This is a genomic window from Alteromonas sp. NFXS44, from assembly GCF_040148705.1.
Lineage (GTDB): Bacteria > Pseudomonadota > Gammaproteobacteria > Enterobacterales > Alteromonadaceae > Alteromonas.
On record NZ_JAGDEA010000001.1, the window covers coordinates 634,387 to 719,417 of the forward strand.

General features: G+C 45.8%; 83 protein-coding genes (1 of these 83 running past the window's edge). 73 read left to right on the plus strand and 10 right to left on the minus strand.

Annotated elements, in window-relative coordinates; translation table 11 throughout:
- From rplV to J3369_RS02760, 6 genes are all read left to right on the plus strand, one after another.
- Positions 1-287 carry the 3' portion of a 50S ribosomal protein L22 gene (rplV, locus tag J3369_RS02735; protein ID WP_119499833.1) on the plus strand. It extends 46 nt beyond the left edge of the window, so only the last 287 of its 333 coding nucleotides appear in the window; the start codon falls outside the window, past its left edge; it ends in the stop codon at positions 285-287.
- 9 nt (positions 288-296) lie between these two features.
- Positions 297-1,001 (plus strand): 30S ribosomal protein S3, encoded by a 705-nt coding sequence (rpsC, locus tag J3369_RS02740; protein WP_119499834.1) that lies wholly within the window; start codon positions 297-299, stop codon positions 999-1,001.
- Positions 1,002-1,004: 3 nt separating this feature from the next.
- The gene (rplP, locus tag J3369_RS02745; protein ID WP_349583532.1) at positions 1,005-1,418 is read left to right on the plus strand and encodes a 50S ribosomal protein L16; all 414 of its coding nucleotides are present in this window, start codon (positions 1,005-1,007) and stop codon (positions 1,416-1,418) included.
- Complete coding sequence (gene rpmC, locus J3369_RS02750; protein WP_119499835.1) at positions 1,418-1,609, plus strand: 50S ribosomal protein L29; 192 nt, start codon at positions 1,418-1,420, stop codon at positions 1,607-1,609. The genes rplP and rpmC overlap by 1 nt, the downstream gene beginning before the upstream one ends.
- The gene (gene rpsQ / locus J3369_RS02755; RefSeq protein ID WP_349583536.1) at positions 1,609-1,866 is read left to right on the plus strand and encodes a 30S ribosomal protein S17; all 258 of its coding nucleotides are present in this window, start codon (positions 1,609-1,611) and stop codon (positions 1,864-1,866) included. The genes rpmC and rpsQ overlap by 1 nt, the downstream gene beginning before the upstream one ends.
- Positions 1,867-2,082: 216 nt before the next feature.
- Positions 2,083-3,960 (plus strand): DUF885 domain-containing protein, encoded by a 1,878-nt coding sequence (locus tag J3369_RS02760; RefSeq protein ID WP_349583538.1) that lies wholly within the window; start codon positions 2,083-2,085, stop codon positions 3,958-3,960.
- 49 nt (positions 3,961-4,009) lie between these two features.
- On the opposite strand, the gene J3369_RS02765 is transcribed toward J3369_RS02760, so the two are convergent.
- Positions 4,010-4,642, minus strand: coding sequence for an MOSC domain-containing protein (locus J3369_RS02765; RefSeq protein ID WP_349583541.1), 633 nt, complete (start codon positions 4,640-4,642; stop codon positions 4,010-4,012).
- A gap of 122 nt (positions 4,643-4,764) precedes the next feature.
- Here J3369_RS02765 and J3369_RS02770 point away from each other — a divergent pair, with 122 nt between their 5' ends.
- The 5 genes from J3369_RS02770 (at position 4,765) to dnaB (ending at position 8,951) form a co-directional block, all read left to right on the plus strand.
- Positions 4,765-5,331, plus strand: coding sequence for an RNA polymerase sigma factor (locus J3369_RS02770; RefSeq protein ID WP_349583544.1), 567 nt, complete (start codon positions 4,765-4,767; stop codon positions 5,329-5,331).
- Positions 5,324-5,848, plus strand: a complete 525-nt coding sequence (locus J3369_RS02775) for a hypothetical protein (RefSeq protein ID WP_349583546.1) — start codon at positions 5,324-5,326, stop codon at positions 5,846-5,848. Before J3369_RS02770 ends, J3369_RS02775 begins: the two co-directional genes overlap by 8 nt.
- 14 nt (positions 5,849-5,862) lie before the next feature.
- The gene (locus tag J3369_RS02780) at positions 5,863-6,840 is read left to right on the plus strand and encodes a DUF4097 family beta strand repeat-containing protein (protein WP_349583549.1); all 978 of its coding nucleotides are present in this window, start codon (positions 5,863-5,865) and stop codon (positions 6,838-6,840) included.
- 154 nt (positions 6,841-6,994) lie between these two features.
- Entirely contained in the window at positions 6,995-7,489 is a 495-nt protein-coding gene (locus J3369_RS02785; protein ID WP_349583552.1) for a hypothetical protein, read from the plus strand.
- 73 nt (positions 7,490-7,562) lie between these two features.
- Entirely contained in the window at positions 7,563-8,951 is a 1,389-nt protein-coding gene (dnaB, locus tag J3369_RS02790) for a replicative DNA helicase (protein WP_119503267.1), read from the plus strand.
- 109 nt (positions 8,952-9,060) lie between these two features.
- Here dnaB and J3369_RS02795 read toward each other — a convergent pair whose 3' ends face one another.
- From J3369_RS02795 to J3369_RS02810, 4 genes are all read right to left on the minus strand, one after another.
- Entirely contained in the window at positions 9,061-10,191 is a 1,131-nt protein-coding gene (locus tag J3369_RS02795) for an OmpA family protein (RefSeq protein WP_349583555.1), read from the minus strand.
- A gap of 108 nt (positions 10,192-10,299) precedes the next feature.
- Positions 10,300-10,734 carry a secondary thiamine-phosphate synthase enzyme YjbQ gene (locus J3369_RS02800; protein ID WP_349583558.1) on the minus strand — a complete coding sequence of 145 codons (435 nt, stop codon included), beginning with the start codon at positions 10,732-10,734 and terminating at the stop codon, positions 10,300-10,302.
- On the minus strand, positions 10,724-11,188 hold the full coding sequence (locus tag J3369_RS02805) for a chemotaxis protein CheX (protein ID WP_303575248.1): 465 nt from the start codon (positions 11,186-11,188) through the stop codon (positions 10,724-10,726). Before J3369_RS02805 ends, J3369_RS02800 begins: the two co-directional genes overlap by 11 nt.
- A complete protein-coding gene (locus J3369_RS02810; RefSeq protein ID WP_119499844.1) occupies positions 11,178-11,651 on the minus strand; it encodes a transcriptional repressor in 474 nt (157 codons plus the stop codon). Before J3369_RS02810 ends, J3369_RS02805 begins: the two co-directional genes overlap by 11 nt.
- A gap of 212 nt (positions 11,652-11,863) precedes the next feature.
- Here J3369_RS02810 and nudC point away from each other — a divergent pair, with 212 nt between their 5' ends.
- A complete protein-coding gene (gene nudC / locus J3369_RS02815) occupies positions 11,864-12,697 on the plus strand; it encodes an NAD(+) diphosphatase (protein ID WP_303575249.1) in 834 nt (277 codons plus the stop codon).
- A gap of 265 nt (positions 12,698-12,962) precedes the next feature.
- A complete protein-coding gene (gene hemE / locus J3369_RS02820) occupies positions 12,963-14,054 on the plus strand; it encodes a uroporphyrinogen decarboxylase (RefSeq protein WP_349583563.1) in 1,092 nt (363 codons plus the stop codon).
- A gap of 30 nt (positions 14,055-14,084) precedes the next feature.
- Here the strand turns inward: hemE and queG are convergent, their stop codons facing one another.
- Positions 14,085-15,227 (minus strand): tRNA epoxyqueuosine(34) reductase QueG, encoded by a 1,143-nt coding sequence (queG, locus tag J3369_RS02825; RefSeq protein ID WP_349583566.1) that lies wholly within the window; start codon positions 15,225-15,227, stop codon positions 14,085-14,087.
- 7 nt (positions 15,228-15,234) lie between these two features.
- Between queG and J3369_RS02830 the strand changes: the two genes are divergently transcribed.
- The 15 genes from J3369_RS02830 (at position 15,235) to ubiG (ending at position 32,814) form a co-directional block, all read left to right on the plus strand.
- The gene (locus J3369_RS02830) at positions 15,235-16,734 is read left to right on the plus strand and encodes an NAD(P)H-hydrate dehydratase (protein ID WP_303575252.1); all 1,500 of its coding nucleotides are present in this window, start codon (positions 15,235-15,237) and stop codon (positions 16,732-16,734) included.
- A 20-nt stretch (positions 16,735-16,754) separates the two neighbouring features.
- The gene (gene tsaE, locus J3369_RS02835; protein WP_349583568.1) at positions 16,755-17,237 is read left to right on the plus strand and encodes a tRNA (adenosine(37)-N6)-threonylcarbamoyltransferase complex ATPase subunit type 1 TsaE; all 483 of its coding nucleotides are present in this window, start codon (positions 16,755-16,757) and stop codon (positions 17,235-17,237) included.
- Between the two features lie 40 nt (positions 17,238-17,277).
- The gene (locus tag J3369_RS02840; protein WP_303575254.1) at positions 17,278-18,612 is read left to right on the plus strand and encodes an N-acetylmuramoyl-L-alanine amidase; all 1,335 of its coding nucleotides are present in this window, start codon (positions 17,278-17,280) and stop codon (positions 18,610-18,612) included.
- A 19-nt stretch (positions 18,613-18,631) separates the two neighbouring features.
- Positions 18,632-20,440 carry a DNA mismatch repair endonuclease MutL gene (gene mutL, locus J3369_RS02845; protein ID WP_349583572.1) on the plus strand — a complete coding sequence of 603 codons (1,809 nt, stop codon included), beginning with the start codon at positions 18,632-18,634 and terminating at the stop codon, positions 20,438-20,440.
- Entirely contained in the window at positions 20,437-21,369 is a 933-nt protein-coding gene (miaA, locus tag J3369_RS02850; RefSeq protein WP_502877398.1) for a tRNA (adenosine(37)-N6)-dimethylallyltransferase MiaA, read from the plus strand. Before mutL ends, miaA begins: the two co-directional genes overlap by 4 nt.
- An 80-nt stretch (positions 21,370-21,449) precedes the next feature.
- The gene (gene hfq / locus J3369_RS02855) at positions 21,450-21,704 is read left to right on the plus strand and encodes an RNA chaperone Hfq (RefSeq protein ID WP_119499852.1); all 255 of its coding nucleotides are present in this window, start codon (positions 21,450-21,452) and stop codon (positions 21,702-21,704) included.
- Between the two features lie 17 nt (positions 21,705-21,721).
- Positions 21,722-23,011 (plus strand): ribosome rescue GTPase HflX, encoded by a 1,290-nt coding sequence (hflX, locus tag J3369_RS02860; RefSeq protein WP_349583578.1) that lies wholly within the window; start codon positions 21,722-21,724, stop codon positions 23,009-23,011.
- Positions 23,012-23,124: 113 nt separating this feature from the next.
- The gene (hflK, locus tag J3369_RS02865; RefSeq protein ID WP_349583581.1) at positions 23,125-24,273 is read left to right on the plus strand and encodes an FtsH protease activity modulator HflK; all 1,149 of its coding nucleotides are present in this window, start codon (positions 23,125-23,127) and stop codon (positions 24,271-24,273) included.
- A 3-nt stretch (positions 24,274-24,276) separates the two neighbouring features.
- Positions 24,277-25,161: a protease modulator HflC gene (gene hflC / locus J3369_RS02870; protein ID WP_349583584.1), complete on the plus strand. Its 885-nt coding sequence runs from the start codon at positions 24,277-24,279 to the stop codon at positions 25,159-25,161.
- 214 nt (positions 25,162-25,375) lie between these two features.
- The gene (locus J3369_RS02875; RefSeq protein ID WP_119499856.1) at positions 25,376-26,974 is read left to right on the plus strand and encodes an AbgT family transporter; all 1,599 of its coding nucleotides are present in this window, start codon (positions 25,376-25,378) and stop codon (positions 26,972-26,974) included.
- Between the two features lie 186 nt (positions 26,975-27,160).
- A complete protein-coding gene (hemH, locus tag J3369_RS02880; protein WP_349583587.1) occupies positions 27,161-28,240 on the plus strand; it encodes a ferrochelatase in 1,080 nt (359 codons plus the stop codon).
- Positions 28,241-28,300: 60 nt separating this feature from the next.
- Positions 28,301-28,717 (plus strand): DUF4112 domain-containing protein, encoded by a 417-nt coding sequence (locus J3369_RS02885; protein ID WP_349583590.1) that lies wholly within the window; start codon positions 28,301-28,303, stop codon positions 28,715-28,717.
- A gap of 102 nt (positions 28,718-28,819) precedes the next feature.
- Entirely contained in the window at positions 28,820-30,460 is a 1,641-nt protein-coding gene (locus J3369_RS02890; protein ID WP_349583593.1) for an acetolactate synthase large subunit, read from the plus strand.
- 11 nt (positions 30,461-30,471) lie between these two features.
- Complete coding sequence (locus J3369_RS02895; protein ID WP_349583595.1) at positions 30,472-31,899, plus strand: aldehyde dehydrogenase family protein; 1,428 nt, start codon at positions 30,472-30,474, stop codon at positions 31,897-31,899.
- Between the two features lie 150 nt (positions 31,900-32,049).
- Entirely contained in the window at positions 32,050-32,814 is a 765-nt protein-coding gene (gene ubiG / locus J3369_RS02900; protein ID WP_349583598.1) for a bifunctional 2-polyprenyl-6-hydroxyphenol methylase/3-demethylubiquinol 3-O-methyltransferase UbiG, read from the plus strand.
- Positions 32,815-32,846: 32 nt separating this feature from the next.
- Here ubiG and J3369_RS02905 read toward each other — a convergent pair whose 3' ends face one another.
- The gene (locus tag J3369_RS02905; protein ID WP_349583601.1) at positions 32,847-34,541 is read right to left on the minus strand and encodes an alkaline phosphatase D family protein; all 1,695 of its coding nucleotides are present in this window, start codon (positions 34,539-34,541) and stop codon (positions 32,847-32,849) included.
- 147 nt (positions 34,542-34,688) lie between these two features.
- Here J3369_RS02905 and rnr point away from each other — a divergent pair, with 147 nt between their 5' ends.
- From rnr to J3369_RS03095, 38 genes are all read left to right on the plus strand, one after another.
- Entirely contained in the window at positions 34,689-37,088 is a 2,400-nt protein-coding gene (rnr, locus tag J3369_RS02910; protein ID WP_349583604.1) for a ribonuclease R, read from the plus strand.
- Positions 37,089-37,829: a 23S rRNA (guanosine(2251)-2'-O)-methyltransferase RlmB gene (rlmB, locus tag J3369_RS02915; protein WP_119499863.1), complete on the plus strand. Its 741-nt coding sequence runs from the start codon at positions 37,089-37,091 to the stop codon at positions 37,827-37,829.
- 177 nt (positions 37,830-38,006) lie between these two features.
- Positions 38,007-40,112: a TonB-dependent receptor gene (locus J3369_RS02920; protein ID WP_349583608.1), complete on the plus strand. Its 2,106-nt coding sequence runs from the start codon at positions 38,007-38,009 to the stop codon at positions 40,110-40,112.
- Between the two features lie 231 nt (positions 40,113-40,343).
- Positions 40,344-41,720, plus strand: coding sequence for a DUF4397 domain-containing protein (locus J3369_RS02925; RefSeq protein WP_119499865.1), 1,377 nt, complete (start codon positions 40,344-40,346; stop codon positions 41,718-41,720).
- Between the two features lie 129 nt (positions 41,721-41,849).
- Positions 41,850-43,907 (plus strand): GAF domain-containing hybrid sensor histidine kinase/response regulator, encoded by a 2,058-nt coding sequence (locus J3369_RS02930; RefSeq protein ID WP_349583610.1) that lies wholly within the window; start codon positions 41,850-41,852, stop codon positions 43,905-43,907.
- A gap of 220 nt (positions 43,908-44,127) precedes the next feature.
- Complete coding sequence (rplN, locus tag J3369_RS02935; RefSeq protein WP_070125772.1) at positions 44,128-44,496, plus strand: 50S ribosomal protein L14; 369 nt, start codon at positions 44,128-44,130, stop codon at positions 44,494-44,496.
- A 12-nt stretch (positions 44,497-44,508) separates the two neighbouring features.
- On the plus strand, positions 44,509-44,823 hold the full coding sequence (gene rplX / locus J3369_RS02940; protein WP_303575270.1) for a 50S ribosomal protein L24: 315 nt from the start codon (positions 44,509-44,511) through the stop codon (positions 44,821-44,823).
- Between the two features lie 16 nt (positions 44,824-44,839).
- Positions 44,840-45,379 (plus strand): 50S ribosomal protein L5, encoded by a 540-nt coding sequence (gene rplE / locus J3369_RS02945; RefSeq protein ID WP_119499868.1) that lies wholly within the window; start codon positions 44,840-44,842, stop codon positions 45,377-45,379.
- A gap of 13 nt (positions 45,380-45,392) precedes the next feature.
- Positions 45,393-45,698 (plus strand): 30S ribosomal protein S14, encoded by a 306-nt coding sequence (gene rpsN, locus J3369_RS02950; protein WP_070125769.1) that lies wholly within the window; start codon positions 45,393-45,395, stop codon positions 45,696-45,698.
- A 13-nt stretch (positions 45,699-45,711) separates the two neighbouring features.
- Positions 45,712-46,104: a 30S ribosomal protein S8 gene (rpsH, locus tag J3369_RS02955; RefSeq protein WP_119499869.1), complete on the plus strand. Its 393-nt coding sequence runs from the start codon at positions 45,712-45,714 to the stop codon at positions 46,102-46,104.
- A 14-nt stretch (positions 46,105-46,118) separates the two neighbouring features.
- On the plus strand, positions 46,119-46,652 hold the full coding sequence (gene rplF / locus J3369_RS02960; RefSeq protein ID WP_303575271.1) for a 50S ribosomal protein L6: 534 nt from the start codon (positions 46,119-46,121) through the stop codon (positions 46,650-46,652).
- 12 nt (positions 46,653-46,664) lie between these two features.
- Positions 46,665-47,018 (plus strand): 50S ribosomal protein L18, encoded by a 354-nt coding sequence (gene rplR, locus J3369_RS02965; RefSeq protein ID WP_119503270.1) that lies wholly within the window; start codon positions 46,665-46,667, stop codon positions 47,016-47,018.
- Between the two features lie 12 nt (positions 47,019-47,030).
- A complete protein-coding gene (gene rpsE / locus J3369_RS02970; protein ID WP_349583622.1) occupies positions 47,031-47,531 on the plus strand; it encodes a 30S ribosomal protein S5 in 501 nt (166 codons plus the stop codon).
- A gap of 6 nt (positions 47,532-47,537) precedes the next feature.
- Positions 47,538-47,717, plus strand: coding sequence for a 50S ribosomal protein L30 (gene rpmD, locus J3369_RS02975; RefSeq protein WP_014950907.1), 180 nt, complete (start codon positions 47,538-47,540; stop codon positions 47,715-47,717).
- Positions 47,718-47,720: 3 nt separating this feature from the next.
- A complete protein-coding gene (gene rplO, locus J3369_RS02980; RefSeq protein WP_119499872.1) occupies positions 47,721-48,155 on the plus strand; it encodes a 50S ribosomal protein L15 in 435 nt (144 codons plus the stop codon).
- A gap of 5 nt (positions 48,156-48,160) precedes the next feature.
- Entirely contained in the window at positions 48,161-49,480 is a 1,320-nt protein-coding gene (gene secY, locus J3369_RS02985; protein WP_119499873.1) for a preprotein translocase subunit SecY, read from the plus strand.
- 25 nt (positions 49,481-49,505) lie between these two features.
- Positions 49,506-49,622 carry a 50S ribosomal protein L36 gene (rpmJ, locus tag J3369_RS02990; protein ID WP_073325329.1) on the plus strand — a complete coding sequence of 39 codons (117 nt, stop codon included), beginning with the start codon at positions 49,506-49,508 and terminating at the stop codon, positions 49,620-49,622.
- Positions 49,623-49,783: 161 nt separating this feature from the next.
- A complete protein-coding gene (rpsM, locus tag J3369_RS02995; protein WP_119499874.1) occupies positions 49,784-50,140 on the plus strand; it encodes a 30S ribosomal protein S13 in 357 nt (118 codons plus the stop codon).
- Between the two features lie 16 nt (positions 50,141-50,156).
- Positions 50,157-50,549 carry a 30S ribosomal protein S11 gene (rpsK, locus tag J3369_RS03000; RefSeq protein WP_070125761.1) on the plus strand — a complete coding sequence of 131 codons (393 nt, stop codon included), beginning with the start codon at positions 50,157-50,159 and terminating at the stop codon, positions 50,547-50,549.
- A gap of 24 nt (positions 50,550-50,573) precedes the next feature.
- The gene (gene rpsD / locus J3369_RS03005; protein WP_349583631.1) at positions 50,574-51,194 is read left to right on the plus strand and encodes a 30S ribosomal protein S4; all 621 of its coding nucleotides are present in this window, start codon (positions 50,574-50,576) and stop codon (positions 51,192-51,194) included.
- 19 nt (positions 51,195-51,213) lie between these two features.
- Positions 51,214-52,203, plus strand: coding sequence for a DNA-directed RNA polymerase subunit alpha (locus J3369_RS03010; RefSeq protein WP_349583719.1), 990 nt, complete (start codon positions 51,214-51,216; stop codon positions 52,201-52,203).
- Positions 52,204-52,244: 41 nt separating this feature from the next.
- On the plus strand, positions 52,245-52,643 hold the full coding sequence (rplQ, locus tag J3369_RS03015) for a 50S ribosomal protein L17 (RefSeq protein ID WP_119499877.1): 399 nt from the start codon (positions 52,245-52,247) through the stop codon (positions 52,641-52,643).
- Positions 52,644-52,939: 296 nt separating this feature from the next.
- Positions 52,940-54,319, plus strand: coding sequence for a coiled-coil domain-containing protein (locus J3369_RS03020; RefSeq protein ID WP_349583635.1), 1,380 nt, complete (start codon positions 52,940-52,942; stop codon positions 54,317-54,319).
- A gap of 1 nt (position 54,320) precedes the next feature.
- The gene (locus J3369_RS03025; RefSeq protein ID WP_349583638.1) at positions 54,321-55,355 is read left to right on the plus strand and encodes a hypothetical protein; all 1,035 of its coding nucleotides are present in this window, start codon (positions 54,321-54,323) and stop codon (positions 55,353-55,355) included.
- The gene (locus tag J3369_RS03030) at positions 55,348-56,298 is read left to right on the plus strand and encodes a hypothetical protein (protein WP_349583641.1); all 951 of its coding nucleotides are present in this window, start codon (positions 55,348-55,350) and stop codon (positions 56,296-56,298) included. The genes J3369_RS03025 and J3369_RS03030 overlap by 8 nt, the downstream gene beginning before the upstream one ends.
- Entirely contained in the window at positions 56,295-58,328 is a 2,034-nt protein-coding gene (locus tag J3369_RS03035) for an exostosin domain-containing protein (RefSeq protein WP_349583643.1), read from the plus strand. Before J3369_RS03030 ends, J3369_RS03035 begins: the two co-directional genes overlap by 4 nt.
- Positions 58,325-59,296, plus strand: coding sequence for a hypothetical protein (locus tag J3369_RS03040; protein WP_349583646.1), 972 nt, complete (start codon positions 58,325-58,327; stop codon positions 59,294-59,296). Before J3369_RS03035 ends, J3369_RS03040 begins: the two co-directional genes overlap by 4 nt.
- Positions 59,286-60,245: a glycosyltransferase family protein gene (locus J3369_RS03045; RefSeq protein ID WP_349583649.1), complete on the plus strand. Its 960-nt coding sequence runs from the start codon at positions 59,286-59,288 to the stop codon at positions 60,243-60,245. The genes J3369_RS03040 and J3369_RS03045 overlap by 11 nt, the downstream gene beginning before the upstream one ends.
- Positions 60,246-60,250: 5 nt before the next feature.
- The gene (locus J3369_RS03050) at positions 60,251-61,630 is read left to right on the plus strand and encodes a discoidin domain-containing protein (RefSeq protein ID WP_349583651.1); all 1,380 of its coding nucleotides are present in this window, start codon (positions 60,251-60,253) and stop codon (positions 61,628-61,630) included.
- A gap of 22 nt (positions 61,631-61,652) precedes the next feature.
- A complete protein-coding gene (gene gmd / locus J3369_RS03055; RefSeq protein ID WP_349583654.1) occupies positions 61,653-62,768 on the plus strand; it encodes a GDP-mannose 4,6-dehydratase in 1,116 nt (371 codons plus the stop codon).
- A gap of 1 nt (position 62,769) precedes the next feature.
- Entirely contained in the window at positions 62,770-63,528 is a 759-nt protein-coding gene (locus J3369_RS03060) for a hypothetical protein (protein ID WP_349583656.1), read from the plus strand.
- Positions 63,529-63,550: 22 nt separating this feature from the next.
- Positions 63,551-64,423, plus strand: coding sequence for a class I SAM-dependent methyltransferase (locus J3369_RS03065; protein ID WP_349583658.1), 873 nt, complete (start codon positions 63,551-63,553; stop codon positions 64,421-64,423).
- A gap of 39 nt (positions 64,424-64,462) precedes the next feature.
- Positions 64,463-65,422, plus strand: a complete 960-nt coding sequence (gene fcl / locus J3369_RS03070; protein WP_349583660.1) for a GDP-L-fucose synthase — start codon at positions 64,463-64,465, stop codon at positions 65,420-65,422.
- Position 65,423: 1 nt separating this feature from the next.
- The gene (locus tag J3369_RS03075; RefSeq protein WP_349583662.1) at positions 65,424-65,876 is read left to right on the plus strand and encodes a GDP-mannose mannosyl hydrolase; all 453 of its coding nucleotides are present in this window, start codon (positions 65,424-65,426) and stop codon (positions 65,874-65,876) included.
- Between the two features lies 1 nt (position 65,877).
- Positions 65,878-66,927 (plus strand): hypothetical protein, encoded by a 1,050-nt coding sequence (locus tag J3369_RS03080; protein ID WP_349583664.1) that lies wholly within the window; start codon positions 65,878-65,880, stop codon positions 66,925-66,927.
- A 225-nt stretch (positions 66,928-67,152) separates the two neighbouring features.
- Positions 67,153-67,812, plus strand: a complete 660-nt coding sequence (locus J3369_RS03085) for a glycosyltransferase family protein (protein WP_349583666.1) — start codon at positions 67,153-67,155, stop codon at positions 67,810-67,812.
- A gap of 98 nt (positions 67,813-67,910) precedes the next feature.
- On the plus strand, positions 67,911-70,610 hold the full coding sequence (locus J3369_RS03090; RefSeq protein ID WP_349583668.1) for a glycosyltransferase: 2,700 nt from the start codon (positions 67,911-67,913) through the stop codon (positions 70,608-70,610).
- 42 nt (positions 70,611-70,652) lie between these two features.
- Positions 70,653-72,254 carry a hypothetical protein gene (locus J3369_RS03095; RefSeq protein WP_349583671.1) on the plus strand — a complete coding sequence of 534 codons (1,602 nt, stop codon included), beginning with the start codon at positions 70,653-70,655 and terminating at the stop codon, positions 72,252-72,254.
- Positions 72,255-72,286: 32 nt separating this feature from the next.
- On the opposite strand, the gene J3369_RS03100 is transcribed toward J3369_RS03095, so the two are convergent.
- Complete coding sequence (locus tag J3369_RS03100; protein ID WP_349583674.1) at positions 72,287-73,075, minus strand: polysaccharide lyase; 789 nt, start codon at positions 73,073-73,075, stop codon at positions 72,287-72,289.
- Between the two features lie 44 nt (positions 73,076-73,119).
- Positions 73,120-75,936, minus strand: a complete 2,817-nt coding sequence (locus J3369_RS03105; protein ID WP_349583676.1) for a glycosyltransferase — start codon at positions 75,934-75,936, stop codon at positions 73,120-73,122.
- 200 nt (positions 75,937-76,136) lie between these two features.
- Between J3369_RS03105 and J3369_RS03110 the strand changes: the two genes are divergently transcribed.
- The 7 genes from J3369_RS03110 to J3369_RS03140 all read left to right on the plus strand — a co-directional run bounded on the left by J3369_RS03110 (position 76,137) and on the right by J3369_RS03140 (position 83,765).
- Complete coding sequence (locus J3369_RS03110) at positions 76,137-77,195, plus strand: hypothetical protein (RefSeq protein WP_349583679.1); 1,059 nt, start codon at positions 76,137-76,139, stop codon at positions 77,193-77,195.
- A 112-nt stretch (positions 77,196-77,307) separates the two neighbouring features.
- Complete coding sequence (gene rfbA, locus J3369_RS03115; protein WP_349583682.1) at positions 77,308-78,189, plus strand: glucose-1-phosphate thymidylyltransferase RfbA; 882 nt, start codon at positions 77,308-77,310, stop codon at positions 78,187-78,189.
- A 40-nt stretch (positions 78,190-78,229) separates the two neighbouring features.
- The gene (gene rfbC / locus J3369_RS03120; RefSeq protein WP_349583685.1) at positions 78,230-78,775 is read left to right on the plus strand and encodes a dTDP-4-dehydrorhamnose 3,5-epimerase; all 546 of its coding nucleotides are present in this window, start codon (positions 78,230-78,232) and stop codon (positions 78,773-78,775) included.
- A gap of 9 nt (positions 78,776-78,784) precedes the next feature.
- Entirely contained in the window at positions 78,785-79,663 is an 879-nt protein-coding gene (rfbD, locus tag J3369_RS03125) for a dTDP-4-dehydrorhamnose reductase (RefSeq protein ID WP_349583688.1), read from the plus strand.
- Positions 79,660-80,742, plus strand: a complete 1,083-nt coding sequence (gene rfbB / locus J3369_RS03130) for a dTDP-glucose 4,6-dehydratase (RefSeq protein WP_349583691.1) — start codon at positions 79,660-79,662, stop codon at positions 80,740-80,742. Before rfbD ends, rfbB begins: the two co-directional genes overlap by 4 nt.
- A 79-nt stretch (positions 80,743-80,821) precedes the next feature.
- Positions 80,822-82,543, plus strand: coding sequence for a glycosyltransferase family 2 protein (locus tag J3369_RS03135; RefSeq protein ID WP_349583694.1), 1,722 nt, complete (start codon positions 80,822-80,824; stop codon positions 82,541-82,543).
- Between the two features lie 34 nt (positions 82,544-82,577).
- On the plus strand, positions 82,578-83,765 hold the full coding sequence (locus tag J3369_RS03140) for a nucleotide sugar dehydrogenase (protein WP_349583696.1): 1,188 nt from the start codon (positions 82,578-82,580) through the stop codon (positions 83,763-83,765).
- A 43-nt stretch (positions 83,766-83,808) separates the two neighbouring features.
- Here the strand turns inward: J3369_RS03140 and J3369_RS03145 are convergent, their stop codons facing one another.
- Positions 83,809-84,540 (minus strand): hypothetical protein, encoded by a 732-nt coding sequence (locus J3369_RS03145; protein ID WP_349583722.1) that lies wholly within the window; start codon positions 84,538-84,540, stop codon positions 83,809-83,811.
- Between the last annotated feature and the right edge of the window lie 491 nt (positions 84,541-85,031).

Sequence of the window (85,031 nt, forward strand, 5' to 3'; positions counted from 1 at the left end):
AAGCACGCTTGGTTGCGGATCAAATTCGCGGCCTGCACGTTGAAAAAGCTCTTGAAGTTTTAGCGTACAGCCCGAAGAAAAGCGCAGCATTAGTTAAGAAAGTACTGGAGTCTGCTATAGCTAACGCAGAGCATAACGAAGGTGCTGACATCGACGAGCTGAAAGTTGCGAAAATCTTCGTCGACGAAGGTCCAACGATGAAACGTATCAAGCCACGTGCCAAAGGCCGTGCCGATCGTATCTTTAAGCGCAGCAGCCACATCACTGTAGTTGTAGCGGATAACTAGGAGTAGAAAATGGGACAGAAGGTACATCCTACAGGTATACGCCTGGGTATCAGCAAACCATGGACTTCGACCTGGTACGCTAATACTGCAGACTATGCAGACAACCTGTATAACGATCATCAGGTACGTCAGTACCTGACTAAGCAGCTGAAAAACGCTTCACTTTCTAAAATCGTGATCGAGCGTCCTGCTAAGAGCATCCGTGTGACTATTCACACTGCTCGTCCGGGCGTTGTTATCGGTAAGAAAGGTGAAGACGTAGAAAAACTGCGTAATCACGTATCTAAGCTGGCCGGTGTGCCTGCTCAGATCAACATTGCAGAAGTACGCAAGCCAGAGCTGGATGCACAGTTAGTAGCTGACAGCATCTCTAGCCAGCTGGAGCGTCGTGTAATGTTCCGTCGCGCTATGAAGCGTGCGGTACAAAATGCAATGCGCCTTGGTGCCAAAGGTATCAAAGTAGAAGTTAGCGGCCGTCTGGGCGGTGCAGAGATTGCACGTTCTGAATGGTACCGCGAAGGCCGTGTTCCTCTGCACACTTTCCGTGCGGACATCGATTACGCGACTTCTGAAGCTTTAACTACCTACGGTATCATCGGTACTAAAGTTTGGATCTTCAAAGGTGAGGTTCTGGGCGGTCTGCCTACAAACCAGGAGCCGGCTGCGCCAGCTCAACCTAAGAAGAAAGGCCGCAACGCGAAGCGAGAGGGCTAAATCATGTTACAACCAAAACGCATGAAATTTCGTAAAATGCATAAAGGTCGTAACCGTGGTCTTGCTATTGCTGGTGGCAATGTAAGCTTCGGTACATATGGCCTGAAGGCAGTTGGTCGTGGTCGTATGACTGCGCGCCAAATCGAAGCAGCGCGTCGTGCTATGACTCGTCACGTTAAGCGTCAAGGTAAAATCTGGATTCGGGTTTTCCCTGACAAACCAATTACTCAGAAGCCTCTTGAAGTGCGTCAGGGTAAAGGTAAAGGTAACGTTGAGTACTGGGTATGCCAAATTCAACCTGGCCGTGTTCTGTACGAGATGGAAGGTGTTCCTGAGTCTCTGGCACGCGAAGCGTTTGAACTGGCAGCGGCTAAACTGCCATTTAAAACAACCTTTGTAACTCGGACGGTGATGTAATGAAAGCGACTGAACTGAAAGAAAAAAGCGTAGAAGAGCTGAACGCAGAGTTGTTAAACCTGCTACGCGAACAGTTCAACTTGCGCATGCAGCATTCAACTGGTCAGCTTGAAAAAACAGACCAGCTGAAGAAAGTGCGTCGTAACATCGCGCGTGTTAAAACCATTCTGACTCAAAAGGCTGATGCGTAATGACTGAGCAAAAAATTCGTACAGTACAAGGTCGTGTGGTTAGCAACAAAGGTGATAAGTCTATCACTGTTGTTGTTGAGCGTTTCGTTAAACACCCTATCTACGGGAAGTTCATCAAGCGTTCTAGTAAGCTTCACGCCCACGACGAAAGCAACGTTGCTAACGAAGGCGATACAGTCACTATCCGTGAGTGTCGTCCTGTTTCCAAGACTAAGACTTGGACACTGGTTGACGTTGTAGAAAAAGCTAGCATGTAATTGCTCGCTCTTTTCTTAAAAAAGCCCGGTTAATCCGGGCTTTTTTGTGCCTGCAATTTGCCATTCATAATTACTTACATACTCATCCGGCGTGAATCTTTGTTTAACGATATCCTTTGTGTTTTAAAATAGTGTTACTGTGCGTGTGCGAAAACACATATCTGCACTGACTTCACAGCGCAACAAGAAATAATAATGAATAACACGGAGACGGAAATGAAACCCAATATGAAAACCCTCGCAGGCTTTGCACTGAGCCTTGTAGCTGCATCTGTCATAGGATGTTCACCTGCCAGCGAAAAGACGCAGGAAACCACAGCCCATGTTGCAGCGGAACAAACCGCACAATCAGAAACAGAACGTCTGAATGCCTGGTTTGAAGAGCAGTATGAGAAACAGCTGCAAATGTCACCCATCACTTTAACCATGCGTGGTCGCAAAGAACGCTACGGTGAAATTGATGATGCATCAGAAAAGGCTGCTGAAGAGCGTTTTGCCATGCTGGAAGCAGCTGTTGAAGAAATGAAATCCACCTTCGATTACGACAAGCTGGATGATGCGTCAAAGATCTCATGGAATATCCTGGTTTACTCCTATGAACAGGATAAGCTGATGAAGCCTTTTGAGCGCCGTGAATATATCTTTAATCAGATGTTCGGCATGCACACCTCTCTTCCTACGGTATTGATTAACTATCATAAAGTGGAAAGCGAACAGGACTTAAAGGATTACGTAAGTCGTCTGGGTGAAACCGGACGGGCGATGGATCAGTTAATCGACCGCGCGCGCATCAATGCCGATGAAGGTGTGAAATCACCGTACTTTGCCTATCAGGGCGTCATTGAACAAAGTAAAGGCATTATCTCCGGAAAGCCCTTTGACGATTCTGAGAACGACAGCGCCCTGTATGCAGATTTTAAAGCCAAAGCACAATCTCTTGTCGACGCCGGTGAGCTGACACAGGAGCAGGCTGACGGTTACCTTAAAGACGCCGAAACCATGCTTACTACTAAGCTCGGGCCTGCATATCAAACGTTGATTGACTGGTTTGAAGCTGATCTGCCTTCGCTGGATAAGAGTGCTAAAGGTGTCTGGGCACTGCCGGACGGCGAAGCCTATTACAATGCCATGCTTGCACGCTCCACTACCACAGACATGACTGCGGATGAAATTCACGAACTGGGATTAGAAGAAGTCGCCCGTATTCGTAAGGAGATGGAAAAGGTAAAAGCAGAGCTTGGATTTGAAGGTTCTCTGCGTGAGATGTTTGATTACTTCCGTGAAGATAAAACCGATGAACGTCTCTATTACCCGAATACCGATGAGGGCCGTGAGGGTTATCTGAGTGATACCCGTACATACATCAACAACATGAAAGAAATGCTGCCTGATTACTTTGGCCGTCTTCCTAAGGCTGATCTTGTGGTGAAACGGGTTGAGCCTTTCCGCGAGCAACCGGGTGCTGCACAGCATTACTATCCCAGCTCTCCTGATGGTAAGACGCCGGGCGTTTACTACGTACACCTGATTGATATGACCATGATGCCAAAAAGCGAAATGGAAGCCATTGCATATCATGAGGGTGTACCAGGCCATCACATGCAAATTGCCATTGCCCAGGAACTGGAAGATATTCCCACATTCCGCACACAAATGTTCTTCACCAGCTATGTGGAAGGCTGGGCACTTTATGCAGAGCGTCTTGCCAGCGAAATGGGCGCTTACAAAGAGCCGGTAAATAACTTTGGTCGCCTGCATTCTGAAATGTGGCGTGCAATCCGTCTTGTTCTGGATACCGGAATTCACGCGAAAAAGTGGACAGAGCAACAGGCTGTAGACTATTTCATTGATAACTCGCCAATCTCTGAAGGTCAGGCGAAATCAGAAGTTCAGCGCTATTTTGTCATGCCGGGTCAGGCGACTGCTTACAAAATCGGTATGCTGAAAATTCTGGAGCTGCGAGAAAAAGCAAAAACTGCGCTGGGTGATAAGTTCGACATCCGCGGATTCCACGACCTGGTATTGGGTGGCGGTGCCGTGCCATTAAGCACGCTGGAGCTGATGGTAGACGACTGGATTAAATCTCAGTCTTAATGTTGCCAGAGGTTGTTCAGGGGCGTTCCCCTGAACAACCTGCTTCATACTATTGTCCGCGTTTAATTACGCGTTCGCATTTTCCCTTCCACTCATCGTCCAGTACATCCAGTTGCATATACTCTGCTGCTTTTTCAGGATTGCCCTTGTCATAAACGGCCGTCATTAAATCAGCAACGCTGACCGTTTTATCTGCTCTGGAAATCAGCTTTACTTCATCGCCGGCTTTCAATGTGCCTGTTTCAATCACGCGGAAATACCAGCCGGTAATGCCTTCATTTCCGACGAAGCGATCAAGGTTCTTTATATCGAAGCGTTGGGAAATTTTATTACAGGGCGCGCGGGGTGCACCAACCTGTACAACTATCTCACCCATCTGCCAGACGTCTCCGATGAATACGTTAGTGTCGTCCATGCCTTCGACTATCAGGTTTTCGCCAATGGTGCCCGGGACAAAGTTACCCTCAGGAAACGCTTCTGATAAACGTTCATAACCACGGTGACTGAATTGATGGAGCACTTTCTCCGGACCACCGTGCAGCTTTTTATTACCCTGTTCGTCTTCCTCAGTACCCGACATCAGTACAGTGAGAAAAGGAACGGGTTGTTTCTGAATGGCGCTGGGCGCTCCCCGCGGACCAAAGGGGACCGGTTTAGCTGCGTATAAAGCTTCGATATGCATGATAGTTTCCACAACAGAGAAGGGTTAGCGTGTTACTTTAAAAAAAACTGCAGCGTATTTAAACCTTTTACATGTCGTCTGCGACTAACCTGAAAACACACCGGATAAAACGGAATATGGACATGGCAGAGTCTGAAACGGAAGTACACTCCCGTTCAGAACAACAACAATCAAACAGACTCGTTGCTTCGGCTGTAGCCGGCGATCGTGATGCCTATCGTCACATCTACGAAACACACGTGAACCGGGTTTACGCTCTTTGCTACCGGCTAACGGGAGACAAGTCGCTGGCTGAAGATGCGACACAGGAAGTCTTTATCCAGGTATGGCGGAAGCTCGGTAATTATCAGGGACAGAGCCTGTTCAGTACCTGGCTGCACAGTGTAACCGCGAATGTGACAATCAGTTATATGCGTAAGCAAAAAAGCTGGATGCGGCGGCTATTCGATACCACTGAGCAAATTGACAACGAGGCCGGTGCAGCATCATGCAGCAGCGAGGTGGATCTGGAACGGTATATCCGGCAATTGCCGGAGCGGGCGCGGGTAGTGTTTGTATTGCATGCCATAGAAGGTTACAGGCACGACGATATCGCCGTAATGCTGAATATTGCACAGGGCACGAGTAAAGCGCAGTTTCACCGTGCTCGGCAGCTATTAGAAGCGTGGATGGGAGAGAGTGATGTCTGATAAAGGGTCTGAACTTAATAAAGCGCTTGAGCGCCTGCCACAGGAAATGAAACCTGAGCGTGATCTGTGGACCGGCATTGCGCTTTCTATCGAAGCCGGAGAAATGGAAAAGCAGGAAAGCGCTGGTAAGAAGGTACCAGTGACCCGTTTGCGGTATATGGCGATGGCCGCCAGCCTTTTACTGGTGACCTCCCTGTTTATCTTTATCAAGCCTTCTGAGTATTTCGGCAATGACAGCGGCGCCGGAGATGCCCGGGGACAGGCTCTGGTAAATGTACTGAGCCGGCAACACGAACAGCAAAAACAACAACTGCTGGTGCGTTTTAAGGATCAGATAGCAGTCACTGACGACTGGCAGACACAAATTCAGGAACTTGAAGATGCGGCAGCAGCAGTAAAGCTTGCTCTGAAGCAGGATCCTGACAATACAGCGTTACTGGGTATGCTGCAGCATATTTATCAACAACAACTGTTACTGATTGAGCGGGTGCACGCGCCCAAATGGCAACAAATTTGATTTAAGGACCGACAATGCGGTTAATTCAACATTTACACCCCACAATTAAACAAACATTTATGTTAGCGGTAATACCGGCAATCAGTTTCAATGCAATGGCCGGACAAAAGGTGGATAAAACACTTACCACTTCCGCATCGCCGATTGTTGAAATAGAGCACGTGGCAGGCAAGGCAACGATCACCGGCTGGGATAAAAACGAGGTGAAAGTGACCGGTGAATTAGGCGACCGGACAGAAGCGTTTATCTTTGAGAAAAAAGGCGATGACGTCATTCTGAAGGTAGAAACAAACCACCGTAAAATTGACTGGCGGGATAAAAATCCGGGCGACGGTGATGATTTAACTATTTTTGTACCGGCTAAATCCGGTTTGTCTTACACCGCCGTTGTGGCGGATGTGGAAGCCAGCGGGCTGACTAATTCTGTTCAGTTTGATGTGGTCAACGGGGATATCGATGTGTCGGACCTGGCCGGTAAGGTGAAACTGGAATCAGTAAACGGAGATATTAAGCTGGATAATGTTTCCGGGTTGCTTCAGGTCGAAACCGTCAATGGCAACATTACCGGCAACCATGAAGGGGATAAAAGCACGCGGATCATCACGGTTAACGGTGATATTAAACTGAAAACGTCCAGCCCTGATGTGCAACTGGAATCCGTGAATGGCGATGCCAAACTGGAACTGTCTGAAATTGACGTGCTTTCTCTCACTACAGTAAACGGCGATATCACTGCCAGTTTAACGCTGGCGGAGAAAGGGGATGTGGATGCCTCGTCAGTTGGCGGAACACTGCATCTTAAAATGCAGAAAGGTGTGTCTGCGAGGGTAGAAATGCAGGCACATGCCGGTGGTGATATCGTGAACAGGCTCACTGCAGACAAACCATCTTCAGCGAAATATGGTCCGAATGAATGGCTGGAATTTACGGCAAACGGGGGCAGAGCCACAATAGAAATGTCTACGGTTCATGGAGAACTCATTGTTGAGTAAAGGCTGTGATGTTATTTTTATGTAAATAAACTGAACGAATCCTCTGGCTAAAAGACTAACTATCCGGAAACGACGATAAGCCGCAGGTAATGTGGCTTGTCGTTGAACTTTATACCCCCATATTCGTATACGTATGAAAATTATGGAGAAGTAGATGACAGCGCGTCTATTAAGCGCAAGAGGATGGTCACCGGTAGCCTGGTTTACAGCCTTATTTTTAACTGCAGGCTCAGTGCTGATGAGTTGTGCCGTGAAGGAACCTGCCAGTGTGGAAGGTACCTGGGTAATCACCTCGTCAGTAACACCTGGCATTAGTGCTATGTTACCTGAGCAGGCGGAAATGTGGCTGGGTCAGTCGTTTCAGTACACCCCCGATAACGTGATCCTGGGGCAAACGCAGTGTGGTCCTGCTGAATGGAAAGAAACCTCTCTGTCCAGCGATGATTTTGTTCGCGAATATCATGTATCGTTTGAAAGACTCGGCATTGTCGCCAATCGTGTAGCCCGTTTCGATGTCAGTTGCCACGGGGAACATGTACCCGGCCAGTCAGTACTGGTTGCCGGTAAAGACAAAGCCTTTACTCTGTGGGACGGTGTTTTCTTTAAAATGGAAAAAGCCGGACCTGACCCGCAACAATTCGCCGGATAAAAGGCCCTCAGGCATTGCTTTTCGCTCTGATTCACGGAAAATATCAGATCCCTGATTTTTGGATGTGCGTATTGTGAAAGCTGTTTCCACCTCAAAAGACAAAAATGTCGAAAAGCTGAAAGTACCGCCGCACAGCATCGAAGCTGAACAAGCGGTGCTGGGCAGTATGCTTATCGATCGTGAGAGCTGGGATAAAGTCGCAGAGCTGGTTACAGACGCAGATTTTTATAATCATTCCCACCAGGTCATATTCAAAGTTATTCTGAAATTGCTGGGCGAAAGTCAGCCTGTGGATTTGATCACTGTTTCAGAAGCTCTGGAACACCGCAATGAGTTAGAAGACGCCGGTGGTTTCGCTTACCTTGCTGAGCTTGCCAAAAATACCCCCAGTTCTGCCAACGTGACGTCCTATGCGAAAATTGTCAGTGAACGGGCAATTACCCGGGAGCTCATTGGTGTAGCCCACGAAATTGCAGAAGTGGGATACAACCCGGAAGGACGGGACAGTGCTGATATTCTCGATATGGCCGAGAGTAAAGTATTTGAAATCGCTGAGAAGCGTACCGGTGAAAATGAAGGCCCCCGTGATGTTGACTCCGTACTGGATAAGACCATCAAGCGGCTTGAGTCGCTGATTGAAACCAGTAAAGAAGTGACCGGGGTAACCACAGGTTTCAGTGATCTGGATAAGAAGACCAGCGGATTGCAGCCCTCCGACTTAATCATTGTCGCGGCCCGTCCTTCGATGGGTAAAACCACATTTGCCATGAACTTATGTGAAAACGCTATGATGGCTGAAACAAAACCTGTACTGGTTTTCAGTCTTGAGATGCCGTCGGAACAAATTATGATGCGTATGCTCGCATCACTCAGCCGTGTTGACCAAACCCGTATCCGTACAGCACAGCTGGACGATCAGGAGTGGGCCAGGGTATCCAATACAATGGCTATGCTGAAAGACAAAGATAACCTGTTTATTGATGACTCCTCCGGTCTGACACCCATGGATGTACGTTCCCGTGCCCGTAAGCTGGCCAGAGAGCGCGGGGGGATCAGTCTTATCATGGTGGATTACCTTCAGCTTATGCGTGTACCTTCGTTAAGTGATAACCGTACGTTGGAGATTGCTGAAATCTCCCGCTCACTGAAAGCGCTGGCAAAAGAACTGGAAGTGCCGGTTGTGGCATTGTCACAGCTGAACCGTAGTTTGGAGCAACGTGCTGATAAGCGGCCGGTGAACTCTGACTTGCGTGAATCCGGTTCAATCGAGCAGGATGCCGACTTAATCATGTTTATTTACCGTGATGAGGTGTATCACGAGAACAGTGAGTATAAAGGTATTGCTGAGATCATCATCGGTAAGCAAAGAAACGGCCCAATCGGAACAAGCCGGTTAACCTTCCAGGGACAGTTCTCCCGTTTTGATAACTATGCCGGTCCGGCATTTGATGACGAGTATTAATCAGCCCGGCGAAAGGTGAGTGCGTACCGGAAATGCTTAATTGCTTTGCCAGATAAACAGACACAAAAAAGGCGCCCTAAGGCGCCTTTTGCATATCTGATTTGTTGAATTAACGCTTTTCAGGTACTTCAACAATCGCTGTTACGCGAATAGAGATACGACGGTTTACACGGTTAGCTTCTGCAGAGCTACCTTCCATCAGCAGTTCTGATTCACCGAAACCTTCAGTGCTCAGACGTGATGCATCGATACCATATTCGTTAACCAGTACATTTTTGAATGCTTCAGCACGACGCTCAGACAGCTCCATGTTGTAGCTTTCGGTACCTGGTGCAGATGCGTGGCCTTCGATTACCGCTTCAGTTTTACCGTAGCGCTTGAAGAAAGCAACGAAGTCTTCGATGTCAGCAGAGTGAGGTTCTGCAACTTCAGCACTTTCGTTTGCGAACAGTACACGCAGGTTGTGCGTTACTTCTTCTTTATCAAATACAGTACAACCGTCAGAATCAACTTTGTCGTTCATTGGTGTGTCAGGGCACAGATCTTTACCATCTGCTACGCCGTCTTTATCGCTGTCCGCGATAACAGCACAACCTTTAGAATCAACTTGCGTACCGGCAGGCGTGTTAGGGCACTGATCCATGCTGTTCAGTACGCCGTCATTGTCGCTGTCGCCGTCTACAACAGGCGCTGGCTTGCTGTAACTTGAAGTTTTAGACTGGCCAAACGGGAATGCCAGACCTACTTTTACACTGTAATCGTAGTAAGAATCATCAAAATCACGGTAAGCAGCGATTTCAGTTGTCAACTTAACGTCGTCATTGATGTCCCAGTGTTTACCAATACCAACATTGGCAAGGTTGTAGTTTTCGTCTAACAGCTGGCGCTTAACACCACCGAATACGTACCACAGGTCGTCTGGCAGGAAGTATAAAGCGTCAACACCGAACATGTGACCAGAGATGCTATCTTTTGAACCCAGCACTTGTTGGTAGTCTAAATCCAAAACAGTATATTCACCACGCACCGCCCAGCTCTCGTCGAAACGCCAGCCGTATTCAAAACCGAAACCAAAACCGTCGTCCATCAGATCCGGTGCTGGCTTAGTTTCTTCCGTGTTGTAATACATACCATGCAGCCCTAACCAGCTGTCGAATGGCTTGCCATCTTCCTGAGCTGCTACGTTCGCAGATGCTGCAACAGCAAAAGCAAGAGCAGTAAATTTAAAAGTTTTGTTCATTTTCACATCCTGTATAACGTTGAGTGATTAGTAAAATCGGGTGGATGATAGCTCTTAGCACACGCCGTGCCAATAGACAAAAGAGCATAAAATAGATAATAACTAATATTATCGCCAAATTCCTTGCAGAGTGGCTATGATGCGCCGGTTGCCACCAGAATTGCGATGTTCGCCTAAAATTATGCCTTGCCAGGTGCCAAGTTGTAACTCCCCGTTTTTAACGGGAATTGTTACCTCACATCCTAATAAACTGGACTTAATATGTGCGGGCATATCATCACTTCCTTCATAGGTGTGTGTAAAATATGCCGTGCTTTCCTGTACAGTATGATTAAACCACGCTTCCAGATCACTTCTTACCGACGGATCTGCATTTTCATTGATAGTCAGACTAGCACTGGTGTGCTGTAACCAGAGGTGCAATTGCCCAATCTTTACATTGTGAAGTTCAGGCAGGGCGCGCTCTACGTGGGAGGTGATCAAATGAAAACCCCGCCTGAAAGCGGGGATAGAGAATTCCTGCTGATGCCAGTTACTTGTCAAAGCAGATTTCCATATGCGCCAGGCCCGCATCACACATAAATGGCATTATCAGTTTCGAACCGTCTACCTGATGGCTGATAGTGTGTTGCTTTCCGGATACGACGATAGGCGTAGCCATACCAAAATCGAAACCTTTTTCAGCTAATTCACGCTTTGCGTTACCGCAAATCATGTTGGTTACTTCACCCACCATGTCGCCAACTTCCGCATCCAGTTTCTCCGGACGCTCACCCACCATACGCTCCATAATGGTCAGCGCGAGACCTTCATCAAACGTAATCGACATTGACCCTTTTACCTGCGGGCCCACCATGCCAATTAACCCTGAGACATCACCCTGAGCAACATCGCTTTGTTTTCTCTTGGGTTTTCCTGGCTTTAACGTGGTTTGTGCCATGGTTTCCATGACATTCAGTAAACCATTGATGAAAGGATTAACAAACTCAACATTCATGATTTTTTTCCTCAAGCTCCGCACTTTCTGCATCCTGACAATCTGCACAAAGGCCGTGAGCTTCAATTGTTTGCTTTGATACTTTGAATCCGTGCTGTTTTGCCTGACTGTCCAGCGTTTCCTGCAGCCCTTCTGACTGTATCTCGGCAACATCACCGCAACTGTCGCAAATTAGGAACTGTACCGGATGGTGACAACCAAAATGATGACATGCAACAAAAGCATTGGTCGATTCCAGCCGGTGAATGAAACCGAATTCCAGCAGAAAATCCAGTGCACGGTACACCGTGGCCGGTTTTGCGCTCGATTCCGTTTCCTTGAGGGCATCAAGTAATTCATACGCCCCCATAGGCCCGTGTTTACCCAACAAGATTTCATATACTTTTTCCCGCAGAGGGGTGAATCTTGCTCCCCGTTGTTCACAATAGGCACGGGCTTTATTAATGAGGGTAGTACTATTCATGATGTTTTACCGGCAAACGTCTGATTTTTTTTGTCTGGTGATCATGCGATTAAACAGCAGACTGCGTTCAATGCATCTGATTTCTATTCTCAGTATAACATTGGCCCGTACCTTAACAATGATATCGCGGTGAGTGAAATGCATTTACTGTAAATTGTTGTGTAAAAAAACTAAACTGGGCGGCATTCTCAGCTCCCACCGGGGTATGTTCAATGATCAAAGCGGTATCTGACCGGCAGTTGCAATCTGCTCAGGCACACTGGCTGATATTCAGCCGCGATAAAATACTCGTTCCTAAATCCACTACATCACTTTATCTGGGCGGCTGGTCTGCACTGGAATTTATTGCTCATCATCAGGCCAGCATTGTGGAGCTGCCGCCGCTTTCAGAACATCATGCTGTGGGCGCGCCTGTCTACATTATTGATACGGGGGCAGAGCACATTGAACAGGATGACTGGGAACTGACATCTCTGCGCACCTTACTGGCGGCTGGTACTGATGAGCAATTTAATGTTCTGGCCAGAGCCTGGCAGTATGTGCATTTTCTGCGCACACATCGCTATTGCGGTCAGTGCGGGGCTAAGATGGAACAGGTTGACTGGGAAATGGCGATGCAGTGCCATCAGTGCAAGCACCGTGTCTATCCCCGCATCTCGCCTTGCATTATTGTTGCTATTTACCGGCAGAATCAGATTTTGCTGGCTAAAGGGGTGAGGCATAAAGATACCAATATGTATTCCACCATCGCCGGTTTTGTCGAAAGTGGTGAGAGCCTCGAGCAGGCGGTACACAGGGAAGTCGAAGAGGAAGTGGGCGTAAAGGTAAAAAATCTCACTTACTTCGACAGTCAGCCCTGGCCATTCCCCCACTCATTAATGATGGGTTATCTGGCAGAATATGAAAGTGGTGAGATTGTGCCCGAAGAGGGAGAAATCGTGGATGCGCAGTGGTTCGATATTGACGCACTGCCGGACATTCCGCCCAAATTATCTATTGCAGGTCGTCTTATTGAGGCGGTGCTGAATAAACACAAAGGCAGTTAACAGATAATAAAAAGCCCCGCGATGCGGGGCCTCAGGATTGTGCGTCGGTCCCTTTTAATGATGTTAAACAAAATTAAAGGGCTTCTTTATGTTGTGTCTATTATTATCGACATGTACTTAAGTAGCAAGACTAAAGTCTTATACTTTTGGTTATTTTTATGCCATTTGGTGTCAAAAACTGTGATTACTTGATCTGTGACCGCCGTTTCAACCTTATTTATTGCTATACTCCCGCCAGAATCAGTATTGAAAACAGAGGAAATGCATGACGGCTAACAGCCCTTCCACAGCGCGTCCGGCGCTGAAAAATGACAGATATCTACGCGCATTGCTGAAGCAACCTGTTGATGTAACGCCGGTTTGGATGATGCGACAGGCCGGTCGTTATTTGCCTGAATATAAAGCAACCCGTGCTGAAGCCGGTGACTTTATGTCGTTATGCAAAAACGCAGAACTGGCTTGTGAAGTGACTTTACAACCCCTGCGTCGCTTTCCTCTGGATGCTGCGATTTTATTTTCAGATATCCTGACGATTCCTGATGCAATGGGATTAGGTCTGTATTTCGAAACCGGAGAAGGTCCGCGTTTTAAAAATCCGGTTACATCAAAAGCGGATGTGGACAAAATTGGTATTCCTGATCCCGAAGGGGAGCTTCAGTATGTGATGAATGCTGTGCGCACCATCCGCAGAGAATTAAAAGGTGAAGTACCGCTTATCGGTTTCTCAGGCAGTCCCTGGACGCTGGCTACCTATATGGTAGAAGGCGGATCAAGCAAGGCATTCACGAAAATTAAGAAAATGGCATTCGCAGAGCCTGCGACACTGCATGCGCTGCTGGGCAAGCTTGCCGACTCTGTCACCAGTTATCTGAATGCACAGATTGCTGCGGGCGCGCAGTCAGTGATGATTTTCGATACCTGGGGTGGTGTACTTTCTCCGCGGGATTACAAAGAATTTTCTCTTCAGTATATGGCGCGTATTGTCGAAGGGCTGACCCGTGAAAGTGAAGGGCGCCGGGTGCCGGTGACTCTGTTTACCAAAAACGGTGGCATGTGGCTGGAAGCAATTGCTGCGACAGGTTGTGATGCAGTCGGTCTGGACTGGACAATTGATATTGCAGATGCCAAAGCCCGCGTGGGGGATAAAGTCGCGTTGCAGGGCAATATGGATCCGTCCATGCTGTACGCGCCACCTGCGCGTATTGAAGAGGAAGTGGCGGGCATTCTGGCCGGCTTCGGTGAAGGCTCAGGGCATGTGTTTAATTTAGGCCATGGTATCCATCTGGACGTGCCGCCTGAGCATGCCGGCGTTTTTGTTGATGCGGTTCACCGTCTGAGTCGTCAGTACCACAAATAAAAACGACGCTGTTTTACTTATCGGAAAGGGCTACGCATCACGCGGCAGCCCTTTTTTTATTACCCGGGTGAGACGCTGCTGTTGCCGGTTGCTGACTGTTTCCCTGCCTTGCTTCCCTGCCTGTTGTGTCAGCGCCCAGTCAATGTGTTCCTGAACCATCTCTGACACACTTCCCGAACGACCTTCAAGAGCCGATACAATGGCTTCACTGGCCGATGCATTGCCCATGGCGACGGCAATATTACGTAACCATTTTTCATGCCCTATCCGCCGTATAGGTGAGCCTTCAGTATTCTTCAGGAACGTGGATTCATCCCAGGCAAACAGGGTGGTCAGAGGCTGACCGTGCAATTGCTTGCGGGCGTGGAAGTCTGTTTCTTCTGTAATTGCTGCATAGCGGTTCCAGGGACACACCAACTGACAGTCATCACAGCCGTATATGCGGTTCCCCATCAGCGGGCGATATGTTTCCGGAATCGGCCCGTTATTCTCAATGGTGAGGTAAGAAATGCACTTTCTGGCATCAACGGTATAAGGTGCGACGATGGCTTGTGTGGGGCAAATCGTCAGGCAGGCAGTACAACTGCCGCACCCTTCTTCTACAGGCTCGTCTACAGGCAGCGGCAAGTTGATGAACAACTCGCCGAGAAAAAACCAGGAGCCGGCTTCTTTACTGATAGTGAGGGAGTGTTTACCTGTCCAGCCGGTACCGGCTTTTTCAGCAATAGCGTGTTCCAGCACCGGTGCGGAGTCGACAAAAGGACGCCACTGCGCATTCTCAAACTGCGCAGATATTTTTTCACCCAGTTGTTTCAGACGTTGCCGCAGTACTTTGTGGTAGTCACGGCCAAGCGCGTACCGGCTGACATAACCAATCTGATCATCAGAAAGATGGCGGGCAAAAGACGCATCCGGAGGAAGATAGTCCATGCGAACACTGATTACTCTCACGGTGCCGGGCAGTAACTCTGCGGGCCTGGCTCTTTTGATGCCGTGCGCGGCCATATATTCCATATCACCGTGACAGCCCTTTTCCAGCCATGCCATCAACTTCTCTTCATGCTGACTGAGATCAACATCACTGATACCCACGTGCTGAAAACCTAGCGCGCGGCCCCAAGCCTTGATATCGTTTGTTAATCTATTGAGATCGATTGATTGCAACGCGGACATGGAAACTATGCTGGATACTAAACTCGCGACAAGCTTATCACATAAACTCTTTCGCGCCGAACAGGTAAGAGAACACGAACAGGCCGCAGCGGAGCAATCCGGCTGCGATCTGGCTACCCTGATGGAGCGTGCAGGTGCTTCGGTATTCCGTCAGTGTCAGAGCCTGCTGCCAAACACCCACGTTTATCTTGTGATGGTAGGGCAGGGCAACAATGCCGGCGACGGTTATATCGCTGCACTGAAAGCAAAAGAAGCAGGCAAGCAGGTGCATGTGTGCGCCGTCGAACCTCACCGCATTCTTGAAGGCGATGCTGGCCGGGCACAGAAGCGCTGGCTTGATGCCGGCGGCAAAATTGAAGTCTTCGATAAAGGCTTGCTGGATAAAGCGGGACTGCTTGTCGACGCAATGCTGGGTACCGGAATCACCAGTTATATCCGCAATGAATTTGCTGACATTATTGATGCCATCAACGCTCATACTATTCCGGTGGTCAGTATCGATGTGCCCTCCGGTCTGGATGCCAATACCGGTCAGTCATTAGGTCGCTGTATTGAAGCTGATGTCACCGTTACATTTGTGGGTATTAAACCCGGCTTGTCTACCGGTGCCGGTAAGCAGTCCTGCGGTAAGTTAGTTTACGATGACCTCGGAATCGGTAAAGCCTTCTCTGAACTCGCCCGTTCGTCAGCCAGCTTACTGGATATCGAACAGTTCCGCGGTATGGGACCACGTGCGGTACACAGTCACAAAGGTACATACGGCCGGTTATTGTGCGTTGGCGGCAATAAAGGCACTGCCGGGGCAATCCGTCTGTCCAGTGAAGCTGCGCTGCGCAGCGGTGCCGGTATGGTGCGGGTTTATACCCATGAAGCGTCAACCATTCAGGTCAGCGCCGGCCGTCCGGAGCTGATGGTGACAGATGAAAACCTGGAAGATGCATTGAGCTGGGCGACCTGCGTGGTGATCGGACCCGGTCTGGGGCAGGATGACTGGGCAGAAACCGTATTTCAAACGGTGATGAAGCATTGTCAGACTCATCCGAAGCCCATGGTGCTGGATGCCGATGCGTTGAATTTGCTCAGCCGTCAGGCCACTGCGTATACCATTAATGACTGTATTTTAACGCCACATGCCGGAGAAGCGGCGCGCCTGCTGGGTGTGTCTGTGGATGATGTGGAAGCCGAACGTTTTAACTATGCCAGACAATGCGCCCAGCGTTATCATGCCACCTGTGTGTTGAAAGGCGCGGGAACCATTATTGACAACGAACGGTCTACCTGGGTAAGTAAACACGGTAATCCGGGTATGGCAACGGCGGGTAGCGGTGATGTGCTCAGTGGTATTCTGGGAGCGTTGCTTGCGCAGGGGCTGTCACGGGATATCGCTGCAAAATATGGCGTCACTGTGCACGCTAAAGCCGGTGATGATCTGGCTGACTTGTACGGCCAACGTGGTATGATTGCCAGCGATTTATTTGACGCCGTCAGGGTGCTCATCAACCAGTAGTATTTGTTGAAGCAGAGTTTATGTCGTACGCAGAACATGTTTTCCGGTCAGATTCACCGGAAGCCACACAAAAAATTTCAGAGCAATTAGCCAGCGCTGTTAAGAGCAGGCTGCCAGCAGGCCTGGTGATTTATCTGGAAGGCGACCTGGGCGCTGGCAAAACGACATTTTCCCGCTTTTTCATTCAAACACTCGGACACGCGGGGCACGTAAAAAGCCCCACGTATACCCTGGTGGAACCTTACGAACTGGACGAAGTCTCTGTTTATCATTTTGATCTGTACCGTCTGGCGGATCCTGAAGAACTGGAATTCATGGGGATCCGTGATTACTTCGGCGAAAAGAACGTTTGTCTGATTGAATGGCCGCAAAAAGGGGCCGGGTTCTTGGCATCTGCAGATTTAGTGATTAGTATTAACTCACATGATGATGTGCGGGCACTGCACATTGCCGCGAAATCAGCGGCCGGTGATGCTGTTGTCTGTGCACTGAGTGCCCCATAAAAAAATAAAAGCTGACGAAAGGAAATTTTCAGGGCGAAATATGTTGCGCGTAATCGTTTACACAATCTGTTTGTGGTCACTGGCATGCGCTGCCTGGGCACAAAACCAGATTAGCGGAGTCAGGGCTGCACCTTCCGGTGACAGGACCCGCGTTGTGCTCGATCTTAAAACGGCGCCTGAATTTACTTATTTTTCTTTAGACAACCCTGCCAGGCTGGTTATTGACCTTGCGGATACTGATAGCGGCAGTGATTTGTCACAGGCTGATATCACCGGCGACCTGGTAGAGCGGGTGCGCCACTCAACTCCGAAGAACAGTCAGTCAGCCCGTATCGTTATCGAAATGGCGAGAAAGGCAAAGCCATCCATTTTCCCTGTTGAGCCTGATGGTCCCTACGGACACCGCCTGGTGGTTGATTTAATTGATCCGAACCCCGGCCCTGCTGCGCCGCTGGCGTCTACTTCCGTCGTGCTGGATACGAAAAACAACAGTCGTGACCGCGATATTATTGTTGCCATTGATGCGGGTCACGGCGGTAATGACCCCGGTTCTATCGGTCGTGCCGGTACCTACGAAAAGCACATTACCCTGAGTATTGCCAAATACCTTGAAAAACTGGTTAATGCGGAATCCGGCATGCGTGCAGTAATGACACGGGAAGGCGATTATTACGTCGGGCTGAACCGCCGGCCTGAAATCGCCCGCAAAAGTAAAGCTGACTTACTGATTTCAATACACGCTGATGCCTTCACCACAGCCGGTCCGAGAGGCGGATCTGTGTGGGTATTGTCAATGCGCCGTGCTGATACTGAACTGGGTCGCTGGCTGGAAAGAACCGAACAGCATTCTGAATTACTGGGCGGCGCAGCAGAAGTGATTTCTGATAACGCCAGCGAGCGTTATCTGGCAGAAACTATTCTCGGTCTGTCCATGGATCATTCTATGTCAGCCAGCTACGATCTCAGTCAGAAAGTGATAAAAGAGTTGCGTGGCGTAACACGTATGCACAAGTCTTCTCCGCAGGCGGCCAGTCTCGCCGTTCTGACAGCACCGGATATTCCGTCAATCCTGGTAGAAACCGGTTTTATCAGTAATCCGCAGGAAGAAAAGAACCTGAACTGGAGTGAATACCGCGAGCGGCTGGCCACCTCAATGTTTGAGGCAATCAAGACGTATTTTCGTCAGGTCCCGCCGGACGGTACTTTATGGGCTTCACAAAAATCCCGTAATTTAATTCACAAGGTTCGCAGTGGTGAGTCATTGTCCTTGCTGGCACAACGTTACAATGTCAAAATCAGTACCATTAAAGCGGCAAATAACCTTAGCGGCGACACCGTACAGATTGGTCAGGAACTGACCATCCCGAGAACCTGAAACAAAGTCTGGAATTCCCTTGCCTATACAGCTACTCCCACCGCAGTTAGCGAACCAAATCGCTGCCGGCGAAGTGGTAGAAAGACCTGCGTCTGTTGTTAAAGAACTGATTGAGAACAGTCTCGACGCCGGTGCCACACGTATCGAACTGGATATTGAAAAAGGCGGGCATAAGCGCATCAGATTGCGTGATAACGGTGGCGGCATCTGTAAAGACGAATTACCCCTGGCGCTCAGCCGTCATGCAACCAGTAAAATTGCAACGCTGGATGATCTCGAACAAATCATGTCGTTAGGGTTCCGCGGTGAAGCACTGGCCAGTATCAGCTCAGTCAGCAGGCTTACTCTGACTTCCAGACCGGAAGATCAGGAACAGGCATGGCAGGCTCACTGTGAAGGTCGTGACATGGAGGTCACCGTGAATCCGGTTGCCCATCCGAATGGCACGACTATCGACGTGGCTGATTTGTTTTACAATACGCCGGCAAGACGCAAGTTCTTGCGCACTGAAAAAACCGAATATCAGCATATCGAAGATGTGGTCCGCAGGATTGCACTCAGCCATCCCGACGTGTCCTTTTTGCTGAAACACAACGGCAAGATGACAAAGCGTTATCAGGCTTCGTCAGCTGATCCTCTGACCCGCCGTATCAGTGCGGTAATGGGGCAAAAGTTTCTGAGCAACGCGGTTTACGTGAAAACCGGCTATGACGGCATGACACTTGAAGCCTGGCTGGGCAATGAGACCATGCTAAGAAGCAGTACCGACAGCCAGTTCAGTTTTGTAAACGGCCGGGGTATGCGGGACAAACTCATCCTGCACGCAATCCGTCAGGCTTATGAAAGTGTGTGGGGTGTTCTGGAACAACCGTCTTTCGTGGTTTACCTGACCGTTGATCCCCGTGATGTGGATGTGAATGTGCATCCGGCTAAACATGAAGTCCGTTTTCAACAAGGCCGCCTTGTACATGATTTTATCTGTAAGGCTGTGGCTGACGCGCTCAGTGACGGTGACACCGGTGAGACTGCGCAGTTTGATGAGCCGGAACACGATTACATCCGCCCCCTTGCACCGGCGCAGCCGCAGGGTACACATCAGGGGCATTCCCCGGAAAATAACGGATACAGCACAACAGCAACGCAATCCGTGCCGCGGTCTTCACAGTCTTTTGCTGGTTCCTCTGCCGGAACTGCACAGGGACGTTATCACGGAAGTGGAGTGGCAGGTGGAACAGGCCGTCACCGCAGTGCACCGGTACCTGCTGCAACGGTGGCAGATTACGGGCAGCGCTACAGCACTTTGCTCAGCTCACAGATTGATACGCAGGAGACCTCTGCGTTATCATTCTTGCAGTTAAATGAATATGTAAGAATTTACTGTCATAAAAACAACTGTTTGCTTTTATCTGTAAACGCTATAATCGCCCAATGGGTGGCGGCTCAAATTGAGCTGGCCGGCACATCGCAACCATTGCTGATGCCGGTATCAGTGGCCAATACGAATGTAAGTGAACAAACCGTTGAGGTTTTGCAGGATCACCACTTTGAAATCAGTCTGGTGGCAGGTAAATACCGGTTACAACAGGCACCTTCAGGATGCAGACATTTTCCCTGGGTGAACTGGTTTCCGGTCATGCTGACTTCCGGCGGGCAGAACCTGAATGATGTGCTAAAGTCTTTAATATCAGTGACAACCGTACCGGCTGATATTCTTACGGCGGTGTGGCACGGATTTGAATCGATGCCTGTCAGTGAACAGATTACCGTGCTGGAGCAACAGGGTCGCAGCCAGCCTGCAGACAGATTAATAGAGACGTGGCCGGAATGAGTGAAAGTCAGAATATGAAGCCCGTCGTAAGTATTATGGGGCCTACCGCTTCCGGTAAAACAGGTCTGGCGCTGGAGCTGTCACAACGCGTACCTTGTGAAATTATCAGTGTTGACTCAGCACTGGTGTACAAAGGCATGGACATCGGTACGGCAAAGCCGACCGAGGAAGAACAGGCGCTGGCGCCACACTGGCTGATTGATATTATCGATCCGTCAGAAACGTATTCCGTGGCGGAATTCCGCCGCGATGTCATTTCGCTGGTTAACGATATCCATCAGCGTGGCAAACTGCCGGTGCTGGTGGGTGGTACGATGATGTACTTTAATGCCTTGATAAATGGTATTTCGCCCTTACCTAAGTCTGACGATGAGGTGAGAGCGGGCATTGTCCGGGATGCCGGGGCGCATGGATGGCAAGCCTTACACGATGAATTATCTCGTGTAGACCCTGTAAGTGGCGCCCGCATTCACCCGAATGATCCGCAGCGTGTAACACGGGCGCTTGAGGTTTACCGGTCAACCGGCCGCAGCCTCACTGACTGGCAGGCCGAAAAAGGCGAACCATGTCCTTTTCAGGTGACGCAATTTGCGATAGCACCGGAAGACAGAGCAGTGTTACACGGTCGTATTGAACAGCGGTTCGATATGATGCTTGAAGATGGCTTCATTGATGAAGTGAAGACATTGTTTACCCGGGGTGATCTTCATGAAGATTTACCCTCTATACGTTCAGTAGGATACCGTCAGGCGTGGCAGTATTTACAAGGGCAACTCGACTATGCAGAAATGCGTGAGAAAGGTATTATTGCAACGCGTCAACTTGCAAAACGGCAGCTGACCTGGTTAAGAGGCTGGCCGGAACTGCACTGGCTTGACACGTTTGCTAACCATAATTTGACGAATATTTTGTCAAAAATCACACTTTAAGTGTTGGAGTGTGTTATACATTAAGCGCGGTGGCAAACATATATGTTTGCCATGGAAATAATAAAAACTAAGGATATCAAATGGCTAAAGGGCAATCACTACAAGACCCATTCTTGAATGCGTTAAGAAAAGAGCGTATTCCCGTATCCATTTATCTGGTAAATGGGATCAAACTTCAGGGGCAAGTGGAATCGTTCGACCAGTTCGTGATTCTGTTAAAAAACACAGTTAGCCAGATGGTTTACAAGCATGCCATTTCAACGGTTGTACCATCACGTGCTATCACTATGCCTAGCTCAACCCAAGGGGATGCTGAAAATAGTAAAAGTGAATAATTTAAAAGGTACATTGCTTGTTTGACCGTTATGAAGCCGGTGAACAGGCTATTCTTGTTCATGTAAATTTTGCTGACGAGAACAGCAAAGAAGATCTCGCCGAGCTTGAATTGCTCGTATCTTCTGCGGGAGTGAATGCGGTAGACGTACTTACGACGTCGCGCAGTGCTCCACATGCTAAGTATTTCGTTGGTTCTGGTAAAGCCGAAGAGATTGCTGCTTCTGTGAAAGCGCATGATGCTAATGTAGTGATTTTCAATCATGCGTTATCGCCGTCTCAAGAGCGGAATCTCGAAGCCATCTGCAAATGCCGGGTCTTAGATCGTACCGGCCTTATCCTCGATATCTTCGCACAACGTGCCCGGACACATGAAGGTAAGTTGCAGGTGGAACTGGCACAGCTTCGACATATTTCTACCCGGTTAATTCGTGGATGGACACACCTTGAGCGTCAGAAAGGCGGGATAGGTCTGCGTGGTCCGGGTGAAACACAGCTCGAAACTGACCGCCGGTTGTTACGTGGCCGGATTAAGGCCATTCTCCGCAGGCTGGAGAAAGTACAGAAACAACGTGAGCAAGGGCGCAGATCGCGCAAACGTGCCGAAATTCCCACGGTTTCTCTGGTTGGTTATACCAACGCAGGGAAATCGACGTTATTTAATACCATCACAAATTCCAACGTGTATGCAGCTGACCAGCTGTTTGCCACGCTGGATCCTACTCTGCGCAAAATTGACTTGCAGGATGTGGGGCCGGCTATTCTGGCAGATACCGTCGGGTTTATCCGTCATCTCCCTCACGATCTGGTTGCAGCATTTAAAGCCACGTTACAGGAAACACAGGAAGCGGATTTACTGCTTCATGTTGTTGATGTGGCAGAAGCAAACTACCGTGAAACGATGGATGAAGTGAATGCGGTGCTTGAAGAAATTGAAGCAGATGATATTCAACAATTAATAATCTGTAATAAGATTGATAAACTTGATGAAATATCACCGCGTATAGATAGAGACGACGAGGGTGTACCTGTTCGTGTATGGGTGTCTGCTCATTCCGGAGAGGGGCTCGATTTATTGAGTAAAGCACTTACCGATTGCTTAGGACAGAGCATGGTAAGTTACACACTGCGGATCCCCCCGGCGCAAAGTAAATTGCGCGGGGTGTTGTATGATTTAAATTGTATCGCAAATGAGGCCTATGACGACGACGGTGACTGGGTAGTGGATGTAAGAATGCCCACCAGCGACTGGAACCGTTTAGAAAAACGCCTTGATGACGGCTTGTCCGGATATGTGGTACATCATTAAACGACAGATTCGTAACGACAGATTTTAAAATCAGATCCCAAAATAATTGAACGGCTGTTCATCGCGGGCAGCATATTCAGGTATCGAGGGTTAACCACTTATGGAGTATCAGCATGGCTTGGAATGAGCCGGGTGGCAAAAATAACGACCCGTGGAAAAACCGCGGCGGTCGCGATCAGGGGCCCCCGGATTTGGACGACGTGTTCAAAAACCTGTTTGGTAAATTCGGAAAAATGGGCGGTGGCAAAGGTGGTTCAGGTAAAAGCCTGGGCACAGTCGGCGCTGCTATTCTAATCGCGCTGCTGGCCGTAATCTGGGTGGTAAGCGGGTTCTATACCATCCGTGAATCAGAACGTGGTGTAGTGCTTCGTTTCGGTGAATATTCTCAGCAGGTAGAACCTGGACTTCGCTGGAAGCCAACCTTTATCGATACCGTTATTCCGGTTGATGTCACATCTATCCGCGACCAGGCGTCCAGCGGCTCCATGCTGACGGAAGACGAAAACGTGGTGCGTGTTCAGATGGAAATGCAATACCGCGTGGTAGACCCGTATCGGTGGACGTTTGCGGTAACCAGCCCTGAAATGAGCCTGAGCCAGGCACTCGACAGTGCAATCCGTTACGTTGTAGGTCACTCACAAATGGATGACGTATTAACCGATGGCCGTGAAGTTACCCGTCAACGTGTCTGGGAAGAGCTGCAAGCTATCCTTGAACCTTACGATCTTGGTGTCACTATCACCGATATGAACTTCCGTGATGCCCGTCCGCCTGAAGAAGTGAAAGATGCATTCGATGATGCTATCGCCGCTCAGGAAGATGAACAGCGTTTCATCCGTGAAGCCGAAGCTTATGCACGTGAAATTGAACCCCGTGCCCGTGGTCAGGTTAACCGTATGAATGAAGAAGCGCAGGCTTATAAAGAGCGTGTCATTCTGGAAGCGCAGGGTGAAGTGGCCCGTTTCTCTGAGCTGCTGCCTCAGTTTGAAGCTGCGCCTCAGGTTACCCGTGAGCGTATCTATCTGGAAACGATGGAAGAGGTACTGGGTAAAACCAGCAAAGTGCTTATCAACACCAAAGGTGGAAATAACATGATGTATCTGCCGCTGGATAAAATGATGGAACAAAAATCATCATCTGCGCCGGCCCGTTCATCTTCGTCTTATCAGTCGCTGCCATCTTCATCCGGCAGTAACTCATCGGGCTCAGCAACGCAGAGTTCCGGTTTCCGAGACAGTCGTTTTGGTAACGGAGGAGAATAACGCATGAAGAACTTACTCATTGCAGTAGTAGTACTGTTTGTTATTTTGCTGTCCGGATCGTTATTTGTTGTAAGCGAAGGCGAAAGAGCGATTGTTATTCAGTTCGGTAAAGTACAACGCGACGACGCCACCGGTGAAACACGTGTATTCGAGCCCGGCCTGCACTTCAAATTGCCGTTTATCGATTCTGTCCGTCGTCTGGATGCCCGCATTCAAACGCTGGATGATGTGCCTGACCGCTTCGTTACTTCAGAGAAGAAAGACCTTATTGTCGATTCTTATGTGAAGTGGAAAATTGCTGATTTCGCAAAATATTACCTCTCTACACAAGGTGGTAATAAGTTGCAGGCAGAGGCGCTTCTGAAACAGAAGGTGAATAACGGTCTGCGTTCTGAATTCGGTGCCCGCACCATTGCACAAATTGTATCCGGTGAGCGTTCTGCACTCATGAATCAGGCAATGGAACAAGCCAGCGAATCATCTAAAGAACTGGGTATTCAAATTGTTGACGTTCGGGTTAAGCAAATTAACTTGCCTAACGAAGTGAGTAACGCGATCTTCCAGCGTATGCGTGCAGAGCGTGCTGCAGTAGCCCGTGAACACCGTTCGGAAGGTCAGGAACAAGCTGAAGTGATCCGTGCTGATATTGATGCAAAAGTTACCGTTATGCAGGCAGACGCCGAGCGTAATGCCCGTCAGGTACGTGGTGAAGGTGACGCACTGGCAGCACAAATCTATGCATCGTCTTACTCGAAGAACCCTGATTTCTATAGCTTCCTGCGCAGCATGGATGCCTATCGTAAGAGCTTCAATGGTAAAGATGATGTGATGGTGCTTGCACCGGACAGCGATTTCTTTAAATACCTGAATAATTCCAAGGGTAAATAAATCGTAACTTACTGAAAAACCTGCTTTAAGCGGGTTTTTTTATGCCCGCAAAAGCCACTGTCTGACGTTTTTTTCGTCGTCCTAAAGTATGGAAAATAGTCGCTTTACAGCCCTTTTGCTGCGAAGACGCTGTTTATTCGCTATACTGTGCGCGACATTATTATAATCAGGCTGCATAAAATGCAGATCTGAATAAAAACGACAGAGGTTTATCTTGAGTTCCAATCAGTCTCAGGTGCCGTCCCGCGGGGATGCTGCACAGAGCGGATGGTTCGCACGATTTTTGGCTACCGTAGAGTGGCTTGGGAATTTGTTGCCGCATCCGATCACATTATTCGCATTACTTTCTGTATTCATAGTCATTTTAAGTGGCATCCTGGGCTACTTCGATGTGGCTGTGGCCGATCCCCGTCCTGAAGGCGCAAAAGGCCGGGAAGCTGACGGCATGATCGAAGTCATTTCGCTGATGAGTGCTGAAGGTCTTCAGCGCATCGTTACCGGTCTGGTGACCAACTTCACAAGCTTTGCTCCGCTCGGTACTGTGCTGGTGGCATTGTTGGGCGTATCAGTGGCAGAGCACTCCGGCATGCTTTCCGCGCTGATGCGTTCCCTGGTGATGGGTGCACCCAAGCGCGTGGTCACATTCGCCGTGGTGTTTGCCGGCATTCTTTCAAATACCGCATCTGAGCTGGGTTATGTCGTCCTTATTCCGTTGGCAGCCATGATCTTCCATTCTCTGGGGCGTCATCCGCTGGCCGGGCTGGCTGCTGCATTTGCCGGCGTGTCGGCGGGTTACAGCGCAAACCTGTTACTTGGCACCGTTGACCCGTTACTTTCCGGCATCACTGAAGCCGCCGCGCATATGATTGATCCTGAATATGTGGTTGGCCCGGAAGTAAACTGGTATTTCATGTTCATCAGTACCTTTGTGATTGCTATCATGGGCACCTTTGTGACTGAAAAAATTGTCGAGCCAAGGCTGGGTAAGTACAACGAATCGGATGCCTCTGTGGAACTGGAAGGCCAGTCCATGGAAGCGCCAACGGCTCTGGAAAAGAAAGGTCTGAAAATGGCCGGTCTTGCATTCGTGGCAGTGTGTGCTGTGCTGGCGCTTACCGTTGTACCTGAAAATGGCCCGCTGCGAAATCCTGAAACCGGTCTTATAACCGGTTCGCCTTTTCTTAAAGGTATCGTTGCTTTTATTTTCATTACCTTTGCGATACCCGGCTTCGTGTACGGCAGGGTAACGGGTTCGATGAAAAATGACCGCGATGTGATCAACGCCATGTCTAAAAGCATGGGTGCCATGGGTCTCTATATCACGCTGGTATTTTTCGCCGCCCAGTTTGTAGCCTTCTTTAAATGGACAAACCTCGGTACGTTCCTCGCCGTTAAAGGTGCTGCGTTGTTGCAGGCCGCGGGTCTTGACGGGCCGTCGGTATTCATTCTGTTTATTTTGATGTGCGGACTGGTGAATCTGTCGCTGGGCAGTGCCTCGGCACAGTGGGCTGTGACTGCGCCCATTTTCGTACCCATGCTGATGTTATTAGGTTATGCACCGGAGGTGATTCAGGCTGCGTATCGTATCGGCGACTCGGTTACCAACGTGATCTCGCCGATGATGAGCTATTTTGGGCTGATCCTCGCCATGGCGGCTAAGTATCGTAAGGATGTCGGAATGGGCACTTTGATTGCCATGATGCTGCCTTATTCAATGGTGTTTATCCTCGGCTGGTCCCTGCTGTTTTTCTTCTGGGTATTCCTGCTTGGCATGCCCGTGGGACCGGGAGCGGCAACCTTTTACACACCTTAACGAAATGTAATGTCTCTGAGGCCGGGGATACCGGCCTTTTTTATTGGCGACATGCGGCGATAGTAATCGCTTAAACTGAATCAAATAATCGTTATAAATGTCTGATTCCGGGGATCAAAAGTGTCTCAGGTTCAGTATAATTAATTGTCTTTTTGATTAGTTGGCAGCGTTTTCAGGTAAAGCAGCATGAAATATATTAACTCTACCCATTTCACACATGGCCAGGCAGACCGGCTGGGCGTACTGATCACCAATTTAGGTACGCCTGAACAGCCGACTAAAGCTGCGCTGAAGCCTTACCTGAAAGAGTTTCTTTCCGATCCCCGGGTTGTCGAAGTTCCCCGCCTGATTTGGTGGTTCGTACTCAACGGGGTGATCTTAAACTTCCGGCCCGGACGGTCTGCAAAAGCCTATTCCACAGTGTGGACAGACGAAGGGTCACCGTTAATGGCGATCACTAAGGCCCAGCATGCAGCACTGGCAGAGAAGTGCCGGGGAAAATACGGTGACGATGTGGTGGTCGATTTTGCCATGCGTTACGGACAGCCGTCCGTGGCGTCTGCCATCGACAGAATGCTCAGTCAGGGCGTGAGAAAGCTGGTAGTACTGCCGCTGTATCCGCAGTATTGTGCATCCACCACTGCGTCGACTTTTGATGCTGTGGCTGCCGATTTTACCCGCCGCCGCTGGATGCCGGAACTGCGCTTTGTAACGCACTACAATGACGAACCCGCTTACATCGAAGCGCTGGCTGCAAGTGTCAGGCAGCATTGGGAGGAAAACGGCAAGGCTGATTTGTTGGTTATGTCCTATCACGGGATCCCGAAGCGTTATCTGACCAATGGTGATCCATACCACTGCGAGTGTCATAAAACATCAAGATTGCTGGCTGAAGCGCTGGATCTGAAATCAGACGAATACATGACCACCTTCCAGTCCCGTTTTGGCCGCGAAGAGTGGCTTCAGCCGTACACTGACGAAACTATGAAAGGATTGCCGGGTAAAGGCGTGCGGTCCGTGCAGGTACTGTGCCCCGGGTTTTCTGCGGACTGCCTGGAAACCATTGAAGAAATCGGTGAGGAAAACAAAGACTACTTTATGGAAGCCGGCGGAAAGCGTTTTGAGTATATTCCTGCGCTTAACGACTCACCGGCACATATAGATACGTTAATGACGCTCATCGAACGTAATCTGCACGGCTGGCAGGCATCTGCACAAAACCGTAAACGGGAAGCGCTGGCGAAAGCCCTCGGTGCAGACAGGTAAGCTGTCCGGTGATAAAAGCCGGATTAGCCCGGCTATTTATCGTTGAACAGGAGAATGACCATGGACAGTAATGTAAAAGCACCGGAAGAGCTGCTCAAGGCACAAAAATGGGCAAACATGCTGGATACGGCGATAAAGCTGCCTGTTATTCCCTTCCGTATCGGGCTGGATTCTATAATCGGTCTCATCCCGGGCGCCGGTGACGCTGCCATGCTCATTGCCGGTTTTCGTATTATCTCTCTTGGAAAAAAGATGGGCATGCCATCCGGTTTGCTTAAAACCATGGTACGTAATTCCGTCATGGACTTCGCTCTCGGCTTCATTCCGTTTGTTGGCGATATTGCCGACTTCTTTTATAAATCTAACAGTAAAAATGTGCAGATCATGGAGAAGTGGTGGATAAATAATAATAAGGCTGCGGTCGACCGCGCCACGCAGGAAAAATTGTCAGCCTGGCAGGAGCAACTCACCGACTGACCCGGCGTTCCGGCCCGGAACTGTAAACAAACCTAATCGCTTTTAGCTTTCCCGCCGTAGCACACCTTACCAGCTAGTAAATGTAAGGAGCGACAGAACGGAATGAAAGCCTCAGACCTCTTTGTTAAAGCGCTTGAAGCTGAAGGTGTGGAATACATCTTCGGTATTCCGGGTGAGGAAAACCTCGATTTACTGGAATCTCTCCGCACATCTGACATTAAACTTGTGCTGACCCGCCACGAACAGGGAGCGGGATTCATGGCCGCCACCTACGGCCGGCTTACCGGTAAAGTTGGCGTGTGTTTATCTACCCTTGGCCCCGGCGCAACGAATTTAGTGACGCCCGCCGCCTATGCGCAACTTGGCGCTATGCCGGTGTTAATGATCACTGGCCAGAAGCCGGTAAAAACCAGCAAACAGGGGCGTTTTCAGGTCATCGATGTGGTAGATATGATGCGTCCCATCACCAAGTACACAACCCAGATTGTCAGCGGTGACCGTATCCCGTCTGTGGTGCGGGAAGCTTTCCGTCTTGCATCAGAAGAACGCCCCGGCGCAGTGCACATTGAATTGCCGGAGGACATTGCAGATGAAAGCACTTCAGCGTCCCTGTTGAAGCCCAGTTATACCCGCAGACCAATTGCTGAGTATAAAGCTATCCGCGAAGCTGTTGAGATGATTGAAAGGGCTGCGTCCCCATTATTACTTATCGGCGCCGGCGCAAACCGTAAACTCACAGCAAAAATGCTCAGAGAGTTTGTAGATAAAACAGGGATCCCGTTCGTCACCACCCAAATGGGAAAAGGAGTGCTCAATGAAAGTGATCCTCTGTTTGCCGGAAACACTGCGTTATCCGACGGTGACTTTGTCCACCGTGCCATCAGCCGTGCTGATCTCATTATCAATGTGGGTCATGATGTGGTTGAGAAGCCGCCGTTTTTTATGCACGACGACGGAAAGAAAGTCATTCATATTAATTTTGAGCCGGCCGCTGTTGACCCTGTGTACTTCCCTCAGGCAGAAGTTGTCGGCGACATCGCTAACAGTATCTGGCAAATCAAGGAAAAGGTCTCCCCGCAATCCGGCTGGAAGCTGGATTTTTATAAAGATGTGCACGATGCCTATGTCAATCACAGGCGGGAAGCGGAAGATGACGACCGTTTTCCGGTTCTGCCGGAACGCTTTGTCCGCGATATCCGCAAAGTGATGCCGGATGAAGGTATCGTGACGCTGGATAACGGCGTGTACAAAATCTGGTTTGCCAGAAACTATCCGGCTTACCATCCCAATACTTTACTGCTTGATAATGCCCTTGCCTCTATGGGGGCCGGTCTTCCCTCTGCTATTGCTGCAAAACTCGTTAACCCTGATAAGCCCGTAATCAGTGTATGCGGTGACGGTGGCTTTATGATGAACAGTCAGGAACTGGAAACAGCCGTCAGACTCAATCTCGATCTGACTGTCATTATTCTGCGGGATGACGCTTACGGCATGATCAAATGGAAACAGGCTCATATGTCTTTCGACAATTTCGGACTGGACTACGGGAATCCTGACTTCGTGCAGTATGCCAACAGTTATGGCGCCCAAGGCTGGCGCATTGAAGATACCGCCTCACTCAGCGAGGTTATTACCCGGTGCATTAATACGCCCGGCGTTCATGTGGTGGACTGCCCGGTTGATTACAGCATGAATGATGAAACGCTGAATCAGACAATCCGCGAATTAAGTGACAAGCTTTAAGGAGTTCTTACATGTTGAATGAAAGCTATCCCTACTATCTTGCAAGCAAACCTGTGTTTGCTAACACCGATCTGGACGTAACGAACAAGTATACCGGTGAAGTGGCAACCAGAGTGGCCAAAGCCGGTGCTGATGTTATCGATAAAGCTATAGCTGCGGCAGAAAAGGCGCAACCGGCCATGGCGGCTATGAAGCCCTATGAACGCAAAGCCGTTCTGGAACATTGCGTAAAACGCTTTACAGAACGGAAGGACGAGCTGGCAAAGGCGCTGTGTATTGAAGCCGGAAAACCGATAAAAGATGCGCAGGGAGAAGTAACCCGCCTGATTGATACTTTTCAGATAGCGGCTGAAGAATGTGTGCGTATAGAAGGTCAGGTGCTGAACCTTGAGATATCCGCCCGCGCTTCCGGCTACCAGGGCATGACAAAACGGGTGCCCGTTGGTCCCTGTTCGTTTATCTCGCCGTTTAACTTTCCGTTAAATCTGGCCGCGCATAAAGTTGCGCCGGCTATTGCTGCCGGTTGCACGTTTGTTCTGAAACCTGCCTCAAGAACACCCATCGGCGCATTGATTATCGGTGAAGTGCTGGCAGAAACAGATTTACCTGAAGGAGCTTTTTCCATTCTGCCATGCAACCGTGATGGTGCGGATTTGTTTACTACTGATGAACGGTTAAAGCTGTTGAGTTTTACCGGCTCCCCTGACGTGGGCTGGGCACTTAAAGCCAAAGCCGGTAAAAAGCCTGTGGTACTGGAACTTGGCGGTAACGCTGCCTGCGTCGTGGATGAAGATGCTGATATTGATGATGCTATCAAACGCATTATCGTTGGCGCCTATTACCAGTCCGGTCAGAGCTGCATAAGCGTGCAGCGCATACTGGTACACAAAAGCATTTATGAAACCTTCCGTGAAAAATTCGTTCACGAAGTATCGGCGTTAGTGGCCGGCGATCCTGCAGATGAAAACACGTTTATCGGCCCTATGATTTCAGAGTCTGAGGCGGAAAGGCTGGAGGATTGGATCCACGAAGCCAGAGAGGCAGGGGCAACGGTTCTGTGTGGTGGCACGCGAAAAGGCGCTATGCTCGATGCCACCGTTATGGAAGGTGTACCGGCAGACTGCAACGCCAGTGCTGAAGAGGCATTCGGGCCGCTTTCGGTATTAGTGCCCTTCGACGATTATGACGAGGCTTTAAAAGAGGTTAATAACAGCCGCTATGGTTTGCAGGCAGGTATTTTTACCCGTGATCTGTATAAAGCTCATAAAGCGTGGGATGTTCTGGAAGTCGGCGGCGTAGTGATCGGCGATGTGCCAAGCTGGCGGGTTGATAATATGCCCTATGGCGGAGTGAAGGATTCCGGCCTTGGCAGGGAAGGGATCCGCTATGCCATTGAAGATATGACCGAAACCAGGCTGATGGTTATCAGAACACCCTGATCCACAGTCAGTAAGGGAATAAACCCGGGCCGGTCTCACAACCGGCTGAAACCCTACGTGAGATTTTTTTCATTTGCTATCATCCGCCAGATTGATTTAATAAAAGAAAAATGTCTCTATTATCCCTGATAACAGTGAACAGGCCTCAATATGTTAGATAAAAGTCAGTTAAGCTCACCGGTTGCGACAGCGAATGTGAACGCTCAGGAAATCGCCCGCTTCGATGCGCTGGCTGATGCATGGTGGGATCCCGACGGAAAATATAAAACCGCGCTGTCTTTCAATGCCGCGCGGGTAGATTTTATCGAACAGGCAATCAATAAGCATTTTCGCCCTAAGGGATTGGCCGATGCATTGTTTGAGGGTTTATCTGTATTGGACGTTGGCAGTGGCGGCGGGTTGATTTGCGAGCCTCTGGCTAAACGTGGCGCAGACGTGACCGGCATTGATGCCAGTGCGACCAGTGTCGAAGTTGCAAGACGGCATGCACTGAAGCAAAACTTGCCGGTAAGCTACCACCATTGTCTGGCCGGTGAATGGGCAGATAAAGGACAACAGTATGATGTGGTTATCAATGCTGAGGTGGTAGAACATGTGCCTGATCAACAAACGCTGATCCGGGAATGCGCCTCCATGGTTAAACCGGGCGGGTTACTCATTCTGGCAACCTTAAACCGAACTTTTCGCAGTTTTATTGTTGCCATTGTGGGGGCCGAATATGTTATGCGCTATCTGCCGGTGGGTACGCACAGCTGGTCAAAGTTCGTGAAACCTGAGGAGCTTGACAGCTGGACAGGCAGTCAGTTTGTACGTCACACACAAAGCGGGTTTAAGCTTAATCCGCTCACCGGACACTGGAAAACCACGCCTTCCATGGCGGTAAACTATCTCTGCTGCTATAAAAAGCAGCCCTGACAGTGCGGTCTTCCCGTCCGGTAGTGGGTTAGTCAGCTTAGCAGCTCAGCTTGGGTGAACCTGGCGGTATGTACACTGGCTATGTGCACATCTTCCGATGAAATAGTGCTTACGTATAACCAGTTAGCCTCTACCTCCTGTGGCGTAAAGGTCACTGTCATGTATCCTCTCAGGTTCAGATTGCAGTATTCCAGATCTTTCACCAGCAGCGGCAGAGCCTGTGCCAGGCGGTGTGCTTCATTGTTATCCATCGTCAGATAACTCTCCATGCCGGGAGAAGACACACTAGATGTGCCGAACTCTATACCCACGGCCTGATTGTTGCCGGTGGTCAGCTTGTTGCACCAGCCGTTATGCGTATCGCCGGCAAAGACGACTGCCGCTTTTCCTTTTTCCCTGAACTGCTTATAAAGTGTTTCCCGTTCTGCCGGATAGCCGTCCCAGGCATCAAGATTATATGCCATCGTGGTGTTTAGCCGCGCGGTTTCTTCATCGCTCACCGGTTGTCCGGCAATTTGTTTGCGGCGGATATCAGCAAGAGCATGGATTTTTGAAGGAATTTCTTCCCGGGGTGTACCGGAGAATATTTCTGCCGGGAAAAACATTTTTCCCATCAATACCTGTTGCCCCAGCACTTGCCAGGTCGCATTACTCTTTTCCAGGGATTCAAATAACCAGTCCCGTTGTTGCAAGCCCAGCATAGTGCGGTCCTCTGCCACCAGCGCGGCAGTAAAACCGATGTCATCAAACTGGCCGGTCTCTTCGTCAGTAAAAGCAGCGTAGCTAAGTTGCTTATCCCGTCCGATAATACGGGTGTCCAGCATGTACAGTGACAGCAAGTCACCAAATTCGAATGTACGGTAGATTGTCGGATCTGTGTCGCTCACCGGTGGCCGGATGGGCAGCCACTCATAGTAGGCCTGTACCGCAGCGGCGCGACGTTTAAAAAAGTCGCCTTCATCCGGCTGATGGTTTTCGGCACCTGTGATGTAGGTATCGTTTGCCACTTCGTGGTCGTCCCACACTACAATCCAGGGCTTATTCTGATGCAGGGCTTTTAAGCCTTTATCAGTGCGGTAAATGGCGTACCGGTTCCGGTAGTCCGCAAGGGTGATAATTTCTTCATCGTTATCAGTGGCAAAGGTGCGACCTAACTCAGCAGCACGCTCTGTGGCGTAGCCGTCCCCGGCATATTCGTAAATATAGTCACCGAGATGCAATACAAAGTCGATACTCTCATCTGCAGACGCTGCCAGATAGGGCGTAAAAAAACCGGCAGGGTAGTTTGAGCAGGAGAATAATCCGAGTTTGACGTTGTCGACCTGTCCCGCCGGCAAAGTGAGTGTTTTACCCGCAGGTGATGTTTCTGTGGCAGTTGAAAAGCGGTAAAAATAGCGTGTGGACGGTGATAACTCCCGTACATCTACTTTTATTGTGTAGTCACGGGCGGCGATGGCTTTGGCATGTCCCGAACGGAGGATATCTGAAAAGTTACTGTCTGCAGCGATTTCCCAGAAAACCGTTGCCGAAGGTGAGTCGCCGGCAGGAACGGCACGGGTCCATAAGATAATGCTGTCCGCAGACGGGTCACCACTGGCAACACCATGAGAAAAAGAAACCGGATTCTCCGGTAAGCCTGCAGTTGAACTGCACCCGGTTAAACCGGTAGAAATAACCATACTGCCGCTCAGTGCGGCGGATAATTTAAGAAATAAACGGCGGTCCATGTGTCATCCTGAGCCGGGTAAAAGCTCATACTAGTCAGCATATATGACGAATTCGTGGCAGGTGGAGTTGGATAACTGTTGAACAGTGCAATGCTTTTGGCAAATAACTGTTATAATGGCGCCAAAGCAAAATCAATAAGTGAGTACATGAGCGACGATCCCCATTTTCAGCGAGAAAAAGAGAAATACGATAATCCGGTAGCAAGCCGTGAGTATTTAATGTCTGTCATGAAAGAGCAGGGCAAACCCTTGTCTTTTTTAGAAATCTGCTCGCTGGTGGACGCGTTCGAAGAAGACAGCCGGATTGGCATTCAGCGTCGCCTGCGCGCCATGGAGCGTCAGGGCCAGGTGCAGTTCACCAGGCAGAAGAAATATGCGCTGCAAAACCGTGATGAACTGATCCGTGGCCGTATTATCGGTCACCGTGACGGTTACGGCTTCCTTCGCCCTGAAGATAACAGCGGAGATTTATTTATCAGTGCGGGGCAGATGAATCTGTTTATGCACGACGATTTCGTTGAAGCCCGTGAAAGCGGTACTGACCGCCGTGGACGCCGGGAAGCTTTCATCAATCAGGTTATTGAACCACGCAGTGAGCCCATTGTCGGCCGGTTCTTCGTGGAAAAGGGCATTGCCGTTGTGATGCCTGATGACAGCCGTCTTCAGCATGAAATTGTGATCCCGCCGGAAGCAACGAAAGGTGCCCGTATGGGGCAGGTGGTGGTTGTTGAGATCACTCAGCGTCCCCGCCGCCGCATCAGTCCTGTCGGAAAAATTATCGAAATCCTCGGTGACCACATGGCGCCCGGCATGGAAATCGAAATGGCCCTGCGCACTTTCGATATCCCTCATGTCTGGCCTGACGCCGTTGAGCGCTACGTTAAACGGTTTACTGAAGACGTACCGGAAGAATCTAAAGAAGGACGCATCGATCTGCGTCAGTTACCACTGGTAACGATAGACGGTGAAGATGCCCGTGACTTCGATGATGCTGTATTCTGTGAGCCACTGGATGAAGGGGGCTGGCAACTGTGGGTGGCCATTGCCGATGTGAGTACCTATGTGAAGCTGGGTACGGCCCTCGATAAAGAAGCACTGAATCGTGGTAATTCCGTGTATTTCCCTGATCAGGTGATTCCCATGTTGCCGGAAGTGCTGTCGAACGGGTTATGTTCACTGAATCCGGAAGTAGACCGCCTGTGTATGGTCTGCGAAATGACAATTACTGAGCAGGGAAAGCTGGATAAGTATCAGTTTTATGAAGCGGTGATGAACTCTCACGCCCGTCTGACTTACACCAAAGTGTGGCAGATCCTGGAAGGTGACAAAGAACTCCATCAGCGATACGAGGCTCAGGTGCCTCATCTGCGTAACTTGCATGATTTGTATCGGGCATTGAAGCGTGCCCGTGCCCAGCGTGGTGCCATTGAGTTTGAAACGCAGGAAAGTAAATTCGTTTTCAATGCTCAGCGCAAGATAGAAAATATTGTACCGGTAGTCCGTAACGACGCGCACAAAATGATTGAAGAGTGCATGATCATGGCGAACGTCAGTGCGGCAAAAATGCTGGAGAAGCATAACCAGCCTGCATTATACCGGGTACATGACAAACCTGATGCAGACCGTTTGACGGCATTTACCTCCTATTTAGGAGAAGTAGGCATCCCCCATCATATCACTGAAGGGGCAAGCCCTGCTGATTTCACCGATGTGGTAGATAAGATCAGAGCCCGTCCGGACCAGGAACTTATTCAAACCATGCTGCTGCGCTCTATGAAGCAGGCGGTTTACGATTGCGATAACGTAGGACACTTTGGTCTTGCGCTGGACGAGTATGCGCACTTTACCTCGCCAATCCGTCGTTATCCGGACTTAGTGGTGCACCGTGCCATTAAAGCGATTCTTAAAAAGCAGAAGCAAAAGGTTACCGGCCCGAAAGCTTATACCGTTGAGGAAGTGGAACAACTCGGTGAACAGTGCTCCATGACTGAACGTCGTGCCGATGATGCTACCCGCGATGTGGCCGACTGGCTCAAGTGTGAGTTTATGCAGGACCACGTGGGTTCTACCTTTGAAGGTGTTGTCAGTTCCGTGACTAACTTCGGTTTGTTTGTGCGTATTACGGACTACCATATTGATGGCCTGGTCCACATTACGTCTCTGGACGATGATTACTACCGCTATGATGATGTTAAACAAACTTTGCAAGGTGAGTCCGGCGCACGGCAGTTCCGCTTAGGTGATACCTTATCGGTGAAAGTGGCAGCGGTGAACCTGGATGAAAGAAAGATTGATTTAATTCTCGACGGCACTATGCTGCGCGGCCGCGGTGGCAAAAAAGTGCAGGTGAGAACGGCAGCATTAAAATCTGCCGGCGATCGCAGGAACACGACTGACCGCAGAGAAGGCGGTAAATCGTCTGCCACCGGGAAAGGGCGTAAATCGCGGGAGAAAGGTAAAACCGATCGCCGTTCTGACAGTAAGACGCCGGCAACCCGTGCGCCGAAGAAATCCCGTAGTAAATCAGGTAAAGGTAAGAAAAAGTAAATGGCGCAACAAGAATGGTTATATGGTCTGCATGCCATGCAGTCGGTATTGGAAAACGAGCCGGAGCGGGTACTGGAAGTACTGGTACTCAAAGGCCGTGATGACGACCGTCTCAAGAATATTATTAATCAGGCCAGGCGGTTTGGGATCAGCGTGCAGTTTTGTCAGCGCAAGGTACTCGATGACAAAGTGCAGGGCGAACAGCATCAGGGCGTAGTTGCGCGTGCCAAGCCTGCACGGGCGCTGGATGAAGCCGATCTTGATGCTATCCTGAGCCGTCACGCAGAACCTTTTCTGCTGGTGCTTGATGGTGTTACCGACCCTCATAACATTGGCGCCTGTTTACGTACCGCCGACGCTGCCGGTGTGCATGCGTTAATCGTACCCAAGGATAAATCCGGTGGCCTTACTGCCACGGCCAGAAAAGTTGCCTGTGGTGCCGCAGAGTCTGTTCCGCTAATTCAGGTCACCAACCTTGCCCGTACGCTCAAGCATTTGCAGGAAAAAGGCGTGTGGATTGCCGGTACTGCCGGAGAAGCTGAACAGCTTATTTATGATGTCGACCTTAAAGGGCCCACAGCGCTGGTAATGGGCGCTGAAGGCAAAGGCATGCGCAGACTCACCCGTGAGCATTGCGACCAGTTAGTCAAATTACCCATGGCCGGCGCTGTATCATCACTCAATGTGTCGGTGGCGACGGGGGTGTGTTTGTACGAAATAGTCAGGCAACGCCAGAGCTGATTTTTAAATCAAGGCCACATTTTGTGGCCTTTTTTACACCTGCAGCCCGCACTCCGTCAGGCATTTACTTAAGTATAATATTTACTTATTTTAAATATTTAATTAAATAGTTCTTAAAAAAATACTGAGAATCATTATTATTACCGCGTCAGGACCAACCAACAGGTAATAATCATTGTGAAAAAGTCTATTTTGTCACTCAGTATTCTCTCCGCCCTTTGTTTGTCTGGCAACGTCGTTGCTCAGGAACAGGCGCAGGAAGAAAGTGTAGAACGTATCACTATCCGCGGTGCCTTCTTCGGCCAGCAGGTCGCAGACGCGGTGAAAACACCCACGTTATTGCTGAATGTGCCGCAGTCAGCGTCTATTATCGGTGAAGCACAAATTGAAGAGCAGGGGCTGTTCAGCGTTGCTGATGCTATGCAATATACCCCGGGTGTCAGTATCGGGTTGGGTGAAGATCACCGGGACCAAATCACTATTCGCGGTCAGAACACCACTGCTGACTTCTTCGTTGATGGCTTGCGGGATGATGTGCAGTATTTCCGTCCGCTCTATAACGTAGAGCGTATTGAAATCATGCGCGGTTCCAACGCACTGTTATTTGGCCGCGGTGGCGGTGGTGGTGTGGTTAACCGTGTAACCAAAACCGCTGATGTATCATCAGACTTCACAGTACTGAGTGGTAACATCGATACGTTCAGTGCCGGCGGCATTACCCTTGATACCAATGTCGTTATCGATAAAGACCAGGCATTCCGTCTGAATGCAGCGGCAGACAGTGTTGATAGTCACCGCGATTTTAAAGATGGCAGCCGTTATGCTTTTAATCCGGCCTGGTATCTTGCGCTGAGCGACGTCACTTCTTTGAATGCATCTTATGAGTATGTGAATGATGACAGGCTGGTGGACAGAGGGATCCCGTCGTTGAACGGAAAGCCGTTAAATGGCGTTTACGATACATTCTTCGGTGATAAAGATTTCAACAACACCACGCTGGAAGCCCACATCGCCCGTGTAAAGCTGGATCATAAATTATCAGCGGAGTGGTCAGTGAATACTACTGTGCAGTTTGCTGACTACGACAAGGCTTATCAGAACTTGTATCCCACTGCCTTCGATGATGAATCTCAGTTTGTGACTCTTGACGGCTACCGCGATACCACACAGCGGGAAAACTTCCTGTGGCAGCTTAATGCTATTGGTCAGTTTGATATCGGGGCCGTTTCTCACACTGTACTGGCCGGTGCTGAATATGCTGATCAGAGCACAGAGAATGCGCGCATGGACAATCAGTTCCTTGAAAATGGCAGTGACAAACTCTCATTTATGTTCAGCGATCCGCTTGTGGTTCCGGCACACACATTAACCGTTCCGGTACGTGACCGTGCGTCTGATGTCAGTGTGGTTTCTGCTTTTGTGCAGGATGAAATCGGGCTGGGTGACAACTGGGTACTGGTTGCCGGCTTGCGATACGACAGCTTTAATATTGATGTCACCGATCAGATTGAAATTAACAATGGCGCAGAGGATGGGAACAATGGTTTGCTGTCCAGTGATGACAGTGAAATCTCTCCCCGCTTTGGTGTGATTTTTAAACCGGCGGAAGATATTTCACTGTACGCCAGCTACAGTGTGTCGTTCCTGCCACGCTCCGGTGATCAGTTCCTTACCTTGTCATTGAGTTCTGCGGCACTGGATGCTGAAGAGTTCAGGAATAAGGAAGTGGGCTTTAAATGGAACCTGACTGATTCACTGAACCTTTCTGCGGCCGCATTTAAAGTGGAAAGAGAAAACGGTGCCACAGTGGATCCGGACAATCCTGAGGTGTCACAACTGACCGGCACAGAAACACAGGGCTTCGAGTTGCAGTTGTCGGGATATATCACAGATTCATGGTCTGTGACCGGGGGTTACAGCTACCTCGATGGCAACCAGACCAGTGTTTCCGGCGCCGGTTCCGGTGAAGGTCAGCGACTGGCACAACTGCCGGAGCATATGTTCAGTGTATGGAACAAATTCCTGATTGACGAGAAGTGGCAATGGGGACTGGGTATTGTTCATCAGTCAGAGCAGTATGCGTCTTTGAGTAACAATGTGACTTTACGTTCCTTTACACGCTTTGATGCTGCTGCGTTCTATACTCACAGCGATGCATTGTCATTGCAGCTTAACGTGAATAACGTGCTTGATACGCAGTATTTCCCGTCAGCACACAATGACAACAACATCAGTACAGGCGCGCCGCTTCACGCAAGAGTTGCAGCGACTTACCGCTTCTGAGTTGATTAATAAGCTTATTTTCAGCATACAGTGAAACGGCCGGTGTTTACCGGCCTTTTTGTTGCTTAAATGTATCAAATTGTTCGATTCTTCAGTTCAATGTAAACAGTGCAAAGATTGCGTAAATCGTCGAACTGACGCGGGTTTCAGAGAGACTTAACGGGGTAAAATAACGACGTTCCGGTTAATCCGGACATCAATCACTACTTTCAGTTAAGGATTTACGTTTTTATGGTATCCCGCACACTTAAGTCGCTTATTAAGTTGTTTGCTGCCGTTGGCGTTGCTGTTGGCCTGACCGCCTGCGGCGGGTCAGACAGCAGTTCAGACTACTCGTACGCATACATTCAGTTTTACAATGCTTCACCTAACGGGGCAACTGTCACAATGCGTGAAGTTGACGGCGACGATTTAGGTTCTGCACAATTCGGTGACACAACCTCACTGATTTCAGCTGATTCCGGTGACCTGGAATTGGAATTCATCCGCACCGATTCTGACGATCAGGAAATCCTGCTTGAAGAGATGACGGTCAACCTCAGCACCGGTTACAAAACGTTGATCGTTCTGAGCGGTGATTTCAGTCAGCCTGAATTCATCGAATACAAATTTGAGCGTGAGTCTTTAGATGACCACTTCCGTCTGTTCGTTACCAGCATGATGGTGGATGAATCTCAGTACGATTTTTACCTGGCAGAAGACGGCGACCCGTTTGAAGCGGCAAACTATCTGGGTACTGTGTCTTATCAGGAATTGTCTGAAATGACTTTCTGGGATCCGGATGACGACAGTGACGATTTTGACTCTGGTGAATACACGATTTATCTGACACAGCCGGGCTCTACCGACGTGGTTTTCGAATCGCAAACACTGGATTTCACCTACGATACTGAATATGTACTGGCAATCCGCGATATCAGTGGTGCCATTCAGGCCGGTATGTCTGTAGATACTATTCTGAACTCGTCTTACGTAACAAACATCACAGACGTAGATGCAGACGCACAATACCGTATCTATAACAGCACAGAATCAACCTCACCGCTGACGGTTACCTTCGGTGGTAATGACGGTGAAGAAGACACTGAATTCACGTTGTCTGCCGGTGAACTGTCTGACTTTACCGAAATCAAATACGGTGACTATCGTGTCACTGTGCAAACTGAAGACGGCAGTGCAACAGCGCTGACTAACAAGCTGATCACCCTTAATCAGGGCGAAAGTAAGGCGATTATGATTTACGAAGCTGACGGCAAACTGGCTGCAGCAACGTTTGTTGAAAGTGGTCTGCCTCAGTCTTACGACAAAACCGTAAACTTCATCAATCTGGTAAGCGATTTCGATAATATTGATTTCTATCTGGTGCGCAGCGATGAAACTATCGACACTGCTGATTACTACACCATGAATCTTGAGCTTGCTGAAAGCAGCACACTGGTTCTGCCTTCTGACTACTACGAAATCATCGCAGTATATGAAGACGAAAACGATGAACAGGTACTGCTTGACCGTACTGCACTGTACGGTTTCACAGAAGAAGAAAACTACATCGTTACTGTAGAGCCTGCAGATACAGCAACAGGGTATGAAATCAACGTATTGTACTGATACGTGATTAACGAAAGCACCGGCGCCCCTTTCCGGTGAACAGCGGGGTGGAAACAGGGAATGTTTCCACCCCGTTTTATTTTGTGTGTTAATCTTTAAGGAGAGTCCTAAGCGTTCATACGGGGCAATATGAAACTGATAAAAGCGCTACATGCTATTTCTGCAGACGGTAAAAGTTCGACTGAAGACAAATTAAAGCGGCTGTTACAGCTTGGTCTTGATGCCTTCGACATGGAGCTTGGCATTGTCAGTCATATCAAAGATGGCGTCTATACGGTCGTTTCTGCCATTTCTCCCGAAGATGCGCTTCAGAAGGGCGACAGTTTTGAACTGAAGAATACCTACTGCCGTGACACCCTGGCAGCTGACGGTATTGTCGCTTATCACGATGCTGAAAAATCCCCCGGCGTGTCTCATCCTGCATATCAGGCTTTTGCGCTTAAAAGCTATATTGGTATTCCTTATTTCGTTAACGGCGAGCGCTACGGCACAGTCAATTTCTCCCGGGTTGATGCCAAAGAACGTCAGTTCGACAATGACGAGCTTGATTACATTGTGCTTCTGGCGGAGTGGGTAGGCACTGAGATTACCCGAGATCATCAGCTTCAGGCCATCGTTGAACAGCAAAAAGCATTACAGCATCAGCATTTGCTGCATTTACAGATGTCAGAGTTGGCGCGGGTGGGAACCTGGGAAATGAACCGAAATACCGGTGAAATCTCTCTGTCTGATTCTCTGGTAAAACTGTTTGAAATCCCCGAAGGGGATCACATCACCTTCGACACTATGCAACGGGTGGTAAAACACGAGAAAGACGTGGAAATCTTGCGGGGACTCATGGAAAAGTCCGTAGAAGATGAAGCGCCGTGGTCTCATGAGTTTGAAGCTGTTTCACTGGGCGGCCGGCAATTCTGGGTGCAGACACAGGGTGCCGTGGACACCAGCGATCCTGATAATATCCGGTTTTGCGGTGCTACGCAGGATGTGACCCACAGAATACAAGTGGCCAGGGAACTGGAGAACCGTCGTCATGTGGCGGAGCAGGCTCTGGAGTCACGGAGTCTTTTTCTGGCGAACATGAGCCATGAAATCAGAACGCCTATCAATGGTATTGTCGGTATGCTGGAGGCCCTTAAAAAAACCTCGTTGACGGAGCAGCAAAACGAATTTTGTAAACTTGCGGGGCAGAGTGCGTCCAGTTTGCTGCAAATCGTTAACGATGTACTGGATTTCTCAAAAATAGATGCCGGTGGTCTGGAGCTTGAAAGCATTCCGGTGAACTTAAGCCGCATAGCTGAAGAGCAGTACCGGCTGTTCTCAATGCCGGCTCAGAAAAAGCAACTTTCACTGACCCTCGATACCCGTGGTATTGACGATCTGGTTTTTCTCACAGACCCGACACGGATACGGCAAATTTTTACAAACCTCATCAGTAATGCGATTAAATTTACTGACCATGGTGAAATAAATATCAAATTGAAGGCGATTAAGCAGGCACGCCAGCAATATCTGGTTCAGATTATCATCCGTGATGAAGGCATAGGTATCGCACCGGAACATCAGGCAACCATATTCTCTCCGTTCAGACAGGGTGACAGCAATACGACAAGACGCTTTGGTGGCACAGGACTGGGCTTGTCTATTGTGTCTCAGATAGCCGCGCACATGCATGGCGGTATTCGTGTTAACAGTAAACCCGGAGAAGGCGCAACGTTCATCGTTGCGCTGAAGCTGAATGAAGCGTCTGGTCATGAAAATGAAACAGAAGACGCCGCAGAAATATTGAGACCGACGGATCTGGCAGGTAAGCGGGTGCTGGTAGTTGAAGATAACGAGATCAATCAGATAGTCGTAAAAGAGCAGCTCAAAGAATTCAGTGTCGGGTGTGATATTGCCGGCCATGGCGCTGAAGCCATTGAGATGGTGATCAGAGGCATCGCCGGTAACCTTTCCTATGATTTGATATTAATGGATTGCCAGATGCCAGTCATGGACGGATACGAAGCATCGAAAAAAATTCGTCAGCTTGGCGGACAGGCGGAGATTGTCCCTATCATTGCACTGACTGCAAATGTGCTGGTGGGTGAACGGGAAAAATGCTTACTTGCCGGTATGAATGACTATTTAACTAAGCCCGTTGACAAAGAACAGTTTACCCGCTGTTTGCATCGATATTTACTCGCTTAGCATACCTATTCACAGCCACGGCCATTAAGGTGCACAGGCCCGGTACCACCGTAAGCAAATCGTCTAAAATTAATTCAAAAACGCACTATCACTTCCCAATCTTTTCTGTTATAGTTTCGCGCCCTTTTTATGGGGGTATGTACATAAAAGCGGCAATATCTGCTGCTTTTATCAGCGCAAACGACTCGAGAGAGTCTTAATTATCGAGCGGAGCACTAACATGATCCAAATGCAAACTAACCTGGATGTAGCCGACAACAGCGGCGCTCGCAGGGTTCAGTGTATTAAGGTTCTTGGTGGCTCGCATCGCCGTTATGCAGGTATCGGTGACATCATCAAAGTTACTGTTAAGGAAGCAATTCCTCGCGGTAAAGTAAAAAAAGGTGACGTACTGAACGCAGTGGTGGTGCGTACTAGAAAAGGCGTTCGTCGTGCAGATGGTTCTACCATCCGTTTTGACGCAAACGCGGCTGTATTGTTAAACAACAATAAGCAACCTATTGGTACGCGTATCTTTGGACCGGTTACACGTGAGCTGAGAAGTGACAACTTCATGAAAATCATCTCACTGGCCCCAGAGGTACTATAAGGAGTCACGATAATGGCTAGAAAAATTCGTCGTGATGATGAAGTAGTCGTATTAGCGGGTAAAGATAAAGGCAAACAAGGCAAAGTCCTGAAAGTGCTGGTATCTGAAGACCGTGTAGTTGTAGAAGGTGTAAACCTTGTCAAGAAGCACCAGAAGCCAAACCCTCACATGGGCGTAGCTGGCGGTATTGTTGAGAAAGAAGCATCTCTGCACGTTTCTAATGTTGCGGTAGTTAACCCTGCTACGGGTAAAGCTGACCGTATTGGTTTCCGTACTGATGACGGTAAGAAAGTTCGTTTCTTTAAGTCTAACGGTGAACTTGTTTAATTAATTGGAGAGTACGATGGCGAAACTGCATGATTTCTATAAAGAAACGGTAGTAGCTGACCTTGCTAAGCAGTTCAGTTACCAAAGCGTCATGCAAGTCCCTCGGATTGAGAAAATCACCTTAAACATGGGTTTAGGTGAAGCCGTAGCTGACAAGAAAGTTCTTGAGAATGCGACTGCCGATATGGCTGCTATCGCAGGTCAAAAACCTATTGTTACCGTTGCGCGTAAATCTGTTGCGGGTTTTAAAATCCGTGAAGGTTATCCGATTGGCTGTAAAGTAACCCTGCGTGGCGAGCGTATGTGGGAATTCTTAGAGCGTTTGATTTCAATCGCAATTCCTCGTATCCGCGACTTCCGTGGCCTGAGTTCAAAATCTTTTGACGGTCGTGGAAACTACAGCATGGGCGTTCGTGAACAAATCATCTTCCCTGAAATCGATTTCGATAAAGTGGATAAAGTACGCGGTATGGATATCACTATCACTACCAGTGCAAAAACTGATGATGAAGCACGTGCTCTGTTGACCGCGTTCAACTTCCCATTCAAAAAATAAGGGGTGTAGGGTTATGGCAAAAGAATCAATGAAGGCCCGTGAAGTAAAGCGTGCGAAGCTTGTAGCTAAGTATGCTGAAAAACGTGCCGCACTTAAAGCGATTATCAGCGACGTTAACGCCTCTGAAGAAGAGCGTTGGGATGCTGTTCTGAAGCTACAACAACTGCCACGTGACAGTGCTAAATCTCGTCAGCAAAACCGCTGCCGCGTTACTGGCCGTCCACACGGTTTCCTACGTAAGTTCGGTCTGAGCCGTATCAAGTTGCGTGAAGCAGCGATGCGCGGTGAAGTCCCTGGCCTGAAAAAAGCCAGCTGGTAAGGAGTAGCTAAAAATGAGCATGCAAGATCCTATCGCGGATATGTTTACCCGCATCCGTAACGGCCAGATGGCACAGAAAGTTTCTGTTGTTATGCCTTCTTCAAAACTTCGCGTAGCAATCTGTGAAGTACTGAAAGCTGAAGGTTATATCACTGACTTCGCTGCTTCTGGTGACGTTAAGCCTACTTTAGAAGTTACTCTTAAGTACTTCGAAGGTAAGCAAGTAATCGACACAATTGAACGTGTAAGCCGTCCTGGTCTGCGCATCTATAAGAAAAAAGATGAGCTGCCAAAAGTAATGGGTGGTTTAGGCGTTGCTATCGTGTCAACTTCTAAAGGTGTGATGACTGACCGTGCTGCGCGTAAAGCAGGCATGGGCGGTGAGATCATCGGTTATGTAGCGTAATCGGAGGAGTTGAAATGTCACGAGTAGCAAAAGCCCCGGTAGCCGTAGCATCTGGCGTTGAAGTTAAAATCAACGGTCAGGAAGTTACTGTTAAGGGAAGTAAAGGTACACTGGTACGTGTATTCAACGACGCTGTAGAAGTAGTACAAGAAGAGAACCAGCTGAAAGCACTTCCTCGTGAAGGTTTTGCTGATGCATGGGCTCAGGCTGGTACAGTTCGCGCACTGTTGAACGGCATGGTACTGGGTGTATCACAAGGTTTCGAGAAAAAACTGCAGTTGCAAGGTGTTGGTTACCGTGCACAAGCACAAGGTGCCAAACTGAACCTGACTTTAGGTTTCTCACACCCTGTAGTTTATGAAATGCCTGCAGGCATTACAGTTGAAACTCCTACACAAACTGAAATCCTCGTTAAAGGCGCGGATAAGCAGGTTGTAGGTCAGGTTGCGGCAAACATTCGCGGCTACCGTCCACCAGAGCCTTACAAAGGTAAAGGTGTTCGTTATGCTGATGAAAACGTTCGTCGTAAAGAAGCTAAGAAAAAGTAGGTGGGTGATACGATGGATAAGAAAACATCACGTTTACGTCGCGCAACTCGCGCACGCGCTAAAATCCGTGAATTGGCCGCGCATCGCCTGGTAATTAACCGTACACCTCGCCACATCTATGCCCAGTTAATCGCACCTAGCGGTTCTGAGGTACTGGCGGCGGCTTCTACCGTTGAAAAAGGTCTGGCAGCAGATCTGAAAGCAACTGGTAATGCAGAAGCAGCTGCGGCAGTGGGTAAAGCTATCGCCGAGCGTGCAATCGAAAAAGGCATTAAAGTTGTTGCTTTCGATCGCAGCGGTTTTAAATACCACGGTCGCGTAAAAGCATTAGCTGATGCAGCTCGCGAAGCTGGTCTTCAGTTCTAGGAGTGAAGAATAATGGCTAAACAAGAAGTTCAAAACGGTGAATTTTTAGAGAAATTGATCGCTGTAAACCGCGTTTCTAAAGTGGTTAAAGGTGGTCGTATCTTTAGTTTCACTGCACTGACTGTAGTTGGTGACGGCAATGGCCGTGTTGGTTTTGGTTACGGTAAAGCACGTGAAGTGCCTGCTGCTATCCAAAAAGCGATGGAAAAAGCGCGTCGCAACATGGTTAGCGTAGACCTGAATGGTCACACGTTGCAGCACCCAATTAAAGGTCGTCACTCTGGCTCTAAAGTTTACATGCAGCCTGCATCTGAAGGTACCGGTATCATTGCCGGTGGTGCGATGCGTGCAGTACTTGAAGTAGCTGGTGTACAGAACGTACTTTCAAAATGCTACGGCTCTACAAACCCAATCAACGTTGTTCGTGCAACAGTAAACGCGCTGACGGAGATGAACTCTCCAGCGGGTATTGCAGCGAAGCGTGGATTGTCTGTAGAAGAAATTTTGGGGTAATCAGACATGGCAACGATTAAAGTAAAGCAAACTAAAAGTGCAATTGGCCGTCTGCCAAAGCACAAAGCGACGCTTAAAGGCTTAGGTCTTCGTAAAATCAACCATGTCCGTGAACTGGAAGATACCCCAGCAGTACGTGGCATGATCAACCGTGTATATTACATGGTTGAGATCGTGGAGGAGTAAGACATGCGTTTAAATACAATTTCTCCTGCGGAAGGTTCAAAACCAGCAGCTAAGCGTGTAGGTCGTGGTATTGGTTCAGGTCTGGGTAAAACCGGTGGCCGTGGTCACAAAGGCCAAACCAGCCGTTCAGGCGGTACCATCAGACAAGGCTTTGAAGGTGGTCAGATGCCAATTCAGCGCCGTCTGCCTAAGTTTGGTTTCACCTCTCGTAAGAGCTTTGTTACCGATCAGGTAACTCTGACTGAAATCGCTAAGGTTGAAGGAGATACAGTTTCTCTGGACTCTTTGAAAGCTGCTGGTCTTGTTAAGAAAGACGTGCAGTTCGTTAAAGTAGTTAAGAGCGGCGAAGTATCGCGCGCTGTTACAGTTAGCGGGTTAAAGGTTACTAAAGGCGCTCTTGCAGCGATTGAAGCCGCCGGCGGTAAAGTAGAGGAATAAGCTAGATGGCTAAACCAGGATTGGATTCAGGCGCGAAAAGCGGCTTGAGTGAGCTGAAGTCAAGGTTGTTGTTCGTACTAGGTGCGATCGTCGTATTCAGACTGGGCTCTTATGTGCCTCTTCCTGGCATCGATGCGGCAGTTCTTGCTGAGTTGTTTGAGCAACAAAAAGGCACCATCGTAGAAATGTTCAACATGTTCTCCGGTGGTGCGCTTGAGCGTGCATCCGTTCTGGCTTTGGGCATTATGCCATACATTACTGCATCAATTATTATGCAGTTGCTCACGGTGGTTCATCCACCGATGATGGAGCTTAAAAAAGAAGGCGAAGCAGGCCGCCGTAAAATCAGTCAGTACACGCGTTATCTAACGCTGGTACTGGCTACATTCCAATCTATTGGAATCGCGACGAACCTGCCTAACCTGATTAATGGTTTGGTTATAAACCCTGGCTTCGGATTCTACTTTACAGCGGTAGTTAGCTTAGTCACAGGAACGATGTTCCTGATGTGGTTAGGTGAGCAAATTACTGAACGTGGTATCGGTAACGGTATCTCGATATTGATTTTTGCTGGTATTGTTGCCGGTCTGCCAACAGCGATTGGTCAGACAGCGGAACAAGCAAGACAGGGCGACATTAACCTGTTGTTCCTGATGTTGATTGGCGTAATTGTCATCGGCCTGATTTACCTGGTAGTGTTCGTAGAACGTGCCCAGCGTCGTATTGTTGTGAACTATGCTAAGCGTCAGCAGGGCCGTAAGGTTTTTGCAGCGCAAAGCACACACTTACCGCTGAAAGTGAACATGGCTGGTGTTATTCCACCAATTTTCGCATCCAGCATCATTCTGTTTCCGTCCACCATTGCTGGTTGGTTCGGTCAGAATGAATCTACAGCGTGGTTGCAGGATGTAGCATTAATGCTTTCTCCTGGTCAGCCGCTGTACGTGATGTTATACGCAACTGCGATTATCTTCTTCTGCTTCTTCTATACAGCGCTGGTTTTCAATCCGCGTGAAACAGCAGATAACCTGAAGAAGTCCGGTGCGTTCATTCCTGGTATCCGTCCGGGTGAGCAAACATCACGTTATATCGATAAGGTAATGACTCGTCTGACTCTGGCTGGCGCACTTTACATAACCTTTATTTGTTTAGTGCCTGAATTCATGTTGATTGCGTGGAATGTGCCGTTCTACTTCGGTGGTACGTCGCTTCTGATTATCGTGGTTGTTATCATGGACTTTATGGCACAGGTGCAGACACATCTGATGTCCAGTCAGTATGAGTCTGTTCTGAAGAAAGCTAATCTCAAAGGCTACGGCCGCTAAGATTAGTGCACTACGGAGTGATGTAATGAAAGTTCGTGCATCAGTAAAGAAGATTTGCCGTAACTGTAAAATCATCAAGCGCAACGGTGTTGTGCGTGTGATTTGCAGCTCTGACCCTAAGCATAAGCAGCGTCAAGGCTAATCTAAAACGCGGTTAAAATTCGAAATGTAAGCTGAACCTCGTACTGGGTTCAGCTTGCTCTATTTCGTTTTTATGAACCTTAAGTTGCAATTTTGTCGTCGGGTAAGTATCCTATCGGGCTTTTTAGGTCGTCGACATTAAAATTAAGAGGAGTGCTGTTAATGGCCCGTATCGCTGGCATTAACATTCCTGAACACAAGCACACTGTAATCGCGCTTCAAGCGATTTACGGTGTAGGCGCAACTCGTGCAAAAGAGATCTGTGCTAACGCTGGTGTTGCAGAATCAACAAAAGTAAAAGAGCTTGACGAAGCAACTGTAGAGAAGCTTCGTGAAGAAGTGGCAAAGTTCACCGTTGAAGGTGATCTGCGTCGTGAAGTATCTATGAGCATCAAACGTTTGATGGACCTGGGTTGCTTCCGTGGTATCCGCCACCGTCGTAGCTTGCCTCTACGTGGTCAGCGCACTAAAACTAATGCGCGTACCCGTAAAGGTCCTCGTAAGCCAATTAAGAAGTAAGCGGGGAGATTAAGTTATGGCAAAAGCACCTACTCGTACTACGCGTAAACGCGCTAAGCGTCAGGTTGCAGACGGTATGGCTCATATCCATGCGTCTTTCAACAACACAATTGTGACTATCACTGACCGTCAAGGCAATGCATTAGCATGGGCGACATCAGGTGGTTCAGGTTTCCGTGGTTCACGTAAATCTACACCTTTTGCTGCACAGGTTGCTGCTGAGCGTGCTGGCGTAGCCGCACAAGACTACGGTCTGAAAAACCTTGAAGTTTTCGTTAAAGGTCCGGGTCCAGGCCGTGAGTCTGCTATCCGTGCACTTAACGCAACTGGTTATAAGATCACAAACATTACCGATGTGACCCCTATTCCTCACAACGGTTGTCGTCCACCGAAAAAACGTCGCGTTTAATCGCCGGACAGTTGGAGAAAGAACATGGCAAGATATTTGGGTCCTAAACTCAAACTTAGCCGTCGCGAAGGAACGGACCTGTTCCTGAAAAGCGGCGTTCGCGCAATCGATTCTAAGTGTAAAATCGATAATGCGCCTGGTCAGCACGGTGCCCGTCGTGGCCGTCTGTCTGACTACGGTGTACAGTTGCGTGAAAAGCAAAAAGTTCGTCGTATGTACGGCGTTCTGGAAAAACAATTCCGTAACTACTATAAAGAAGCTGCCCGTCTGAAAGGCAACACCGGTGAAAACCTGTTGCAACTTCTTGAGCAGCGTCTGGATAACGTAGTTTATCGTATGGGATTCGCCAGCACTCGTGCAGAAGCACGTCAGCTGGTTAGCCACAAGGCGATCATGGTAAATGGTCAAGTTGTGAACATTCCATCGTTTAACGTTTCTGCCGAAGACGTGGTTTCTGTTCGTGAAAAGGCTAAAAAGCAAGCGCGTATCGTTGCTGCTTTGGAACTGGCTGACCAACGTGAGAAGCCAACCTGGATTGAAGTAGACAGCAGCAAAATGGAAGGCACTTTCAAGCGCGTTCCGGAAAGAACTGACCTGTCTGCTGAAATTAACGAACAGTTGATCGTCGAACTTTACTCTAAGTAAAGCTAACTAAAGAGGAAGCATTGTGGGTTCTGTGACTGAATTCCTGAAACCGAGATTAGTTGAGATCGAAAACGTTTCTCCTACTCGTGCCAAAGTAACTTTGGAACCACTGGAGCGCGGCTTTGGCCACACTCTGGGTAACGCCCTTCGCCGTATCTTACTGTCATCCATGCCTGGATGTGCGGTAACTGAGGTCGAAATTGACGGCGTATTACACGAGTACAGCACCAAAGAAGGTGTGCAGGAAGATGTAATCGAGATTCTGCTGAATCTGAAAGGTTTAGCGGTTCGCCTTGAAGGTAAAACTGAGGCAACCCTGACAATAGTGAAATCTGGCGCTGGCCCTGTTGTTGCTGGTGATATTCAGCATGACGGTGACGTAGAAATCGTTAACCCTGAGCACGTTATCTGTACTTTAACCGGCGAAGCTGAAATCAGCCTACGCATTAAAGTTGAAACTGGCCGTGGTTACATTCCTGCAGCTACTCGTCGCTCCTCCGAGGAAGATGATCGTCCAATTGGTCGTTTGTTAGTTGATGCTTCATACAGCCCTGTTGAACGTATTGCTTATTCAGTTGAGTCTGCCCGTGTTGAACAACGCACAGACTTAGACAAACTGATCATCGATATGGAAACGAACGGTACTCTGGATCCTGAAGAAGCGATCCGCCGCGCAGCCACTATTCTGGCTGAGCAATTAGATGCCTTCGTTGATCTGCGTGACGTTTCTGAACCTGTTCAGAAAGAAGAGAAGCCGGAATTCGATCCGATTCTGTTACGTCCTGTTGATGACCTGGAATTAACTGTACGTTCTGCAAACTGTTTGAAAGCAGAAGCTATCCAGTACATTGGTGACCTGGTTCAGCGTACTGAGGTTGAGTTACTTAAGACGCCTAACCTTGGTAAGAAATCGCTAACTGAAATCAAAGATGTTCTTGCATCTCGTGGATTGTCTCTGGGCATGCGCCTGGAAAACTGGCCACCAGAGAGCATCGCTGAGAAAGATTAATCAGGTTTTTATCAAACTGATTTGTAGAGAAGGATAAAACTATGCGCCATCGTAAGAGTGGTCGTCAGTTGAATCGCAACAGCAGCCATCGTCAAGCTATGTTTAAAAACATGGCCGGCTCACTGGTCAAGCACGAAGTGATCAAAACGACGTTACCAAAAGCGAAAGAATTACGTCGCGTAATCGAGCCTTTAATCACACTGGCTAAACAAGACAGCGTTGCAAACCGCCGTCTGGCTATGGCCCGTACAGGTGATAAAGAGGTAGTAGGTAAACTGTTCAACGAGCTTGGTCCTCGTTACGAAGCTCGCCCTGGCGGTTACACTCGCATTCTGAAATGCGGTTTCCGTACAGGCGACAACGCTCCTATGGCGTTCGTTGAACTGGTAGACCGTCCTGAAGTTGAAGTTTCTGAAGAAGCTGAAGCGACAGAAGAGTAAGAGATTACTTCATCGATTTATCGATATTAAAAAACCCCGCGAAAGCGGGGTTTTTTGTTTAAATGAAATTTACAAATAGGCGTTAAATAAATCTTCCCCTCGTGGATCAGTCATATGGTATGAATTTGAACTTAGGAAATGTTAAAGTAGTGCTAGCTTTAGCGACTAATTCGAAGTCAATCTAAGTTAAAGAAATAGAACTATACATAGAATCAAATTTAGACAATCATTTATTTAAATATCTACCACAATGCAAGGATGACAAACATGCAGAGCTCTGAACTTTAGGCTGTGTTATGACAATTTTTATTACTATCACAAACACAAATCAATGGGATGAGATCGTTTCTTCCGCCCCAGAAGATAATGTTATCGAGCATTTGGATATACACTCAACTGCTGAAACTAAAATAGTTAAAGAAGCTGTAAGCTTAAATGACCTATCAAACTGTATTGATAGCTTCGAAAATTTAGTAATTTTATATGAATCACCAGAGTCATATTTGTATCGAAGAATCGAAACGAATTTTGGCGAAGGTTTCGTAATTGAGAATTGTCTATCTTATCTGAATGGGCTTGTCTCAATATTCAGAAATCATAGAGAGAAGATAAAATTACTAAACTTAGACAAAATTGCTAATTCTACTGAGCACGAAATTACTGCTCTCGATGGCCTCCATTTACCATCGTCACAAACTCTTCAACCTGCTGCAAGGGACTTTAGATACCTTGCAGCATATTACTTGGTTAATGAAGATGAATCGTTATCTGCAGCAGCAGAGCTTTTAGAAGCTTGTTCATTACCCGTATATTATTTTAAAAATACAGCAGAAATTTTAACTAAATTTAGCGATTATTTAATTGAAAATGAAGCAGAAAGAAAATTAAATAAAAAGTTCATTAATGACATAAAAAATAATGTTGTAAAACTTGAAAATGAGAATGCGCTACTCAATAGTCATCTAGTTGACTATAAAATAACAAGCTCTGCAAGAATTTTGGAACTAGAAGCGTCTTTGTCTGAAAGTCTCACTGAAGTTAAACTGTTAAGAATTAAAAATAAAGAATATTATAATAATTTTACTAAGCAAAATTCATTGCTAGAGAAAGAAACTACCGAAGTAAAAAGGCTTACAACTTTGGTCGATGAGTTTGATTTAAACGAAAAGGGAATGAAATCAAAGATTTTTGAATTAGAAGCTAGTAATCACGAGCTTAAAATTCAACAAAAAAGGGCTAGAAATCAGCTCCAAGAATCTATTTTCAATTTTAACGCGATTAATAGAGAGCTAAAGACTGTAAAAGAATCGTTATATTGGCGAATTACGAGCCCTGCCAGATTGTGTTCTACCAAATTGAAGCGGAAAGACATACAAATAGGCGAAGCGTTAAAGCGTGATATAAAGCTACTCTATTCTACTAATTTTTTTGACGCTGATTGGTATTTGAGCGTTTACCCCGATGTAGCCGAAGCTAATATTGATCCAGCCGAACATTATCTGCTACATGGTGCATCTGAAGGTCGCTCACCAAGTTCAGCTTTCGATGGTCAATGGTATTTGCGTACTCATAAAGATGTCGAAGTGTCTGGAATTAACCCTCTGATACATTATCTGATGTATGGTATGGGCGAAAAAAGAACTATAAAGCCCAAGAAAGATGAAAATAGGCGATAGCATGTCGGATGTAAATAATAGACTTGTTTGGCTTGGGGCTGGACTTGCCAAACATCCAAAATTTGATTTTCGTGCTTATAGCAACGTGAGCCTTTATGAAGCTCAAAGTAGTCTATGTAAACAATTAGAATTTGAATTAGCTGAATACGATCATGTTAAAATTATAAATAAATGTATTACAAATGTATCTGCTACTGAAAAAACTAAGTTTAATTTGTACTCTCCTAATATTTTATCCTCTTTATTACCTGCTACTGGGATAGAGGGGGTTTTTCCCGGCCTAAAGTTAAAGTCTTTGATAGATGTTGAATTTCTTGCTCTAACTGATTTATTCGCCGAGATCTTCCAAGATAATCAAGGGCAAATTGATATAATTATAGATTTGCCGTGTTTGAGTGGGCAGTTTGTAGATTATTTTTGTAAAGTTGGTGTTCCTTCGTCATTAAATCGTATTACTGTAAATTGTACAATGCGGGAGTTATATAAAGGAGGATATTTGTACGAAAGAGTTAATGAAATTCTTGAGAAAAATTATTTCGTTTTTGATTATGCAGACAAGTCTGATCCTGAACTTCCACTCGTCACATATTATTTTGATAAAAAATCTAAACATATGGATGAATTAAAGGCAGAGAATAAGAGGCTTCTGGATATCGCAGAGGCCCTTACCATCGAGAGAGATGATTATCAGCGCTCTTTTGAAGATAAAGCTGCTCATGGAGAAATCCTTGAAAAGAATCTCAGTGACCTGAAGCGAGATTATGAAAATATTAAATCTAAGTTTACAGATTATTCGAATTCTAAAAAAGAAATAGAAATTAAACAACAAGAAATTCAGACGCAATTAGCCAAAGAAAAAAGTAAAATAGAAATTGATTTGGAGGATCTGCGGTATAAATTTTTTGAAAAAATAAATGAAGAAAAGGCTCTTCGTCAAATCATCAGTGAACTTAATGAGCAGTTAGAGAGTGCAATAGAGTTTTATTCAAACCTAAAGCGGTCTGTATCAGAACATGTAGGCGATAAACGTGAGTGACTTGGACTCTACCGTTTTCTTTTTAAGGGAACAATTAGAAGAGATGTTGCCTTTAGTTAATTTGACGAAATCAAAGTTACTACAAGAGCTTTCTAATAGTCCTTTTAACTATCAGGAAGCTGAGGACTTGATAAAGCGCTCTAAAAGAGCCATTGAAATAGACAAACCTGAGATCAGAATTATTCATCATATGGCTTGCAGTGGAGGCACATTGGTTTCTAAATGTTTAGCTGCACTGCCGAATGTTTTTGTATTGAGTGAGCTTCACCCTACATCTACTTTACATCAGGGAGGTGGCAAACCAAAGTTCTTACCTGCAGATATAACTACACAAGCTCGTTATGCCAAAGTTCCTGCTGTTGATGACCTTGCTTTGTCGCTATTTAAAATGAATATAGACTCTGCATGTGAGCACATAGAAAATTATGGCGGCATACTTATTATAAGAGACCATAGTCATTCAGATTTCTGTGTTGGTGAAAGTTTTAAAGAAAGCTCAGTGATAGCTAACTTGTTAAAGAATGATTTCAAGCTATTAAGATTAGTCACTCTAAGGGATCCAATTGATTCGTATCTATCACTATGCAAAAACAATTGGGTTCATTTCAGTCCAAAGACATTTGATGAATACTGTAAAAGGATATGGCATTTTCTCGAAGAATATAAATATACTGAAGTAGTTCGATACGAAGATTTTGTTTCCAGACCAGAAGAAGCTATGGCCTGCATGGCTGACATTTTAAAAATTAGATATGATAGCCATTTCATCGATTTATTCCCAATTTTCAGAGTAACTGGTGACAGTGGTCGTTCGGGGGCGACGATATCAGAAAGAGCTCGGCGAGAGCTTACATTTGAAGAGACGGAAGAGATTAAAACTTCTAAATATTATAAACTAATAGCAAAAAAATTTAATTATAATTCACTGGAGAGGGTGCCGTGATTAATGTTTTTTTTCCTTATTATCAATGCGGAGATTCAGCGAGGCAACGCGAGATTGATCTTTGCTTGAAGGAAAATGGTGAGAATCCATTCATAGATAATTTAATCGTTGTGATTGATGATGGTTCTGAGGTTCCGCTCCATACCTCAAATATGCGAGTTATCTATGTAAATGAACGGATGACCTATGCGCTTTGGATAGACATGACAAATGAATACTGTGATCATGGAGTTTCTGTCCTATGTAATTCAGACATTTATTTTGATGATTCAATTTTAAAACTAAGACAGGTTCTCAGGGCACCAAGATCATTTTTGGCATTATCCAGATGGGAATTAATTGGTCATGAAACATCAAAACACCCTAATCCCCATTGGTCACAAGATACCTGGGCAATGAATGTTGGTGAAACATTCACGACAAGCTTCAAGCATCAACTCGCCTTTCCTATGGGAGTTCCACGTTGTGACAATAAAGTGGCGTATTTGTTTGCTGTACAGGGTTGGTCCATACACAACCCTGTAAATTTCGTAAAAAGTATTCATGTGCACGAGACACAAGTTCGTACATATAACAAAAAAATAGATGAGAGAATACTTGGGGGAGTTTCTTATGTGCACCCAGGTGCCGAACTAAATTCACCTGCAAGTTTAGACTTTGATATCTGGGTTAAGGATTCGCCTAGTAAAATTAATGGCGTTAAAATTAATTCCACCTTGGAACGTTGGAGAAAAGAGGCTGCAGAAGTTGGGATGCCGGACACTCTGCAGACTCTTGCAATAGAGTCCGTAAAAGAAGCTAGCGCTGCTGAACTATTACACGCAATTGAAAATGGCAGTACGATGCAACATGGGAGTCTCCATCTAAATATGGCGTTTCATGGAGGCAAGGTTTATCCATATAGCTACTACGAAGATAATTATCGTATTACTGTGAGAGAACCCGAATATAAGTCTAATCGGGACTTTTACAAGCTCATCGGCTACGTTCCTCCGGTAATGACAACATTCGTGGATGAGATAAGTGACAAGGCGAAGGGCTCGGAAGACATAAATTTTTGGCAGTATCCTTGCGCCACCGAAAAGCAGGCGTACGAAAATCATCTGAGTATAAAGTTTTCTGAACATGTTGATGTGTCAGTAAGAATAATTAATATTTATGTACCACTTCCTTGGGCAACTTATATTGATAAAAAGCAGTTTCCACAAGAATACTTCAATAAAATTAGCAAACTACTGGCACAATACCAACAGTTAGCTGACACTGCTGGATTTACTCTCAAAAGCCATAGTGTTTGCCAGCATATCCATTGGGCTAGGGTTCTGAAGCAGGCAGAAACTCTAGGTATAACCGATCTTTACCTTTCTCATAAAAATTCTGCGAGTGAAGCCACTCAGCAGGAGGTCGGGACGTCGCTTAACCTTCACGGTTGGTCTCTAATCGCTGTGAATTACGAGACCCCTGAAAGAAGCGAAGGTATGGAACGAAAGCCGATGGAGGATCGAAAGTTACTGGCATCATTCATCGGTGCTCACATGAATCATTATAGAGATGATAAGCGAGTTAAACTATTTGAAGCCGCCAAAGAAACTGGACGTGATGATGTGTTTGTTGATTTAGGTGATGAGTGGCATTTTAATAAGGTTGTTTACGAAGAGCAGGTGCTCAACAAAGAAATCGAAGCTCATCATATAGATGAACATCACAAACGAACATTTCGCTACAATTCCATACTTTCGGATTCTAAATTTTCTTTCTGTCCGGAAGGAGCAGGCCCTAATACATTAAGGTTTTGGGAGTCTATAGCAGTAGGTACAATTCCGGTTATATTCTCAGATGATTTAGCTATTTTTACTGAGTCTGACGAAGCCAAAAGTATATTGGATTGCTGCGTAATCTGGAAGAAGGACATTGCTTCAGACTTGTTTAGCTATTTAAGTTCTGTACCTGTCCACGAAGTTGAAAAGAGGGCAGGAAAATTAGTAAAGCTGTATGAAAAAATAAACAAATCAAAGACTATTTCCTTATGAAAATTGTAATTTATGGAGCTAGTGTAACAGCTCAGAAAGGTCGCACAGGTTATTTTGAACATTTAAAAGAAATATTAAATGAAAAGTATGAAGTAGTCCGCTTACCATTTGGAGCTAGTCATCTACACTTCGCTGGGATCGCTATGATTCAGAAAGTTTTAGATGAGAAGCCAGACTTTTGTATTTTAGATTGGGTAACCCCATCTGCAAGCGTATTCCCAGACGATACGGTAACTAGAATTAATAATATTTTAATATCAAATAAAATAAGACCAATCTGGATTTTACTGCCCAGAACTGATGACCCTTTCTCTGAAAGAAAAAGTTGTGAACAGGTCTTGGATTCAAAATCAGACATTGTCAAAGTCTTTAAATTTCAGGAATCATCTTGGGCTGTTGAGGATCTATCATCCATAATTCGCGATGTGGTTCATACCAATGAAAATGGCGCGGCAAAATATGCTTCATTTATCAACGAAGTAATTGAGGAAGTGTGCAATCCAAAAATTAACTTTGTTGAGAAAAATAAAAGTTTAAGAATACCAAAAATTATAGCTTGTGATGGAACAATAAAGGAAGATTCGCCATTAACAATCGCATTTTCTCATGAAAGAGGAAATCTTTCATTATATTCATTGTCACTAATTGGCCCAGCTTCACCAATTTTACAGTTAGATTTAATGGGAAATGACAGAATAGTGCAAAGCCATTTTAGAAATGTTGTTGATCCTTGGTGTTATTATGAAAGAACGATGCTCATAAACTTTCCAAGTTTTAAAAATATTGAATCTGGATTTTACAAACTTAGAATAAGTATTGTTGATGAAGATCCATTTGAGAATGTTAAAACTCTAAAGTCAATTTCCAGTGAAGATCTGTTAGAAAATCACTTGGATAGATTTTTAAAGGTTGATGAATTTATAATTGATGGCGATGTAAAAGTAGAAGGATATCATTATGGCTTATAAACCCTCATATACATGGCCTAACCCAGCGTTTCCATTTAGAGTTTATTATGATGGACCCGAATGTCGAGTTTTTATTATAGAGAATATTCAGCACAACTGGAATTGGTTGTCTGAATATCATACGAAGATTAGACATAACGATTACTTTTTTGTTTACTGCGGTTGGTATCATAGTGAGCATTTTGCAAGAGAGGCTAATCAAATATTTACTGAGTTACAACTTAATAAAGATAGATTTTTTATAATGTTTAACTCAGAGAAGGAGATGGATAACTTTCTTCCTTTTGGATTTCAAGGAGACTTAATTAATCATAATGCATGGTTGGATGAGAACTTAGTTATGAAAGTTCTTCCTTCAGAAAAAAAGATATTCGATGCACTTTATATTGCTCGCTTGAGTTCATTTAAAAGACACGAATTAGCTTCTGATGTGTCAAATCTTGCTCTAATAGCAGGAATCAATCACGGTAATCCAGAAAATGAAAAATTGCCTCAGTATGTTTATAAAAATACTCAACCTCTAGCACCTGAAGAAGTTTGCGAAAAAATAAATCAATCAAAATGTGGTTTGTTGCTATCTGCAGCAGAAGGAGCTTGTTTTTCATCAAGTGAATATTTGTTATGTGGTATACCAGTAGTATCAACTTTTAGCGAAGGTGGTCGAGATGTTTGGTATAATGATTATAATTCTAAGATTGTAGATTCTAATACGAGATCTGTCGCTGAAGCTGTAGAATTTTTTATCGAAAATCCTCGGGACCCATATAGAATACGTAATGATCATATTGCACAAGCACAAATCTTCAGAAATAGATTTATCAGAAAACTGGGTCAAATTTTCTATGATAATAGTGTTAATATTGACGCTAGAGAGTATTTCAACGAAAACTATTTTCATAAATTGAGGAAATCGTACAGACCAAATTTTCAGGAAATTTTTGAGAGGTAGTAGAGATGAATTTGTGTACATATTTTGTTGCAGACTCCGAGGGTGATGAATCAATTTTTCCTCAAGCCGGAAGTATGCACAGTTCTTCTTCAAATGAATTTCAAGAGATATATTATCGCTGCGTTGTAACCTTTTTCACCTCTTTACGAGTCTTTTCAGAAAATCAAAATCTGTATTTTTTTTCCAATCATATACCAGATAGACTTTCTGATGGTTTTAAGTTTAGAGATTATTTGGTTTCAATTGGTGTAAATGTCATCGAACTTGAATTTACTAAAAGGCTGCCCATAAAGCAGGCGCATTTTGGCAACGTTTTTTATGTTTTAGATGTACTCGAGTATTGTAGAGATAATAATATTTCACCGATAATAGCATGTGATAATGATTGCTTGGCTTTAAGCGATATCAGTGAGTTAACAAATTCGGTATTAGAGAATACTATTCTAGCTTACGGTATGCCACTTAGAGGCGATAAGGAGCTCAACGGATTAACACAAGCGGACTGTAAAGATATTGTATCAACTGTCTTTTCACAAGCTAGAGATCAAGAATTAAAATTTTACGGTGGAGAGTTTTACGCTTTCGGTTCAAATGCACTTAATAGAGTAGTTGATTGTTTTTTACCCATATTTGCAAAAAATCGTGAATTTTGTCGTAAAGGTGAGAGGTATTTTAAAACCGAGGAGCAGTTATTAAGTTCAGTTTTTCATTGTATTGATCTTCAAGTGAATGATGTTTCTGGTGTTGTTCAAAGATTGTATAATAGTTCTTTAGGTAATTCAGAGATGGTATCTAAAGTAAAACTTGCTCATTTGTTGCAAAAGAAAAACACTGGTTTAAAAAAGTTATATCAGTTCATTAAAGATGGGATTATGTCAATCAACTCCACCCCAAAGGCTTGGGATGACTGTTTGTATAGGCATATCATACCTGAAGCACAAGAACTTCCACTTATAAAAATTAATCATAAAGATTTAGGTCCTGAATCACTGGTCAGTGTTAGTTCTATTTATCAAAACATGGATCCTAATTGTTGTTTAGATGAAAACTGGACGCTTACTAATTTTTTGCATACAAATGATGAAGTTGAACCTTGGGCCTTGTTCGATTTGCAGAATGTTTGCTTTATAGATTCTGTTCATCTAGTGGACCGTATCGGCTTTGCTGAAAGATCTAATTCTTTAATAATTGAGATAAGTTCGGATGCTACTAATTGGGAAGTGGTGTTTAACCGGAAAGATCAAGCGATTGAGAATGATGGAAGAGTCAAAGTATATAGTGCTAAATTAGATTCTGAGGCTCGTTTTGTTAGGGTCAGGCTTGCTGCAAGAGGATGTCTGAACTTTCATAAAATTGTTATAGATGCTGTACAAAAAACACACTAATATTTTTGAAGAAGATTTGTTAATGAAAAAAGCACTTATTACGGGCGTAACCGGTCAAGATGGCTCCTATTTAGCGGAGTTTTTATTAGAAAAGGGATATGAAGTACACGGTATTAAGCGCCGTGCTTCTTTATTTAATACAGAACGTGTTGATCACATCTATGAAGATCCTCACAACGATAATCCTAAATTTCACCTGCATTACGGTGATTTAACAGATTCGTCTAACTTGACCCGTATCATCTCTGAAGTACAACCAGACGAAGTTTATAACTTAGGTGCGCAATCCCACGTAGCTGTCTCTTTCGAATCTCCGGAATACACCGCTGATGTAGATGCCATGGGAACACTTCGTTTACTTGAGGCAATTCGTTTCCTTGGTCTAGAGAAAAAGACAAAGTTTTACCAGGCATCCACTTCTGAGCTTTATGGGTTAGTGCAGGAAATACCACAGAAAGAAACTACACCTTTCTATCCGCGTTCACCATATGCAGTAGCGAAGATGTATGCGTACTGGATTACAGTTAACTACCGTGAGTCATACGGCATGTATGCATGTAATGGCGTTCTGTTTAACCACGAATCTCCGCGCCGTGGAGAGACCTTTGTTACCCGTAAAATTACCCGAGCGATTGCAAATATTGCACAAGGTCTGGAGAAGTGTCTTTTCTTAGGAAACATGGATGCGCTTCGTGACTGGGGCCATGCTAAAGATTACGTTCGCATGCAATGGATGATGTTGCAGCAGGAGCAGCCTGAAGATTTCGTCATCGCAACGGGTAAACAGATATCTGTACGCGAATTCGTACGTATGTCAGCTAAAGAAGCCGGTATTACTCTGGAATTCAGTGGTGAAGGTGTAGATGAGATAGCTACGGTAACAGCAGTGGATGGCGATAACGCCCCAGGCGTTAAAAAGGGTGATGTGATTGTAAAAGTTGACCCGCGCTATTTCCGTCCGGCAGAAGTCGAAACGTTATTGGGTGACCCCTCCAAAGCAAAAGAAAAGCTGGGTTGGGTACCTGAAATTACCGTTGAAGAAATGTGTTCTGAAATGGTTCAAAGTGATCTAGAGAAAGCAAAACAACATGCTTTATTAAAAATGCATGGCTACTCGGTAGCGGTTGCTAAAGAATAACATGCAAGCGAAAGCTCATCTTGTCAGTTTTGCTGACGGCGCATTTAAAAATAGAAGACAAGGTTTCACTAATGAAGCCTTGTCTATGAACTTTTTTGAATCAGTTAATGTTTTAGACAGGAAGTCCCTTGATACATGTTATTTCGAAAAGCATGGAAGATACATACTGTCCCAGAAACGCGGATTCGGTTATTGGATTTGGAAATCCCAGGTTGTACATCAATCGCTTGCAAACCTGCCTGAAAATGATGTGTTGGCTTTTTCCGATGTAGGGTTTAAATTTAATCCTGATGGCCGGTACAGGTTACTGGAATATGTTGAGATGTGCTGTGATTCTGAGTTTAAGAACCTCGGTTTTTCAAATACGCATACAGAATACTGTCGAACGAAAGCTGATCTAGCTTGTAGATTAAATGTTGACCTTAGTTCGATAGTAATGAGAAGTACTCAATTATCGTCTGGCTTCTTTTTTTTAATTAATAATAAGAGAAACAGAGATTTGGTGAAGAGTTGGGTTGATATTTCAATCGAAAATAATTATCACTACTCTAATGACTCGCCATCAGAATTGCCTAATCATCCCCAATTTATTGAGCACAGGCACGACCAAAGTATCTTTAGTTTGCTTCGAAAGTTAAGTGGCTGCGAAGTCACACATTATGAAGTGCAGAGTTATCCTCATTTCGATAATTTAAAAGGCATCTTACCTTTGTTTGCCGCCAGGCAAGGTCGCGATAAATCTTATGTTCCAGAAATGTAATTTAAACTACTAGAGAGTTAGTATGTCATATTTAAAAGAAAAATTTTATTTTTTTAAAACGGATAATTTAGCGGCACACATTACCGTAGAAGATTTTAGAGAATCTATATTAGGTAGAATAGGGAACATAGATTACATATCTGAAGGGTATACTGAAGAAGACCTTCCTCAGCAACGTGATTTAAGTATAAAGTTTCATTGGGGACATAGTCACGATTTTGGTGATTTTCAAGTCGATGGCTTGATGAAAAATAGACATGTTGAACTTCTTGAAAAATTTATAGATATATTCCCCGTCACAGTCGAAAGCTTTAACGACAAGTCTATATTGGATATCGGTTGCTGGACTGGCGGTACCTCATTGCTTTTGAGTACTATTTGTAGAGAAGTTACTGCTGTTGAAGAAGTTCAAAAATATGCCAAGACTGCTTCTTATCTTATGGAGGCCTTCGGTGTAAGAGGTGAAGTTCTTTCACGCTCATTATATTCTTTAAATGATGAAAACTATTACGACTCGTTCGATAGAGTCTATTTCCCAGGTGTAATCTATCACCTTTCAGATCCTGTTTTAGCGTTACGCATACTCTTCAATACATTGGTTGTTGGTGGCGATATTTTAATTGAAACAGCAGGGTTTGATTCCGATGAGCCGATTTGTAAATTTGAGGGGAATTATATCTATCATCCGAATGGCACTAGAGAGGAGCTTAACAGAGGTGGTTGGAACTATTTCAAGTTATCTGGTCCTGCGCTGGAAAGCATGATGAAAGAAGCAGGCTTTGAAGACATTCAATTCCACTGGGATAATTCTTGGGGTAGATTATTTGCGTACGGAAAAAAGAACTCACAAATTCCTATTTGTAAGGCTGGATTATCAGTCCCTGGCATCCGATGATTATTCGTCAATAGAAGAATTACATAGGGGAGTAGATATATGAAAACAGTTTTTATAGCCGGCCACAATGGTATGGTCGGTTCAGCAATTGTCAGGGCACTCAGTGCCCGTGACAATGTTGAAATCATCACCCGCAGCAGAAAAGAACTGAATTTGCTTTCTCAACACGATGTGAATACGTTTTTTGCTGAGAACAAAATTGATGAAGTATACCTTGCTGCTGCAAAGGTTGGCGGTATTCACGCAAACAATGAATACCCTGCAGACTTCATTTATGAAAACCTGATGATAGAGGCCAACATCATTCATGCAGCTCACACTAACGGTGTACAAAAGCTGTTGTTCCTGGGCTCATCCTGTATCTATCCCAAACTGGCTGAACAGCCAATGACAGAGTCAGCGTTGTTGACCGGTACACTCGAGTCGACCAACGAACCTTATGCTGTTGCTAAAATAGCGGGTATCAAGTTGTGTGAAAGCTATAACCGTCAGTTTGGACGGGACTACCGCTCTGTAATGCCAACCAATTTATATGGCCCTAACGATAATTTTCATCCTGAGAACTCTCACGTTATCCCTGCATTGTTACGCCGTTTCCATGAAGCCGCACAAAGTAACGCTGAAGAAGTCGTTGCCTGGGGCAGTGGCAAACCAATGCGTGAGTTTCTGCACGTCGACGATATGGCAGCAGCCAGTATTCACGTGATGGAACTTGATAAAGAAACCTATGAAGCAAATACCCAGCCAATGCTCAGCCATATAAACGTAGGCACGGGTGTGGACTGTACCATCAGGGAGCTGGTTGAGACGGTTGCCAAAGTAACAGGCTTTAAGGGCGCCATTAAATGGGACACTTCAAAGCCTGACGGTACACCCAGAAAGCTGATGGATGTATCACGACTGAAAGCGCTCGGATGGCAATATTCCGTTTCGCTTGAAGATGGTCTCGCCCAGTCTTATCAATGGTTTCTCGAAAATCAGGACAGCTTCAGAGGTTAGTATGTTTCTGCCGGATGATACCTTCAGGACTGTTGTCGATAGTACACCACTGGTGTCTATCGACCTTATCGTCAAAAATTCCGGAGGTCAGGTTTTGCTCGGAAAGCGAAACAACAAGCCTGCTAAGGATTTTTGGTTTGTGCCGGGCGGTCGCATTCAGAAAAATGAAACGATGTCTGATGCTTTTACACGGCTCTGTAAAGAAGAGCTGGGTTTAGAGAAACGGATATCCGATGCTGTTTTCCTTGGACCCTATGAGCATTTCTACAATGACAGTATCTTCGGCGATAACGTTAGTACGCATTATGTTGTCCTTGGTTACCAGATTACTTTCGACCGGTCATTAGGAAAATTACCGGATAAGCAGCATTGTGATTATAAATGGATGAACGTTGAAGAAGCTGTGCGCTCAGAGAGAGTCTATAAATACTCTCGCGACTATTTTGTAAATTGATATGCATGAATTAAATATCAAAATACTGGGAACATCCAACGGAATTATAAAGGGAGGGTATGCAGCCCATCTTCTTGAAAATGAAAGAGTTAATGTTCTGCAAAACCTGTCCATAGGTTCAAGCCATCCCACTGTTATTGCCCACGCACTGGAAAGAAGTGATTTATCCCAGCGTGAAGAGTTTCTGTTGCTGGATGTTTGTGTAAATGAGCAACGGGCAATGTCAAAAAATAGATATGAGCAAAGCATTTCAGTATCGATGTTCAGACATTTCCTATCTTACTGTTCTGAAAACGGTGTTACCCCCGTTGTTTTATTACTGCCGGTACTGGGAGAGGATTGCCAGTTAATTACAGAAACTACTGAGCGATGGAAAAGTCTCTGTGATCAATATTTTGTAAGGTATTTAGATGTGTTTGAGCTTGCAAACCGCTTTGGCACTGCAAAAGACCTTTGGAGAGATTCTAATCACCCATCTATTGAGTTTTCAGAAAAAATAGCAGAAGAGACTTTTCATATTTTCAGTGAGTTGCATAGTGAGAATAAAAAGCATGGTTTCTTCAAGATGGCAAGGAAAGCTATAAACATATTCCGTAGTTCAAGCCGAAATCCTGTAAAAGAGGGAATATTCAGTAAGTTAGACATCATACATCTCAATTCTGAAAAAAAGGTGGTAAGGAAAACGAATTTATTGAGCGTAGATTTTTGTGTTTACGACGAAAGTTCAAAGCTCGTTATATCTTCTGGAGGGGATTTCAGAATTCTGGGGTTCGCACTGGACATGGCCCACACTCATTCAGCACTAAAACTATCCGGGAAAAATATAGTAATACAGCGTTTTGACAACAGTTACTACGATGAAGGTAAAAAATTATGGTATGTGTCCTGGTCGTTACTCAAACCTGTTTACTCTCAAGAAGGCAAGGTTGAGGTTTCTTTCCTCAAGCCCAAAAGAGATGGCGATTTTTTACTCAATGATCATACTCCATTTCAGCCTGAACAACGTTCAGTGATAGCAGAACTTGAGTCAGTTTTGGTTGAGTATGTCTGATGAAATGGACATCGTAATAAATGAATATGAACTTCTTTGTGGGTTTATGCACTAAAATTGAAGTTTAACAATATTCATGCAGTGTTGAATACCATCCTGAAGCCGTTTATCCTGTTCCGCTTTTGAAGAAAATCAGTCCCAACATTTTTCATTTCGACTCAAAACAATTGGGTCGGTTCCTTTGAGTCGGGAATAAGTTCGCTAATAGTTCCTGGAGGATCGTACATGTCAGCAACCCAAATTGATGGTGTCTTTTACATTAACCTGGATTTCAGGATCGACAGACAGGAAAACATGGCGCGTCAGCTTAAAAACTGTAAGTGGCCGGTAAGCCGAATTTCTGCAGTGAGGCTAGAAAATGGTCCTGAGGAAGCCGGGATAAAGCTTCAGCCTCAACTAGCAGAGCGTATACATGTCGCAAGTATCTGGCTTTCGCATAAAGCTGCCATTGAAAATGCAATTGAAGCGGGTCAGGGTGGGGCATCAATATTACTTGAAGATGACGTAAGGGTTGCCGATTCATTTTGGTCTGACGATTTAAATTTACCAGATTCCCTGCCTGAGGATTGGGAAATTATTTTCTACAGTCCCCGCTATCGCGTGAACAAAAATGGTCCTTTGAAAGACTATAAGGGTAAAAAATGGATGGATGCTCCACATGGAGATAAGCCTGTTTTACTTAAGAAGCTGCGGGGAACTTATATCATGACCGGAGCTCATTTTGTCGTCTTTAAAAACAGGTCTGTTATGGGATCGGTATTGGATAAAATGACCGCTACAGAAGAGGTCTATGATGTAGATAGGTTTTATATGGCTGAATTTAATACTTACGGGATCGATTCCAAGCTCATAGGTACCGGCCCGTTCGGCTCGGATCACGACTAAACCTCAAACTTGATTGTATCGTTAGGTTCTGCCATTTCGTTAGGTTAGAGCTTAGGTTTTAAAACTTAAACAATAATATTAATAGCCGGATGTTCAATATGCTTAAAATTCCTGGACTTTCTATCCATTTGGAAAAACGCTTACTTCGTAATCAGGCAAATTTGATTAGAGAGTCAGGGCTCTTCGATGAGAATTGGTACTTAGACAAATATGCAGATGTTAAAGAGTCAGAAATTGATCCGGTAATACATTTCCTCAAGTTCGGAACATCAGAAGCTAGATATCCTAATCCGGAGTTTGATACGGAATGGTACCTCAACGAATATTCTGATGTTCGTTCATCAGGTATTAATCCGTTAATACACTATATCAAACACGGGAAGGATGAAGGGCGAGCAACAAGTGCCGGGACAACCGTAAAGCAACGTAGTAGCAGTAAGTCGGTGGTCAACGACCTCTGTACGAAGGTATGGGGAGGCTTTAGCAAATATGCAGTAAAAGATCTGGAGCGACTAGTCGAAGACCAGAGCGTTTCGGCTGCAGATCGAATAACAGGACTTTACACTCTGGCAAGATGGCATGCTTCAAATTCAAATTGGCCTGAAGTTACAAAACTCATCAAAAGCACGCGCATCATCGATATGAAATTTTATCGTTCTAAGCGCACAAAGCTCCTGCTTGTCGAAAGCTATATACAGCAAGGAATGTATGAAAAGGCGATTGAATTTATAGAGCCTTCATTAGAAGTAAACTTCGACAGTGATTTGGTTTGCGCATTGGGCAATATCGGCGAGACATGTGAAAGTAGACTCAAGATAATAAATAGAATTTATGAGTACTATGGATTAGCGAAGCTGGAATTTATCAAACCCGATAAGGGGATGACTTTTGGCAACGTGGATGTTTTAGAAAAATTAACCACGATAAATGACGGCCCAAAAGTAAGCATATTAGTACCCGTTTACAAAGCAGAAGAATTTATAGGGGTTGCAATAAAATCGTTGTTGGCTCAAACGTGGTCTAATATTGAAATTATTGCTGTAGACGACTGCAGTCCGGACCGCTCCCTTGAAATATTGAAAGAGTTCGCTGAAGCTGATTCCAGACTGAAAGTCTATAAAAATGAGGAAAATCTTGGAGCGTATGGCACCAGAAACAAGGCGTTGAGCCTTGCAACTGGTGATTATATTACTGTGCATGACAGTGACGACTGGTCTCATCCTCAGATGTTAGAAGTCCAGCTTGGTGCTATGTTTAGTGATCCGAGACTAAAAGTCACGTGTTCAATGATGGCAAGAGTATTGCCAGACATGAAATTTCTTCTTCGCCCTCAGCGTAATAACTTAGATTATGTACACCGAAGTTATCCTTCAGTGTTAATCCGAAAATCTGACCTTGACGCTCTAGGGATGTGGGACGGTGTCTCAGCTAATGCAGACGACGAATTTGTTCAGCGGGCACGGATTCTTTGGGGGAAAAATTCTGTCAAAGATATCCTTACGGGCGTACCTTTGTCATTCTTCCTGGTCCATGAAAATTCTCTGACTCAAAGCAAGAAAACCAGCCTGAACAGCCTAACCTTCGGCGTCCGGTACGAATATTCACGTCAAGCGAAGTTCTGGCGGGAGAATGTGGTAGCGAGTGATGCGAAAAGTATTGTTACTGATAGAATATCGCTTAAGGCTCCCTTCCCAATCCCGGCTGGTTTAGCGCCTAATAATTGGAATATAAACTCCCGATACGATTTAGTCATTGTGTCTGATTTGAGTTTATTAGGTGGTACAAGAAGATGCAATGAAGGTTATATTAATGCCGCAATAAACTCGGGCTTGAGAGTTGGGCTATTTCACTGGCCGCGTTATGATTTGGCGTTAGCAGAAATAGCACCAGAATATACCGAACTTTCCTACCATAATAACGTTGATATACTGGTACATGAGGATGAGATTACAGCTAATCTTGTAGTCATCCACCACCCCCCCATTCTTAAATATGAACTGGATGCATTTCCTGATATCGAGTGTGAAACAGTTGCTATCCTGGTTAATCAGTCTCCAATGCAATTGTGGTCAGAACAACCTCACTATTACTTCGAGAGCGAAGTCAATGAGCAGTGCCTCAGGTTATTTAAGCAGAAACCCGTGTGGATCCCTATATCCTCTGTTGTAGAAAAAACATTGAAGTTAGCCGGCGGAGGTGAACATCTCCATGATGAGATTTGGTATCCGCCATACAGTAAAGCATTACCTTCAAAGATGCCTGCGGTAGCTGCAGATTTTGGAACAGATGCACGTCCTATTATTGTTGGCCGGCATAGCAGAGACCACTGGACTAAGTGGCCTGCTTCTTCCCGGGAGCTTAAAGCTGCATATTGTGCAGGTGAATCTGGTATCGATATGCGGCTTATGGGAGGTGTAAGAACACCTCGCAAGCTTTTGGGTCGCATTCCATCTAACTGGCAGGTTTTTGATTTTGATTCAATCGATGTGAGTGATTTTATCAGTGATTTGGATTTTTTCCTTCATTTCACACATGATGATTACATTGAAGAATTTGGTCGAAATATCATGGAAGCGATGGCTGCAGGGAAGGTGACTATTTTACCTCACGTCTATAAAGATGTGTTTGGTGATGCAGCTGTGTACTGCAAACCAAATGAGGTGTCTGCAACAGTCCTCCAGCTTTGGAAAAATCATGAGCTGTATTCAGAACAGGCTCTGAGAGGCTTTAACTTTGTAAGGGATAACTGTGAACCGCTTGTTGTTGAAGAAAAATTACTACGGCTATTAAACCGGTAACGAACAACTCACACATATTCAGTTAGATTTAAAGTACAATTTATGCGTTCCCTGACAAAAAAAATATTAAGCAAGTTATCTGCTGAAAAGCAGACTTCTCAAAATCTGAAGTTTCTTCTTGAAAGCGATTGGTTCGATGAAGGTTACTACGTCAAAGAGAATGATATACCTGCTGAAAATCAAGTCGAGTGTCTGACCAGAGTTGGAGCTATAAAGCACTATTTGAATCATGGGGTAGATTTAGGGTTTAATCCTTCTGCTAAATTTAATACAGCTTGGTATCTTGAACGTTATAAAGACATCAGGAAAAGTAAAATAAATCCTCTCATCCACTTCTTACGTTACGGTGTGAATGAGGGGCGTATACCCAAACCCCCTTTATTAGAGGATTTAAACAACGCTGCCTATAATGACAAGAATCCAAAAATAACTTTTTATTCGACACGTTCAGATGGTTTTGGTGAACGCATAAAATCCATTCTAAACGGTCTGGTTCTCGCGGAATATTTTAACTGCGACTTTCGGTTTAGCTGGCCTGCCTCTTCTCATTTGGGTGATTCTCATTCTGTAGCCAGCGCAAAAGAAACTTTTTCAGACGAATTTCTGGCAAAGTATTTTGTTAGCGATATACCTGATGACATTTCTAACTTTGATTCTGTTGAAAATCTGTCCGGTAACGGCGGGACGATTTCTTTAAGAGTTTCTCAGGCCAATATTTTCAATCAATTTCCATTTTTACAAGAAAAGCTTTCCCGGGATGTATTCGGTAAGGCCTTTTCGAGCATAGATTTTTCTGACGAAATAACTTCTGCTATAAATACTGCAAAAAGCATTGAAATAAATTCGCCCAGCATTTCTGTACACTTGCGTAGTGGCGATATTGTCTACGGGCGCTATCGTTTTGATGACCGGTATACAAACAAAGTCATTTCTTATCCGCAAGCTGATTTTATATGTGGTGCAGCGAATAGTGATAATTGCCACGTGATCATCTTTGGTGAGAATCAAGATGTATGCCGAAAACTGGCTGACCGGAATAATAGTAGTTACTTCGGTGATTGGGCTGGGCTTCGGAACATGACACAGTTGCAGAAAGCTATTTTCGATATAGTCCTCATGTCCCGGACAGATAGGATTTATGCTGGAAACAGCGGTTTTTCTCAGTTAGCAGAATGGATAGGACATACTCCTATTTGCTCTCCTGACGATAATTTTAACCGCCATGCTATGGCGAACCATATTATAGATGTGCTCGAAAGTAGTGTTTCAGAATCATTCGACGATTTTCAAAATGGATTTGGTTCCTGGCACCTAGTCTTTAACTATAAGGACATTATAGGAAGGAGCAATGCCATCCTGCATTTGGAAAAAGCATTATTGTATACACCTGACTGCTTATTTTATCACGCTGTACTGGCATCACTTTATTTTGAATCTGGTGCGATTTCCAAAGCAAACCATCATCTGGATATTCTGATTAGTAGCAAACCTAAACCTGAAGGGGTTGGTAGCTATGAATACCTCACTGAATATAAATATTCCGACGGAAAAAAACCTTTGCACAAGTATCGGGGTAATATGCTGGCAATGAGTAAAAATGGCGTTTCTAAAGCCGGAGATGTATTCAGAGCGTTGGCCCATTAACGGGGGCTGTTTTTAAAGTTACCAGCCAAGCTTTATGGATGAAGACCTTCATTTACTTCAAAATTATCATAAAAAGCAATCGTGGTTTTTGAAGGGCTCCAACTTGGGTCATTTCCACCATAAAAGGAACTATAAAGAAAATATTCTATTTTCTTATTTAAATTTCCGGTCAGATTTAATCCATTAGCTTCTGCCTGTTTGGTTTCGTCAATATACAGAGATACTATGCCGTCTCTTGAACCAATTGCAGAATTCAGCTTCACGTATAGTGAAATTTTGTACCATGTTTCCGGTTTGAAGTTGAAGTCAGAAAAGACCGGAGTGTCATCACCGCATCGGGCCTTTCGATCCTGATGATAGATATAAAGAACCGGTCTGCCTTTTTCTCTCCACATCATTCTCACAGACCATCCGTTGGCATCCACCGGTCTGCAGCCTGTAGTGGCAGTCCCCCCGGCCAGACCATGCATTTTACCTCCTTTGATAAATTCAAAATCTTTATCAAGCTTCATATCAAAGGTTAGTGTAGCCTCACTGACAGGATGAGAAAGATTAAAACGACGGCCGACATAAGGTGTTCCCGAAGAACTGGGTATGTATGAATGTTCTATTATATGATCATATGTTCTCAGTTCAGTTGCAGAGATTACTCTAAGTTTTTGATCAAACCAAGTTTCTCCTAAACTCATTGTCTCAAAGTCTTCTGAATACAGCAGTGTATTATGCTCCGTATACTTGGGCGCTAGCTCATTAAGAACAAGTAAAACAGCTGACAATAAAACAAGCAGAAGTATTTTTTTTAGTGTCGGCGATGAGATCATTTTGATTTAACTTTTCCTTTCATTGCTCACTTTCTCATTCTCAGCTATGCATGAAAAAGCGTTTGTTTTAATTTTCTTGCTATGACAGTTGAGTCGTATTTCTCCTTAACGACAGTGAGAGCTCTACATTTCATAGCTTTCAATGTTTTTCTATCTTTTGATAGTTTTTCAAGGTGGGTTAAAATTGATTGCCAGTCTTTGATTTCAGCAAGGCAACCAAAGGAAGAGTCAACTGTCTCACGAAGAGCGCCCCACGAGTAGCAGACTGGAACGCAACCACTAGCCATCCCTTCAATAATTGTTCTTCCGAAAGACTCTTGAAAGTGCGATAGATTAAGTACGACGTCTTTGTCACTTAGGGCATTAACGGGTGACTCAGCATAACCACAAAAATTAATGTTGCCTTCAGAGTAGTTCGACATAAGCGTTTTGAGATCTTTTGTTTCGGGCCCATAAAGGTAAAACTCAATTTCTAATTCGCGCCTGGAAGCCTCGCCGGCTAAGTGGAAAAAATCCTTTATACCTTTTTTGATACCATTACTACTAAGCATTGCCACTTTAAGGGGATTGTCACTTTCGTCGACTGCTCCCGGATTAAAGTCATTTATATTAATCGCGTTTTGTATAACAGTGGTTTTGCTACCAAGGCTTATATAGTCTGCAGTGGCTTGTGAGTTAGCGATAAGTACATCTGCAGTCTTATCGATATGGTTCCTGATCTGGTCAGGGTCAGCTTTGAGCCTTATACACAAATCTGGGTCATGGTTCGGTAACTCTCGTATATGAACCACAGTTTTGAGGCCTGAATTTCTTGCTGCGATACTTGGTTCCAAGAGAGTCAATGTGTTGATATATACGAGATCGGGCTTGGTAAAATTGATGACTTGCATCACGTTTTTTGTCAGTTCCGTTTGTTCATCACGGCCCCGTCGCCACCAGATTAAAGGCATATAGTAAATAGCTTCAACATAATTAAGTAGTTCTGTACAGTACTCACTGTTTTGTGCACTCGGGAGTATTGCTACGACACCTACACCAGATTCTGACAGCATTCGGGCACAATCAACAAAACTCTTTTCCGCTCCAAATACTTTATCACCAGCAAGATGAGCAACCATTAAAACCCGATTTTCTTTTGCAGTGTTTTGTAACCCACTTTGAGATAACGGAAAGGTATAATCACCAGTGTTTGATGCCCATTCAGAAAAGGCCTCAAGGTTACTTATATTTTTTATTTGAGCCAGCGCGCTTATGCTGACTGAAGGTGTCGCGTCTCTGCCTTCGAAAATGCCAAATCTGATGAAGTGTTTTAACGGTTCAACTTTTGCTTCAGCGATATCTGGATAAGCATTTAAATACCAGGAATCGTCAAATAAATTGCGAGTTTTTAAGTAGCGATAAAGATTATCTAGTCTTACCTGGTTACTTCCACGACATATATGCGGGGGGGCAATAAACTTCCGTATGCCATCTTTCGGCATATAAAGTCTTCTTTTTAGCGCATGCCAGCATATTGCAGCTTCGTGGTAATCCTTCCTAATACCGTTGAATTGTGTTCTGAGGTGGGTTGCACTGGTCTGAGTAAGAGAGTTCCTGTCTACTCTCCCGAACGAAAGAGGAATACCAGGATAAACTTCTAAGACAGAAGAATTGCCAAATTTTTTTAAAATTCTGAGATAGTATTCTGTGTCAGCATTGACGGATACATTGTCCCAAAAACCTAATTTCCTGAAAACAGAACGCTTAAACATCAGGCTGGATACATTTCTGTATATCCATCCTTCTTCCATTCTCCATCGTTCAAAACATAAGTCAGGGTCGGTTCTGACCCAATGGGATATAGTTGCTTTTGTTTTTCTGTTTTTTGAAAACGCACTAACCTGCAATTGTATTTTCTGGGGGTGAGACCAGTCGTCAGCATCATGAACAGTTATAAGACTACCATTACAAGACTGTAGTCCTTCATTTCTGGCGTAATAAGCACCACTATTTTTCTTTAGTCTGATGTATTTTATTCTTTTATCTAGCTTTGACAGAGAGCGAACAATATTTCCGCTACTATCGGTAGATGCGTCATCAACGACTATAATTTCTATTTTAGTATATGTCTGGTCGGTAAGACTTCGCAGAGCAGTTGAAATAGTTTTTTCTGCATTGAAACACGGGATAATTATTGATACCAAGGGACTGTAAAATGATGTGCTAACTTTGGGAGCTTCGCCAGACAATTTTTCTAAAGTTGGCTGGTCGACAATAGAAAGCTCAGCGAGATTATTCTTGGCAAAAATTTCATTAATAGACTTTATTTTAGCTTTGTCATTTTTGAGCATGGATGCAGCAAGAGTTTTGTTATTGGAGGATCTCCAATTCGAATTTGACAATACTTCTGCTGCTTTCTCTAGCAGATTGCATTTAAAGTAAATGCTGAACCCCAGCAAATAAGGACCTTCATGATTTATGTAAAGGATAAGCTCCTTTGAGTACATCATAGCCTCTACATACGTCAAAGCCTCTTTCCAGTTCCCCCAACTGGCAAGCCAACGGCATAAGAACCAACTGGCTAAAGACTTCTCTGGCTCTCCTGCATTTACCGCTAAATGTTGTAGTCGCGCAAACGCTTCTCTATGGTCTTTTGTTGACCAAAGCTCGTTATCTTGTTGAACTGCTTCGATAAAACACGGCCAACGACCCTCCTTCCAGCCATGGTTTTTGAAATGAGTTAAAGGATCAACACCTGCTTTGGCAATATCAGGATAAGTGCTTAGGTACCAGGGCGTGTCAAAAATATTCAATAGATCTTGAGGAGCTGTTTCGAGCATAACAAATTTAAAGGTATGTGATTTCACAATGGTATTAGTCATGCAGGGTGAATGTCTACCTGAATTAACTGAATGCGCCTGTGCAATCTGTATGTGTAATGTGGTCTAATACGGCAATGTTTATCGGGATGCTGGGTAGCATAATTACTCTGTGCATTGTGAACCCCTTGTCAGTCGGTGCCTATACAATACTGGTGGAAAGATAGGGTATAAGAACCGCGTGGTTCAGAGTTTGATTTATTATGAAGGTAGTTTTTCATTTCGGGCCGCCTAAGTCAGGTACTTCGGCTATTCAAAAGTGGTTATTGTCAAATCGTGACTGGTTATTATCGCAACATATTTATTATCCCGATCATGTCCTGGACGTAAATGGAGTTAGCTCAGGTAACTTGAGAGCTGCGTTCGAATTTGTGAATGAGGATTTTTACTTTTCCAAAAAGCTGTTCGATGAACAAGTTAATAACGCTCTGATAGCGGGCTGCCATACGATTGTCTTTTCTTCTGAGTTTTTTTTTCGTAGGTTGGAAGAAATAAGTTTGAATGTACCCAATGCGCTTTTTATCGGTTATATACGTTTTGGGTTAGAGGTTTTACAATCTTCTTATAACCAATCTGTAAAAAGACACGGAAAAGTTGAAAAATTTGAACCGCTTGCCCAGGTTCAGTCAACACTCAGAACTCTTAGTTTAACTGTAAAGCAGTTAGATGAGGGTAAATTCGAGCTTCGGCCGTATTGCAAAAAATTGTTTAAAAACAATAGTATAGTTGCTGATTTTCTAGATTTTCTTAATCTTGAATTTAACAGCGTTGATTTTGATGTTGGTCGTGTAAATCCGTCATATAGTCTTGAAAGTATTGAGGTTAAGCGCTGGTTCAATCAACTGGAAGTTGGTGCGTTAGAAACACAACTAGATTTGGCATTACAGAATTATGGAGATCCGAGGCCGTATTCACTGATGTCTGATCAACTGTTTGAAGAATGCAAAATTATATATATCAGACAGCTCAAGGACTTTCTTCGAAGTCATGATGTCTTAAAGTCTTCCGAGTTTTATAAAGAGTGCTCTTGGTTGAAAAATAAGCCTTATAAAGAGCAAGAGCTATCTCTCAGTGAATTTGAGAGTGTATTACGAGATCTATTACAGCGGAAAGAGATTTCCAGGCATGCTGTGCACGCAGCGTACACGGAAGGAATGAAGCAGAGGTTGCATCTTGAATATCCGGAAAGGTTAGAAATACTCCATCGGATTGCTCCTCCCTGGAGAGTTCTTTTTGAGAGAATAGCGAAATTCATAGTGTAAGCTTTGAAGCACCGACTGAAAGTTAATATGAGCGTTTATTTAGGTGAACCATTGATAGTGTATGGGGCTGCTGTTTAACTGAACCAAAATGATGAGAAGTTGGAGAATTAGGTTGAGAAAAGGATTAATACTGGCCGGTGGCTCAGGCACACGCCTTCACCCGCTAACTAAAGTCGTCAGCAAGCAACTGATGCCGGTTTACGACAAGCCGATGATTTTCTATCCGCTGGCGACGCTGATGATGTCCGGTATCCGCGACATTCTCATCATAACCACGCCGCAGGAGCAGGCCCGGTTCATAGAACTGATTGGTGATGGCTCTGCATTAGGTATCAATGTGCAGTATGCGGCGCAACCTTCCCCGGACGGTCTTGCCCAGGCGTTCCTCATAGGTGAAGAGTTCATCGGCAATGATGCCTGTACACTTATTCTCGGTGATAACATCTATTATGGTCACGATTTAAAAGTCTCGCTGAAGAATGCCTATGAGCAAGATTCCGGTGCTACAGTTTTCGGCTACCACGTGAACGACCCTGAACGTTACGGTGTAGTTGATTTCGACGATGACTGGAATGCACTGTCTATTGAAGAGAAGCCCGCTAAGCCTAAATCAAACTATGCAGTAACCGGTCTGTATTATTACGACAACCGCGTGGTGGATTTTGCTAAGGCTGTTAAGCCTTCTCCCCGTGGTGAGCTTGAAATTACCGACCTGAATAACCTCTACCTGCAGGATGGGTCGCTTAAAGTCGAACTGATGGGGCGTGGTTCTGCCTGGCTGGATACCGGTACGCTGGACAGTTTGCTGGATGCTGCCAACTTTGTGGCTGCAATTGAAAAACGTCAGGGCCTGAAAGTCTGTTGTCCTGAAGAAGTCGCTTACCGCATGGGCTTTATAGATGCTGCTCAGGTTGAGAAGCTGGCCAGACCTTTGATTAAAAGTGGCTACGGTGAGTATTTAATGAAGATCATCAGTGGTCGGGTTAAGAGCTGAGCGCGTATCTTCAACGTTCGATTTTTGGGAATAGCATTTCATGCAAGTAGTAACCACCGACATCCCGGATGTCAAAATCATTGAGCCCCGCGTCTTTGGTGACGAGCGTGGCTTTTTCCTCGAAACCTTCCGCACTGACTGGTTTAAACAGGAATGTGCCGATGTGGATTTCGTACAGGACAACCATTCAAAATCCAGGCAAGGCATTCTCCGTGGTCTGCATTATCAGCTGGAACAGACTCAGGGCAAGTTAGTCCGTGTGGTCAGCGGCGAAGTGTTCGACGTAGCGGTAGATATGCGTAAAGACTCGCCCACCTTCGGCAAATGGATCGGCGTAATGCTGTCAGCTGAAAACAAACGTCAACTGTGGGTGCCGGCAGGTTTTGCGCATGGTTTTTATGTGACCAGTGAATCAGCAGAATTCGTGTACAAGTGCACGGATTATTATCATCCGGCTTCAGAAGTGTCGGTGAAATTTGATGACCCGACTATCGGTATTGACTGGCCGCTGGTAAACGGTGAAGCACCGTCGCTGTCTGCAAAAGACGCGGAAGGCCTTGCCTTTACCGACGCACCGGCATTTTAAGGAAAGCCCATGTCAATTGTTGTAATAGGGAAGTCCGGACAACTGGCTTACGAGCTTCAACAGGCGGGCGGTGACAAGATTGTTTGTCTGGGCCGTGATGATATCGACATTACCGATAAGGCCGCATTGGCAGATAAGCTGGACAGCATTAAACCGGAAGCTATCATCAATGCCTCGGCCTATACCGCAGTAGATAAAGCGGAATCTGAACCGGATGCGGCGGCGTTGATTAACACACAGGGCGTGGCGAATCTTGCTGAGTACTGCAAAGCAAACGGCATCTTCCTTGTGCATGTGTCTACCGACTATGTATTTAACGGCAAAAAAGGCTCACCTTACACAGTAGATGACACAATCGAACCGCAGGGCGTATACGGCAAAACCAAAGCTGATGGCGAAAAAGCACTGTTAAACACCATCCCTGCTTCAAGCTGCTTAATCCGCACCGCCTGGGTGTACTCCACTCACGGCAATAACTTCGTGAAAACCATGCTGCGGCTGATGGCAGATAAACCACAGCTTACTGTGATTGATGACCAGATTGGCTCGCCCACACTGGCAAGCGGGCTGGCACAGGCCTGTTTGTATGCCGCACAAAACAAAACGGCAGGGGTATACCACTGGACAGACGAAGGCGTAACCAGCTGGTACGATTTTGCGCTGGCCATTCAGGAACTGGCAGTCGAAAAAGGCCTGCTGGAAAGCAAAATCCCTGTACTGCCTATTCCGTCGTCACAATATCCCACTCCGGCGAAGCGACCGCACTACAGTGTGCTGGATAAAACCCTGACCCGCGAAACCTTTTCTTCACTGCAACCTGCCCACTGGCGTGTACAACTCTCGGCCATGCTGGATGCGCTGAAATCAGAACAGAGCAATACACAATGAGCAAAACTATACTCGTCACCGGCGGTGCCGGCTTCATCGGTTCGGCGGTAGTCCGACACCTGATTAACGATACCAACCACACGGTTATCAACCTGGATAAACTGACCTATGCCGGTAACCTGGAATCACTGACGACGGTGTCAGACAGCGACCGCTACTTCTTCGAGAAAGTCGATATCTGCGATGCCGACGAAGTAAAACGTGTATTCACCACGCACCAGCCTGACATCGTGATGCACCTGGCAGCAGAATCACACGTTGACCGCTCTATCGACGGCCCGGGGGAATTTATCCAGACTAACGTCGTCGGTACTTACACGTTGCTGGAGCAGGCACGCGCGTACTGGTCAAAACTGGAAGGTGAGAAAAAAGACGGCTTTAAATTCCACCACATCTCCACCGATGAAGTGTACGGCGACCTGCCACATCCGGATGAAGTGGAAGAGGGCACAGAACTGCCACTGTTTACTGAAACAACGCCCTACGCGCCGAGCTCCCCCTATTCCGCGAGTAAAGCGTCTTCAGACCAGCTGGTCCGCGCCTGGCTGCGTACGTACAAGCTGCCCACGCTGGTGACCAACTGCTCGAACAACTACGGCCCGTATCACTTCCCGGAAAAGCTGATTCCGCTGGTCATCCTGAATGCCCTGGCCGGAAAGCCGCTGCCTGTATACGGCAAAGGCAATCAAATCCGTGACTGGCTGTATGTGGAAGACCATGCCCGCGCACTGGTTGTGGTAGCCCTGAACGGTGAAATCGGTGAAACCTATAACATTGGCGGCCATAACGAGAAACAGAACATCGACGTGGTGAAAACTATCTGTACCATTCTGGATGATGTGAAGCCAAAAAGAACAAAGTACGCAGAGCAAATCACTTACGTGACAGACCGTCCGGGCCACGATATGCGCTATGCCATCGATGCCTCCAAGATTCAGAAAGAACTGGGCTGGACCCCGCAGGAAACCTTCGAAAGCGGTATCCGCAAAACTGTCGAATGGTATCTGAACAATGAAGCCTGGTGGAAAGCGGTGTTAGACGGCAGCTATCAGGGTGAGCGTCTTGGGGCCGGAAATTAATTCTTTCTGCTATTCCGTGTTAGTATAAAAGCCGCATTTCTATGCGGCTTTTTTAATGTTCGATGATTAGCAGGTTTAAATGAAGAAGATTGCAATGCAATCCGTGCAGATGGCTATTAAGTTGGTGCCATCCCCAATTCGTGAAAAGGTAAAACGTAGTGAAAGATTGACCACGTTTTACAGTCAGTCAATCCGGCGTTCTGGTCTCACATATGGTGAGCCAACTAAGCGGACGAAGAAGAAACTTTATCGGGAGTTTGTTTCTCATCACAACAAACTGATTGAAAATGTATCTTTCCGTAATGAGTCTGCAGATCTTCTGGTTGTGGTAGCCGGAGAGTCCGGTCACGAAAAAACTATTCAAAATCTCAAATCGTTGAATCTTCCTTATGTAATCTGGCCTGCGAAAAAGGATGAAAAGGGTTGCCCGGAATTTAATGAGCTTCTGCTAAATCAGAACACTGGCAGCCATGTGCTTTTGATAAACGCAGGAGATATATTGCGTCCCCAATCTTGCTACATGATGTCTGCGTTGTTACAGCAGGATTCTTATGATCTCCTTTATTGTGATACAGATATTACTGCAGACCCCAAAAAGCCCGGTTCACCTCATTTCCTGCCTGACTGGAATCCCGAGCTGCAACTTTCTGCCGGCTATGTTTCGACAGGAGTACTGATTAAACGTGAGCTCCTGAACACTGTTCAGCTTAGTGCTGTCTCTATTGCAGGTTTAACGTCAGAGCTCTGGTTACAGAAATCTGATATGCGTATTGGCCATATTCCTTCAGTATTGGTAATACGTGATGAAGAAGCTCATGCGAGACAGGAAGTGTCTGCATTAGAAGACATCGCAAGACTGACAAAGCAACACTCAGATGCTGTCCCGGCATTAAATGTCGAACAAAAAATCAACCATGTGCAATGGCCTGTTAAAGAGCAGCCTCTGGTTTCTTTAGTCATACCTACAAAAAATGCGAAAGAGCTGGTTAAAGCGTGTATCGATTCGATCAGGGAAAAAACACTTTTTAAAAATTATGAAATCATTCTGATAGACAATGGCTCGGATGAGAAGGAGAGTCTTGAGTATTTTGCTTCTCTTGATGCTTTACCTGAAATCAGGGTGATCAAATACCCCGGCCCATTTAACTATTCGGCAATAAATAATTTTGGCGTGTCGCACGCGAACGGTGAGATCATTGGCCTTATCAATAACGACATAGAAGTTATTAAGCCTGACTGGCTCACTTATATGGTCGGACATGCGATGAGGGACGATGTTGGGTGTGTAGGCGCTAAATTGTTGTATTCGGACGGATGCATTCAACATGCAGGAGTTGTTTTAGGCTATGGTGGCGGTGCAGGGCATGCGCATAAGTACTTCCCCCGATATCATCCCGGATACATGAAACGATTACTGGCCACTCAGAATTACTCGGCTGTTACTGCAGCCTGTTTACTGGTTAAAAAGTCTAAATTTTTGGAAGTCGGTGGTTTAAACGAACAGGATCTGGCCGTTGCTTTTAACGATGTAGACTTTTGTTTGCGAGTCAGAGAAACTGGTGTCAGAAATGTATTTTGTGCCGAAGCCGAGCTTTATCATCATGAATCGGTCAGTCGTGGCCTGGATGTTGCTCCTGAAAAAGCGGCACGTTTTAATCGGGAACTCGAATATTTGCGTAGTCAATGGCATGGTTATATCAGTCATGACCCGGCATACAGCCCTAATTTGACACTTAAGAGAGAGAACTTTTCTATTAAGCGTCGTGAAGAGTTTACCGCCCTTGGGCCCACAACTTTTTAGAAACAGTATTTATACCTTTAGATAGTGAGAAAAAATGGAACCGACGAATAAGAAATTCAAAGTCGCAGTAGCCGGGACTGGCTACGTAGGATTATCAAACGCAGTGCTGCTTGCCCAGCACAATGAAGTTGTTGCTGTTGACTTAGTCCCTGAAAAGGTAGAAATGCTCAACGCACGGAAGTCGCCTATTGAAGATAAAGAAATTTCTCAATATCTGGCGGAGAAGGAACTTAATCTCAGAGCGACTCTTGATGCTGAAGAGGCATACCGTGATGCTGATTTCGTGGTTATCGCAACGCCTACTGATTATGATCCGCAAACCAACTATTTTAATACTGGCAGTGTTGATTCAGTCATCAAAACTGTAATGAAGGTAAATCCGAAAGCAGTAATGGTAGTGAAGTCAACAGTACCTGTTGGCTTTACCCGTGAGGCAAAAGCTGAGCACGGTACTGAGAATCTTCTTTTCTCACCTGAGTTCTTACGTGAAGGCCGTGCCCTTTACGATAACCTTTATCCAAGCCGTATTATTGTAGGCGAAAGAAGTGAGCGGGCAGAAGTGTTTGCAGGCTTACTCAAGCAAGGCGCAATTAAAGAAGAGATTGAAGTACTGTTTACCGACAGTACTGAAGCGGAAGCCATTAAGCTTTTTGCCAACACTTATCTGGCGATGCGGGTTGCTTATTTTAATGAACTGGACAGCTATGCAGAAAGTAATGGTCTGGATTCTAAACAGATCATCGAAGGTGTAGGCCTTGACCCGCGTATCGGCAAACACTACAACAATCCAAGTTTTGGTTACGGTGGTTACTGCTTACCTAAAGACACGAAGCAGTTGCTGGCAAACTACAGCGCAGTGCCTAACAATATGATCCAGGCTATTGTCGATGCTAACCGCACCCGTAAGGATTTTGTGGCCGATTCGATTATCAGTCGCCGTCCTAAAATTGTCGGTATTTTCCGTCTGATCATGAAGTCCGGTTCGGATAACTTCCGCGCCAGTGCGATTCAGGGGATCATGAAGCGTATTAAGGCCAAAGGTATTGAAGTGGTGGTCTATGAACCGGTTATTAAAGAGGATGAGTTCTTTAATTCCCGTGTAATTAACGATTTGAATGCGTTTAAAGAAATGTCAGATGTTATTGTCGCTAACCGTGTTACCGACGATATTCGTGACGTTCTTGATAAAGTCTACAGCCGCGATTTGTTCGGTGCAGACTGATTAAGAAAGAAAACAAGAAGGGGAGCGTTTGCTCCCCTTTGTTTTATCTGTTCAGTACTAACTGTATATCTTCGTCAGTTAAACCTATGGACTGGCCATATTCAGCCAGCTTTTCGTCACTGACGCCATAACTTTGCGCTGTTTCCAATATCCGGATCGCCTGCTCTTTCTCTGCATGAGTTTGTTGCAGGGCAGTGGTGATCACCTCATCAGACTGAGCCGGGAACACTGCAAGCAATGCATCCACAACATACTCGCCGACATAAGGAACAGTATTCAGTGCGGTAGACAAAATCTCAATTACCTTATTGGGATGTTCCTGAGATAACGTCTGCACAATACGATCGGCCGAGTCAGGTTCAGTTTGTACTGCTACACGAACAATTTCATCCAGCTCTTCCGGAGTCGTATCGGCTGCGGCCTGAACAACAAAATCTACATAACTGGGTTCAGCGCGAATTGCCAGCTTAACGATATTAGTACAGGTACTGACATCTTTCTCAATTGCCATCTGCACAATATCCTGAGTAGAAGCGGGTTGTGCTGAAATGGCAGCGAAGATAATTTCGCGGTATTTATCAGGATAAGTATCCAGTGCAACATCTACAATAGACACCACATCCTGGGGATAGTGGCTGGCAATCGATCGGATAGCCCGGCCAATAGACATGTTTTGATCAACCTGACGCTTCAGAAACTGGATCTGAAAATCATCATTACTACTTTTAACTGTGTCTGCGTTAGATGCTGCGAAACATAGTGCGGGTAAACACATAGCTACTACAAAAAACGGTATGCTAACTCTGGGAGTCATACTCCACCCTCATTAAATTACGTCCCTAATGGACGCTATTATTGCTCTTATAATAGAGCTATCGTATTCGCAATTAGTTCAAATTGTCTAATTATTGTATGTATAGTCTATAAAGTAATCATTCGAACGCATAAACACAACTTTTTTAGGTATAGGTGTTGACGTGCGATTATAAATCTCTAAAATGCGCCCCACTTCTGACGGGGAGTCACGAAAGAGACTACTAAAGAAGTGTTATAACACAGAGCAAACGTGATGAGTTATAACAGTTTTCACTGAAAACACTTGAGAAATTAAATTTCAAAAAGATGTTGACACTGAAAATGAAACGCGTAGAATGCGCGTCCCGCTTCAGGGAGAAACGCTGAAGCAGCTAGCCGAGGTTAGCAATTGTTCTTTAAAAATTTATAACAAGACAATCTGTGTGGGCACTCGTTAAGAGTGTCAACCGA

What these genes read in the sequence shown, in the direction of transcription:
- J3369_RS03090 (WP_349583668.1), top strand. Translation starts at nt 67,911, where the DNA reads ATGCTTAAAATTCCTGGACTTTCTATCCATTTGGAAAAACGCTTACTT.
- rplF (WP_303575271.1), top strand. Translation starts at nt 46,119, where the DNA reads ATGTCACGAGTAGCAAAAGCCCCGGTAGCCGTAGCATCTGGCGTTGAA.
- rplQ (WP_119499877.1), top strand. Translation starts at nt 52,245, where the DNA reads ATGCGCCATCGTAAGAGTGGTCGTCAGTTGAATCGCAACAGCAGCCAT.
- rplE (WP_119499868.1), top strand. Translation starts at nt 44,840, where the DNA reads ATGGCGAAACTGCATGATTTCTATAAAGAAACGGTAGTAGCTGACCTT.
- secY (WP_119499873.1), top strand. Translation starts at nt 48,161, where the DNA reads ATGGCTAAACCAGGATTGGATTCAGGCGCGAAAAGCGGCTTGAGTGAG.
- rfbD (WP_349583688.1), top strand. Translation starts at nt 78,785, where the DNA reads ATGTCAATTGTTGTAATAGGGAAGTCCGGACAACTGGCTTACGAGCTT.
- queG (WP_349583566.1), bottom strand. Translation starts at nt 15,227, where the DNA reads ATGTCCGCGTTGCAATCAATCGATCTCAATAGATTAACAAACGATATC.
- J3369_RS03075 (WP_349583662.1), top strand. Translation starts at nt 65,424, where the DNA reads ATGTTTCTGCCGGATGATACCTTCAGGACTGTTGTCGATAGTACACCA.
- J3369_RS03045 (WP_349583649.1), top strand. Translation starts at nt 59,286, where the DNA reads ATGGCTTATAAACCCTCATATACATGGCCTAACCCAGCGTTTCCATTT.
- J3369_RS03065 (WP_349583658.1), top strand. Translation starts at nt 63,551, where the DNA reads ATGTCATATTTAAAAGAAAAATTTTATTTTTTTAAAACGGATAATTTA.
- rpsE (WP_349583622.1), top strand. Translation starts at nt 47,031, where the DNA reads ATGGCTAAACAAGAAGTTCAAAACGGTGAATTTTTAGAGAAATTGATC.
- rplX (WP_303575270.1), top strand. Translation starts at nt 44,509, where the DNA reads ATGGCTAGAAAAATTCGTCGTGATGATGAAGTAGTCGTATTAGCGGGT.
- hemE (WP_349583563.1), top strand. Translation starts at nt 12,963, where the DNA reads ATGACGGCTAACAGCCCTTCCACAGCGCGTCCGGCGCTGAAAAATGAC.
- tsaE (WP_349583568.1), top strand. Translation starts at nt 16,755, where the DNA reads ATGTCGTACGCAGAACATGTTTTCCGGTCAGATTCACCGGAAGCCACA.
- rfbB (WP_349583691.1), top strand. Translation starts at nt 79,660, where the DNA reads ATGAGCAAAACTATACTCGTCACCGGCGGTGCCGGCTTCATCGGTTCG.
- rlmB (WP_119499863.1), top strand. Translation starts at nt 37,089, where the DNA reads ATGGCGCAACAAGAATGGTTATATGGTCTGCATGCCATGCAGTCGGTA.
- J3369_RS02760 (WP_349583538.1), top strand. Translation starts at nt 2,083, where the DNA reads ATGAAACCCAATATGAAAACCCTCGCAGGCTTTGCACTGAGCCTTGTA.
- J3369_RS03040 (WP_349583646.1), top strand. Translation starts at nt 58,325, where the DNA reads ATGAAAATTGTAATTTATGGAGCTAGTGTAACAGCTCAGAAAGGTCGC.
- rpsK (WP_070125761.1), top strand. Translation starts at nt 50,157, where the DNA reads ATGGCAAAAGCACCTACTCGTACTACGCGTAAACGCGCTAAGCGTCAG.
- J3369_RS02885 (WP_349583590.1), top strand. Translation starts at nt 28,301, where the DNA reads ATGGACAGTAATGTAAAAGCACCGGAAGAGCTGCTCAAGGCACAAAAA.
- rpmD (WP_014950907.1), top strand. Translation starts at nt 47,538, where the DNA reads ATGGCAACGATTAAAGTAAAGCAAACTAAAAGTGCAATTGGCCGTCTG.
- J3369_RS02810 (WP_119499844.1), bottom strand. Translation starts at nt 11,651, where the DNA reads ATGAATAGTACTACCCTCATTAATAAAGCCCGTGCCTATTGTGAACAA.
- J3369_RS03110 (WP_349583679.1), top strand. Translation starts at nt 76,137, where the DNA reads ATGAAGGTAGTTTTTCATTTCGGGCCGCCTAAGTCAGGTACTTCGGCT.
- ubiG (WP_349583598.1), top strand. Translation starts at nt 32,050, where the DNA reads ATGTTAGATAAAAGTCAGTTAAGCTCACCGGTTGCGACAGCGAATGTG.
- hflC (WP_349583584.1), top strand. Translation starts at nt 24,277, where the DNA reads ATGAAGAACTTACTCATTGCAGTAGTAGTACTGTTTGTTATTTTGCTG.
- J3369_RS02770 (WP_349583544.1), top strand. Translation starts at nt 4,765, where the DNA reads ATGGCAGAGTCTGAAACGGAAGTACACTCCCGTTCAGAACAACAACAA.
- rpmJ (WP_073325329.1), top strand. Translation starts at nt 49,506, where the DNA reads ATGAAAGTTCGTGCATCAGTAAAGAAGATTTGCCGTAACTGTAAAATC.
- J3369_RS02775 (WP_349583546.1), top strand. Translation starts at nt 5,324, where the DNA reads ATGTCTGATAAAGGGTCTGAACTTAATAAAGCGCTTGAGCGCCTGCCA.
- J3369_RS03140 (WP_349583696.1), top strand. Translation starts at nt 82,578, where the DNA reads ATGGAACCGACGAATAAGAAATTCAAAGTCGCAGTAGCCGGGACTGGC.
- nudC (WP_303575249.1), top strand. Translation starts at nt 11,864, where the DNA reads ATGATCAAAGCGGTATCTGACCGGCAGTTGCAATCTGCTCAGGCACAC.
- rpsN (WP_070125769.1), top strand. Translation starts at nt 45,393, where the DNA reads ATGGCAAAAGAATCAATGAAGGCCCGTGAAGTAAAGCGTGCGAAGCTT.
- rpsM (WP_119499874.1), top strand. Translation starts at nt 49,784, where the DNA reads ATGGCCCGTATCGCTGGCATTAACATTCCTGAACACAAGCACACTGTA.
- J3369_RS03020 (WP_349583635.1), top strand. Translation starts at nt 52,940, where the DNA reads ATGACAATTTTTATTACTATCACAAACACAAATCAATGGGATGAGATC.
- rplP (WP_349583532.1), top strand. Translation starts at nt 1,005, where the DNA reads ATGTTACAACCAAAACGCATGAAATTTCGTAAAATGCATAAAGGTCGT.
- J3369_RS03095 (WP_349583671.1), top strand. Translation starts at nt 70,653, where the DNA reads ATGCGTTCCCTGACAAAAAAAATATTAAGCAAGTTATCTGCTGAAAAG.
- J3369_RS03100 (WP_349583674.1), bottom strand. Translation starts at nt 73,075, where the DNA reads ATGATCTCATCGCCGACACTAAAAAAAATACTTCTGCTTGTTTTATTG.
- miaA (WP_502877398.1), top strand. Translation starts at nt 20,437, where the DNA reads ATGAGTGAAAGTCAGAATATGAAGCCCGTCGTAAGTATTATGGGGCCT.
- hemH (WP_349583587.1), top strand. Translation starts at nt 27,161, where the DNA reads ATGAAATATATTAACTCTACCCATTTCACACATGGCCAGGCAGACCGG.
- gmd (WP_349583654.1), top strand. Translation starts at nt 61,653, where the DNA reads ATGAAAAAAGCACTTATTACGGGCGTAACCGGTCAAGATGGCTCCTAT.
- J3369_RS02795 (WP_349583555.1), bottom strand. Translation starts at nt 10,191, where the DNA reads ATGAACAAAACTTTTAAATTTACTGCTCTTGCTTTTGCTGTTGCAGCA.
- J3369_RS03145 (WP_349583722.1), bottom strand. Translation starts at nt 84,540, where the DNA reads ATGTGTTTACCCGCACTATGTTTCGCAGCATCTAACGCAGACACAGTT.
- J3369_RS02830 (WP_303575252.1), top strand. Translation starts at nt 15,235, where the DNA reads ATGCTGGATACTAAACTCGCGACAAGCTTATCACATAAACTCTTTCGC.
- J3369_RS03060 (WP_349583656.1), top strand. Translation starts at nt 62,770, where the DNA reads ATGCAAGCGAAAGCTCATCTTGTCAGTTTTGCTGACGGCGCATTTAAA.
- J3369_RS03105 (WP_349583676.1), bottom strand. Translation starts at nt 75,936, where the DNA reads ATGACTAATACCATTGTGAAATCACATACCTTTAAATTTGTTATGCTC.
- rpsD (WP_349583631.1), top strand. Translation starts at nt 50,574, where the DNA reads ATGGCAAGATATTTGGGTCCTAAACTCAAACTTAGCCGTCGCGAAGGA.
- J3369_RS02805 (WP_303575248.1), bottom strand. Translation starts at nt 11,188, where the DNA reads ATGAATGTTGAGTTTGTTAATCCTTTCATCAATGGTTTACTGAATGTC.
- hfq (WP_119499852.1), top strand. Translation starts at nt 21,450, where the DNA reads ATGGCTAAAGGGCAATCACTACAAGACCCATTCTTGAATGCGTTAAGA.
- rplO (WP_119499872.1), top strand. Translation starts at nt 47,721, where the DNA reads ATGCGTTTAAATACAATTTCTCCTGCGGAAGGTTCAAAACCAGCAGCT.
- J3369_RS03050 (WP_349583651.1), top strand. Translation starts at nt 60,251, where the DNA reads ATGAATTTGTGTACATATTTTGTTGCAGACTCCGAGGGTGATGAATCA.
- J3369_RS02925 (WP_119499865.1), top strand. Translation starts at nt 40,344, where the DNA reads ATGGTATCCCGCACACTTAAGTCGCTTATTAAGTTGTTTGCTGCCGTT.
- J3369_RS02780 (WP_349583549.1), top strand. Translation starts at nt 5,863, where the DNA reads ATGCGGTTAATTCAACATTTACACCCCACAATTAAACAAACATTTATG.
- rpsQ (WP_349583536.1), top strand. Translation starts at nt 1,609, where the DNA reads ATGACTGAGCAAAAAATTCGTACAGTACAAGGTCGTGTGGTTAGCAAC.
- rpsH (WP_119499869.1), top strand. Translation starts at nt 45,712, where the DNA reads ATGAGCATGCAAGATCCTATCGCGGATATGTTTACCCGCATCCGTAAC.
- J3369_RS02785 (WP_349583552.1), top strand. Translation starts at nt 6,995, where the DNA reads ATGACAGCGCGTCTATTAAGCGCAAGAGGATGGTCACCGGTAGCCTGG.
- J3369_RS02905 (WP_349583601.1), bottom strand. Translation starts at nt 34,541, where the DNA reads ATGGACCGCCGTTTATTTCTTAAATTATCCGCCGCACTGAGCGGCAGT.
- J3369_RS02895 (WP_349583595.1), top strand. Translation starts at nt 30,472, where the DNA reads ATGTTGAATGAAAGCTATCCCTACTATCTTGCAAGCAAACCTGTGTTT.
- J3369_RS03080 (WP_349583664.1), top strand. Translation starts at nt 65,878, where the DNA reads ATGCATGAATTAAATATCAAAATACTGGGAACATCCAACGGAATTATA.
- fcl (WP_349583660.1), top strand. Translation starts at nt 64,463, where the DNA reads ATGAAAACAGTTTTTATAGCCGGCCACAATGGTATGGTCGGTTCAGCA.
- J3369_RS02840 (WP_303575254.1), top strand. Translation starts at nt 17,278, where the DNA reads ATGTTGCGCGTAATCGTTTACACAATCTGTTTGTGGTCACTGGCATGC.
- J3369_RS03025 (WP_349583638.1), top strand. Translation starts at nt 54,321, where the DNA reads ATGTCGGATGTAAATAATAGACTTGTTTGGCTTGGGGCTGGACTTGCC.
- hflK (WP_349583581.1), top strand. Translation starts at nt 23,125, where the DNA reads ATGGCTTGGAATGAGCCGGGTGGCAAAAATAACGACCCGTGGAAAAAC.
- rpsC (WP_119499834.1), top strand. Translation starts at nt 297, where the DNA reads ATGGGACAGAAGGTACATCCTACAGGTATACGCCTGGGTATCAGCAAA.
- rplR (WP_119503270.1), top strand. Translation starts at nt 46,665, where the DNA reads ATGGATAAGAAAACATCACGTTTACGTCGCGCAACTCGCGCACGCGCT.
- rfbC (WP_349583685.1), top strand. Translation starts at nt 78,230, where the DNA reads ATGCAAGTAGTAACCACCGACATCCCGGATGTCAAAATCATTGAGCCC.
- J3369_RS02765 (WP_349583541.1), bottom strand. Translation starts at nt 4,642, where the DNA reads ATGCATATCGAAGCTTTATACGCAGCTAAACCGGTCCCCTTTGGTCCG.
- rplN (WP_070125772.1), top strand. Translation starts at nt 44,128, where the DNA reads ATGATCCAAATGCAAACTAACCTGGATGTAGCCGACAACAGCGGCGCT.
- rnr (WP_349583604.1), top strand. Translation starts at nt 34,689, where the DNA reads ATGAGCGACGATCCCCATTTTCAGCGAGAAAAAGAGAAATACGATAAT.
- rpmC (WP_119499835.1), top strand. Translation starts at nt 1,418, where the DNA reads ATGAAAGCGACTGAACTGAAAGAAAAAAGCGTAGAAGAGCTGAACGCA.
- J3369_RS03085 (WP_349583666.1), top strand. Translation starts at nt 67,153, where the DNA reads ATGTCAGCAACCCAAATTGATGGTGTCTTTTACATTAACCTGGATTTC.
- J3369_RS03135 (WP_349583694.1), top strand. Translation starts at nt 80,822, where the DNA reads ATGAAGAAGATTGCAATGCAATCCGTGCAGATGGCTATTAAGTTGGTG.
- J3369_RS02930 (WP_349583610.1), top strand. Translation starts at nt 41,850, where the DNA reads ATGAAACTGATAAAAGCGCTACATGCTATTTCTGCAGACGGTAAAAGT.
- J3369_RS02890 (WP_349583593.1), top strand. Translation starts at nt 28,820, where the DNA reads ATGAAAGCCTCAGACCTCTTTGTTAAAGCGCTTGAAGCTGAAGGTGTG.